This window comes from Bradyrhizobium sp. th-b2, from assembly GCF_000426785.1.
In the GTDB taxonomy this organism is placed as follows: domain Bacteria; phylum Pseudomonadota; class Alphaproteobacteria; order Rhizobiales; family Xanthobacteraceae; genus Bradyrhizobium; species Bradyrhizobium septentrionale.
Window position 1 is genome coordinate 1 of record NZ_AUGA01000026.1, and the last position, 115,343, is coordinate 115,343.

The window sequence follows — 115,343 nt, forward strand, 5'->3', positions numbered from 1 at the left end:
GGAGCGAAAAAAGGGGGTCTGAAGATCAAGCGCTCGGCCGCTCGCGCGGCGGCCTGAGCACCAAGATACATCTGGCCGTCCGAGGCCTGGGATGCCCGGTGCGGTTCACGCTGACCGCAGGCCAGAAGGGCGACGCGCCGCAAGCTGCCGAACTGATCGAGGGATTGCCTGCCGAGGTCGTTATGGCTGATACGGCCTACGACGCCGATCATTCGCGCCAAGCCATCGCAGCCAAAGGGGCACTCGCCGTCATCCCCAACAACCCGTCGCGGGCACTCAAACATCCGCTCGACAAGCATCTCTATGCCCAGCGCCATCTCGTGGAATGCTGCTTCAGCAAACTCAAGCAGTTCCGTCGCGTCGCAACCCGCTTCGAAAAAACCGCCCGAAATTACCTTGCCGTCGTCACTCTCGCAGCCATCGTTCTATGGATGCGATAAGTGTCCACGCCACCTAGTCCGCCCTACGCATCTGTCGTCCCGGCGCAGGCCGGGACCCATACGCCGCAGCAGGTGTTGTCAGCGCGATTCGTCGTGCTAGCGATGCGTAACAACGACAATTTGTGGTTATGGGTCCCGGCCTTCGCCGGGACGACACTGAGTTTGTGGCGCGGTGGCGCGCCCTCAATGCACCGCAGCGTAAAGGATCTTGTCCTGCGTCGCGTCGGCGGCGTCGAATTCGGCGGCGATGCGGCCGGTGCGGGCGACCAGGATGCGGTCGGACACCGCGAGAATCTCCGGCAGATATGAGGATATCACCACCACCGCCTTGCCCTCGTCGGCGAGGCGGCGGATTTCGCCGTGGATGTGCGGGATGGTGCCGACGTCGACGCCGCGCGTCGGCTCGTCGAAGAAGATGATCGAGGGCTCCTGCACCAGCGTCTTCGCCAGCACCACCTTCTGCTGGTTGCCGCCGGACAGCTCGACGATCCGCGCCTTGCGCTGCAACGCGCTGATCTTGAGCCGCTCGACCCAGTAGTTGGCGAGCTTGCTGCGCCTGGCGCGCGACAGCAGAAAGCTCCAGCCCTTCCGTGTGGCGAGGCTGCCGATATAGACGTTGTCGTCGACCACCATGGTCTCGAAGAAGCCGTTGGCCTTGCGATCCTCGGTGATGTAGGCGATGCCGTCATTGATCGCCTGCCGCGGCACACGGTAGCGGATCGGTTTGCCGCGCAGCCGGATGGTGCCGCCATTGACCAGATTGCGCTTCAACGCGCCGTAGATGATCTTTGCAATCTCGGTGCGGCCGGAGCCGATCAGGCCGGCGATGCCGACCACCTCGCCGGCATAGACCGAGAACGACATGTTCTTGACCGCCATGCCCATGGTGACGTTCTCGACCGTCAGCACCTTCTCGCGGCGCTGATGGGTCTTCTCCTTGCGGCCGTAGACCGCCTGCGCCACCTCGCGCCCGACCATGTGCTGCACCAGGGCGTCGCGGGTTAGCTGCTTGGCGGGCGCCGTGATTACCAGCTTGCCGTCACGCAGCACGGTGATGCGGTCGGCGATCTGGAGCGATTCCTCCAGCGCATGCGAGATGTAGATGATCGAGACGCCGCGGGCGCGCAGGTCGCGCACCAGATGGAAGAAGTGGACGATTTCTTCCGGCGTCAGCGACGCGGTCGGCTCGTCGAAGATGATGATGCGCGCCTTGTTGTAGATCGCGCGCGCGATCTCCACCATCTGCTTCTTGGCGGTGCCGAGCAGCGCCACCGGCGTTGCCGGATCGACGTGGAAGTTGAGCGACTGCAGCAGCTGCTGGGCCTGGATGTTCAGGGTGCGGAAACGCGTCAGCAGCTTCTCGTTGCCGAGCTCGATGTTCTGCGCCGCCGTCATGGTCGGCACCAGGCTGGTCTCCTGATAGACCATGCAGATGCCGGCATCGAGCGCATCGCGCGGCTGCTCAAAATTGGCAGGCCTCCCGTCGAGCAGATAGTCGCCGGAGGTGAGATTGATCGCGCCCGCGATCGCCTTGCACAACGTCGACTTGCCGGCGCCGTTCTCGCCGACCAGCGCATGCACCTCGCCAGGATAGAGATCGAAATTGACGCCCTCGATGCCATGGACGCCGCCATAGATTTTCGAGCCGCCGGTGATCCGCAGCACCGGCTCGCGGGTTGCGGACGCATCTGCTGTCTTGGCGCTGGGTGTCGCCTGCATCAAACCGTCATTCATCGCAGGTCTCCCGTGTAGCGCAGCAGCCGTCCGGCGCCGCGCGCGGCGATGACGACGCCGGACGGCGTGGCGCAGGCGGCGGTGATGCCGTGGAAGCGGCCGCCGGCGCGGCTGTGCAGGCTGTCGCTGGCCTCGCCGTCGGCATCGAGATGCAGCAGCAGGCCGTAGGACCGCGGCGGCGCCCATGGCTTCTGGATGCCGAGTGCCTTGACGCTGCCTATCTGCATCGGCTCCAGGCAATCGCTGCCGCCGGTGAGCGCCGGCGCCACCCAGTAGTCCGGCGGCATGGTCGCCATCATCTCCTCGCGGAAATCGTCTTCCTTGAGCACGAACTCGATCAAATGCGTGCGGCGCGCGAAGACGCCGAGCAGCAGCCCGCCATGGCCGTCCGGATGCAGCCGCGCCGGATAGCCCGCCATGTTGGCGGCGACAATCTCCCGGGCGCCAAGGGCGTTGCCGCCAAGCGCGAAGCGGCTGAGCCGATGCGCCCAGCTCTCGGTGAGCCACAGGCTGTTGCCGTCGTCCGAAACGCTGACGCCAAAGGGATAGGCCAGATCGCGCAGCAGCACCTGCGGATTGTCGAGGCCGGCGCCGCAGCTGATCAGGCGGCCATTGGTGCGCTTCTCCATCAAATCATGCCGCCACTCGCCTGGGCGACGGCCGGCGCTGCCTTCGACGGCATAGATGCGGCCATCGGGCGCCGCCGTGACCGACAACAGCCCCGTGAGCGCGCTGCTGCTGGCCGCCTCCAGCCAGCGCGGATCGGGCTTTGCCGGATCGATCGCAGCAAGCCCCCTGCCCGCGACGCAGACCAGCAGGCGGCCGTCCGGATGCAAAGCGAGCCCGCCGGCATCGTCCTCGAATTCGGCGACGACCGTGCGGGTCGAGAGATCATTGCCGCTGAGCTTGACCACCTGCCGTCCGGCGGAGAGATAGACCGCACCGTCGCCGGCCGCGATGACGTCGTCGATGCCGGGCAGCGGCTCGCCAATCGGCACGGCGGTGTCGAGCCGATCGTTCGGGCTCATCGCGCCGTCGAGCGGCGGGATCGCGTTCTGGCCGCCGTCGCGGTCGATGACGCTTCTGATATCGCGCAGCAGATGATCGAAAAATCCCATTATTTCGCCACCCTGCTTTTTGCGCCCCAATAGGCGTCGTAGCCGGTCCAGCTGTCGTCGACGCCGTCGAGCTTGATGCGGCCGATCCGGTTGTTCTCGAGCCCGCCGAGATAGAGATAGCCCTCGTGCTCGCGCATCGAGGTCAAGGTCGAATGCGAGATGCCGGTCGGGTCCCACCAGGACTCCAGCGCCTCGCCCTGCTCGTTGAACTTCAGCACGCAGCCATGGTTGAGCGCCGGCGCCAGCCACTCGTCAGTCGGCACCTGCTTGACCATGCGCAACCGGAAGCCGGGTTTTCGCGCGGCAAGGTCGAAGGTCGGCGTGCGGATGCCGACCAAAGCCAGCCAGTACGTGCCGTCGGAAGCGCGGTTGATGTTGTCGGGGTTGCCCGGCAGCTCGTCCATCAGCACTTCGGTCTTGCCCTTGTTCGGCCCCTTGATCCAGTGGCGGAACACCTTGCACAGCGAGGTCGACGCAATCAGGATCGACTTGCCGTCATGCGAGACGCAGATCCCGTTCGGGAAATAGAAGTGGTTGATCACGGTGCGTGTGGTCTTGGTCGCCGGGTCGTAGCAGACCACGCGGCCGTTCGGCCGGCCCTCGAGAATGTCGAGGGTGTTGGTGGTCATCTCGTAGCGCGTGGTGCAGTCGCTGAAATAGATCTTGCCGTCGGGCGCGATGTCGAGGTCGTCGGCCATGCGCAGCCGGGAATCGTCGTTCAGCTTGTACCAGGTGCGGTTGGTCTCGTCGGTGACCTTGAAGATGCGGCCATCGGGCGCGACGCCGTAGACGCCCATGCCGGCGACCGCGACGATCAGGTTCTCGTCGCGATCGAACTGCATGCCGAGCGGCCGGCCGCCGATATGGGCGAACACCTCGCGGGTCTTGAAGTCGGGCCCGGAGAAGCGGATCACATTGCCGTCGCGGGTCGAGCCGTACAGCCGGCCCTGGCGGTCCAGGATGACGTCCTCCGGCCCCTCGACCTGATCGACGCCGATCGCCTGCGCGTTGATCAGCCGGTCGTTCTGCGCGTAGGGCGAGGTCGCGCCGGGCTGCACTGCCGGCGCCGAGGCGAGCGGCACGAAGGCCGGGTTGACGTAGATCTTCTGGATCGCCTTGCCGCGGTTCTTCGACCATTTGACGTCGATGCCGACGGCGGCGAGCAGGATCATGCCGGTCACCGCCGAGGTGACGTAGCCGGGGATGCCCATGCGCACGAGGCCGTTGATCAGAAGGAAGATGATCAGCGCGCCGATCATGGCCCGCCACACCGTGCCCTTGCCGCCGGCCAGCGAGACGCCGCCGAGCACCACGGCGGTGAGCGCCTGGAACTCCCAGCCGACGCCGGTGGTGGAATCTGTCGAGGCCTGACGTGCAGCGTAGAAGATGCCGCTCGCCGCGCACAGCGTGCCCGACAGCACATAGGTCATGAACAGCATCAGGCGGACACGGATGCCGGCGTGGCGCGCCGCCTTGCGGCTGGCGCCGATCGCGGTGAGATGCCAGCCATAGCGCGAGCGCGACAGGAAGATGTGGCAGATCAGGAGCACCACGAACAGCGTCGCCGCATTGATGGGAATGCCGAGCACGCTGCCGCCGCCGACGAAGTCCCACGCGTCGCTCTCGACCGAGTTGGTCGCGAACACCTGAGCATAGCTGGTGTTGAGCAGATTGACCGAGGCGCGCAGGATAATCAGCGTCACCAGCGTGGTCAGGAAGGGCCGCGTCTTCAGAAAGCCGATCAGGAAGCCGTTGATGCTGCCGAGCAGCGCGCCGACCGCCAGCGTCGCCGGAATAGCCAGACCGACCGGCCATTCGCGCACCAGCAGGAAATACAGTGCTGCAAAATTGCACAGCGCGAAGATCGCGCCGACCGAGAGATCGATGCCCCCGGTGACGAGGCAGAAGCCCATCGCCAGCGCGACAAAGCCGAATTCGGCGAACAGCCGCAGCAGCGATACCGAGTTCTGCACCGAGGCGTAGTCGGGAATGGTGAGCGCGAAATAGGTCCACAGCCCGATCATCACGGTGAAGGGAACCACCGGCTCGAACCACTGCTTGAGCAACAGCTCGGACAGCAAAAGCCGGGGCGAGAACCGCCGCACCGATGCGGCAAAGGAATCGACAGCCATCGACATCGTCAAAGCACTCCCTCGATCATGATGTGAGAACTCCCATCGTGATCTCGTTCTCTTATTGAGCATGATCTTTCGGAAAACCGGCTTCCACTTTTCCGGATCATGCCTGTGATACAGCCGGCGCGGGAATGCCCCCCGCGCCGGCTGTCTCGCGCCTTGTTAGTTTTTCTTGGGTAGCGCGAAGCAGTTGGCGCCCGAGGCGTTCGACTTATCGAGCCAGATCGGCCGCGTGTAGTAGACGAGATTGCGCCCGCCCGGTTTCTCGCCGGATACCAGCAGGGTTTCGGCGGCGAACATCAGGTCATGGCCCTGCTCGGTCGCCTTGTAGCTCAGGAACTTGTAGAAATTGCCCGAATTGACCTGATCGCAATCGAGCTGCGAGCCCTCGCCCGAGGCGAACACTTTCACATCGTCGATCTTGCCGGCGTTGCGGATCGCCTGCGCGGCGCCCGACTCCATGATGCCCCAGAAGCCGATCGAGGCGCAGAGATCAGGATGCTGCTGGATCACGGTTGCGGTGACATTGAGTGCGGTGTTGGCGTCCCAGTTGGCGGCCTGGTTCGAAACAACCTTGATGTTGGGATCCTTGTTCAAGACCTCCATGATGCCGCCGACCTGGTCGACGCTGGCGGCCGCGGTCAGTTCGCCCTGCACGATCTGGACCTTGCCCGACTTGCCGGAGCCGGTGCCGCAGGCCTTCACGGTTTCGCTCGCGAGCATCTTGCCGATCTCGCGCCAGTCGGCACCGACAAAGGCGCCGGACTTGTAGTTCGAGGACATGTTGATCTGGATCACATGCGTGCCCTGGCTTTCGGCGCGCTTGAGGTCCTTCATCAACAGCGTGACGCTCGGATTCTGCACGATCAGCACGTCGGGCTTCTGGTCGACCAGCGCGGTCAGCGCCTGCTGCATCGCCGAGGGGTTGTTGTTGGGATCGCGCACGACGTATTTCATGCCGCGCCACTCGGCCTCTTCCTGCACCACCCGGCCCCATTCGTCGGACAGCGGGACGCCGAGCGCGATCGGCAGATAGGCGATCGTCTTGCCCTGCAGCGCCTTGTCGTAGACGGCGCGCAGCTCGCGCGCGGTCTTGGTGCCTTCCTCCTGCGCGGATGCCGCAAACGGCATCGCGGCCAGCGTCGCGCCGGCGAGCAGGATCGTCCAGAACTTGGTCGTCTTCATCGTCTCCTCCACACAAAATTCTTTTGATTGATTGGGAATTGTTCCGATTGATTGGCGCGAGGGGCGCGCTCAGTCGTCTTGCTTAGTCGCCTTGTTTTAGTCGCCTTGCCGCGCGGTCTCCTCGTCGCGAGGATGCAGCCAGTTGTCGAGCACGATGGCGGCCAGCAGCACCACGCCCTTGACGATGTTCTGCACCTCGCTGTTGACGTCCATGATGGTGAAGGCGTTGAGCAGCGTGCCGATCAGGACGCAGCCGACCACGACGCTGAACACGCTGCCGCGGCCGCCGATCAGGCTGATGCCGCCGATCACGACGACCAGCACGACGTCGAAGATCATGGTGCCCTGGGTGATCGCCATCTGCATGCTGCCTGTGGTGCCGACCCAGACCAGACCTGCAATCCAGGCGAGCAGTGCAACCAGCACGTGCTCGAGCACGATCAGCGGCCGCAGCGGGACGCCGGTCAGCCGCGCGGCCTCCGGATTGTCGCCCTGCGCATAGATGAAGCGGCCGATCGAGGTGCGCGACAGGAACAGGTGCATCGCAATCGCGCAGACCGCGAACACCAGGATCGGAACCGGGATGCCGAACAGCCGTCCGGCGCCGAGATACATCAGGCCCGGCGCATCCTTCGGCGCGTAGACCACCCAGGCCGGCGCGATCCAGAATGCCAGGCCATAGATCACGAAGCCCGCGGCCAGCGTCACGAACAGCGCCGGCGCCTCGACGAAGGCGACCATCACGCCGTTGACGACGCCGATCAGCACCGCGATCGCCAGCGCCAGCAGCACTGCCGTGAAAACAGGCATGCCGTTCTGCATCTCGATCAGCGCGATCGCCCAGGAACCCGCCATGATCGCGACCTCGGAGAGGTCGATGCCGCGGCTGATCACGATCAGCCCCATGCCGAGGCCGAGCACGCCGAGGATGGAGATACTCCGCAACAGATTCAGGAGGTTGGAGACGGTGGCAAAGCCGTTCAGCGTCAGGCCGAACACGACCAGAAGCGCGATCGTGATCAGGAGCACGATCTGCTCCTGGCTCGGCTTTGCGAACATTGTGCCCGAGCGAGATGATGCCGCAGGGACAGCAACGCCGCGCGATGGCGATTGCACGCTCATCGTTTCCTCCAGGTATTATTTTGTTTGAGACTTTAAGAGTGCCGACTAGTATTCGTCAAATGCATTCGACGGATACGGGTAGATCATTTCCATGCATGTACGCGACGTCGACCTGAATCTGTTCGTCGTGTTCGACGCGATCTATTCCGAGGGCGGCGTCAGCCGGGCCTGCTTCCGCCTCAATCTGACGCAGCCCGCGGTGAGCCATGCGCTGGGCCGGCTGCGCGCGATGTTCAACGATCCGCTGTTCGTGCGCCGCAACCACGTGATGACGCCGACGCCGCTGGCGCGCCAGATCATCACCACGGTGCGCCAGGCGCTCAACGGCCTGGAGACTACGCTGACCCACACCCACCGGTTCGATCCGGCGAAGACGCCGAAGCGGTTCGTGATCGGCCTGCGCAACAATCTCGAGGCGCCAATGCTGAGCGCGCTGATCAACCGGATCAGCACGGTGGCGCCGCTGGTCGAGATCGCGACCGTGCGCAGCGAGCGCAACAATCTGGAGCGCGAGCTTGCCGCCGGCACGCTGGATGTCGCGATCGATACGCTGCTGCCGCTCTCGACGGAGGTGCGGCGCGAGCAGATCCTGACCGAGCATATCGCGGTATTCGCGCGGCGCGGCCATCCCGAACTCGGCACAAGGCTCGACAAGAAGGCGTATCTGCGCATGGAGCATGTCTGCGTGACGTCGCGGCGCAGCGGCCTGTCGTTCGAGGACTTCCAGTTCCAGCGCCTCGGCCTGACGCGTACCGTTCGCCTGACCTGCCAGAATTTCGCGACCGCCTGCCACGTCGTGAGCCGCAGCAACATGCTGCTGACGGCGTCGGAAAGCGCCGCCTCCGTGCTGGAGGATCCCGGGCTGTTGCAGTGCTTCCCCTGCCCGTTCCCGATCAGCCCGCACGTCAATTATCTCTACTGGCATGCCACCGCCGAGGGCGACACCACCAATCAATGGCTGCGCGAGCAGCTGCGCGCCGCCGCTTCGCTGCTGGCCGGCAGCCGTTTCAGCAAGAAGAACCGCCGCGCGGCGAAGACGCGCCCCAGGGTCGGCATCCCGGTGCCGACCAGCATCGCCGCGGAATAGCGGCGGAGCTCGATTCGGTCACATTCCGCTCAGTCCGCTGTCCACCGCCAGCGTTTGCGCGGTGACGTAGACGCTTTCATCCGACATGAAGAACAGCACCGCATAGGCGATCTCCCACGCCGTCGCCTGGCGGCCGAACGGGACATGCGCCTTGCCGCGCGACGGCCGGCCCGCGACGGCCTCGCGGCCGTTCGGGGTGTCGACCAGCCCGGGATAGACCAGATTGGCGCGGATGCCGCGCCGTGCGCCGGTATGAGCGATGTTGCGCATCAGACCGCCGAGCGCGGCCTTGGAGGAATCATAGACCGCCATCTGCGATCCCGCCTTCAGCGCCGCGATCGAGGAGATGAAGACGATCGCGCCGCCGTCCGCGAATTTAGGCAAGGCAGCGCGGCAGCACAGCATCGGGCCGCGGACGTTGACGTCGTAGATCCTGTTCCACTCCTCGGGGCTGACATTGTCGAGCCCGGTCTTGCCGAAGGTGCCGATGTTCAGCACCATGCCGTCGAGCCCGCCCATCGTGTGGTGCGCCTCGTCGATCATCCTGATGACATCGGCCTCCGTGGTGACGTCGGCAGCGATCGCGAACGCGCGGCCGCCGTCATCAGCAATGCGCGCGACCGTATCCTCGGCGGAGGCGCGATTGAGGTCGGCGACCGCGACATGCGCGCCCTCGCGCGCGAACAGCAGGCTCATGGCGCGGCCGTTGCCGATCGGATCGGTCGCGACATCGAACACGCGCTGGCCGCCGCCGACCACCAGAATGCGGCGGCCGTTGAGACGCCCCCTGCCCGGCGCGATGCCTGACGATTCCGCGCTCAGGGGACGAACATAGCGCTCCGGCTTGGAGTCTTGCGACGTCTCCGACATCTCATCAGCTCCGCTTCTTGCCGCCCTCGTAGACGGCCATGCCGGCGGCCGGATCGAGATCGGTTTCGGTCGCCTCCGTCAGCCGTGCCATCATCATGTAGAAGCCGAGCGCGACGATCGCCTCGACGATTTCCTGGTCGCTGAAGTGCTGGCGTACGCCGGCAAAGGCGGCATCGCTGACGCGCACCTTCTCGACCACCTCGCGGCCAAAGCCGAGCAGCGCGCGCTCGGCCGCATCAAGTGCAGCATCGTCGTAATTGCCGCGCTCCACCGCATCGATCTGCGCCTGCGTCACGCCGACGCCAAGCGCGATCGGCACGTGCTGCCGCCACTCATAGGCGCCGCCCTCGAGCTGCGCGGCCTGCAGGATCAAGAGCTCGCGGTTGACCGCCGACAGCTTCTGCTTGTGCAGGATGGAGTTGCCGAGCCGCATCACGGGAATCGCATTGGCCTCGGCATGGGCCATCATGCGGAAGATGTTGAGCTTGACCGGCATGCGGTCGAACGCGGCGCGGATGTCTCCGCCGGTCGTGTCCGGATCAATCAGGGGCAGCCTTGCCACGCGTCTCTCCCTTTTGGTTCTTTCTTGTTCATTGTCTTGCCCGGTCCGTCCACCTAATGCGCGGGGCCGGCTGAGATCAAGCTGGCCCATCGGAATGGTCCGAATAGCGGGGTTCTGCCATGCGGTTCCGCGCTTGAATCCGCAGGCATGGGCGGGCATAAGGGGCCCGTCTCCCCTAAAAAAGCGCCCATAGCCCAAGGATTTACGATGCCCGCCTATCGCTCCCGCACCACCACCCACGGCCGCAACATGGCGGGTGCTCGCGGCCTCTGGCGCGCCACCGGCATGAAGAACGAGGATTTCGGCAAGCCGATCATCGCGGTGGTCAATTCCTTCACCCAGTTCGTGCCGGGACACGTGCATCTGCAGAACCTCGGCCAGCTCGTCGCGCGCGAGATCGAGAAGGCCGGCGGTGTCGCCAAGGAGTTCAACACCATCGCGGTCGATGACGGCATCGCGATGGGCCATGACGGCATGCTCTACAGCCTGCCCTCGCGCGAGCTGATCGCCGACAGCGTCGAATACATGGTCAACGCGCATTGCGCCGACGCGATGGTCTGCATCTCGAACTGCGACAAGATCACGCCCGGCATGCTGATGGCGACGCTGCGGCTCAACATTCCGACTGTGTTCGTCTCGGGCGGCCCGATGGAATCGGGCAAGATCCTGCTCAAGGGCAAGAAGCGCGCGGTCGACCTGATCGACGCGATGGTGGCGGCCGCCGACTCCAACGTGTCGGACGAAGAGGTCGAGGTGATCGAGCGCTCGGCCTGCCCGACCTGCGGCTCCTGCTCCGGCATGTTCACCGCAAACTCGATGAACTGCCTGACCGAGGCGCTCGGCCTCGCACTGCCCGGCAACGGCTCGGTCCTGGCCACCCATGCCGACCGCAAGAGCCTGTTCGTCGAGGCCGGCCATCTGATCGTCGACCTCGCCCGCCGCTACTACGAGCAGGACGATGCCAAGGTGCTGCCGCGCAATATCGCGAACTTCAAGTCGTTCGAGAACGCGATGACGCTCGACATCGCGATGGGCGGCTCGACCAACACCGTGCTGCATCTGCTCGCCGCCGCGCGCGAGGGCGAGGTGCCGTTCACGATGACGGACATCGATCGCCTCTCGCGCAAGGTGCCGGTGCTCTGCAAGGTCGCGCCCTCGGTGCAGGACGTCCACATGGAGGACGTGCATCATGCCGGCGGCATCATGGCGATCCTCGGCGAGCTCGACCGCGCCAGGCTGCTCACCACCGACGGCCCGACCGTGCATGCCGCGACGCTCGACGATGCGCTGAATCGCTGGGACGTGGTGCGCACATCAAGCGACAAGGTCCGCAATTTCTACATGGCCGCGCCGGGCGGCGTGCCGACCCAGGAGGCCTTCAGCCAGGACCGCCGCTTCGACGAGGTCGATCTCGACCGCGCCAAGGGTGTCATCCGCAACGCCGAGCACGCCTATTCCAAGGATGGCGGCCTCGCCGTGCTGTTCGGCAATCTGGCGGAAGATGGCTGCATCGTGAAGACCGCCGGCGTCGACGAGAGCATCCTGAAATTCTCCGGCCCGGCCCGCATCTTCGAGAGCCAGGACGCGTCGGTCGAAGCCATCCTGGGCAACAAGGTCAAGGCCGGCGATGTCGTGCTGATCCGCTATGAAGGTCCGCGCGGCGGTCCGGGCATGCAGGAGATGCTGTACCCGACCAGCTATCTGAAGTCGAAGGGACTCGGAAAGGCCTGCGCGCTGATCACCGACGGCCGCTTCTCCGGCGGATCGTCCGGCCTGTCGATCGGCCACGTCTCGCCGGAAGCCGCCGAAGGCGGCCTGATCGGCCTGGTCGAGGAAGGCGACATCATCGAGTTCGACATCCCGAACCGCAAGGTCAACCTCAGGGTCGACGATGCCGAGCTGAAGCGCCGTCGCGCGGCGATGGAAGCCAAGGGCAAAGCGGCGTGGAAGCCGGCGGCGCCGCGCAAGCGCGCCGTCTCGACCGCGCTGAAGGCCTATGCGGCGTTCGCAAGCAGCGCGGCGAAGGGTGCGGTGCGCATCCTGCCGGAAGAATAAGCGACGAGCTTGGCCGCGTTTGGCTCCGGTCTCGCGGCAGACTAGCTGCACCTCTCCCGCTTGCGGGAGAGGTCGTCGCAGGGGTGCACTGCCAAAATATCGAAAACAACCCCATGCAAAGTAGCCGGCGGACACGGGCAACTTGACTCGACGGGCAACTCAGCGGTATTTTCCATTATCCAGAAATCGTGCAGACGCCCCTCGCCCCGGGACTATCGCATCGGCATTTCCGGACTTCTGCAACAGACGCATATGCGATTGCCCTACCCGCAAGCGGAGAGGGAGCGCAGAGCGAATGCGGCCGATCGCGAACTAGTGTCAGGTCACTTGCAAGTCGGCCGCTTCGATCCGGATGCGGTCGGCGTGCAGCGACCAGTCGCACAGCGCCTGCTCCTGACAGAATTTGAGCTTGGCCATCTCGGTGGCCTGGCCTTCGCTCGAGGCGTCGATCTCGAGCGCGCCCTGACAGACCTCGCGCTGGCGGCCATTGCCGCCGAGCACGTCCTTCATGAAATGAACGACGAAGCGTGACATGGAACCCTCCCTGCTGCGGGGGCAGAGCCCGGGGTTCACGTGCTAGCACTGACGCGAGGCGGTGTTGAGTTAATTCGGCGCGCGGTTGCGGCGCACGGTGGAAAACTTACGCGCCGGCCTGCGGCAGGCTGGCGGCAGCGATCGCGACGATCTGCGCAATGCGGCGGCCGATCCTGGCCGGAGCTGCACGGAGGTATGACTGGACCTGTCGCATGACGCATCTTCCTTCCGTGCCCGGAATGGACGGGCACAAAGGGAAAATGGCGATATCGGGCTAAGCCGTCGATATCTCAAGGAAAATAACAACGGACGCTTCGCCCGGCCGCAGTTTGACAGTGGGTTTATTGCTTCATGTTGGGTTACGGCGAAGGAGATATTCTCCGACCCTCTGAGACGCTGCATCGCGGATACCGGCGCTCACCAAGTGTACCGCACCACACCCTTGCCGGCGTAGGACGAGGTGACGTCGGAAAACTCGCCTTCGAAGGTCGCCGCGGCGGACCAGCCGTTCAGCCATTTCATCTCGACCGATGCCGTGGTCAGCGCGGAATCGCTGGCCTGCGCCGCGCCGTTGACGACAAAGCTGGCGCCGGGGAGCGCCTGGAAGGTCGCGGCGATCGAGCGGTCCGGATCATAATCATGCACCCAGGCAAACCGGGTGCGCAGCGTCAGCACGCCGTCGGCCATCGCAAACGACTTGTCGGTGCGGAAGCCGAGTTCGCTTCTGACATCGGTGACGCTCTTCGCAGCGTAGGCGAGCGCGAAGGCGGATGAGCCAACCAGCGCCTGCTCGGCATAGCCGGGCAAGTCGAAAGTCGTGAACTGACCTGCGGCGTAAGGCGTGATGCCGAGGCCGCCAGCCCACGGCGCGACAAACCGATAGCCGCCTTCGAGACGGCCGGAATAGGTATTGGCATTGAACTCGGCGCGGAGCTGGTCGAGGCCGGCCGCCGTGACGGTGCGGTTGGTGGTGATGTCCTGCCAGCCATAGGCGAGCGCGGCGGTGATGTAGGCCGCACCTTCGATGTGGCGGATATAGGCGCCAGCCTGGAACAGATCGGATCGGCCGCTGTCGCCGTTGACGACGGAGAAGTTGGTGCCGCCACCAGCCAGCGCGAAGCCCGCAATGGTGTTCGGCGAGAACAGATAGTCGGCGCCGACAGCGGTGCCGTACACGCTGCTGGTGGTATCGTTCGATCCGACCACGGCGTTGCCGCTGGTCGATTGCGAGCCACCATAGCCCGCCGCCCAGACGCTCCAGCGCGGCACAAACGGTATCGGCGGCGCCTTGGTGAACATCGCGTAGGCGTTTGTATCGCCCTCCTCCGCATAGCTCGGCGCGCCCGACGCCGAAGCTACTCCACCGTTCCGGTTCATGAAGGGATCGGTCAGCAGCCCCAGGAACAGGTTCATGGCGTCGAACGTGGTCTGCTGCGAACCGGTTGCCAGTTCACCCGAGGCCTGCGTCAGGCCCGATGGCGTCAGCGTGCCGTAGACCATCGGGATGCCGCCTGTCGTGTTGAAGTAATTGACCAGCGTGTTGGCAACGTTCTGCTGCTTGATCGACAGGCCGCGGCCGTAGTTCGGAGCGGATGGCGGCGGCGTGAAATTCAGCGCCAGATTGAGATAGGCGTGAGTCGCGTCGTAGCTCAGCGTGTCGCTGAAATTTGCCGGCAGATTGACGTTGGTAAGCGTGCCGAAGGTGCCGCTGACGCTGCCGGCACTTAGAATGGTGTATTGCTTGGAGATGTAACTGCCGTTGGCGAACGTTGCGTTGACGCTGGCGCCGCCGAGCGTCGCAGCCCCGCTGACATTGGCAAACGATGCGGTCGAAGGATTGACCGCGACGAGATAGAGCGCGCCGGACTGGAACGCGAGATTGCCGTTCACCGTCATCGACGTGCCCGGCGTGCCGGAGCCCGGCGCGAATGTGCCGCCACTCTGGATCGTCGTGTCGCCGACCGAGCCGGTGCCGTTGAGCAGGCCGCCGGCGGCGATGGTCGGATCGCTGAGCGAGCCGTTCACCGTCAGCGTCGCATTGCTCACCGTCGTGCCGCCGGTAAAGGTGTTGGTGCCGAGCACGAGCGTCGTGCCGGCGGTCGCGTTGAGGCTCGCGGCACCGCCGAGGCCGTCGATCGTGCCGCCTGTCGAGGTGATAGCGCCGTTGAGCGAGCCGTTCTGCAAGGTGCCGCCGGCAAGCTTCAGCGCCGCCTGCGTCTGCGTGGTGCCGCCGAGATCGAGCGTTCCGCCGCCATTGACGGTCGTCGTTGCGCTCGCCGCGCCCAGCGTGCCGGCGCCGGACAGTTGCAGCATGCCCGCATTGATGATGGTGCCGCCGCTGTAGGTGTTGTTCCCTGACAGCACCAGCGTGCCGTTGCCGGTCTTGGTGACGGCACCCGTTGCGCCGCCCAAGTCCGCGATCACGCCGGATAGTGCGAGCGAGCCGGTGTCGGCCTGCACCGTCCCGCCATTGCTCCCGATCTGGACCGCACGGGACGAGGTGAAACCGGCGCCGCTGACCTCCAGCGTGCCGCCATCGAAAATCAATCGTCCCGAGAAATCCCCAAGATTGGCATCCCCCGAAACAGAGAGCGTGCCTGATGAAAAGGTCGTCCCGCCCGTATACGTGTTGATTCCGGTCAGCGTCAGCGTGCCGGTGCCAACCTTGATCAGCCCGCCGGTCCCGCTGAAAACGCCGGAAACCGGAGTGATAACGCCGGAAAATGTCGTCGAGAGGTCATTGCCGCCGACCGTCAGGGTATTGGCGCCGAGCAGGATGTTGCCGCCCCCTTCGATCGACCCGGCCGTGGTGCCGCCGGTCGTGAGGCCCGAAATGTCGAGCGCACCGGTCCCGTTCAGGATGAAGCGCGCGGTGCCGCCGCTGGCCGTGTCCTGAATAGAAGTCGTGCCACCGCTGTTGGTCGTGATGGTGGCGTTGCCGGCCGTGCTCGAATTCACGAAAGCCAAATCGAAATTGTTGATGATCGTCGCATTGCCGGCCGTGCTGCTATCCTGGAACCTCATTCCGCTGCCGCCATTATTGGTAATGGTGGCGTTGCCGGCCGTGCTGGTGTCGTGGAAGACCAGAAAACCGTTCTCGATAATTCTGGCGTTACCCGCCGTGCTCGCGTTGAAGAAATCCATGAAGAAGTTGTTGCGGATGCTGGCATTGCCGGCCGTGCTGTTGTCGCCGAACTGGAGAGTCCAATTATTGGTGATGGCGGCGTTGCCAGCCGTGCTCGTGTTGGAGAACCCTATTGCGCTGCCGGTAAAGCTGTCGTTGACGATGGTGGCGCTGCCGGCCGAGCTGCTGTCGGAGAACGAGAGCGTGCCGCTGTTGTTGATCGTGGCGCTGCCGGCCGTGCTCGCGTTGAGGAATTGGATTTCGGACGGCGCGTGGTCGGTGATGCTGTTGATGGTTGCGCTGCCACCGTTGATAACAATGCCGGCGCCATTGAACGTAAGTGTCCGACCGAAGAATACTTCGCCAAGGGTAAACGTATAGGCTGAAGCCCCGGCATTGAAAGTCCAGCCACCGACGCTGGTGCTCGACGCCGAAAACGACAGGCTTGAGCTGTTCGTCACTCCGAATGTGGCGGTGCCGATCGGTACTGTTGCCGGTGTCCAGTTGGCGACGTTGTTGTAGTCGGCCGTCCCCGGGTTGGGTCCACTTTCCGTAGGGTTGAGAACCCAGGTCGCGTCCTGAGCCGCGGCCGGCAGGCCAGTCACGAATAGCGCCACCGTCGCGAGCAACCCGGCACGCAACCAAGCCAGCGTTCGTCGCGCGCACACGCCGTGCTGGTCGGGCACCACAAAAGTTCCCACTGCATTCCCCTGGAGTCACCGCGAAGCGCCCCGCGCGCAGAGTGCAGGAGTCCTGGTCGTCCAGCAATGAAACTGCGCCCCTTCCTGCGGTTTGCTCTCGCGCGTTGCGAATAAACCACAGCTTGAGGTTTAGTGCACAGAGTGCCGAACACACTTCACCTGTTCCAGTTGCGCCGAGCTGTATGACCGGCACCGGGCTTAACGGGGCCATCACGATGCGACGCCGACGCCCCAGGCACACGATATTCCACACTCCCGTCTGCTACTGCGGCATGAACCCGAACGCCTTCTCGAACCGCTTCGCGTAAACCGGCCAGACTTCGGGGTTGATGATGCGCGGCGGGCGCTTGCCGTCGAGCGCATCGAGGATCTGCTCGGCGGCGATCCGGCCCATGTTGATGCGCGCCTCCCGGGTGACGCCGGCCGTGTGCGGGCTTGCCAGCACATTGTCGAACTGCAGCAGCGGATGATCCGGTGGCGGCGGTTCCTTGGACCAGACGTCGAGGCCGGCGCCGGCAATGCGTTTGTCGCGCAATGCACCCTCAAGCGCCTTCTCGTCATGGATGAAGCCGCGCGCGGTGGTGACGAAATACGCGTGCGGCTGCATCAGCGCGAATTCGCGCGCGTCGATCATGCTTCTGCTCTTGCTGTCCAGCGGGCAGGAGATCGAGACGAAATCGGCGCGGCGCAAGAGATCGTCGAGCTCGACCTTCTCGCCGCCCCGCTTCGCCATCTCTTCCGCCGTGAGATACGGATCGTAGGCGATCACTTTCATGTGCAGCAGGCCCTTGCACAGCTCGGCGATGCGGCGACCGACATTGCCGAGGCCGACGATGCCGACGGTCTTGTCCTTCAGCTCGTTGCCGATCAGGTCGTTGCGGTTGACATTGGCCTCGCGGCGCAGCCGGCGGTCGGACTGGATGATGCGCTTCGACAGCGTCAGCATCATGCCGAGCGCGTGCTCGGCGACCGAATTGGCATTGCCGCCGGACTGATTGACCACCAGCACGCCCGCCGCCGTGCAGGCATCGACGTCGACGGGATCGAACCCGGCGCCGTTCGAGGAGACGATCAAGAGGTTCGGCGCGCGGTTCAACAGCTCGGCATGGGCATGGAAATGCGGTGCCAGCTCATCGCGCGCCGCGCCGATCTGATAGGCATGCGCGTCGGCGAGAACCGGCGCGAACTGCGTCTCCGGTGTGTCGTTCTCGAGACGGTCGAGCCGGACGTCAGGCCGCTTCTTCAGGATATCGACGTAGATCTCATGGGCGAGGTATTTGACGTAGAACACGCGCTTGATGTTGACGGTCATGTCTTCGGACAGCTCTCAGTTTGGGAAGCCATAGAGTTTTGCGGGATTGTCGACGAGGATGCGATGCCGGGCCGCCGCATCCGGCGTCCATTCCTGGAACAGTGTGAGCAGATGGCCGGCGTCGGGCATCTCGCCCTCGACCCGCGGATGCGGCCAGTCGCCGCCCCACACCAGCCGCTCGGAGTTGGCCGCGACCAGCGCCTCGTGGAATGGCCGCGCATCCGGATAATCCGGCGCCCTGAGGCTCAAGCGATGCGCGCCGGACAGTTTCGCCCAGCACCAGCCTTCACCGACCGCGCGCAGCAGGCTCTGAAAGCCCTCGGTGTTGACGCCGGCGCGCGCATCGGTGCGGCCCATGTGATCGACCACGACCGGCAGCCCGAGCGTCTTCAGCGTCGGGATCGTGTCAGGCAAGTCCTTCACATCGATCCAGAGCTGCAGATGCCAGCCGAGCTCGGCCATCACAGCCGCGTGCGTCTCAGCGACGCCGAGCGGAATGCCGCCGCGATAGTGCAACTGGCCGGCGCGGAAGAAATGGTTGAAGCGCAAGCCGCGCACACCGAGCACGTGCCATTGCCGCAGCGTGCCCGCCGCGACATCGGCATCGGCCACCGCGACGCCGCGCAGCCGCGCCGGCTCGCGCTGCAACGCGTCTAGCATCGCCGAATTGTCGTGGCCGTGCGCGCTGCCCTGCACCAGCACGCCGCGGCTGAAGCCGAGCGCATCGAGCATGCCGAGATAGGTCGCAAGCGGCGCGTCCGGCGGCGTGTAGCTGCGATCTCCCGCATAGGGAAAGCGGTCCGCCGGCCCGAACACATGCGCATGGGTATCGCAGGCCTTCGCCGGCAACCTTTCCCTAGGCGGCGTCACCGGACGCGGCGGCAGGCAGGCGGGAATCTCTGACGCAGCCATCGGCTCACTCCGCCTTCATGCCGGCGGCCTTGATGATCGGCCCCCATTTGTCGTAGTCGGCCTTGATCTTGGCTGCGAATGTCTCCGGCGTCGAGCCGATCGGGATCGCGCCAAGCTTGCCGAGACGCTCCTTCACGGCCTCGGTGTTCACTGCCGCGACGAAATCGTGCGAGATTCTTGCGACGAGATCGGCGGGCATGCCGCCAGGGCCGATCAGGCCCCACCACACCTCGGTGTCGTAGCCCGGCACGGTCTCCGACATGCTCGGCACGTCTGGCAGGAACGGCGCGCGCGAGCCCGTCGTCACCGCCAGCGCGCGAACCGTGCCGGCTTGCAACTGCCCGACCGATTCCGGCCCGTTGTTGAACGACATCGGGATTTGTCCGCCAAGCAGATCGTTGATTGCGGGCGCGCCGCCCTTGTAGGGGATCGCGTTGAGATCGATCTTCGCAAGGCTCTTGAGCAGCTCGCCGGCCAGATGGGTCGAGGTGCCGTTGCCGGCATGGGCGAAGGACAGGCTACCCGGCTTTGCCTTCGCCGCAGCGATGACGTCGCCGACCGACTTGAACGGCGAGTCCGCGCGCACCAGCAGCACGTTCGGCGATGACGCGAGCAGCGAGATCGGCGAAAAGTCCTTGAACGTGTCGTAGGGCAGTTTTGGGTAGAGGAAAGGATTGGTGGCGTGGCCGCTCGCCACCATGATCAGATTGTAGCCATCGGGCGCGGAGGTCGCGATCGCCTGCGAGGCGATCACCCCACCGGCGCCCGGCCGATTCTCGACCACGATCGACTGCGTCCAGGATTTTGACACCGCTTCGGCCAGCGTCCGCGTCAGCACATCGACGCCGCCACCGGGCGGATATGGGACGAGAATGTGAACGGCCTTTGCCGGGAACGGCTGCGCGGACGCAAGGCCGGCCATCACCATGGCCGCTGCCGCAATGGCGGTCCGCCAGACCCATCCGGCCATCGACGCCTCCCGTCCCTTTATCGTTACCGTCTCTATCGCACGTTGGTTCGGCGCTGGGATGGCCGAATTCCGCAGATCGCGTTGCGGCCGCGGCATGTTGACAATCGCATGCACGGCGTCAAGTTGCGTGTCGCAAGCGGCCTTAAGCGTCGCGCGCGAACAGGGAGAATGGGATGGCGGCCGCGGAACAAGCCTCGCCTCAGGACAAGGCTACCTGGCACGGCATCGTGCTGCAGACGCTGAAGCGGAACGAGATCAAGCTGGTGCCCTATGTGCCCGACCGGGTGCTGACCACGCTGATCAAGAACCTGCACGCCGATCCCTATTTCACGACGTTTCCGACCGCGCGCGAGGAAGAGGCCGTCGGCATCGTCTCCGGCGCCTGGATGGCCGGAATGCGCGGCGCGGTGCTGATGCAGACCTCGGGCTTTGCGACGCTCGCCAATGTGCTCGCCTCGCTCGCGGTGCCCTACCAGATCCCGCTGATCATGTTTGTCTCCGAGCGCGGCACGCTCGGCGAGTTCAATTACGGCCAGGCGCTGGTATGCCGCACCATGCGCCCGGTGCTGGATTCGCTTGCGATGGAACATCACACCATCACCCGGCTCGACGAGCTCGAATTCATCGCCGACCGCTCGATCAAGCAGGCCGTCGCTACCCAGGCGCCGGTGGCGCTGATCCTCTCGCCGCTGTTGACCGGCGGCAAAACCTTCGACAAGTGAGCGCCGCCATGACCAACACACACGCGCGCAACACCAAGGTGATGAACCGCTTCGACCTCACCCAGCGTCTGGTTGCAAAACTGAAGGACGAGGCCGTGATCGGCGGCATCGGCAACACCAATTTCGACCTGTGGGCCGCCGGCCACCGCCCGCAGAATTTCTATATGCTGGGCAGCATGGGACTTGCGTTTCCGATCGCGCTCGGCGTCGCGCTGGCGCAGCCGAACCGGCGGGTGTTCGCGCTGGAAGGCGACGGTTCGCTGTTGATGCAGCTCGGCTGCCTCTCGACGATTGCGACGCTGGCGCCGAAGAACCTGACGATGGTCGTGATGGACAACGGCATCTACCAGATCACGGGCGCGCAGCCGACGCCTGCCGCCGGCCATGCCGACATCGTCGCGCTCGCGCTTGCCAGCGGCCTTGCCCACTCTTCCTGGGCCGCCGACGAGGATGATTTCGAACGCCTGATCGAGCAGTCGAAATCGGCCTCGGGGCCGTCGCTGATCGGCGTCCGCATCGACGACAAGCCCGGCACCGGCACTACCCGCCGCGACCCCGTGCAGATTCGCGAACGCTTCATGAACGGAATGGGGGTGCGGCAGCTGCTGTAGGGCCTTACGCATCCGACATTGCGAGGAGCGAAGCGACGAAGCAATCCATCTTTCCAGACGTGCGGAAGAATGGATTGCTTCGCTTCGCTCGCAATGACGGTGGGGGTCAGCGACTCCGCTCAATTCATCCGCAACTCCGTGATGTGCCGCGGATCCGGCGCGAGTTCGCCGCGTTCGACGCGCTTGACGATGTCGGTCAGCGCGGCGTTGGCGTTGCAGGCGATACCGAGCTTTTCGCCTTCGCGCACCACGAGGCCGTTCAAAAATTCGATCTCGGTGCGGCGGCCCTTCTGCATGTCCTGGCCCATCGAGGGGCGCTGCGCCGATGACGTGCGCTTGGCATCCTTGAAGCGTTGCGCGTCGCAGGCGCGCGTCGCGGCCTCATCGCCCTCGCCGGCCCGCGCGATGGTCTCTGGCGGCAGATGCAGGATTTCCTCCAGCTGATAGCCCTGCGCCTGCCCGACCCGGATCGCCTCGCTGCCGAGCCGCGTTGAAAAGCGGCGCAGCGGTTCGCTCTGCAGCACCTCGCCGCCCGGCAGGCCGGTGCAGGCCGACAGCCCGTTGCCCATCACATTGGCGACCAGTTTCGACCAGCGCTCGCCCCACAGATTGCCCGTGACTTTTGCGCTGTCGGAATAGCCGACGAGACGGCAAACCTCTTCCGCCCGCGCGGTGATGCGGCCATGCACCTCACCGGCGCGAAACACGGTGTGCTGAGCCCCGCCCTTGCCGGCGCCGCGGTGAATATGACCGGGCTCGGGCAGATTGACGGTGATGCTGCTCGCGATGCAGCCGAGTGTCTTGCCCCAGCCGACAATGCCGGCGATCGTCTCCTCGTTCATGCAGTTCTGCAGCGACACGACGTAACCATCCGCCGCCAGATATTGCCGGATCAGCATCGTCGCCCAGGCCGTGTCGTACGACTTCAGGCAGACGAAGGCGATGTCGACCGGCTTTTCCTTCGCCAGTTGCTGCGCGTCGGTGACGTGCAGCGCGCGCACCGGCACCGAGAATTCGGCAACGTCCATCGCGTGCGTGACCCGCAGTCCGTGCTTGCGCATGTGCTCGACATGCTCGGGCCAGGGATCGATGAAGGTGACGTCCTCACCGGACTGCACCATATGCGCGCCGGCGTAGCCGCCGACCGCACCCGCGCCGACGATCGCGATCTTCCGACCCATGTTTCCATCCCCTGCTCTTGGCGGACGCTGGCCGCGTCCGCTCGTTGGAGCCAGTCTAGGGGATCAGGCCGTCAGGCCAACCGCTCCGTGCATGCCAAAAGCGGACCTGTGCCATGCCCGTATCATGGGACAAACGAATCCCCGCGGGCGATGTGCCCGCGAGGATGTCGACAGTCAGAAATCCGGGCGCGATCAGTCAATGACCCTCACCACCCTGCGGGTCCGGGAATCCACGATCACGCGGTGATCGTTGACGATCGCATAGTGATATTCGGCGTAGCGCGGCACGGGGTGCAGCACGACCGTATCCGGCAGCGGCTCGCCGACCACGACGCGTTCGCGCACCACCACCGACGGCTCGCCGCGCGGGATCGATCCGATCACCGCATTCGGGATCTCAAGGCCGGCGCCGACCGCAGCACCAACCGTGCCGCCGACGATCTCGCCGACGGGACCTGCGATTTCACCACCGGTCCGCGCACCGTTCGCGGCGCCCGCTGCAGTCGTGGACTGCGCGTAGGCCGAACCGGACGCAAGCAGCGACGCAGCAGCGACAAGGGAAACGGCAAAACGCTTGTTCATCATTCTCCTCCTCCGAGTTGTGAGCTGCCCCTCAACATCGCAAGCAATGAGAACGTTCCAGTTCCAACAGCGCAAACTTGCGCGCAGACTGCGGTTCCGCGCGCAATTCCCTTCAGTTCCTGCGCACATGAAAATGCCGCTTCGGATGATGTCCGAGCGGCATTCATGATCGGTTCAGATTGAGGCGGAGCACAGCAAGCGCGGGCCGCTCATTCCGCAGGTTTTCGCACGGCTCGCCGTCTTGGCGGCCTTGGCGGCGGTGCAGCCGCCGGCTTGACGCGGATTCGCATCGTCCCACCCTTGGACTCGATCTCGAAAGCGTTTGTCCTGCGCACCAGCTCGCCCAGGGTGCGGAAGCCGTACGTCCTCTGATCGAAATCGGACGCCAGATTGGCGAGCTGCCGTCCGACCTCGCCAAGCGTCACCCAGCCGTCCTCGCTCGCCATCTGGCCGATGACCTTCTTGAGGATGGACGTCGCGGCGTCAGGCGGCTGCAACGGCTGGGCACGCATGGCCGCATCCTGATTGCTCGTCACCCCGCCGCGCAAATTCTCGGTATAGACGAACCTGCGGCAGGCCTGCCGAAAACTCTCCGGTGTCTTCTGCTCGCCGAACCCGAACACGTCGATGCCATGCTCGCGGATGCGGGCGGCCAGACGGGTGAAATCGCTGTCGGAGGACACCAGGCAGAAGCCATCGAACCGGCCGCTGTGCAGCAGGTCCATGGCGTCGATGACCAAGGTGATGTCGGACGCATTCTTTCCGGTCGTATAGGCGAACTGCTGCTGGGGGATGATGGCGTGCTTGGACAGCACGTCGGCCCAACCCTTGGATCGCGGATTGGAGAAGTCGCCGTAGATTCGGCGAACGCTGGCCTCGCCGATCTTGGCGATCTCCTCGAACAGCGCATCGGCGATCCGTGCAGATGCATTGTCGGCGTCGATCAGGACGGCGAGTCGGGGCGAACGCAGTTCGGAAGGCATGGCTTTTCTCGGCTGGGAAGCGATGGATCGACGTCTCCGCAAACGGCAGCGGAACCGGTGCGGCCGCCGCATCGGAGCACATCGCGCGTCCCAAGCATAGGCTTGGCGGCCGTCGGGTGGATTTTCGCGGCGACGGCAGCCATCAGGCGGTGCGGATCAGATCACTTCGCCCATGTCGATCGCCCGCCTGGCGAATTCGATGGCCTTCTCGGCGGTGATCGCATCCGCCGTCGTCGTTGCGTCGTCGCGCACCGAGGGCGGAAAGGCGATCCGGATCTTCTTGCCGTTCGACCGGCGGATGGTGGCGCGCCAGCGATCGACATCGCGACGGTAGGCATCGATCACATAATCCTTGTAGGCGACGCCGCTCATGAGCGGCTGCCGCGATGCCATGTCGAGACCGGGCGGCCGGCTTGCGATATCGCGGACCAGTTCGACGATGGCCTCGACAGCATGGTCGCGCGCCACGCCGGTCGCGTCCCTGAGCAGATAGCTGACCGCCGCGTCGATCTGCGCCCTCGCGCGATCGTCGCTTTCAAAATCCGAATCGAGCTGAATTGACATGGTAGGGAAAACGCCTCCTCCGGACGCGCCATCGGATACCTGCCGGGTTCCAGCGCGTGCAATCACGAGACGTTTAGTCCGCCCCCCGTTAAAGCCCGATTATCCGTTAACCCCCGATTTCTCGGATGCCGTTAACCGGGTGGCGATGCCGCTCCGGAGGATGCCCGAAGCGGCTTGGATCGTCGACCAGATCACAGCAGGCCCGCGCCGTGCGCCGATTTATCCGCGGCCGCATCCGGCGCCGCAGCCGGGTTCGTACCGCCGATTCCGCACTGATCACCAATTGACATATCACTGCCATCCGTGTGACATTTCATGGACGGGCCGACAAGAGCCCGGCAACGTCCACCTGGGGAGGACAGCCATGACAATTTCCGACGTCACCGCATCGCCCGGAAGCCGGGCTCCGGCCGCCGTCGCGCGCACCGCGCAAGCCCAGCAGGTCGCCGACATCGCGGCACGGCTCGAGCGCCTGCCGCTGACCTCCTATCAGCGCTGGATCTTCGGAATCATCGCAACCGCATGGTTCTTCGACAGCATGGACCTGGCCGCGCTGACCTTCGTGCTCGGCTCGATCCGCCAAACCTTCGGCCTCTCGACGGCGGAAGCCGGGCTGCTGTCCAGCATGAGCTTCCTCGGCATGTTCGTAGGCGCTGCCTCCGCCGGCCTGCTTGCCGACCGTTTCGGCCGCGCCCGCGTCTTCCAGGTCAGCATGATCTTCTGGGGATTGGGCAGCCTGTGCTGCGGTCTCTCGACGACGGCGACCGCGCTCGGCGCATCCCGCCTGCTGCTCGGCTTCGGAATGGGCATGGAGTTTCCGGTCGCGCAGTCGATGGTCTCGGAGATCATGCCGGCCAGGAACCGCGGCCGCTACATCGCTTTCCTCGAAGGGTTTTGGCCGCTCGGCTTCATCGCGTCGGGCCTGTTGACCTACTTCGTGCTGCAGGCCGCCGACTGGCGGTGGGTCTTCATCTTGCAGGCGATCCCGGCCGTCTTCGTGCTTGTGGTGCGACGCTACGTTCCGGAATCGCCGCGCTGGCTCGCGTCCCACGGCTATTCCGAGCGGGCCGAAGCGACCGTGCGCGACATCGAAAGCAGGGTCCGCGATCGTCTCGGCAGCAAGGAACTGCCGCCGGTCGTGCGCCAGGCCGCCGCTCCCGCGTCCGAAGTGACGGGCCTGAGGACGCTGTTTTCAGGCATCTACGCCAAGCGGACCACGATGTTGTGGACCTTGTGGTTCTTCGCGCTGCTCGGCTTCTACGGTCTGACCACGTGGCTCGGCGCGTTGCTGCAGGCCAAGGGATTCCCGATCACCAAATCGGTGTTCTACACGATCCTGATTTCGCTCACGGGCATCCCCGGCTTCCTGGTCTCGGCGTGGCTCGTCGAATCCTGGGGCCGAAAGGCGACGCTGGTGATGAACCTGCTCTGCGGCGCGATCGCCTGCCACTTCTACGGCTCGGCGGCGGACCAGACCCAGCTCATCATTGCCGGTCTCTGCATGCAGTTCTTCCTGTTCGGCATGTGGTCGGCGCTCTACGCCTATACGCCTGAACTGTACCCCACCCATGTCCGTGCCACCGGAACCGGTTTTGCCTCCGCGGTCGGCCGAATCGGCTCACTGATCGGCCCTTATGTGATCGGCGTGATCCTGCCTGCGGCGGGACAGAGCGGCGTGTTCGCACTGGGCGCCGGCGCGTTCGTGGTGGCGGCGCTGGCGGTGCTGTTGCTCGGCGAGGAAACCCGCGGCCGGACGCTGGAGAGCATTTCGCACTGATGATGCGCTGCTGTTCGCCGCATGCGGCCGGATTCGGCGTAGCGCTGATCGACTGGCCTTGTCAGTGCCATCGGGGCGTGTGAGATATCTGCTGTACAGCAGCACGCGTGACCCCGATGGCCGATTCGAACAAGCGATCCAGCACGGTGCGCGCGCGCGCAGCAGGAAGCCGCCGGCCGGCGCGGCGATCGTCCGCCGCCGCCGATAAGCCGCGCGCTGCCGCGCAGGCCCCACTCCCGCAAGGCGACGTCACCCTCACCGATCGCGCCTATGCCGAGTTGGAAGAGCTGATCGTGACCCTGCAACTGCCGCCCGGCACCGCGCTCTCCGAGCTCGTGCTCGCCAAGCGGCTCGACATCGGCCGTACGCCGATTCGCGAGGCGTTGCAGCGGCTGTCGCGCGACGGCCTCGTCAACATCCTGGCCCGTCGCGGCGTGCTGGTGTCCGAGATCGACCTGCGGGCCCAGCTCCGCCTGCTCGAGGTCCGGCGCGAGCTGGAACGGCTGATGGCGCGCGGCGCCGCCGAGCGCGCCACCAGCGAGCAGCGCGCCCAGTTTACCGAGATCGCCGCCGGCATGCGGCGCGCGGCGGAAAAATCCGACGATCTGCTGTTCATGCGGCTGGATCACCAGTTCAACACACTGATCTCAGCGGCATCGCGCAACGAGTTCGCCTCCCGCGCCATGGGCCTGATGCACGGCCTGTCGCGCCGATTCTGGTACCAGCATTACAAGGAAGCGGCCGATCTGCCGCTCGCGGCGCGGCTGCATGCCGACGTCGCCGAAGCCGTCGCCGAGCGCCGCGTCGACGCCGCTGGCGCGGCGTCCGACAGCCTGATCGACTACATCGAAAGTTTTGCACGTTCGACGCTGTGAGAGCTTTAGATCATGATGCGATTACATGAAATCGCATCATGATCTCATCTCTTTGTTTGAGCATGATCTCTTCGGAAAACCGGACCACTTTTCCGGATCATGCTCTAGAACTCGACGACCGTGCGGATCGAGCGGCCGCGCCGCAACGCCTCGAAGCCATCATTGATGCCGTCGAGGGTGCAGCGGCCGGTGATCAGTTCGTCGAGCTTGAGCCGGCCGTCGAGATAGGCCTGCGCCAGCAAAGGGAAGTCGCGCCGTGGCCGCGCCCCGCCGTAGCTCGAGCGGCGAAATCGCTTCTCGCCCATCAACGCCCCCCAGCGGAAACTCACGTCTTGCGTGACGTCGATCTTGCCGAGCCGGATCACCTCACCCCCCGGCCGCACCGCCTCCGCGGTGTGCCGAAACGCCAGCGGATGGCCCGCCGCCTCGAGGATGACGTCAGCGCCCCGCCCGCGCGTCGCCTCCTTTGCGAACTGGACCGGGTCCTGGCGCGCCGCGTTGACGACCTGTGTCGCGCCGAGCGTTCGCGCCAGCGCAAGCTTTGCATCATCGAGGTCGACCGCGATGATCGCGCCGGCGCCGGCGAGCCGGGCGCCCTGCACCGCTGCCAGCCCGACCGCGCCGCAGCCGGTGACCATCACGGTATCGCCATGGCCGATGTCGGCGACGTTCAGCGCGGCGCCAACGCCGGTCATGACGCCGCAGCCGATCAGGCACGCGCGATCGAACGGGATGTCCTTCGGCACGACGATCGCCTGCTGCGCCGGCAGCACGACATATTCCGAGAACGCGCCGAGGAACATCAGATGCGCCAGGCCGCTGCCGCCCGCGAGCTGCGCCTTCGACGCGCCGTCGAAATGCACGCCTTCCGCGCCCCTGGCGAGATAGGTCTCGCACAGGATCGGCTGCCCACGGTCGCAGTGAAAGCAGTGCCCGCAATGCGGATTCCAGGACAGGATCACGTGATCGCCGGCTCGCACGTCACGCACCGCGCTGCCGACCTCCTCGACCACGCCGGCCGCCTCGTGCCCGAGGATCATCGGCAAGGGATAGCGCAGCGATCCGTCGATCACCTCCAGATCGGTGTGGCAGAGCCCCGCGGCACGCACCTTCACCACCACGTCGGTCGGCGCGGGTGGCGCAAGCGAAACGCGCTCGACGGAAAGTGGCGTTCCGCTTTGATGCAGCACCGCCGCGCGACAGGTCAGGGTCATCTCGAAGGGCTCTCTGTCGGAAAAATCAGCGTGGGGTTAGGCCGTCTGCCCGGACCGCAGCGCCGCGACCGCCTCGTCGAGATCGGCGGAGGAAAGTTCCCATTCATTGTCGAAATTGGCGACGACGCGCCTCATGAACACTTCGTGCAACGCCTTCGCCGCAGTGGCGTCGTGCAGATGATCATAGAGCAGCGCGAAGGCCAGTTGTGCCGGCTCCGGCCCCTCATAGCTCCATTCAAAACCGTGTTCGGTGAGCCGAAGCTGGTCGTAATGCGCAGACAGCGGCGCACCGTCGACGAGAACGGAAATTCCGTCGATGGTGCGGTCGCCCGTGTAGCTCGCCATCTGATCCTCCCTGTGCTGCCGCATCATATCAAGATCCCGGCGGGCGCATCTTGAGGTCCTTCTTGACGACCTCGGGGAAGATCCACATCGCGACCGTGGCGAATACGCCAAGGAAGGCGACCGCGTAGCTCGGTCCCGGCTGTCCCAGATAGACCATGAAAAAGTACCCGCAGGCCGCCGTGGCGAGGCACGCCAGCGACAGCATGAGCTTGATGTGGCTTGGCATCGAGACCTCCCTTCAGGTCATCCAGTGTGAAAAGACGGTGCAGCCACGCCGACGAGTAGCGCAAGCGCCGCAATCATGGCGCAACATGACAGGCGCAATCCCGCCCGTCCGTCACGCCACCATTCCGGCAGCACCTGAAACAGTGCAGGCAGGAACAGGAACAGCACGCCGCCTACGACAACGACCGTTGTCCAGCGCAGCTCGAGCAGGGCGAATGCCAGCGTGCCGGCGAGCAACATCAACCACAAGATCGTCGTCACCGTCACCGGCAGAACGGCGCGTCCGCGCAGCGGATACATCCCGGCCAGCTGTAGGAAGCCGATACAGCACACGCTCCACAGCAGGCCGAACCAGGCGAGGCCTGCGAGATTGGGTTCAAGCTGCGGCATGCGGCACCGATTGCTCCTTCACCGCGACCCGCGGCGTCCTCGCCGTCCGTCGCATGTCGGTCTTCACGTAGCGCGTGCTGTAGCCGTTGAAGATGTGGCCGAGCAGGCCGCGATTGAGATCGGAGGTGCCCAACAAGCAGTCCATCACCGGGAAGGTCAGATTCATATTCCGCTCCATCATGATCGACTGGTTGTGATGGGCGGTATGATGCCGGCGGATGGTGTTGACGAAAGGCATGTTGCGCACGAAGGCATTATCCTCGACGTGGCAGCAGAAGTGCATGAATTCGTAGATCAGGTACATCGACGTGGTCGTGGTGATCAGCAGCCAACCGATATTCGCCGAGATCACGAGACCGGCGACGATCGCCGGCGGGATCGACATCAGGGTAAACACCACCAGCGCATAGGGCGGGAAGAAGGTGACGCGCCAGTCGTGATGATCGGCGAAGCGCATCTCCTCCTCGGTGAAGAACTGATGGTGCATCAGCGTGTGGCGGCTGTAGATCGCGCGCAGCAGCGGCACGTTCGACGGCCTGTGCATGACGAAGCGATGCACCGCCCATTCGAAGAAGTTTGCAATCAGGAAGACCGCCGGAATGGTGAGGTATTCCCACCACTTCACGTCATGCACATTGGCCAGGTAGACGTACAGCGCGGTGAAGCCGATCGTGTAGATCAGCACGACGTGCAGCCAGCCATTGTACCAGCCCACCACGCGCTCGCGGTAGGTCGCGCGATATTTGCGCTGGCGGTCGGTCATCCCTGTTGCAGCCAATTCCATCGTGGTCCTCCCATCGTGCCTCATCTGACATATCAGTAGCACATCAGATGCGAAAGGCAAGCGCGGAACCCGCGCAAGACGGAGCAGGAAAGCCTGGGCTGGTTTCGAACGATCAGGCTGATGCCGCCCTTTCCCGCTCACCTCAGCGGCTGGGCTCGGACGGGGCTAACCTAATAAAAAGGCCGCCCCGGACGATGTCCGAGGCGGCCTGTGGTCTTCGATGGATCAGACGATCAGAGCAGGCCCGCGCCGCGCGCCCACTTGTACTTGGCGCCCAGCACCTCGACCGGCAGCTCGGTCGAATAGGCGTAGGCCGGAATGCCGTTCTGGTAGAGATATTCGGCAGCTTCCTCGACCTCGACGTCGCCGGCGAGCGAGGCGACCATCGGCTTCACGAAGCCCTTGGCCTCCATCTCCTTCTTCACCTCGACCATGTTGCGCGCGAACACCATCGGCGGGGTGACGATGGTGTGCCAGTAGCCGAGGATCAGCGCGTGGATGCGCTCATCCGACAGGCCGAGCTTCACCGTGTTGACATAGGTGATCGGCGGCTCGCCGCCGGTGATATCCACAGGATTTCCGGCCGCGCCGAACGGCGGGATGAACTTGCGGAACGCCGCATCGAGATCCGGCGGCATCTGCATCAGCGACAGGCCGTTGTCGACCACGGAGTCGGAGAGTAGCACGCCGGAGCCACCGGCACCGGTGATGATCAGCACGTTCTCGCCCTTCGGCGTCGGCAGCACCGGCACGCCGCGGGCGAATTCCAGCAGCTGCCGCAGGCTGCGGGCCCGGATCACGCCGGACTGTTTGAACACGTCCTCGTAGATCTTGTCGTTACCGGCGAGCGCGCCGGTGTGCGACGAGGCAGCCTTGGCGCCAGCCGAGGTGCGGCCGGCCTTGAGCACGACCACCGGCTTCTTCTTGGAGACGCGCTTGGCGGCCTCCGCAAAGGCGCGGCCGTCCTTCAGGTCCTCGCAGTGCTGCGCGATCAGGTTGGTGTTGGGATCCTGCTCGAAGAAGGCGAGCAGATCGTCCTCGTCGATATCGGACTTGTTGCCGAGGCCGACGATCGCCGACACGCCCATCTTGGCCGAGCGCGAGAAGCCGATGATCGCCATGCCGATGCCGCCCGACTGCGACGACAGCGCGGCGTGGCCCTTGACGTCATAGGCGGTGCAGAACGTCGCGCACAGATTGGCCGGAGTATAATAGAAGCCGTAGATGTTCGGCCCCATCAGGCGGATATTGTACTTCTTGCCGACCTCGACGATCTCGGCCTGCAGCTCGGGCGCGCCGGCCTCGGCAAAGCCCGACGGAATCAGCACCGCACCGGGGATTTTCTTCTCGCCGCATTCCGCGAGCGCGCCGGCCACGAATTTCGCGGGGATCGCGAACACCGCCGTGTCGATCACGCCGTGGACGTCCTTGACGCTCTTGTAGGCCTTGTAGCCGAGGATTTCCTCGGCCTTGGGGTGGATCGGATAGATCTCGCCCTTGTAGCCGCCGTTGATGAGGTTCTTCATCACGGAGTTGCCGATCTTGCCGTCCTCGGCGGAGGCGCCGATCACGGCCACGCCCTTCGGCTGCATGATGCGGCTCATCGCCGCGACGATCTCCTCGGTCGGACGCGGCGCCGGGCGCGGCTTGTAGTCGAAGTCGACGACGATGCGGACGTCGGCCGCTATCGCGTTCTTGCTGGTGGCGAACACCGGATTGAGGTCGAGCTCGACGATTTCGGGGAAATCGCTGACCAGCTGCGACACCTTGACGATGACGTCGGCCAGCGCCTCGCGATTGACCGGCTCGCCGCCGCGTACGCCCTTCAGCATCTCATGGGCCTGGATGCCGTCGAGCATCGACAGCGCATCGTCCTTGGTTGCGGGCGCGAGGCGGAAGGTGATGTCCTTGAGGATTTCGACCAGCACGCCGCCGAGGCCGAAGGCGACCAGCTTGCCGAACGAGCCGTCGGTGATCGAGCCGACGATCACCTCGGTGCCGCCGCCGAGCATCTGCTGGACCTGGATGCCGTCGATCTTGGCATCGGCCTTATATTTCTTGGCGTTAGCGAGAATGGTCTCGTAGCTCTTCTCGGCGTCCGCGGCGCTCTTGACGCCGACCACCACGCCGCCCGCCTCGGTCTTGTGGAGGATGTCGGGCGAGACGATCTTCATCACGACCGGGAAACCCATGTCGGAAGCGATCCGGGCGGCCTCGGCCGCCGACTTGGCAACGCCTTCCTTCGGCACCGGAATGCCGTAGGCATCGCACACCACCTTGCCTTCGGGCGCGGTGAGACTCGTGCGCTTGTCGGCCTTGACCGCATCGAGAATTTTGCGGACCGCATCCTTAGAATTTGACATTGGCTTCCTCCTGGGACAGATTTCGTGGCATTTGGTATGCCAAAAACGTAATTGTCAAGGTCGCTTGATGTCGAAAAATATCGAAAAATATAGGCAGCTTGACATCCTGGTATTTGGCATGCCAAAAATCTAGGGTATTTCTTCTGCTAAGAAGACGTCTCCAAGAGGAGGAGACGAGTCGTGCCAGAACCGAAACAGACCAAGGCGTCACCCAACATGGCTGACACAGATATCGCCATCGTCCGGATCGCGCCGGAGACGAGCTTCAAGAACAAGGCCTATGAGGCCTTGAAGGAAGCGATCCTGAAGATGGACATCTACGCGACGCCGGAGCCGGTGATGCTCGACGAACGCGCATTGTCCGAGCGTCTCGGCGTCAGTCGCACGCCGATCCGCGAAGCGATCGCGATGCTCGAGCAGGACGGCTTCGTGAAGACCGTGCCGCGCCGCGGCATCGTGGTGGTCCGCCGCACCAAGGCGGAGATCGTCGACATGATCCGCGCCTGGGCGGCGCTGGAGAGCATGGCGGCGCGCCTGATCACGACCACCGCGCGCAAGAAGGACATCTCGTCGCTGCGCGACTTCTTCAAGGACTTCAGCGACGATCGCCTGCCGCAGGATCACGTCGAGGAATATTCCAAGGCCAACATCGCCTTCCACCAGGCGCTGATCTCGCTGTCGGAATCACCTGTGCTGGTCGACCTTACCAATGACCTGCTGCTGCATGTGCGCGGCTATCGCCAGCTCACGATCGGCCGCAAGGACCGCACCGCGACCTCGCTGCCCGAGCATCTCGGGATCATCGAGGCACTTGAGGCGCGCGACACCGAACTCGCGGAAAAGCGCGCCCGCGATCACACGCTTGGCTTGGCGGCTTACGTCGAGGCGCACGGCCAGGAACTGTTCACCTAAGACTTAGAGTTCACACACGCTTCAGACGACATTCAGATCGTCCGAACAAGAACGACCAGGGAGACGATGCCGATGCTGAATACCGCTACGAAGTCCGAGGCACCGGGCACCGAGCAAGAGCTGACCGATGGCTTCCATCTCGTCATCGACGCGCTCAAGCTCAACGGCATCGACACCGTCTATGGTGTGCCGGGTATCCCGATCACGGACCTGGGCCGCATGGCCCAGGCGGCGGGCATTCGCGTGCTCTCGTTCCGCCACGAGCAGAACGCCGGCTATGCGGCATCGATCGCCGGCTTCCTGACCAAGCGTCCCGGCGTCTGCCTCACGGTCTCGGCGCCCGGCTTCCTCAACGGCCTCACGGCGCTGGCCCACGCCACCACCAACTGCTTCCCGATGATCCTGGTCTCCGGCTCGTCCGAGCGCGAGATCGTCGACCTGCAGCAGGGCGACTATGAGGAGATGGACCAGCTCGCGATCGCCAAGCCGCTGTGCAAGGCGGCGTTCCGCGTGCTGCACGCCCAGGACATCGGCATTGGGCTCGCGCGCGCGATTCGCGCCGCGGTGTCGGGCCGCCCCGGCGGCGTCTATCTCGACCTGCCCGCAAAACTGTTCTCGCAGGTGATGAACGCCGACGCCGGCCAGAAGTCGCTGGTCAAGGTGATCGACGCGGCGCCGGAGCAGATCCCCTCCCCGTCATCCGTCAAGCGCGCGCTCGACGTGCTCAAGAGCGCAAAGCGTCCGCTGATCATCCTCGGCAAGGGCGCGGCCTATGCCCAGGCCGACGAGGCGATCAAGAACTTCGTCGAGAAGAGCGGCGTGCCGTTCCTGCCGATGAGCATGGCCAAGGGCCTGCTGCCCGACCTGCATCCGCAATGCGCAGGTGCGGCGCGCTCGACCGTGCTGAAGGACGCCGACGTCGTGATGCTGATCGGCGCCCGGCTCAACTGGCTGCTCTCGCACGGCAAGGGCAAGACCTGGGGCGAGGCCCCGAAGAAATTCATCCAGGTCGACATCGAGCCGAAGGAAATGGATTCCAACGTCGAGATCGTCGCCCCCGTGGTCGGCGATATCGGCTCCTGCGTATCCGCGTTCCTCGACGCGATGGGCGCGAACTGGTCGGCCGCGCCGAGCGACTGGCTCGCCACGGTCGCGAAGAAGCGTGACGACAACGTCGCCAAGATGGCGCCGAAGCTGATGAGCAACGCCTCCCCGATGGATTATCACGGTGCGCTCGGCGCGCTGCGCGCCATCATCGCGGAACGCCCGGACACCATCTTCGTCAACGAGGGCGCCAACACGCTCGACCTCGCCCGCGGCGTCGTCGACATGCACAAGCCGCGCAAGCGGCTCGACGTCGGCACCTGGGGCGTGATGGGCATCGGCATGGGCTATTCGATCGCGGCTGCGGTCGAGACCGGCCTGCCCGTGCTCGCGGTCGAAGGCGACAGCGCCTTTGGTTTTTCGGGCATGGAGGTCGAGACCATCTGCCGCTACAAGCTGCCGATCTGCGTCGTGATCTTCAACAATGACGGCATCTATCGCGGCACCGACGTCAACGTTGCCGGCGACGATCCGGCGACCACCGTGTTCGTCAAGGGCTCGCGCTACGACAAGATGATGGAAGCGTTCGGCGGCGTCGGCGTCAACGCCACCTCCCCCGACGAGCTGAAGCGCGCCGTCAATGCGGCGCTGGATTCCGGCAAGCCGACGCTGATCAACGCAGTGATTGATCCGGCGGCGGGCTCGGAGAGCGGCCGCATCGGCAACCTCAATCCTCAGAGCGTGCTGCAGAAGAAGAAGTAAGCCACCCCTTCAACCCATTTTCCCTGCGGGTGCAGGGGTAGACCAGAGTACACGGAGCAAACGATATGACCAAGGCGCTCAAGGGCGTTCGCATTCTCGATTTCACCCACGTCCAGTCGGGTCCGACCTGCACGCAGTTGCTGGCCTGGTTCGGCGCCGACGTGATCAAGGTCGAGCGTCCCGGCGTCGGCGACATCACGCGCGGCCAGCTGCAGGACATCCCGAACGTGGACAGCCTGTATTTCACCATGCTGAACCACAACAAGCGCTCGATCACGCTCGACACCAAGAACCCGAAGGGCAAGGAAGTGTTGACCGCGCTGATCAAGCAGTGCGACGTGCTGGTCGAGAATTTCGGCCCCGGCGTGCTCGATCGCATGGGCTTCCCCTGGGAGAAGATCCACGCCATCAACCCGAAGATGATCGTCGCCTCGATCAAGGGTTTCGGCCCCGGCCCGTATGAGGACTGCAAGGTCTACGAGAACGTCGCCCAGTGCACCGGCGGCGCCGCCTCGACCACCGGCTTCCGCGACGGCCTGCCGCTGGTCACCGGCGCGCAGATCGGCGACAGCGGTACCGGGCTGCATCTCGCGCTCGGCATCGTCACCGCGCTCTATCAGCGCACCCACTCCGGCCAGGGCCAGCGCGTCACCGCGGCGATGCAGGACGGCGTGCTCAACCTCGCCCGCGTCAAGCTGCGCGACCAGCAGCGCCTCGCCCACGGCCCGCTCAAGGAATACAGCCAGTTCGGCGAAGGCATTCCGTTCGGCGACGCGGTGCCGCGCGCCGGCAACGATTCCGGCGGTGGCCAGCCCGGCCGCATCCTGAAGTGCAAGGGCTGGGAGACCGACCCGAACGCCTACATCTACTTCATCACCCAGGCCCCGGTCTGGGAGAAGATCTGCGACGTGATCGGCGAGCCGACCTGGAAGACCGATCCGAACTACGCCAAGCCGCCGGCTCGCCTGCCGCGCCTCAACGAGATCTTCGGTCGCATCGAACAGTGGACGATGACGAAGACAAAATTCGAGGCGATGGAGATCCTCAACAAGGATGACATTCCCTGCGGCCCGATCCTCTCGATGAAGGAGATCGCAGAAGACCAGTCGCTGCGCGCGACCGGCACCGTGGTCGAGGTCGATCACCCGACCCGCGGCAAGTACATCTCGGTCGGCAACCCGATCAAGCTGTCGGATTCGCCGAGCGAGGTCGCGCGTTCGCCGCTGCTCGGCGAGCACACCGACGAGATCCTGCGCGAGGTGCTCGGCTTCTCCGACCACCAGGTCGCCGAGATCCACAATTCCGGCGCGCTCGATCCGCCGCGCAAGCAGGCGGCGGAGTAACGGCTGCACTTAATCAAATCGACAAATGGCCGCGGGCAACCGCGGCCATTTTTGTTTGGAGAACGGAAACGCGGTGGCGCGGTGCCGACGGATCGTCCGCTCTCCTTCGGTACCGGACACCAATGAGATTGAGCGCATTTTCCGCTGTTGGTCCGGAAGCGGACGAAAGCCCGGCTGCCGTCACGATCGGGCGTGTTGGCAGCGCAGTTCAATTATCCTACAAAGGGTCGGCGAAGGGACTTGCAGATCAATGGTGCAAGAGCAGCCAGGCCGGGTCGGACGCAGGTTATCGGCGATATTGGCGGCCGACGTGGTCGGCTACTCGCGGTTGATGGGCCTCGATGAAGTCGGCACGGCCCGTACCCTCCGTGAACACCGCACCGTAACGGACGCGATCGTGGCAAGACATGGCGGCCGCATTGTCAAGACCACGGGCGACGGACTGTTGCTTGAGTTTCCCTCCGTGGTCGATGCGGTTGAGTGCGCGATTACCGTACAGGCCGCGATGGCAGAGCGGAACGGCGGTATCCCACAGGACCGGCGTATGCTGCTCAGGATCGGGATCAATCTCGGCGACATCCTGATCGAAGGCGACGACATTCTCGGTGACGGCGTCAACGTCGCCGCAAGGCTTGAGAGCATTGCCGAACCAGGCGGCATCTGCATCTCATCCTCCGCCTACGAGCAGGTTCGAGGCAAGATCGACGTCGAATTCACCGATTTGGGTGAGCAGAACCTCAAGAATATTGCGCGTCCAGTAAGGGCCTACGCCGTGGCCCGGGATGGATTTCGCCCCGGTGCGCGCGACAGCGCGGCAACGCAGAACCGGCCATTCGCACCTCATTTGTCCATCGTGGTGCTGCCGTTTGCGAATATCGGCGGCAATCCCGAGCAGGACTATTTTGTCGATGGCGTAACCGAGAGCCTGACGACGGACCTGTCGCGTATCAACGGAGCGCTCGTCATTGCCCGCAACACCGCGTTCACCTTCAAGAACAAGGCGGTACCCGTGAAACAGATCGGGCAGGAGTTGAACGTTCGCTATGTACTTGAAGGCTCGATGCAACGAAGCGGCAACCGGCTTCGAGTCAACGTTCAGCTGATCGATGCTGAAACTGGCAATCACCTCTGGGCGGAACGGTTCGACAAACCCGAGGCTGATCTGTTCGATATGCAGGACGAAATCGTATCGAGACTCGCCAATACCCTGGACATCGAGCTCGTCGAAGCCGAGGCGCGACGGTCTGAACGCGCCCAGCATCCGGATGCGATGGACTTGTATTTTCAAGGCAGAGCCTGTTGGCACAGGGGGCTTACCAACGACAATCTGGCCCGGTCGCGCAGCTTTCTCGAGCGCGCCCTGGCACTCGACCCCGGCAACATCAACGCACTCGTCGGTATGGCTAACATTGACGCGACGGTCGGCCTCGCGTTTTTGAGCGACGACCGTGCAGCGCGCCTCGCGGCTGCCGAGGCGGAGTTGGTGAACGCGCTCAAGATCGTCCCGCAGCACGCCTTTGCGCACAAGGTTCTGGGCCTCCTGCAAGTCTCGACGAAGCGCGCCACCCAAGGCATCGCACATTTGCAGCAGGCGCTGGCAATCGATCGAAATTCAGCCGACGCGCACGCCTTCATTGGCAACGCCAAATATCTTCTGGGCCGCGGTTTGGAGACGGAAGCGCATGTCAATGAAGCGCTTCGCCTGTCTCCTCGCGATAGCTTCGCGGGCTATTGGAGGGCGTTTGTCGGCTTCTCCAGGATTCAGCTCAGTGCCTACGACGAAGCGATTGAATGGCTCAGGCATGGTCTGAAAGACAACTACAATTATCCGCTGGCGCATTTCCATCTGGCCGCCGCTCTGGCCCTGCTGGGCTCGCTGGGCGAAGCACGACAGGCGGCGCAGGACGGACTTGCACTCGATCCGACCTTTACCATCCAAAGGTTGCGCGCCAACGTGCCGAGCGACAATCCGGTTTATCTTGCCGGACGCGAACGCCTCTACGAAGGCATGCGCTTGTCCGGAGTGCCGGAGGCATAAAGTCTGCCCGGAGTCAGGCCGCTGCCGCTGCGCGCGACCGGCACCGTGGTCGAGGTCGATCATCCGACCCGCGGCAGGTACATCCCGGTCGGCAACCCCATCAAGCTGTCGGATTCGCCGAGCGAGGTCGCGCGTTCGCCGCTGCTGGGCGAGCACACCGACGAGATCCTGCGCGAGGTGCTCGGCTTCTCCGATCACCAGGTCGCCGAGGTCCACGATTCCGGCGCGCTCGATCCGCCGCGCAAGCAGGCGGCGGAGTAACGGCTGCACTCAGTCAAACGACAAATGGCCGCGGGCAACCGCGGCCATTTTTGTTTGGGCTGGTTGCCCGCTCTCCGCGTCGATAGCGGACCTCAATGAGATCGACGCCTCCGCCCGCGATGGTGCAACCAGTCAACTTCTGCGCACGGCGTCAGTCGTGCCTGACGCCAAGGGTATGCCGGACGATCGCGCTGATCTCGGCGGCGCAAGATCCTGGATAAAATCTCTCAGTGCCTCGGTATCGAACGGCTTGCGAAGTATTCTTAGACTTGCCGGAGCTGCTTTTGCGGCATCGCTGTAACCGGTTGTAAGGGCTATCGGCAAACCGGGATACCGCGACCGAACTTCTCTCGCGAGCCCGACGCCATCGATGGTCCCCGGCATGACGATATCGCTGAAGACGAGATCGATCTTTGTACCGGTATCGAGCAATTTCAATGCCGCTTCGGCTGAATCTCGATAGATGGTTTCATAGCCCAGATGCTCGAACAGCGAGGATGTCACATCCGCCACTTCGGGGCTGTCGTCGACAACGAGAACCGTCTGCCGCTGCGGCTGCCTTGGCTTTGCCCGGGCAGCGGCGAGCTCCTTGCTGGTGATTTGCTCGTCTGCACAGGACGGCAAATAGATTGTAATCGTTGTTCCCTGTCCAACCTTGCTGTCCGCCGTCACCGTTCCGCCCGCCTGGTGTGCAAAACCATAAACCTGGGACAAACCGAGCCCGGTCCCCTTGCCGACCTCTTTGGTCGTGAAAAATGGATCGAACATCTTGGACAGAAGATTCGGCGGAATACCGGTGCCCGTATCGCCAAGCGTTATCGCAAAGAAGGCCTTCCCACGGCGATCGCCGCCGGTGTCCTGATCTGCGGTCACCGCGTGGACGGATAACGTGAATGTGCCGCCGCTTGTCATTGCGTCTCGCGCATTGACGGCGATGTTGACGATCGCAAGTTCCAGTTCGGCGAGGTCCACCTTGACCGGCGAAACACCGTCGCCAACGTTCTCGTTGTACACGATGTTGCCGCGCAGCGAGCTCTCGATCATGGTCCGCATGTTCTTGATGGACGCATGGAGATCAACGACCGTCGGGCTGAGATGCTGGTGACGGGAGAATGTCAACAACTGGCGCGTGAGACTTTCGCCGCGTTTGGCTGCGGTTTGTATCGCTTCGATTGCTTTTGGCAGTTTTGGATCAAGCAGGCGTTGAAATATCTGGGCACTGCCTCCGATGATCATCAATAGATTGTTGAAGTCGTGTGCGATCCCGCCGGTCAGCTTGCCGATGGCCTCCATTTTCTGGGACATCGCGAGCTGTTCGCGCGCCTGGACCAGCTTCTCCTCGGCGTCGCGTCGCTCCGTCGCGTCGCGCAGGATACTGATGAAACCGATCAGATTTCCTGCGTCATCACGGCTCGAGGAGACCGAGCCGGTGATGAAAAACGGCGTGCCATTCTTTCTGATACGCCAACCCTCTACGTCGTACTTGCCTCCTTGGATTGCCGACTCCAGCGCGTGTGTCGGTGAACCCGCGCGGCGTTCATCCGGCCGATAAAATATCCCGAAGTGCTTGCCGATGATTTCTTCCGAAGTGTAACCGGTGATCTTTTGAGCGGTGCTATTCCAACTCGTAACGTGTCCTTCTCTATCAAGCGCAAAAATTGCATAGTCGACAACGCCCTCGATAAGGGTTTGGAAGTGCCGTCTGATGTTGTCGAGCGCCAAGGCCTTGCGTTCAAGCTGACTGCTCAGTTCGCCCTGGACGGAAAGCAAATGGGCTTCCCTGGTCTGGCGCGTCGCGATTGCCGCGGCCAGGGCAAGAGGAGGCGCCGATACGCTGATCGAAAGCACGAGCAGGGATAGCAGAGCTCCATTCGGATCCATTTTCGGAAATGGATCATTCCCCGCCGAGAATCCCCACACGGCCACTCCGATGAAAATCAACGCAGCCGTCGCCACGGTGCATCGACCGCCGCGCAGGCCGGCCCAGATCAAGGGCAGCAAGACCAGAAAGCCCAGAAGGCTCCGATGCGGCAGCAACACGTCGAGGTCGTTGCTGACGAGGTCGCTCCCGATGAGCGGGCTGTAAGCAACGAGCCCGATGATACCCGCGAGGGCAGCGACCGCGATCGATGCCAACAGGTTCCATTTGGAGAAAATGCGTAAGGGCATCGTCGCCCAGAGCACGATTACCGGAGCAATCACCAGGGCCGCAGCAGCGTCCGCGAGCCACCAGGTCAACCCGGCGACGACGGAATCGGACAAGCTCGATTCGTTGGCGAGCGTGACGCCGGCCAAGGCGATGGTTGAACTGATTATCGTGGTCGGCGCAAAGCAAATGATCGCAAACTTTGCGACACCCGACGGGGTGGCAAACGTCTGGCCACCGTTCGACCAGCGGCCGATCAGCCATGTCCCGGTAAATGCAGCAAGCAGGCTGCCGATCCCGGCGGCGCCGAACTCCAGGAGCGATCGGTCGGCCATGAGGCAAGGAGAGACGGCCCCCACCAGGATCGCGGGCCAGATCCGGTAGCCGCGCAGCAGCACCAGCGCGAGCGCAAGCCCGGTTGGTGGCCATAGCGGTGTCGCGGTTGGATTGATTGCAGGAAGCAATCGCGCGGATTCGGCAAGGCCGCCATAAATCGCGGCAATGATCAGGATTTCGGCCGCGTAGGTGGCAACGCTCCGCGCGTCGCCAAAAGCGAAAATCTTGGCCTTGGCGAACCCTGCCCTTTCCATCGCGAGCCTTTGCAGTGGGCATCTCAAGAATGCGGATGCAGTTTTGACCAAAACATGGCCGCACGATCGTGCGTAGAAAGGCGCCAGGCAACTTCCGGACGGGGGGCCATCGGACAGTACCATTGACCTAACAGCGGCGGTACACAAGGCGCAGCGGCATCCGGAATACGAATCGGCCCGATCCCGCTGCGTGTCGGTGGGATCATCAGCAATCATTTTCCCGGTTGGCGCAAGAACTCTCGCTGCCGCTTTAATGACCGCTTCGGATCAGAAGCGGACCTTAGCGCCACGATGAGACCTTGCTCGTCTGCTGTTCACACCGTGCGGCCGCGCAGATCGAGCAGTTGATTTGGCCATCGCGCGTCAGTTCTGCGTACATGCTTCCCCGATAAACCAGAGTGTTTGGTGTCCCGTCCGGCTCGATGAAGTGCGTGGCATTCTGCATCAGCCTGTAACCGCTCCCCTGGTAGATGCGAGGCTCATAGGCAAACAGGATCGAGAAAGCGATTTGCCGCTTCGCGAGATGCTCATGCGCACGCCGAACCAGAAGGCGGCTGTAACCATTTCGCCTGCGATCGGGGGCAACGGCAATTCCACCGAGCATCCCGATCTCGACATTCGCGCTTCCGATTTTCACCTCGCGCGCATAGAGACCCAAATGGCCGACGACCATTGGCCCGTCACGAAGGATCAACGCGATTTCCGGGGCGCCGACTGCCCGATAATAGTCTCCCTCATTGGGACCATCTTCGGGGAAGGCATCCCTGAGCAGCACGAGGACTCCGGGCGCGAGATCACCACCGCCAAGATCATCCGGTCGAACCTCCAACAGCTCAATCATTGGCCAAGCTCTCGGTCGAACAATTCCGGGAGTTTAACGCGTATCCCGGACTTCCGCTGAGGGTCACGTGATCGCGCTTCGGTTTGTTCCCCTCACCGCCATCAGCGTCACCCTCATCGCCCGGCACATACTCCAGGATATCCCCGGGCCGGCAGTCCAGTTCGCGGCAGATCGCCGACAGCGTCGAGAAGCGCATTGCCTTGGCCTTGCCGGTCTTCAGGATCGACAGGTTCTGGATCGAAATGCCCGTCGGTTCCGCGACGCCAACGACCCGGCCGGCGTCTGGCTGACTCAGTCCGGCGACGCCCCGATCAAGGTCCACCGCTGCGGCAGCGCGCTGTGCGGCCGGGTCGTCTGGCTGAAGGAGCCGACCGACAAGGCCACCGACAAGCCGCAGCTCGACGACAAGAATGCCGATCCCGCGCAGCGGACCCGACCGGTGATGGAGATGCCGCTCTTCATCAACATGCAGCCCGCACGCCTGAACAGATGGGCCGGCAGGATCTACAACGCCGGTGACGGCAAGACCTATGAGAGCTCGGAGACGCTGGTCTCGTCGGGCACGCTGAATGTTCGCGGCTGCATGGGAACGCTGTGCGCCGGCGAAGACTGGACGCGGTGAAGGGAATTGGCCCCGCCCCTTCATCGGCCAAGAAGAAAAGCAAACCAGTCACTCAAGGCCGCCGCATTCGGCGGCCTTTCTTTGCGACGGCATCGCTGCCGCGACGTCAGACCAAGTCGCGCGGAGCCAGCCGCGTCACGCCGCAGGCCAGCCTCGGCATCGCCTATGTCGGTCAGCTCGCCGACCGGGTGCAGGATCACTCGGTAAAGGCCAGTTTTAGCTGGAGATTCTGACCCTTAGGGGTCCGGGTTCGGTCCACGGCCCCTCAATCTGGGATGCCAATCAGCCGGTTTTGCTGCAATGCACAGTCGCGAATGCTGCTATGCAAACAAGCCCGTTGTGTCTGGTATCTGGTATACATAATTTGGCTGCAGATGATGAGCCGGCCCGTTGCTGGCTTCCAGCCAAAGGGGACACCAATGTCCAAGACCACCGCTTTCGCGCTCGCGCCCTCCTCCACCCTGTTCAGCCGCCTGCTGGCCTCGATCGACCGCCTGCTGATGAAGAGCGCAGAGATCTCCAACCGCAACGGCGACCTGCCGCGCTTCGGCCTCTAGGCAAGGGTTTTCCGGCACTCTCCACCGGATGCGGCTTTCGTCGCGAAACCCGACCTGACATTGAACCTTCGACCAATGGCCCCGATTTTCGGGGCCATTTTCTTTGCGCGCTGAATTACTGTCCCGCGATGCCCACTGAGTCCCGTGCGGCATAAGCGCGCGTTACCGCTGCGACAGCTTGAACCTTGGCATATCAGATACCAAGATGCCGGTCGCGCGCCATAAGCAACGACAAGGGCGCACTGGGAGGATCAATTGGCGGACATGGTTCAGGCAACTGCGGCCCCGGCGGCCGCGCGTGTCAGCGACACATATCGTTGGACGCAACTCGCGATCGGCGTCGCCGCGATGGTGATGATCGCAAACTATCAATACGGGTGGACGTTCTTCGTCCCCGACATCCAGAAGAAGTTTGGATGGGATCGCGCATCGATCCAGTGGGCCTTTACGCTCTTTGTGCTGTTCGAGACCTGGTTGGTGCCGATCGAGGGCTGGTTCGTCGATAAATACGGTCCGCGCATCGTCGTCCTGGTCGGCGGCATCCTCTGCGCGATCGGATGGGCGATCAACGCGCAGGCGACCTCGTTGAACGGCTACTATCTCGGCATGATCGTCGCCGGCATCGGCGCCGGCGGTGTCTACGGCACCTGCGTCGGCAATGCGCTGAAATGGTTTCCCGACAAGCGCGGACTTGCCGCCGGCATCACCGCCGCCGGCTTCGGCGCAGGCTCGGCGCTCACGGTCGCGCCGATCCAGGCGATGATCAAGGACTCCGGCTTCCAGACCACCTTCCTCTATTTCGGTCTCGGCCAGGGCATCATCATCGTGCTGCTCTCCTTCTTCCTGCTGGCGCCGAAGGCCGGACAGGTGCCGGCGGTCGTGGCCAATGCCAACATCATCCAGACCCGGCGCAACTATCAGCCGACCGAAGTGCTGCGGCAGCCGATTTTCTGGCTAATGTACTTCATGTTCGTGATCGTCGGCGCCGGCGGGTTGATGGTGACGGCGAACCTGAAGCCGATCGCGGTCGACTGGAAGGTCGACAGCGTGCCGGTGACGCTGATGGCGGTGACCATGACGGCCGTGACCTTCGCGGCGACCATCGACCGCGTCCTCAACGGCCTGACGCGTCCGTTCTTCGGCTGGATCTCCGACATGATCGGCCGCGAGAACACGATGTTCATCGCCTTCGGCATGGAAGGCTTCGGCATCTGGATGCTCTACCTCTGGGGACACGATCCGGTGTGGTTCGTGCTGCTCTCGGGCTTCGTGTTCTTTGCCTGGGGCGAGATCTACTCGCTGTTCCCCTCGACCTGCACCGACACGTTCGGCAGCAAGTTCGCCACCACCAATGCGGGGCTGCTCTACACCGCGAAAGGCACGGCGGCGCTGCTGGTGCCGATCGCCAACTACATGCAGCAGTCGTCGGGCAGTTGGGACAGCGTGTTCATCATCGCGGCAGGCGCCAACATCCTCGCCTCGCTGCTCGCGATCGCGCTGCTCAAACCGTGGCGAAAGATCGTGGTCGCGAAATCGGCTATGGCCTGAACAACGACCTCACTCCTGCCAACGAAAGCGCCCGGCCAAAAGCCGGGCGTTTTCGTTTCTTCCAGGACGTTTTCGAGCGAAATGGACGCCGGTTCCGGCGCTCCGTATGCCAGATTTGCTGCGACGCAGCAGAAAGATGGGCTTGCTTTCTGGAATATAGTATACCAACTTCCGCGAGCGCTTGCGACGATACGCCACAATAATTGCGACACTCGGTCACAAGACCAGCGCGCTCGGGAGGACTTGATGGTTTCCAGCAATACTGCCGTCACACAAGATCAACCTTCGTCCAGTGGCTTCCGCTGGCTGCAGCTCGTGATGGGCATCGTCTGCATGGCGATGATCGCGAACCTGCAATACGGCTGGACGCTGTTCGTCGACCCGATCGACGGCACGCATCATTGGGGCCGCGCGGCGATCCAGTTCGCCTTCACGATCTTCGTGGTGACCGAGACCTGGCTGGTGCCGGTCGAGGCCTGGTTCGTCGACAAATACGGCCCGCGGATCGTCATCATGTTCGGCGGCGTCATGATCACGCTGTCCTGGGTACTGAACTCGTACGCTGATTCACTCACCATGCTCTACGCCGCGGCGGTGATCGGCGGCATCGGCGCCGGCTCGGTGTACGGCACCTGTGTCGGCAATGCGCTGAAATGGTTTCCCGATCGCCGCGGCCTTGCCGCGGGCGCAACGGCCGCAGGGTTCGGCGCCGGCGCGGCGCTGACCGTGGTGCCGATCGCCAACATGATCGCCTCGAGCGGCTATCAGGCCGCGTTCTTCGATTTCGGCATCGGGCAAGGCCTGATCGTGTTCCTGCTCGCCTTCTTCATCCAGAAGCCTGCGGTCACGATCCCGCCGAAGAAGAAGCAGCTCAATCTGCCGCAGACCAAGATCGACTTCACGCCGCCGCAAGTGCTGCGCAGCCCGATCTTCTGGGTGATGTATCTGGTGTTCGTGATGGTCGCCTCCGGCGGCCTGATGGCGGCGGCGCAGATCGCGCCGATCGCGCACGACTACAAGATCGCCAACACGCCGGTGACGCTCGCCGGCTTCCAGATGGCGGCGCTGACCTTTGCGATCTCGCTCGACCGCATCTTCGACGGTTTCGGACGGCCGTTCTTCGGTTGGGTCTCCGACAATATCGGCCGCGAGCACACCATGTTCATCGCGTTCGGTACCGGCGCGCTGATGCTGCTGACGCTCTCCACCTGGGGCCACAACCCGCTGGTGTTCGTGCTGGCAACCGCGGTCTATTTCGGCGTGTTCGGCGAGATCTACTCGCTATTCCCCGCGACCTGCGGCGACACCTTCGGCTCGAAGTTCGCGACCACCAACAACGGCATGCTGTACACGGCAAAGGGCACCGCCGCGCTCTTGGTGCCGGCCGCCAGCATCGTCGCCGCCAGCTATGGTTGGCAGGCGGTGTTCGTGATCGCGGTCGCGCTCAATGCCACCGCGGCGCTGATGGCGCTGTTCGTGGTCAAGCCGATGCGCCGCGCCTTCATCCACGGCAACGAGGCTGCCGCCGCGACCGAAACCGCGACGAGCGCCAAGACCGCTTGATGTGACGGCCTGATTTGACGGGCCTGATTTCGAGACTTCCTCCCGAACTGACAGAGGCGCACTTCGGTGCGCCTCTTTCTTTTGGCGCAGTCAGGCATGCCAGATACCAATGAGCCGAGGCAGCCGAAGGTCCGGTCACTCATCGCAGCTCATAATCGTCCGAAATGTCAGCGTCCCTGCCTATTTCAGCGATTTCTTGGTGGTAGATTTCTGCAATGGCTGCGTTGACAATTGGTATTTTGTATACCAGAATCCTGTCAACGATTACCAAGGAGGTTGCCATGCAAGTCGGAGATATCCTGCGCAAGAAAACCCCTCGCGTCGCCACGGTTCGCATGAACGAGACGGTTGCGATCGCCGCGCAACTGATGCGCGCCAGCAATATCAGCGCGCTGGTGGTCAAGGATGTCGTTCGCACCGAAGGCAACACCGCAGTCGGCATGTTCACCGAGCGAGACGTGGTGCGCGCGGTCGCCGAGCACGGCGCAGCCGGCGCCAGCATGAAGGTGTCGCAGTTCGTCTCGGTGCAGCAGCTGGTGTCGTGCACCTCGAGCGACACGCTCGAGCACATCCGTCATCTCATGACCAAGCACCACATCCGCCACGTGCCGGTGATCGACAATTACAGCCTGATCGGCGTCGTCAGCATGCGCGACATCGCAGCCGCGTTCGACGAGGAAACCGCCGCGTCGATGAAACAGGCTGTGCCGGCGTAACGCGCATCATCTTGCCTTGCTCGCAACAGAGCGTTTTCGAGCGAAGTGGGTACCGGTTCGCGTGAAGAAAACGCGTCAAGAAGAATCGAGAGCTCCGTTCCGATTCAATCGGAACGGAAATAGCTCGAGGCGCTGCGTGTCGAACATCAGCGCCTGAGCAATTGACCGAAAGCCTCGAGCCCGCCCTCACCTGACCGCTGCGCGCCCCTTCATTTCCGCATGGGCGCGGCGCCGGCGGCCGGTAGACATTTGCCTGTCAGGACTGCATCCTTCCGCTCGACATCAAAAACAAACCGTGCGCAGCCGTCCGCGTCGCGGAAAATTCCAGCGGAAACCGAGGGCAGAATGATCAAGACACGTTTCACCGAGATGTTCGGCGTCGACCACCCGATCGTGCAGGGCGGCATGCAATGGGTCGGGCGCGCGGAGCTCGTTGCCGCGGTCGCCAATGCCGGCGCGCTCGGCATGATCACCGCGCTGACCCAGCCGACGCCGGACGATCTGCGCAAGGAGATCGCGCGCTGCCGCGAGCTGACCGACAAGCCGTTCGGCGTCAACCTGACCATCCTGCCCGCGATCAAGCCGCCGCCCTATGCCGAGTACCGCCAGGCCATCATCGAGAGCGGCATCAAGATCGTCGAGACCGCCGGCAACAAGCCGCAAGAACATGTCGACGAGTTCAAGAAGCACGGCGTCAAGGTGCTGCACAAATGCACCAGCGTCCGCCACGCGCTGTCCGCCGAGCGGATGGGCGCCGACGCGATCTCGATCGACGGTTTTGAATGCGCCGGACATCCCGGCGAGGACGACACGCCCGGCCTGATCCTAATCCCGGCCGCCGCCGACAAGGTGAAGATCCCGATGATCGCCTCCGGCGGTTTTGGTGACGCACGCGGCCTGGTTGCCGCGCTGGCGCTCGGCGCCGAAGGCATCAACATGGGCACGCGCTTCATGTGCACCAAGGAGAGCCCGATCCATCAGCTCGTCAAGGAACGCATCGTCGCCAATGACGAGCGCGAGACCGAGCTGATCTTCCGCACCATGCGCAACACCTCGCGCGTCGCCAGGAATGCGATCTCGACCAAGGTCGTGCAGATGGAGAAGGAAGGCGCGAAGTTCGAGGACGTCCGCGAGCTGGTCGCCGGCGCCCGCGGCAAGATGGTCTATTCGACCGGCGATGCCGACGAGGGCATCTGGTCGGCCGGCCAGGTGCAGGGCCTGATCCACGACATCCCGACCTGCGGCGAACTGATCTCGCGCATCGTCCACGAGGCGGAAGCGATCATCCGCGAGCGGCTCGAAGTCATGATGTCCGGCGGCAAGCGCCAGGCGGCGGAATAGGCGTCCAGTAGTGATCCGTCACCCTGAGGAGCGCGAAGCGCGTCTCGCGCTCCTCAGGATGACGGAATTAATCTCACGCAAGCCAGGAACAATCCCATGAAAGCCTATGTGTACGGCGCAAACGGCCCCGAGATATCAGACGTCGCAAAACCCGTGCCGAAGGGCACCCAGGTGCTGGTGAAAGTCCATGCCTGCGGGCTGAACCGCGCCGATCTCGGCATGACCAAGGGCCACGTCCATGGCGCCTCCGGCGGCGTCGGCACCGTGCTCGGCATGGAATGGGCCGGCGAGGTCGCCGAGCTCGGACCGGACGCCAAGGGCGTCAAGGTCGGCGACAAGATCATGGGCTCCGGCGGCGCGGCGTTCGCCGAGTACACGCTCGCCGATCACGGAAGGCTGTTCCGCAACCCCTCGAACATGAATTTCGACGAGGCCGCCACCCTGCCCGTCGCGCTCGCCACCATGCACAACGCCGTCGTTACCAACGGCGCGCTGCAGCCGGGCCAGACCGTGCTGATCCAGGGCGCGAGCTCCGGCGTCGGCCTGATGGCGATGCAGATCGCCAAACTCAAGGGCGCCAAGCTCGTGGTCGGATCCTCGACCGATCCGATGCGGCGCGGGCGCTTGAAGGAATTCGGCGCCGATCTCGCGGTCGATTCCAGGGATCCCGGCTGGGTCGATCAGGTGTTGCAGGCGACCTCCGGCGAAGGCGTCGATTTGATCGTCGATCAGGTCTCAGGACCGGTCGCCAACCAGAATCTCAAGGCCACCAAGGTCAAGGGCCGCATCGTCAATGTCGGCCGGCTCGGCGGCACCCATGGCGACTTCAACTTCGACCTGCACGCGGCGCGCCGCATCCAGTATATCGGCGTCACCTTCCGCACCCGCTCGATCGAGGAAATCCGCGAGATCTTCGACGAGGTGCGCAAGGACATCTGGCCCGCGGTCGAGTCGCGAAAACTGCAGCTGCCGATCGACCAGGTCTACAAATTCGCCGACATCGGCAAGGCGTTCGCGCACATGGAAGCCAACAACCACCTCGGCAAGATCGTGGTGACGCTGTAGGTGCGGAGGGCGGATTAGCGCAGCGCAATCCGCCATCCTTCTCTCGGATACGACGGCGGGTTACGCCGGAGCATGTCATCGGGCCGCGCTTCGCGCGGACCCGGTGGACTAACCCGCCTAGGCACGCTAAGCGCGGATGAGTTGGCGAAGCGCAATCCGGCGCGACGGCTGGAGCTGAGCATTCCCACTTCCAGAGAGCTGTGCCCTGGCTCTTTCGCGTTCGACCTTCAGCCGGCCGGTCCGGGAATCCAATAATCGCCCGCAAGCGGGCTAACTTTTACGTCGCTAATGACTCCGAGCTCCAGGCTCGGATCGAAATAGCGCATCGTTCGCTCATTGAGGTCAATGATACGACCAGGCCGTAGTGGCCCCACATCATTTATCTTGACGATGACCTTCTTGCCTACAGCCTCGACGAGGGCATATTTCGGCCTCGCGCCGAATTGGACCCCACCAAACTTCCGACGCAAACTTGTCCTGATGGCAGCCGCCCAGACCGAGCAATCATGGCGCTCGCCGGAGGCAGTGCTCGGTCCGCCCTCCTCCTTGCCGGGCTTGAACGGATTGTACATGGATGCCGCGCCAACGATCGCATCCCCACGAGCGGCATTGACGACATCGCTTGAATGAACCGCACCGATTTCACTTCCAGCAGCGGTGCCAACAATGGCGAGCGCAACTACGGCGCCGCAAACTGCGGCGCTCGAGCCGAACAGCATCATAACTCCTTGACTGATTTTTCGATCGTTCGGTTCCCGATTCCGCAAAACAGGGTCAAGCGAACGCGGAGGCGTTAACTCGTGCCAATTCTTTGCGGATTCGTGCCAATTCCGGCGACGGAACCAGTGTGGGAACCGGGCGCGGTCCCACGCAGTGTTTTTAATTCTCGCCCGTCTAAGACAGAGATTGCGTCAGCAACATGACTGAACAGAACCTCTTCGACGACGCGTGAATAGCATATCGGCGTCACCTTCCGCGCCCGCTCGATCGAGCAGATCCGCGAGATCTTCGACAAGGTACGCGTGGACATTTGGCCCACGGATGCGGCGCGCAAGCTGCGGCTGGTGATCGACCAGGTCTACAAACTCGCAGACATCGGCAAGGCGTTCGACCACATGGAAGCCGACAATCACCGCGGCAAGATCGTGGCAACGCTGCAGCTTGTCCGCCACCGCACAGAAACGTTTGAAAACAAAGCCCTGACGCGACGTTTCGTCAGGCATCTGCTAACTTGGAGCGTCGCCCGGATGGCATCGCCATCCGATTTGGGAGGTAAACAGCCATGAGAGCCTCGTTCCGCTTGAACCAGATCGTCTCGGACAAAGCCGTCTTCAACAAGGTCGCCGCGACCACATCGATTGCAATTCTTCTGTGCGGCCCCGGCGGCGTGGCACCTTCAAACGCCGCAACGCCTGCGGGCGATCGCTCCACATCGCTCCCCAACATCACGGTCGAAGCGCCGAGGCAAGTCACTTCTCCACATAGACCGAGCAAACGCGCAGCTGTCCACCGTGCCCCCTCCGCTCGGTCGTCGACGATCTCGACGAGTTGCATCGATGGTTGCGTATCCAGCTTCAGGTCGGGCGACCGGCCCTGGGTCGGCTGCTCCGTTTCCGGTCAATACGCCTACTCGACGACATGCAGAAACCCCGCCAACTTCAAGAACTACAACCAATGCCTCGAGGCCGGCCTGAACGCAGGCTGGCGCAGCGTCGAAGCTTCCTGGTATTGCCACAGCCTCGCTGCGTCAAACAGCTATAGCGAAAACAAGACTCGCCAGTGAACTCGAACTGCTCCACGCGCGGCCACCATCTCGACGGTGGTGGATCGTGAGTGGTGATCGCATTCGAGCGCAAAGCACCGGGGTCCAAACTCGACCCCAGCGCGTAAGATGGGTAGAGCGCAGCGAAACCCATCCTCTCACGGCGCGGTCACTTGCAGAGCGCGGGGGAAACGCGCCGCGAGAACGAGGATTGATGTCCGAATGACGCCAATGAACCTGCGCAACGCGCCTGCTGGATTCGGAATAGTTCGCAACAACTCCGCGATCCAGTTTGCTGTTGCAAGTGAGTGGCGATTGCGCGTGACTGACGACACTTGATGTTCACAGTCGGCCTGCTACACCGCCGCCCATGAGCTCTTCAAACACCAGCGCACCCTCCACCAAGACCTCCGTCGCCGCGATCTCGATCCTCGCCAGCGGCACCATGGCCGTTGCAAAATTCGTCGTCGGCATTGCCATCGGATCGCTGGCGCTGATCTCCGAGGCGCTGCATTCGACGATCGACCTGGTCGCCACCATCATCACCTGGGCGGTGGTGCGGGTATCGGACCAGCCGGCCGACGCCGAGCATCATTACGGCCACGGCAAGTTCGAGAGCGTCTCGGCGCTCTTCATCATCGCCCTGCTCTACGTGCTGGCCGGCGGCATCCTGGTCCAGGCCTATAGCCATCTGCGCGAGGGCGCGCCGCCGCCGTCGATCTCGGCTGTCCCCTTCATCGTCCTGGTCATCGATATCGGCGTCAATCTGTGGCGCGCCCGCGCGCTGCACCGCGCCGCGCGCGACACCAAGAGCCAGGCGCTGGCCGCCGACGCGCTGCATTTCGCCTCCGACGTGATGGGATCGACCGCCGTCATCGTCGGCCTCGTGCTGGCGGGCTTCGGCTTCTGGTGGGGCGACGCTGCGGCCGCGATCGCGGTCGCCGTGATGATTGCGCTGTTGGGCCTGCGCATGGCGCGGGAGACGGTCGAGACCCTGCTCGACCGCGCGCCCGAAGGCGCGCTGGAAAAGGCGACTACCGCCATCAAGGCGGTGCCTGGCGTCGTCGACGTCGATCGCCTGCGGGTCCGCATGGTCGGTGCCACCCATTTCATCGATGCCATCGCCAAGGTGCCGCGCACCTATCCGATCGACCGCGTCGAGGACATCAAGCGCAGGGCGCAGCAGGCGATGACCAAGACGTTCGGCGACGCCGACCTCACCTTCACCGCGGTGCCGGTGGCGCGCGACAATGAGAGCGTGCGCGAGCGCATCATGGTGATCGCGCGCAATTCCGGCCTCGCCATCCATCATGTCACCGTGCACAATATCGGCGGCAGGTTGATCGTCGGCATCGACCTCGAAGTCGACAGCGACATGGCGCTGGTCGCCGCGCACGACATCGCCCACGGGCTCGAGCGCGCGATCCGCGAGGATTTTGGCGAGGACGTCGAGGTCGACACCCATATCGAGCCGCTCGAGCCGGAACTGCCGTGGGGAACCGACGCCGCGCCCGACCGCGTCGAGGTCATCAGGACCGCGTTGACCGGCTATGCCGCTGGCGGCGCGATCCATGACATCCACAATGTGCGGGTCCGCAACACCGACGCCGGCGAGATCGTCAACTTCCATTGTCGCGCCGCACCCGCGATGAGTGTGATCAAGGTGCACGAAAGCGTCGACGAGATCGAACGCAAGCTGCGCCGCGCGTTCCCCACCGTGAAACGTGTGATCAGTCACGCAGAACCGACGCGCGCGTAATTCTACGGAGCCGTTCCTGTTTCGGACTCAGTTTGCGCGCACTGATTCTGATTTGGACAAGAATTATTTCGCATTAACGAATCGTTGACTCTCGACAGTCCGGGAAATCTGGATTCAAATCATCATGATTCGGATGCCTCGTGGGGAGCATCCGAACCGGGTAAAAAATCAGCTTAGAGCGGGGGTCTAGGGCATGGCGCGCGCGCATGCAGCGAACGCGTGCGTCCAATCCGATTCGATCAAGGGATTGGCGCAGTCGATCGCAAAACCGGCCTATCACAGGCTCCTGACGGCCGAGCCTGCACTGCGCCGCGCTGTGCCTACTCTCATCATCGCCTTCCTCATCACGATCTGCCTCGGCGCCTTCGTCCAGGTGATCGACCAGACCCGGCAGAAGCGCGGCGCGATGAAGCGCGACCTCGCCGCGCTGTCCGACATCCTCGCCGAACGTCTCGATCGCCTGACTTCGGTGCGTCGCGAGCGGCTCGTCAACATCGAGCGGATGCAGGAGCTCTTGCCGGACCTGATTCCGTCCTGGGGCATCGCCTACGGCCGCCACGTCATCATCACCGGCGCCGATCACCGCGTGCTGGCGCGCGTGCCGATCGATAGCGCCGGCGAGAACGACCGCATCCTCGACATCGTCTCCACCGCGCAGCTGATGATCGCGCCGGGCCAGCAGGGGACGGTCAATGACATGACGTTGCCGGGCGGCACCGGCGCGCTGGCGATCTCGCAGCTCGTCAAGTCGCTGCCCGGCCAGGTCGTCGTCATCCAGGAGATGAACGAGCCGATCTGGGGATCGGACGCAGCGCTCTCGATAACGTTGTCGGCGACCACGAGCTTCGTGGTGCTGATCCTCGGCTTCGCCTTCCACTGGCAATCGACCCGCGCCCGCGAGGGCGACCTGATCAACGACGCCGTGCGCGGCCGGATCGACACCGCGCTTAATCGCGGCCGCTGCGGATTGTGGGACTGGGACCTGTCGCGCGGCAGGATCTTCTGGTCGCAATCGATGTTCACCCTGCTCGGCCTCGACACCCGCAACGACCTCCTCACCTTCGGCGAGGTCAACGCGCTCGTGAACTCCGACGACATCAACCTGTTCGACATCGCCGAGCAGCTGATCTCGGGCAAGATCGATCACATCGACCAGAGCTTCCGCATGCGGCATGTCGGCGGCCACTGGATCTGGCTCCGCGTGCGCTGCGAGCTCAGCCACGCCGCGGCGGACAGCGGCCTGCATCTGATCGGCATCGCGATCGACGTCACCGAGCAGAAGAGCCTCGCGGAAAAGTCGGTCGAAGCCGACCTCCGGCTGCGCGACGCGATCGAGACCATTCCGGAGGCCTTCGTGCTCTGGGACGCCGAGGACCGCCTCGTGCTCTGCAACTCGCACTTCCAGCGGCTGCACAAGCTGCCGGACTCGGCCGTCAGCCCCGGCACCTCCTACGAGACCGTGATCGAAGTCGGCAGCATGCCCGAGGTGCGCACCCGCCTGCACGAGAGCGGCGTGCCGGCGCCCGGCGCGCGCACCTTCGAGGCCCAGCTCGACGACGGCAGCTGGCTGCATATCAGCGAACGCCGCACCAAGGACGGCGGCTACGTCTCGGTCGGCACCGACATCACCCGCATCAAGGCGCACGAGCAGAAGCTGGTCGACAACGATCTGCGCCTGCGCGCCACCGTGATCGACCTGCAGCGCTCGCAATCCGAGCTGGAGCGGCAGGCGGTCGAGCTCGCCGACCTCGCCGAGAAATATTCGCAGGAAAAGACCCGCGCCGAGGACGCCAACGCCGCGAAGTCGAAGTTCCTCGCCAATATGAGCCATGAGCTGCGCACGCCGCTCAACGCCATCATCGGCTTCTCCGAGATCATGGGCAGCGGACTGTTCGGCACGCTCGGCTCGGACAAATACCAAGAGTACTGCCACGACATCCTGACATCGGGGAAATACCTGCTCGAGGTCATCAACGACATCCTCGACATGTCGAGGATCGAGGCCGGCCGCATGAAGTTCGACATGGAGCCGCTCGACCTCTCGGGCATCCTCGCCGAGTCGCTGCGGGTGGTCTCAGGCCGCGCCGAGCACAAGGGACTGTCGCTGGAATCAGAGATCGAAAGCACGATCTCGGTTGTCGCCGACCGCCGTGCCGTCAAGCAGATCATCGTCAACCTGCTCTCCAACGCCGTGAAGTTCACGCCGGACCACGGCCGCGTGCTGGTGCGCGGCCAGATGCTCGATGACTCGATCGTGCTCCTGATCGCCGACAGCGGCATCGGCATCGCGCCGGAATCGCTGCGCCGGCTCGGCAAGCCGTTCGAGCAGGTCGAGAGCCAGCTCACCAAGAGCTACCAGGGCTCGGGCCTCGGGCTTGCGATCGCGCGCTCGCTCACCAACCTGCACGGCGGCTCGATGCGGCTGCGCTCCAGGCTCGGCGTCGGCACCGTCGTCCGTATCACGCTGCCGCGCGATCCGCGCACCCTGCAGAGCAAGCTGCCGGAAGCGGCGTAAGCTCCGCTACGCGCTCTCCAGCGTCGGCGCGACCTCGCGCGCGACCTGCACCAGGGCCGCGATCAGCGGCGTCATCGGATCGCGCTGCGGGATCACCATGCCGATGCTGTAGTCCACGACCGGATCGACGATCGGAATGCTGCGCACGGCATCCGCAAGGCCGAGCGTCTCGGCGAGCTTGGCCGGCATCACGCTGGCCCAGCGGCCGGTCTTCACATGGGTGTACAGCACCAGCAGCGAGTTCGAGGTCAGCGTCGGCGTCGCCTCCGCGCCGACCGAGGTCAGCGCACGGTCGATGATGCGGCGGTTCTGCATGTCGGGCGTCAGCAGGCAGAGCGGCACGGTGCCGACTTCCTTCCACGTCACCTGCTTGCGGTCGCCGAACATCGCGTCGGGCGCGGTCAACAGCCGATAGCTCTCGTTGTAGAGCGGGATGGTGCGGACCTTGCCGATCGGCTCGTTCTCGATATAGGTCAGCCCAGCGTCGACCTCGAGATTTTCCAAGAGGCCGAGCACGTCGGCCGACGTGCAGGACTGGATGCGGAAACGCACATCGGGATGGCGCGCCCGGAACGGCGTGGTGAGCGCCGCCACCATGCCGAGCACGGTCGGGATCGCCGCGATCCGGATCTCGCCCGACAGCTTGTCCTTGAGGCTGTTGATCTCCTGCTTCATCGCCCGGGTATCGCCGACGATGCGCCGGGCCCAGTCGAGCGTCCGCTCTCCCTCCGGCGTGAAACCCTGGAAGCGCGAGCCGCGCTGCACCAGCATCACGCCGAGGATTTCCTCGAGCTGCTTGAGGCTGGTCGACATGGTCGGCTGGGTGACGCCGCAGGCCTCCGCGGCCCGGCCAAAATGCCGTTCCTTGGCCAGTGCCAACAGAAGTTCCAGCTTGTCGATCAAGGATCAAACCCCATCGGAAAAACGGTGTCCCAACACTGTCACACGTACCACGACCGCCACGCGATCCCCAATCCAATACGCGACCGAAGTGCGTGATTCCAGACCATTATTGCGATCCTAAATCATCCGATTGCGCAACGCTATTAATCGCGTTTCGCAATCGCCGCATGAGACAGCTTTATTGATGTTTCGAGGGATTCCAATGCAGATGTGCAAAGCAGAAAACTGATCGTGAGAAGCGCGAATGACGGTGGGATACGAACCCTGGGACGCGGCGCGCGGCGCTGAAATCATCGCCGAGCACGCCAAGCTCGAAGGCGCGACGCTGGTGATCCTGCATGCGCTGCAGGAGGCGTTCGGCTACGTGCCGGAGCCGGCGATCCCGATGGTCGCCGAAGCGCTCAATCTGTCCCGCGCCGAGGTGCACGGCGTGTTCACCTTCTACCACGGCTTCCGCAAGCAACCGGCCGGGCGCCATGTCCTGAAACTCTGCCGCGCCGAGGCCTGCCAGGCTGCCGGCGGCGATGCGCTGGCGGCGCGTGCGGAGGCCAAGCTCGGCGTTTCGCTGGGACATACCACGGCGGATGAGCGCGTGACGCTGGAGCCGATCTACTGCCTCGGGCTGTGCGCCACCGCGCCGTCGGCGATGCTGGATGGCCGCGTGGTCGGCCGGCTCGATGAGGCGCGGATCGATGCGCTGGTCGCGGAGGCACAGCGATGACGATGCGGATTTACATCCCCCGCGATGCCGCGGCGGTCGCCGTCGGCGCCGACGATGTCGCCCTCGCCTTCGAGCAGGCTGCCACCGCGCGTGGCGCAGCGGTCGAGATCGTCAGGAACGGCTCGCGCGGGCTGTGCTGGCTGGAGCCGATGGTCGAGCTTGCGACCGCCCAGGGCCGCATCGCGTTCGGCCCGGTGACCGCGTGTGACGTCCCTGCCCTGCTCGATGCGATGGCCGGCAACGGTCAGCATGCCCTGCGGCTCGGTGTCACAGAGGAGATTCCCTGGCTGAAGCGCCAGACCCGCCTGACCTTCGTGCGCTGCGGCGTGGTCGATCCGCGTTCGGTCGACGACTACCGCGCCCATGGCGGCTACAAGGGCTTGGAGCGGGCGCTGACGCTGACCTCCGACCAGATCCTGGCCGACGTCACCACCTCGGGCCTGCGCGGCCGCGGCGGCGCCGGCTTCCCCACCGGCATCAAATGGAAGACGGTGGCCCAGGCCAGCGCCGACCGCAAATACATCGTCTGCAACGCCGATGAAGGCGACAGCGGCACCTTTGCCGACCGCATGATCATGGAAGGCGACCCCTTCGTCGTGATCGAGGGCATGACGATCGCGGGCATCACCGTCGGCGCCACCAAGGGCTACATCTACATCCGCTCGGAATACCCGCATGCGGTCGCGGCGATGAGCGCGGCGATCGCAGCCGCCCGGCGCGCGGGCTTGCTCGGCAAGCGCATCGGCGGCTCGGCGCATGAATTCGATCTCGAAGTGCGGGTCGGCGCCGGCGCCTATGTCTGCGGCGAAGAGACTTCGCTGCTGGAAAGCCTCGAGGGCCGCCGCGGCATCGTGCGGGCCAAGCCGCCGCTGCCCGCGCACAAGGGCCTGTTCGGCCGCCCGAGCGTGATCAACAACGTGCTGTCATTCGCGGCGATCCCCTTCATCCTCGACAACGGCGCCAAGGCCTACGCTGATTTCGGCATGGGCCGCTCGCGCGGCACGATGCCGATCCAGCTCGCCGGCAACATCAGATATGGCGGGCTGTTCGAGACCGCGTTCGGCGTCACGCTCGGCGAGCTCGTCGACGAGATCGGCGGCGGCACATTCACCGGACGCGAGGTGCGCGCGGTGCAGGTCGGCGGTCCGCTCGGCGCCTACTTCCCCCGCGCGCTGTTCGACACGCCGTTCGACTACGAGGCGTTTGCTGCGCGCGACGGCCTGATCGGACATGGCGGCATCGTGGTGTTCGACGACAGCGTCGACATGGCCAAGCAGGCGCGCTTCGCGATGGAGTTCTGCGCGGTCGAATCCTGCGGCAAGTGCACGCCGTGCCGGATCGGCTCGACGCGCGGCGTCGAGACCATCAACAAGATCATCAACGGCGACCGCGTGGCGGAAAACCTCGCGGTGGTCGAAGACCTCTGCAACACCATGAAATTCGGCTCGCTCTGCGCGCTCGGCGGCTTCACGCCCTACCCCGTGCTGAGCGCATTGAAACACTTCCGGGAAGATTTTGGCGGAGATTTAGGTCCCGCACCGGCCCGGCTGCAGGCCGCGGAATAACAGGAGATCACGATGTCGCTGATCCAGGAAACCGATTTCGGTACGCCCAAGTCCAAATCCGAGACGATGGTCACGCTGACCATCGACGGCAATCAGGTCACGGTGCCCGAGGGCACCTCGATCATGCGCGCGGCGATGGAAGCCGGCACCCAGATTCCAAAACTCTGCGCGACCGACATGGTCGACGCGTTCGGCTCCTGCCGGCTCTGCCTGATCGAGATCGAAGGGCGCGCCGGCACTCCGGCCTCCTGCACCACGCCCGCGATGAACGGCCTCGTTGTGCACACCCAGACCGAGCGGCTGAAGAAGCTGCGCAAGGGCGTGATGGAGCTCTACATCTCCGACCATCCGCTGGACTGCCTGACTTGCGCGGCTAACGGCGACTGCGAATTGCAGGACATGGCGGGCGCCGTCGGCCTGCGCGACGTGCGCTACGGCTATGAAGGCGAGAACCACGTGTTCGCCAAATCGCACGGCTGCGAAAACGACAACTGGATGCCGAAGGACGAATCCAATCCGTACTTCACCTACGATCCCTCGAAGTGCATCGTCTGCTCGCGCTGCGTCCGCGCCTGCGAGGAGGTGCAAGGCACGTTCGCGCTGACGATCTCCGGCCGCGGCTTCGACAGCCGCGTCTCGCCCGGCATGAGCGAGAGCTTCCTCGGCTCCGAATGCGTGTCCTGCGGCGCCTGCGTGCAGGCTTGCCCGACCGCGACGCTGACCGAGAAGTCGGTGATCGAGATCGGCCAGCCCGAACACTCGGTGGTCACCACCTGCGCCTATTGCGGCGTCGGTTGCGCCTTCAAGGCCGAGATGCGCGGCGAGGAAGTGGTGCGCATGGTACCGTGGAAGGACGGCAAGGCCAACCGCGGCCATTCCTGCGTCAAGGGCCGCTTCGCCTGGGGCTACACGACCCACAAGGAGCGTATCCTGAAGCCGATGATCCGCGAACGGATTGAGGATCCGTGGCAGGAAGTGTCGTGGGACGAGGCGTTCAACTTCGCCGCCGCGAAGTTCAAGGGCATCCAGCAGAAATACGGCCGCGACTCGGTCGGCGGCATCACCTCGTCACGCTGCACCAATGAAGAGACCTACCTGGTGCAGAAGCTGATCCGCGGCGGCTTCGGCAACAACAATGTCGACACCTGCGCCCGCGTCTGCCATTCGCCGACCGGCTACGGCCTGTCGCAAACCTTCGGCACCTCGGCAGGCACGCAGGATTTCGACTCGGTGGAGGACACCGACGTCGTGATGATCATCGGCGCCAACCCGGCCTCCGCTCACCCGGTGTTCGCCTCGCGGCTGAAGAAGCGGTTGCGCCAGGGCGCCAAGCTGATCGTGCTCGACCCGCGCCGCACCGAGATGGTGGCATCGCCGCATGTGAAGGCGCTGCATCTGCCGCTGATGCCCGGCACCAACGTGGCGGTGGTCACGGCGCTCGCCCACGTCATCGTCACCGAAGGGCTCGTCAACGAGGCCTTCGTGCGCGAGCGCTGCGACTGGAGCGAGTTCGAGGAATGGGCGGCCTTCGTCGCCCAGGAGAAATACAGCCCCGAAGCGACCGCGATCATGACCGGCGTCGATCCCCAGGATCTGCGCGAGGCGGCGCGGATCTACGCCACCGGCGGCAACGGCGCGATCTATTACGGGCTCGGCGTCACCGAGCACAGCCAGGGCTCGACCACCGTGATCGCGATCGCCAACCTTGCGATGGTGACCGGCAATATCGGCCGGCCCGGCGTCGGCGTGAACCCGCTGCGCGGTCAGAACAACGTGCAGGGCTCCTGCGACATGGGCTCGTTCCCGCACGAGCTGCCGGGCTATCGCCATATCTCGGGCGACGCCGTGCGCGAGCAGTTCGAGGCGATGTGGAACGTCAAGCTCAACAAGGAGCCGGGCCTGCGCATCCCCAACATGTTCGACGCTGCGATCGAAGGCAGCTTCATGGGCCTCTATGTGCAGGGCGAGGACATCCTGCAATCCGATCCGAACACCAAGCATGTGGTGGCGGCGCTGTCGGCGATGGAATGTGTGATCGTCCATGATCTGTTCCTGAACGAGACCGCGAACTACGCCCACGTCTTCCTGCCCGGCTCGACCTTCCTGGAAAAGGACGGTACCTTCACCAATGCCGAACGCCGCATCCAGCGGGTCCGCAAGGTGATGTCGCCGCGCAACGGCTATGCCGACTGGGAAGTGACGATCTTGCTCGCCAAGGCGATGGGATTCGAGATGCACTACAACCATCCGTCGGAGATCATGGACGAGATCGCGGCGCTGACGCCGACCTTTACCGGCGTCTCCTACGCCAGGCTCGACGAGCTCGGCTCGGTGCAGTGGCCCTGCAACGAGAAGGCGCCTGAGGGCACGCCGATCATGCATATCGGCGGCTTCGTACGCGGCAAGGGCAAGTTCATCGTGACCGAATATGTCGCGACCGACGAACGCACCGGCCCGCGCTACCCGCTGCTGCTCACCACCGGCCGCATCCTCAGCCAGTACAATGTCGGCGCGCAGACCCGGCGCACCGAGAACGTGGTCTGGCACGCCGAGGATCGCCTCGAGATCCATCCGCACGATGCCGAGCTGCGCGGCGTGCGCGACGGCGACTGGGTGCGGCTGGCGAGCCGCGCCGGCGAAACGACGCTGCGCGCCGAGATCACCGACCGCGTGGCGCCGGGCGTGGTCTACACCACGTTCCACCACCCGGACACCCAGGCCAACGTCATCACGACCGACTTCTCCGACTGGGCGACCAACTGTCCGGAGTATAAGGTCACTGCCGTGCAGATCTCGCCGTCGAACGGTCCGTCCGACTGGCAGAAGGCCTATGACGAACAGGCACGCCACTCCCGCCGCATCGCGCCGGTGGTGGAAGCCGCGGAGTGACGATGCGCGAGCCCGTCTACCAGGCGAACCGGAAGGTCTGGCGCAACGGCGTCTTCAGCGACGGCGCGCGCCTGATCCCGGAGGAGACGCCGCTCGCGCTGACCTATAATGGCGGCACCTACGCCGTGATGATGGGCTCGCCCGAGGACCTCGGCGACTTTGCTGTCGGCTTCAGCCTCAGCGAAGGCATCGTGCAATCGGCCGACGAGATCGAGACGCTCGACATCGTCGAGCTCGATGACGGCATCGAGCTTCGGATGTGGCTCAAGCCTGACAAGGCCGCGCAGATCGCCCAGCGCCGCAGAAATATCGCGGGCCCGACCGGCTGCGGCCTCTGCGGCATCGATTCCATCGCCGAGGCCGTCCGGCCGGCGGCGGTCGTTCCCGCGGGCCGTGTCTTCTCGCCGCGCGAGATCATGACCGCGGTGGCGGCGGTCGCGCCGCTGCAGGAGATCAATCACCAGACCCGCGCCGTGCACGCCGCCGCGTTCTGGACGGCGTCGCGCGGCATCGTTGCGCTGCGCGAGGATGCCGGCCGCCACAATGCGCTCGACAAGCTCGCCGGTGCGCTGGCCCGCGACAAGGTCGTCGCCAGCGATGGCATGGTGCTGCTGACCAGCCGCGTCTCAGTCGAAATGGTGCAGAAAACCGCTGCAATCGGTGCGCCGCTGATCGCAGCGGTATCGGCCCCGACCGCGCTTGCGGTGCGGATGGCGGACGCCGCCGGCATCACGCTCGCCGCGATTGCGCGCGCGGATGGATTTGAAATTTTTACGCATCCGGAACGTGTCACAGGCGCGGTGGCCGGCAAGGAGTCCGCTTATGTCGTCGTCGCCTGAAAAACTGATCTACATGGCGAACCAGATCGGGAAGTTCTTCCACAGCCAGGGCCACGACCGCGCCGTACAGGGCATTTTCGAGCACATCTGGAAGTTCTGGGACCCGCGGATGCGCAAGCAGATCTTCGCCCATCTCGACGCCGGCGGCGCCGGCCTCGACCCTGACGTGCTCGACGCACTGCAGAAGCTGAAGCAGCAGGCGTAGCAGGCCGACGACGCTCGTACTCTTAGACCGTCACCCTGAGGAGCGCGCTCTTGCGCGCGTCTCGAAGGGTCGACGGCCCGAGTGTGGCCGTGCATCCTTCGAGACGCCGCTACGCGGCTCCTCCAGCGACAAAGGCAAAGCCTTTGCGCGGGGATGACGGGTCGAGAGTTAGCCGCCGCCCACGATCGCGTTGAAGACGCGGCGCACCTCGCTTTGGGTCTCGCGCAGGCGCGCTTCCAGCGCGGAGAAATCCGGCGCGTCGCCGGCCCGCGCCATCACGCGCCGCAGGTCCTCGCCCGCGGTCTCCGGATTGAACTTGCCGGTGACGCAGAGCCGCAGGATCTGCGTCAGATCGTGATAGAGCCGCGCCGCCGAGCGCAATATCTCGGCCTCGGACTGGCCGAGCAGGCCGAGCCTGGCCGCATGCTCGAGCACCTGCAGCGTCGAGACGCTGAGGATTTCCGGCTTCACCGAGGCATGCGCGAGTTGGAGATATTGCGCGATGAAATCGATGTCGACGAGCCCGCCGGCGGCGAGCTTGAGGTCCCAGACGTCGTCCTCGCCCTTCTCCAGCGCGATCGCGCGCCGCATGTCGGCGACGTCGGCCGCGGTCGATGCCGCATCGCGCGGCCGGGTCAGCACGCGGCGGATGATCGCCTCGATCTGCTCGCGGAATGCAGGCGACGACGAGATCACGCGGGCCCGCGTCAGCGCCATGTGCTCCCAGGTCCAGGCCTCGCGCTCCTGGTAGTCGGCGAAGGCATCGATCCGCGAGGCGACCGGGCCGGCGCGGCCGGACGGGCGCAGCCGCATGTCGACCTCATAGAGCACGCCGTAATTGGTGCGGGTGGTGAAAGCGCTGATCAGGCGCTGGGTGAAGCGGGCAAAATACTGCGCGCCGTGCAGCGAGCGCTCGCCGTCGGAATCCGGCGACTCGCTGTCGAAATCGTAGAGCAGGATCAAATCGAGGTCGGAAGACGCCGTCATCTCGCGGCTGCCGAGCCGGCCCATCGCGATGATCGCGGTCTCCTGCCCGTTGATCCGGCCATATTGCGCGGCGAACTGGTCGGTGACGAGGCCGTGCACGGTGTGCACGATGCCCTCGGCGACGTCGGCAAAGGCTGTGCTGGCGTGCTGCGCCGACACCGTGCCTGACAGGATCCGCGTGCCGATCAGGAACAGGCTCTCCTGGCCGAACAGGCGGAGGCGGTCGAGGAAATCCTCGTAGGACGACGCATCCTGCAGCGTGGCGGCAAGCCGCTCCGACAGCTCCTTCTTGTCCGGCATGGCGCCGAAGAAGCGCGGGTCGACCAGGCCGTCCATGATCTGCGGCTGCCGCGCCAGCATGTCGCCGAGCCGCGGCGCAGCACCAAGGATCAGCGCCACCAGCGCAACGAAGTCGCGGTTCTGGCTGAGCAGCGAGATCAGCCGCCCGCCCCGCTGCAGCGCGCCGAGGAAGCGGTCGAACGCCGCCACGGCATCGTCCGGCTCCTCGGCATCGGCGAGACCGTCGATCAGGCCCGGAATGAACTCGAGGAACGCGGCACGCGTCGCCTCCACGCGCAGCGCGCGATAATCGCCCGCGATCCACTGCTGCAGTGTTGCGGCGACGGCAATTGGCTTCTTGAACCCAAGATGGGCAAGATGTTCGATCAGGCGGGCGTCTTCGGGGCCAGCACCGTAGTCGATATCCGGCAGCTTCGCGGTGCCGGTCGGATCGTCACCCTCGAACAGTTTGCCGTAGTGGTTCTGCACGATCTTGAGCTGGCCGAGCAGGTCCTTGGCAAAAGCCTCGCGATTCTCGTAACCGAAGAAATTCGCGAAGCGCTCGACGGCTTCCGGCTCCTCGGGCAGCGAGTGGGTCTGCTCGTCGGCGATCATCTGCAGCCGGTGCTCGACCCGGCGCAGGAATTCGTAGGCCGCCGTCAGCTCGTCGCGCGCCTCGAAGGTGATCCAGTTGCTGTCGGCGAGCACGTTGAGCGCCTCCAGCGTCGGCCGCACCCGCAACTCCGGATGGCGGCCGCCAGCGATCAGCTGCTGGGTCTGGGCAAAGAACTCGATCTCGCGGATGCCGCCGCGGCCGACCTTGACATTGTGGCCCTCGACCGAGATCTCGCTCTGGCCGCGATAGGTCTGCATCTGCCGCTTCATGTCGTGGACGTCGGTCAGCGCGGCAAAGTCCAGATGCTTGCGCCAGACGAAGGGCGCGAGCTCGGCGATCAACGCATCGCCGGCCTTGGGGTCGCCGGCGCAGGGCCGCGCCTTGATCATCGCGGCGCGCTCCCAGGTGCGTCCCTCGCGCTCGTAATAATGCAGGGCCGCGTCGGTGGAGATCGCTACCTGGGTCGAGGCCGGGTCCGGGCGCAGGCGGAGATCGACGCGGAAGACGTAGCCCTCGCCCGAGCGCTGCTGCAGCATCCGCGCCATCGCCTGGGTGACGCGCACATAGAACGGCTGCGGCTCGATATCCTCGGCAAGCGCAGTGGCGGCCGCGCGATCGAAGAACACGATCAGGTCGATATCGCTGGAATAGTTCAGTTCACCCGCGCCCATCTTGCCCATCGCGAGCACGATCAGACCTGAACCCGCTTCAGGATGCTCAGGATCGACGGCGGTCATCCGGCCGCGGGCGATTTCCTGCCGGAACAAATATCGCAGCGCCGATTGCACCGAAGTTACCGCGATGTCGGTCAGCGCCGCGGTCACCCGCATCACCGGCCAGACGCCGCCGATGTCGCACAGCGCGATCATCAACGCGGCCTCCGCCTTCATGCGGCGAAGCAGATGCATCACGTCGGCCTCGCTGCCGGCGGCAAGCACCTCGCGCGACGTGGTCTCGATCAGGTCGGCAAGATGCGACTCCGGGTCGCATGACAGGATCCGGATCAGGCGCGCGGGGTCAGTGCGCGCGAGCTCGAACAGGTATGGCGAGAATTCGGCGATGCCGCGCAGGATGTCCCGTGCGAACGGATGCTCCAGCAGCACCGCGAGCGCGGCCGATTGCGCCGGCTCGAGCTCGGCGAACCAGTCGGTCAGGCGCTGATCGGCGGATACGGAAACGGCGACATGCGGTCCGTCCGCGAACCGCGCGGCCAGACGATGTCGATCCGCGTTTCCCGGCGCGGCGGCATTCATGCCGCCTTCTGTGGCACATCCTGCGTTTGAGCCGCAAGCCTGTCACTGCCGCCCGCCCGCGCCGGCAGCACCAGGGTCGCCACCAGCCCAGGATGGGCGTCGCCGAGCCGCAGCTCGCCGCCATGGAGCGTGGCAACCGCCGAAGCCAGGCTGAGGCCGAGGCCGGAACCGGGCAAGGTACGGCTCGCCTCGAGCCGGACGAAGCGCTCCACCGCATGCTTGCGGTCGCCCTCAGGGATGCCCGGACCGTGGTCGGCGACGCTGAGCAGGACCTGGTCGCCCTCGCGCCGCGCCTCGACCAGGATCTCGCGCGCATCCGCCTTCAGCGGCTCGACGCCCGCGTCCGGCTTGCCGTATTTGATGGCGTTCTCGACCAAATTGGCGACCGCCTGGCTGATCAATTCGCGGTTGCCGTGAATCGGCGCCGGCATGGTCTTGACCTGCAGCGTCATGCCGTCGTCCTCGGCCAGCGGCTCGTACAATTCGTGGATGCCCTTGGCGACGTCGGCGCCGTCGAAATCGTCCATGTTGCCGCGCGCCTGGCCGGACTCGGCACGCGCGATCATCAGCAGGGCGTTGAAGGTGCGGATCAGCCCATCGGACTCCTCGATGGTCCGTTCCAGCGCCGCGCGATAGTCGGCCTCGCTCCCCGACCGCGCCAGCGCCTCCTCGGCGCGGTTGCGCAGCCGCGTCAGCGGCGTCTTGAGGTCGTGGGCGATGTTGTCGGAGACCTCCTTCAGCCCCGTCATCAGCGCCTCGATGCGCTCCAGCATGGCGTTGAGGTTTTCCGCGAGACGGTCGAGCTCGTCGCCGCTGCGGCCGACCGGCAGCCGGCCGGACAGATCGCCCGCCATGATGCGCTTGGTGGTACCGGTCATGGCGTCGATCCGGCGCAGCACGCGGCGCGCGACGAAGATGCCGCCGCCGATACCGAGCACGACAACGACGAGGATCGACCATTGCGCGGCCTTGGCGACGATGCCGAACATCCGCCGCCGCTCCTCGAGGTCGCGCCCGACCAGGAGACGGAAGCCGTTGTCCATCTCGGTGACCCGCACCAGCGCGCGGTGATCGGTATTGTCCTGGTCGTCGAACCGGCGATAGGCGGTCTCGCTCCAGCCCTGGACGCTCATCACGCCCGGCGCCAGCGAGCCGACATTGCCGGCCAGCGCCTGCCCGTTCGGCGCCGTCAAGAGATAGAGATTGGCGCCCGGCCGCAGCGCACGATTGCCCATGGTGGTCAGCAGGCCGTGCAGGCCGCGACGGTTATAGATGGCGGTGATCTCGCCGATCTCGACGTTGACGGTCGTGGTGATCTGCTCGGTGATCAGCCGCCGCGTATTCCAGGCGAAGTACGCCAGCAGCGAGGCGGCGAACAGCGCAAACAGGAACAGATAGACCAGCGTCAGCCGAAACGCCGTGGTCCGGATCAGTTTGCCGAAGGCCGTCACGATCTACCTTATGCCATCTCTGATCATATACCCAGCGCCGCGGATGGTATGCAGCAGCGGCCGCTCAAAGCCCTTGTCGATCTTGGAGCGCAGCCGCGAAATGTGCACGTCGATGACGTTGGTCTGCGGATCGAAATGATAATCCCAGACGTTCTCGAGCAGCATCGTGCGCGTCACCACCTGCCCCGCGTGCTTCATGAGATATTCGAGCAGGCGGAATTCGCGCGGCTGCAAGGTCAGCTCATCCTTGCCGCGGGCGACGCGATGCGACAGCCGATCGAGCTCGAGGTCGCCGACCCGGTAGGTGGTCTCCTCGGCCGGCCCGACATTGCGCCGCGACAGCACCTCGACGCGCGCAAGCAGCTCGGCGAAGGAATAGGGTTTTGGCAGATAGTCGTCGCCGCCGGCGCGCAGGCCCTTGATGCGGTCGTCGACCTGGCCAAGCGCCGAGAGGATCAGGACCGGCGTCCGGTTGCCTTTGTCGCGCAGAATGCCGATCAGCGACAGGCCGTCCCGCTTCGGCAGCATGCGGTCCACAACCAGCACGTCGTAATCACCGGTGTCGGCCATCGACAGCCCTTCCTCGCCGTCGGCGGCGAGATCGGCGATATAGCCGACTTCGCGGAATGCCTTGACCAGATAGTCGGCTGACTCGCGGTCGTCTTCGATGATCAGGATGCGCATTTGCGGAGCGGTTGCAGTCACGGGAATTGGCCCTCTGTCAGCATGGCGCGGCCGGCCTGCACATGCAAGACGACCGCGCATAATCTCGAATTGTTAGAGAAAAGTGGGCGGTGAAGCTGGGGGACCTCACCGCCCTGAGACCTTCCGACGGAGGGGGGCATATTCCATCGAAAGGCAACATAGGGAGCGAGCAAGGGGCCCGCCCCCCGGAAAGCGCCGTCGGCGGGGGCGACTGATGCCGGCGACACTTTCCAACTCATAGATAGTTATCCCTTGGCCAAAGGCACTGCCACAAAGCGCGACGAACCGCCGCTCTTCACGCGCATGAGAACACTGTTCTTGTTGTCGCTGCGCGCCGCGGTGATCGCGTCACGCACCTCACCGGCAGTGCCGACCGACTTGCCGGCGACCTCGAGGATCACGTCGCCTTCCTTGAAGCCCCGCTCGGCGGCAGCACTCTTGGGATCGACTTCGGTCACGACCACGCCTTCCTTGCCGGCACCGGCCACGCTGTTGGCAGGCGCCACGGTGAGGCCCAGCTTCGGCACGTCGGTGCCGCGGGACGAGTTGCCCTTGTCGCTGTTGTCGGTGTCAGCCTTGGCTTCCAGGGTGTTCGGCAACTGGCCGAGCGTGAGGTTGATGGTCTTGTCCTGGCCCTTGTGCAGCACGTTCAGCTTCACGGCATTGCCGGGCGCGAGGCCGCCGATGGTGCGGGCGAGCTCGCGGGCATCCTTCACCGCCTCGCCATTGACGGCGGTGATGACGTCACCGGATTCGATGCCGGCCTTGGCCGCGGGGCCGTTGGCCTGCGGTTCGGCAACCAGCGCGCCTTCCGCCTTCTTCATGCCGAGGCTGTCGGCGATGTCGGAGGTCACTGGCTGGATCTGGACGCCGATCCAGCCGCGGCTGACCGAACCCTTGTCCTTCAGCTGGGCGACGACGCTCTTCACGGTCGCGGCGGGGATCGAGAACGCGATGCCGACGCTGCCGCCGGACGGCGAGTAGATCGCCGTGTTGACGCCCATCACCTCACCGGACACGTCGAACGCCGGGCCACCCGAATTGCCCTTGTTCACGGGCGCATCGATCTGGATGAAATCGTCGTACGGGCCATTGCCGATGTCGCGGCCGGAGGCGGACACGATGCCCGCGGTCACGGTGCCGCCGAGACCGAAGGGATTGCCGACCGCCAGCACCCAATCGCCGATGCGCGGCTTGCTATCGGAAAGCTTGGCAAACTGGAAGTTCGAGCCGCCCTCGACCTTGATCAGTGCGAGGTCGGTGCGCGGATCGGTGCCGATCACCTTGGCGGAATAGGTCTTGCCGTCGTCGGTCGTGACTTCGACCTTGTCGGCGCCGTCGACGACGTGATTGTTGGTCACCGCAAAGCCGTCAGCCGAGATGAAGAAGCCGGAGCCCTGGCCAGTCACGGCCCGGCCGCCGCCGCGCGGTCCACCGCGCAGGCCCGGGGGCAGGCCATCCGGACCGCCGAAGCGGCGGAAGAAGCGCTCCATCGGCGAACCCGGCTGGAACGGCGAATCGTCATTGTTGCTGCTGTCGTCCTTGGCAACCTTCTCGTTGATGTTGACCTTGACCGAGATCACCGACGGCTTGACGCGCTCGACGATGTCGGCAAACCCGACCGGCTGCTGGACCTTGCGGACCTCGTTGTTGACCTGGGCGTGCGCAGGCGTCGTGAACAGGTCGGCAGGATTATGCGAGGGGCTGAGGCCATAGGTGGCGGCACCGAGGCCGGCCACGACCGACGCCATCAGCGCGAGTTTGCGGGCAGAAAACAGCGAGCGCTTCGGCGCCTTGTAGGACGGAAGGGTCGAGAGGTCGGGACGTTCGGTCATAGGCTGAAATCTCCAGGGCCAGAATCATTGGTGCAGGGGCAAGCACCTGATGCGTCTGAACATGGGGTCATCAGCCTTACGGCGCGCTGGCTGCGGAATTAAACTTTTGTAATTGAGCGGGCCGCTGCTGCGGCAGAATAGCGCAGGCAAATAAAGGGCTTAAAAGGGGGAACTAAACCGGTCTGTCCGGCCCGGATTCAGCCGCCAAGAGCCGTTCCAGACGCGCCTGCTCGTCCGACGTCAATCCGGGGGTGGAATCGCCCTCGCCCTCGGCCGGATTGACCTTGCGCCGGCCGAGCCGCCAGAGCGCGAAACCGCCCAGCAGCAGCGCCAAAGGCGGGGTCAGCCAAAGCAGCAGCGTATGCTCGTTGAGGCGCGGCTTCAGCAGCACGAATTCACCGTAACGGGCGACCAGGAAATCGATCACCTGGCGGTCGCTGTCGCCGGCCGCGATGCGTTCGCGGACCAGGAGGCGGAGGTCGCGCGCCAGCGGTGCCTCCGAATCGTCGATCGACTGGTTCTGGCAAACCATGCAGCGCAGTTCCCTGGAGAGCTCGCGCGCCCGCGCCTCCTTGGCCGGATCCGCCATGATCTCGTCGGGCAGCACCGCCCGGGCGGGCATCGCACCGAACATCAGGATCGCCGCAAGCACGGCGACTGCTAGGCTGCGCGGCCGCATCACTCGGCCGCCTGCAATGCGCGCGCCGCCTTGGTGGCCGGTTTCGGCGCACCGACCCGCAAGCGGCGGTCGGACAGCGACAGCATGCCGCCGAACGCCATCAGCACCGGTCCCCACCAGATCATCAGCACCAGCGGTTTGTGATAGATGCGCACCGCAATCGCGCCGTCGGCCGAGGTGTCGCCGAGCGAGATGTAGAGCTGGCTGGCGCCGCGGGTCAGCAGCGCGGCCTCCGTGGTCGAGGCGCCGCGCGTCGTGAAGTTGCGCTTCGACGGGGTCATCACGCTGAGCTTGTCGCCGTCACGGGTCACGGTGAATTGCGCGACCATCTCGCGGTAGTTCGGCCCCTGCCGTGCATTCACGCCGTCGAGCCGCAACTCGTAGCCGGCGACCCGGGCGACATCGTCCGGCTTCATCGCGCCGATATATTCGCTGTTCCAGGTGGTCTCGCAGACGATCCCGATCAGCGCGACGCCGAGGCCGGCATGGGCGAAGGCGGTGCCCCAGGTCGCACGTGGCAGGCCGCGCGCGCGGCGCAGCGAGAGCGACAGCGGAATCCGGAACAGCGCGACGCGTTCGGCGAGATCACACAGCGCGCCTGATATCACGAACACCGCAAGCCCGATCGCAAGCGGCGCCAGCGTCGCACCGCCATAGGTCCACGCCCAGACCAGCGCAATCGCAACCAGCGCAGCGATGCCGGCGACCATCAGCCGCTGCGCCGCGCCGAGCAGGTCGCCGCGCTTCCAGGCCAGCAGCGGCCCGAACGGCACCGCGAGCAGCAGCGGCACGAACAGCGGCGCAAAGGTGAAATTGAAGAACGGCGCGCCGACCGAGATCTTCTCGCCGGTCAACACCTCGAGCGCCAGCGGATACAGCGTGCCGATGAACACGGTGGCGCAGGCGGTGGTGAGCAGCAGATTGTTGAGCACCAGCGCGCCCTCGCGCGAGATCGGCGCGAACAGCCCGCCCTGCTTCAACGCCGGCGCGCGCCAGGCGTAAAGCGAGAGGCTGCCGCCGATGAAGACGAACAGGATCAGCAGGATGAACACGCCGCGCGTCGGATCGGTGGCGAAGGCGTGAACCGAGGTCAGCACGCCGGAGCGCACCAGGAAGGTGCCGAGCAGCGACAGCGAGAAGGTCAGGATCGACAGCAGCACGGTCCAGACCTTCAGCGCGTTGCGCTTCTCCATCACCAGCGCCGAATGCAACAGCGCAGTGCCGGCAAGCCAAGGCATCAGCGAAGCGTTCTCGACCGGATCCCAGAACCACCAGCCACCCCAGCCGAGCTCGTAATAGGCCCAGTAGGAGCCCATCGCGATGCCGAGCGTCAGGAAGATCCACGCCATTAGCGTCCACGGCCGCACCCAGCGCGCCCAGGCGGCGTCGATCCGCCCCTCCAGCAGCGCCGCCACCGCGAACGAGAACGAGATCGAGAAACCGACATAGCCGAGATAGAGCATCGGCGGATGCACCGCGAGGCCGATGTCCTGCAGCACCGGATTGAGGTCGCGCCCCTCGAGCGGCGGATTGGCGATGCGCAGGAACGGGTTCGAGGTGATCAGGATGAACAGATAGAAGGCGCTGGCGACCCAGGCCTGCACCGCCAGCACATGCGCCCGCAGCGACAGCGGCAGATTGTTGCCGAAGGCTGCGACGAGGCCGCCGAACAGCGCCAGGATCGACACCCACAGCAGCATCGATCCTTCATGGTTTCCCCACACGCCGGTGATCTTGTAGAGCAGCGGCTTCAGCGAATGCGAATTCTCGTAGACATTGGCGACCGAGAAATCCGAGCTGACGTGCAGCGTCACCAGCGCCGCGAACGACGCCGCGACGAACAGCAATTGGGCGAGCGCGGTCGAGCGCGCCACGTTCATCAGCGCCGCATCGCGCCAGCGCGCGCCGACGATCGGCACGATCGACTGGATCAGCGCCAGCCCGAGCGCCAGCACCAGGGCATAGTGTCCGCTTTCGGCAATCACCGCATCGCTCCCTGGGTCGGCGCCGCGGAGGCGCTCGGCATGCTGTTCGGCTTGGCCCCGTAATCGTCCTTCCAGTGGCCCTGCTTCTTCAGGGCGTCGGCGACGTCCTTCGGCATGTAGGTCTCGTCATGCTTGGCGAGCACGGTGTCGGCGCGGAACACGCCGTTGTCATCGAGCGCGCCTTCCGCAATCACGCCCTGCCCTTCGCGGAACAAATCCGGCAGGATGCCCTTGTAGGCGACCGGCAGCGTCGCGCCGCCGTCGGCGACGGTGAAGGTCACGGCGAGATTGTCGCCGCGCTTGAGCGAGCCCTGCTCGACCAGGCCGCCAAGGCGGAAACGCTTGCCCGGGCCGAGGTGCTTCTCGGCGACCATCGACGGCGTCGAAAAGAACACGATGGAATCGCGCAGCGCATTCAGCACCAGGCCTGCGGCGATCGCAAGCACGACGAGCGCGCAGCCGATCAATGTCAAACGCCGTTGCTTCCTGGTCATGGTCCATCCTTGCGCATGACGTTCTCCGAAAACCACTGCCCGCTTTTCGGCGTCATGATTTATCCATCCAACCCGAGATTCTTCAGCCCCTCATTGAGCTGACGCAACCGATCGGCATCGTTGGCCACGGCCTGACGGGCATCCGCGAGCGCGCTCATCGCCTTGTCGCGCTCGCCCATCACGAGATAGGCGCGGACCAGCCGCAGCCAGCCCTCGACGTCGTCGCCATTCGTCTTCAGCCGCGTCGCCAGCCGATCGACCATGCCCTGGATCATGGTGCCGCGATCGGCCTCGCTCATGTCCTTGGCCGCGGCCATCGCGCTGTCGGGCAAGGCGGGTGCGCTGACGCCACCGGGCACGCTAACGCCGCCGACGCGGACCAGCGCGGCCTGCACCAGCGGCCGCCACGGCGCATCCTGTGGCGCCTTCGCCAGCATCTTCTGCCAGAGCGCGGCGGCGTCAGCCTTGCGGCCGTCCTGCTCGGCGGCGAGACCGAGGAAATAATTGGCCTTGGCATCGTCGGCATTCAGCGCGACGGCGCGCTCGAACTCCGCCTTGGCTTCCGCGGTGACGACGCCGCCGGCGGTCCCGATCATTGCCTCGCCGAGATCGGCGCGGCGATCGGCGCTGTCGCCGGCGTAGGTAATGGCATTGCGATAGGCGCGGACGGCGTCATCGTAGCGGCCGAGGCGTGACAGCACCGGCGCCAGCACGGTCCAGCCGCGGCCGTCGGTCGGATTCTTCTCCAGATGGGTCTCGACCTGCGCGACCAGATTGGCGAGCGGCTGGTTGGCGTCGGCGACCCGGCTGCGCTCGGAAAGCGGGAAGTCGCCAAGCCGCGGCGAGCCGAGCGCGAGATAGAAGCTGGAGGCAATGACCGGCAAACCGACCAGCGCCACGATCGCAGCCGCCCGCCGCAGCGTGAGGCTGCCTTGCACCGGGGTTTCACGTCCGCTCTGGTCGGCGGCGGCCAGCAGCCGGCGGCTGATCTCGGTCCGCGCGGCATCGGCCTCGGGGGCACCGATGATGCCGGCGGCCATGTCGCGGTCGATTTCGGCGAGCTGGTCGCGGTAGACCACGACCTCGCTGCCGCCGGTATCCGTCCGCCCGCGCCGGCCGAGCGGCCAAAGCACAGCAAAGATCGCCGCGACCGTCATCAGCGCGAACACAAACCACAGCGTCATCAAGCGGTTCCCGGATGGTGCGGCGGCTTCCGGCAAGCCGCCTTAGAATCGCTTTACACTACCGGCGGCGAGCCCGGCAATTGACAATTGCTGGATCGGCGGAAGGTGGGATCAGGTGGCTTCCGGTGGCCGGTCCGGCGGTACTGCAAGCGCGTTCCAGGGCGAAGCGAGGACCGGGTTCGGAGCCGATGCTCCAATACACCTCGCGAAGGCGCGCAATACAAAAATATCGAAAACAACCCCATGCAAAGTAGCAGGCTTCCGCCGGCGCTCGCTTGACGACTTGACATGTCGGGCAACTCAGTGCCACACTTCCATTATTCCGAAATTGCGCTTGTCGTCCCGGCTTGGCGGGCTCATCGGTTTGCCGTCGAAAATGCTTGCGAACTACGGTGCATTTGATTGTTTGACCCATAGGATGTCCGGCAGTGCTCCCCCTCAGGGCGCGACTTTGCAATTGCACTGTCACCGTAATTCCAGAACTCCAAATACAAACATCACCATGAGAACAAACATACTCGTCAGGACACCATACGAGATGGCCTGCCGCATTGGCGTTCCGCGAGGAAAAATCCTCATAGAGCCAAGAAAATAAGCCATCGCCGGTAACACCATTGCCAGCAAAGGCTCATATCGCCACAGCAGAAGCTCAATGCATGTCGTGATTACAGCAGACAGAACAAACACCAACGCTCGCGGCGCAGCCCCTTTTTCATGCTCGTCTTCGGTACTGCGATCGGGCCGTATCACAGTAGTTACCCCGCGCGGGACGACTTCCGCTCGCCGGTCACGGCGTTTTCGGCCGCCCGGTTCATCAGGGAGGCGTAGTCGTGGCCGAACAACACCTCGCAGAAGCGGATCGCGGCCTTGACCTGCTGCTGCCGGAAGGCACGGACGCGGGCGTCGCCGCCGCGCAGCGACTGCACCAGCCCCTCGGTCGATTGCTCGACATAATGTTGCAGGTCGGAGAAGGTCCGCAGCGTCACCTCGTTGATGGCGAGCTCGCTGGCATAGGTGCGGCAGACCGCGACGAAATCGATCAGGGCGGCGGCGTCCTCGACCTCGGACATGTCGATCTTGGCGCCGGCGGCAATATCCTTGTCGGCGCGCTGGCGCAGGATGCGGCGGACCCGGCCCGGCACGCTGTCGATCTCCGATTGCAGCGCGTTGGAAGTATCGGCGCGCACCGAGGTGAGCTGGCGGCCCCAGGTGGAATCGTTGCGCAGATCGAGCTCGGTGCGCAGGCCGCGGACACCGTCATGCAGGGTCTTGAGCTGCTCGCCGACATAATCGAAATGCCCACGCCTGATGTCGGTGCGCAGACAGGCCGCGACAAATGACAGGTCGTGCAGCGCGATGGTGACGGCGACGCCGTACGGCGTTGCCGCGACCCGCAGCTCGTCGTCGGAGGCCGCCATCTTGATGGCGAGGCGGATGATCTGCCATGGCGCGGCGAGCCGCTGCGCGATCAATGACAGCGCGAAGGGCAACAGCTGCGGCGTCTGCAGCGACGGCAGCTTGAGCGCCTCGGTGGCGGAGGCGATCTGGGAATCGGCGAACACGCGGATCTGGCTGGGCAGCCGGCTTCCCAGGGTTTCCAGCGCTTCGCGGGCCTGCAGCACCAGGCCGATCGGCAGCAAATCCTCGACAACGCTGGTCGGACCGACGCGCAACAACGCGCGCTGGCGATCGTCGCCCTGAGCAGGAGCTGCGATCTTGAGAATGGCTTCAGCGGCAGCCAGCTGGAACTTGCGCGCGGCGATCTCTATCGGACCGCTCTCCGATGCCGCCGCGAGCGCCGCCTCGAATTCGCGGGCCGCCTCCGGCGCGCCCTCACGGGCCAGCCACTGCCAGATCGGCAGCAGCGAGGCGCGCCGCAGCTGGCCCGCCCGCGTCGGGAAATTGGTCTCGGCAAGGAACGGTTCGAGCGGCCGGAACAGCAGCCGCGCCGGGTCGTCGCTGCGCGGCTCGATCTGCTCGTCCTCCTCGGCCCCGCGCACGATCTTGCGCAGCTGCTCCAGGACCAGATTGGCAACAGTGACGTCATCACCGCGTTCGACCGCGCGCTCCAGCTCGCGCATCAGCAGCGCCTGCGATTGCGGCGGAAGCTGCGCGAGATAATCCCTCAGCCGCTCGGTCGATTTCTGGCTCATGCGCCCGGTCGTGAAAGCTTGGTGCCCGGCGAAACCGCCGCAGCCCGTCCGCCCGCGATGATAGAGGTCGGCGCGTTAAGAAGCCGTTTAGGAATAATGACGGTTCTGTGCCGGGGGGCTCCGCCGGGTTGATCACGGACTCTGCTCACCTCTCCCCGACGGGGAGAGGTCGATTTGCGCAGCAAATCGGGTGAGGGGCCGCGGATCTAACGAGAGACCGTAATCCCTCACCCGGCGCTACGCGCCGACCTCTCCCAAGGGAGAGGTGAGACTTCGCTGCCTCTCCAGCTCAACCCAATCCCACCACGGCCTAGACCGCCGGCAGCACGAGCTCGGCCCGCAAGCCGCCGATCGGCGCGTTATTCAGGGTGAGATTGCCGCCATAGAGGCCGGCGAGATCGGTCACGATCGACAGGCCAAGCCCCGAGCCGGGCTTTGATTCATCGAGCCGCTGGCCGCGCCGCGCCACCTGGGCGCGCTCGTCCTCGGACAGGCCGCGTCCGTCGTCATCGACCACGATGCGCAGCTTCGGCCCGGCACCCTGCGCCTCCGGCGGCACGACTGTGACCTCGATGAACACCTGCGAGGCCGCCCATTTGCAGGCGTTGTCGACGAGATTGCCGACCATCTCCTCGAGGTCCTGCCGCTCGCCGCGAAACCGTGCCGACGGATCGGCCTTCGCCTCGATGGCGAGGTCGCGGTCGCGATGGATCTTCTCCATGGTCCGGCGCAGCGCCTCGATCGCCGGAGCGACGTCGGTGATCGTGCTGACGATGGTGGCCCGGGCAGCGATCCGCGCACGCTCGAGGTGGTGCGCGACCTGGTCCCGCATCACGTCGGCCTGCTCCAACACCTTGCTGGCGAAGGGATCGGCGGCATGCGCGGCCGCCTCGTTCACGATCACCGACAAAGGCGTCTTGATCGCGTGGGCGAGATTGCCGACATGGGTCCGCGAACGCTCGACGATCTCCCGGTTGGCATCGATCAGCGCATTGGTCTCGCGCGCCAGCGGCGCGATCTCGACCGGAAACCGGCCTTCCAGCCGCTCGGCGCGGCCGGAGCGGATATCGGCAATTGAATCGGAAATGCGCTTGAGCGGCGCAAGGCCGTAGCGCACCTGGAAGATCGTGGTCAGCAGCAGCACGATGCCGAGGGCGGCAAAGGTGCCGAACAGATAATAGTCGAAGCTGCGCGTCTCATCGAAGATCTCGGTGGCGTCGCCGGCGACGCTGACCAGGAACTTGCCGTCGGCGCCGAGATCGACCGGACGCTCCACCACGCGCAGGCTCTGGCCTTCGGGTCCGTCGACATAGCCGAGGCGGACGCCGGCGGCGGTCAGCTCGGCGCCGTGCTCCTCGAGCTTCGGCAGCTTCTTGTCCCACAGCGAGCGCGAGGCGCGGGTCTCGCCCTTCTCGGTATCGGTGCGGGTGATCTGCCAGTACCAACCCGACAGCGGCAGGTCGAACAGCGGCTCGCCGAGCGACTGGAACTGGCGGTCCGCCGGCTCGTCCGGCGTCGCCACCTCGGCGATCAGGGTGCGCAGATAGAGATTGAGCCGCCGGTCGAAGGCGCGCTCGGTCGCGTCGCGATAGACCGACGACAGGATGACGCCTGTGATCGCCAGGATCACCACCACCCAGGCGGTCGCCGAGACGAACAGGCGGGTCGCAAGCGAGCTGCCGCCCATCAGGGCACGGGCCCGAACATCGGGTCAGCGGCAACAGATTCAGCGGCAAAAGACATTGGCGAATCCAGTTTCTCCTGGCGCGGATCATGCCAATGCCCGCATGGCGATCAAGCGCCTTAAGAGCATCATCCGATTGAACAGGATATACTCTTATCCCTTTGTTTGGTCGCGCTTTCCTCACGCGAATCGGTATCCACTTCGCTCGAAGACGCGCTGAAGCGCGATGAGATCAGTTGGATCGTAATCGCGCCTTAGCTTCTTGTTTAAGCATGATAAACCGCTTCACACTTTTCCGGATCATGCCTTAGATCGGCGGCGACAGCATGTAGCCGAGGCCGCGCACGGTCTGGATGATATCGACTTCCAACTTCTTGCGGATGCGGCCGACGAACACCTCGATGGTGTTGGAGTCGCGGTCGAAGTCCTGGTCGTAGAGATGCTCGACCAGCTCGGTGCGCGAGACCACCCGCCCGGTGTGGTGCATCAGGTAATCAAGCAGATTGTATTCGTGCGAGGTCAGCTTGATCGGGTTGCCGTTGACGGTGACGCGCTTGGTGCGGGTATTGAGCGCCACCGGCCCGCAGACCAGCTCGACCTGGGCATGCCCGGTCGCCCGGCGCAGCAGGGCGCGGATCCGCGCCAGCACCTCCTCGAGATGGAAAGGTTTGGCGACGTAATCGTCGGCGCCGGCATCGAAGCCCTGAACCTTGTCGCTCCAGCGGTCGCGTGCGGTGAGAATCAGCACCGGCATCACCCGCTTGTTCCGCCGCCAGGCCTCAAGCACCGAGATACCGTCCATCTTCGGCAGGCCGATATCCAGCACGACCGCGTCATAAGGCTCGCTGTCGCCGAGGAAATGCCCCTCCTCGCCGTCGAAAGCGCGATCGACCACATAGCCGGCATCCGTCAGCGCGGTGGTGAGCTGGCGGTTCAGATCCGGGTCATCCTCTACGACGAGCAGACGCACATTGGCCTCCGAGAGTGAGCATTGCGATATCCAGCATCAAATGAGGCTTCCCGCCGTGAACGGCCTATGAATGGAACAGCCAGACGAACCTAAATATTTCGTCAGGTGCACCATCCCCAAGACGCGCGCAAGCCTCGCGGGTTCCATCAATCAGATGCGGATGGAGCGCGTTCGGGTTTCAAATAGGGGCACTATAATACCTGTCACTCGAACGTTTCGCCGGCCAACCCTTCGTTGCGGAACCGGTGCCGTCAGCGCTGTGACCATTTGCACAGACGGCGGGCAGTTAACCTTCGCCGGCCATTTCCGTGTCGCCGACCCAAGCGATGGGCTAATCCAGCGACGGTGCGGCGGGGGCACAGGGATCGGAAAAGATCGTTGCTTGTTTCAAAGATCAGGACGTTCGCGGTGGTTGTCGGCTGGCTCGCGCTGGCCTTCATCGCATTCGTCACACTGTCCTCAATCCAGGACCGGCCCTCGTTTGCCCATCCGCAGGCCGAGCGTTTCGCGGCGTATGCGGTGATGGCGCTGGCCTTCGTGCTGGGTTATCCACGGCGCACCGCGCTGATCGTGCTCTTTGTCGTCTTCAGCGCCTTCACGCTCGAGGCGATGCAATTGCTGACGCCGGACCGCCACGGCCGGCTGCTTGATGCGGTCGTCAAGGTGGCGGGAGGTCTCGCCGGCATCGGCGCCGGTCGTCTGGTGCTGCTTGTGCTGCGCAGCCAGTTCGGCAGGTTGAGATCGCGCGCGGAACATCCCGCGAGCTGAGCCGCCGGCGCGCTGCGCCCTAAGCCACACTTGCGGCTGCGCGGGGCTTCATTCCGGCTCAATCGGTTTTGGGGACTTCCGCCGACTTGCTGCCGCCCTGCGCTATGCATTGCTGAAAGAAGTGCAGCCGGTCGCCATTCATCGGCGCGGCACCCGGCCGCTTGTACGGGTAGACCATGTAGGCTGCGCGCAAGCACCGTTTCGCCGTCTCGGCATCGGGTGCTGCGACGGCGGCGTTCGACGCCACCAACAGCGCCAACACGGCACTGAACCGGAGCCAAGCGCCGCTCACGGTTTCTCACATTCCGAATAGAACACGCCATTTGCGGCCGCCAGCCGCTGCAGGCAATGCCGCTTGTCGGTCACCGCGCCCTCGACGGTGAAATCGTAGGCCTGCGCCTTCAGGATCAGCGCGTAGCGTCCCGGCGAGAGCGGCGCGTCGTCGCGCGGCTGGACCTCGAACATCTGCGGATCCTCGCTCAGCGGCGCGGCACGGAACGGGATCGAGATGTTGCGGATCACCCAGGTGTCGTCACCCGGCGAGACCACCGGCTTGCCGGTCGCGTCGAACGTGGTCTGCTGGGTCACGCGCGCGATCAGGCGCACATCGATCGGGTCGGAGGCGCCGCTACTGCCTTCGCGCCGGAACACGATGAAGCGGAGATGGCCGTCAGGCAATGCGGTCTCGCTCGGCCTCGTGATCGCAGCCGATATCGCTATCCGCGGATCCGGCGCCCGCCCCTGGATCAATTGCAGTTCGTACAGCCTGCCGCCGCTCTCGGCGTAGACGCCGTAAGCGGTCGGCAACGGCCGTTTCGGCGCTGGCGGCGCGGCGGCAACGGCCGGTGCAGGCACGGCGGCGACGGCAGGCTTTTGGGTTTCAACCGGCGCCGGCGTGGGTGCGCCCGCAATCATCGCGCGTGCGGCTCCGAAGGACGCACCGCGTTGCTGCAGCAGGACAACCGCCGCGATCAGTCCAAAGAAGCCCAGCATGGCAACATAACGCAGCGGCGCCGACGACGACCATCGCGGACGGCGCAACACCTCGACGGGCTCGCCACGCTCGAGCGTCGTGACAAATGCGTCCTCGGCATCGATCCGGGGCGGCCCCTCGATCCTCCGCGCAGCGCCCGCCGCCTCCAGAAATGCCGGCAGCGCCCGCGCCGGCGGCACCGGGAATTTCTCGACCGGATGGTTCCTGGTGTGCGCTTCGACGCCTTCGATCGCCGCTTCCAGCGCCTGCAGCAGCCGCTGCTTTTCGTTCGGATCCTCATGGGCGAGCTGCTGCAGCTTCTGCCGCGCGAGCTCGTAGACCGCGCTGCGCAGCTGCTGCGGATCTGAACTCACGAAGTCGATGGTTCGCGCCAGCACCAGCGCGAACTCCGCCTCGGGGTGCGCAGGGCTGATGTCCCTGACCGTCCTCTGGGCCGGCGTCGACGTCATAAATGTTAGTCTGGTTTGATCATAACGTTAATGTATTCTAGGTGGCTTTCACTGTTAACACAAATGACGCAGCTCGCGGATGACACCGTGCTCCAACCCTATCGTACCGAACCGCAGCGGGGTTCATTGATCCTTCCCGGGCAGATCCTGGACGACTGGTTGTTCGCGCCGAAGCGGGACCGCCGATCCTGGCGCGACATCCTGCTGCTTGCGGGATGGATCGCGCTGGTGGGTTTCCAGATCGCCCGTCACGTGATGTGGCGCGACGAAATCCGCGCGCTCACGATTGCGCTGAACGGCGACGATCTGATCGCGATGCTGAGAGGACTGCACGGCGAAGGCCACCCTGCCCTTTGGTACCTGCTGCTACGCGGTGCGCATGCCGCGTTCGGCCGCGTCGAGGTGCTGTCAGGTGTCGCCTTCGTGGCCGGGCTTGTCACGGTCGCACTGCTGATCTTCCGGTCGCCGTTCCCACGGCCGCTGGTCCTGCTTCTGATCACCAGCCATGCATTACTGTTCGAATATGTCGTGATGGCGCGGAATTACGGCATCTCGGCCCTGTTCCTGTTCGCGATCGCGGCCTGCTATCCGGCCCATCGCGACCGCGGTGTCCTGCTCGGCGCCTTATTATTCCTGCTCGCCAACACCAATGTCGTCGGCGCGATCATGGCCGGCGCGTTCCTGCTGTTCTGGCTGTTCGGCCTGCTCGAGGTTCACGGTTGGCGCTGGTCGCCGCAACTGACCAATTTCGCGACCAATGCCATCATCGCAACGATCGGCGTCGTGATCTGCGCGGCGACGATGCTGCCGACCTATAATGATGCTGCGGCCCGCGACTGGTCGCACTCATCACCGCTGACCGCTGCAGTTCTGTCCCTGGTGAACCCCGGCGGGACGTCGCTGGGAGCGCTGTTTGCCAATTTGCTGCCGGGGATCGTGGGCTCGGTCCTGCTGTTCGCCGTGACGCTCGGGCTGCTGCCGCGGCGGCCGGCGTTTCTTGCTGCTTTCAGCTCGCTCCTGCTGACGTCGCTGTTCTTCGCCGTCGCCGCCAACGGCGCCTACCGCCACGCCGCGGTCTGGCTGTGCTTCCTGATCACGCTGTACTGGATCAGTTGGCGCCAGGTCACCGCAACATCCACCTCTCGCACGTCGCGCGACCGGCTCTTGGCGGCAATCGGACGCGTCTCACTGCTGCTGGTGCTCGCGATCCAGACCGCCGCAGGCGTCAACGACCTGCGCAACGCGGCGACCGGTGTCGTCGCAAGCCGCAGCGCCGATCTCGGCCGCCTGATCGCCTCACGCGCGGATCTCGCCGACGCGGTTATCCTCAGCGAGCCGGAATACCTGGTCGAGGCGCTCCCCTATTACGTCAAGAACCGGGTCTATCTCGCCCGCGATCACAAGTTCGGAAGCGTCGTGATCTTTTCGCGCAAGGGCAGGATGGACAGTGATCTCGGCGAGACCCTGCGCCTGGCGCGCTCGCTCCGCGACACCACCGGCGCGCCCGTCATCATCCTGCTGGCCTATCGGCTCGACGAGATCACGCCCGACCGGATCTACGACGAGGGCAAGGACTGGCGGACATTCCGCGCCTCGGCCGCGCAGATCCGCGATTTCCGCGAGGCGACCACGATGATCCGCCGCTTCGGCCCCGCCAGGACCGACGAAAGCTTCGATGTCTACCTCCTCAATTAGGCGATCGCCGAGATCGAGGACAACAGGAAAGGATCGCGCGATGGCGCTGATGGACAGCAAGGTCGAAGCCGGCAAGCCGCCTGCCGCGGGCATCCGGCAGTACCTCGCGATCCTGCGGCTCGATCACAGCACCAAGCACATCTTCATCGTTCCCGGGGTCATCCTCGCCTGCCTGCTGCGCGGCGTAAGAGGCGATCATGTTGCCGGCTCGATCGTCCTTGGCCTTGTGGCCGCGGTCTGCATCGCGTCGGCCAACTACGTCATCAACGAATGGTTCGACCGCGACTTCGACCGGCATCACCCGACCAAGTCGCAGCGCTCCGCGGTCCAGAGTGCGATGGACGGCAAGATCATCGGCATCGAATGGCTGCTGCTGGTCGCGCTTGGTCTGGTCTGCGCAGCTGCGAGCAGCCGTCTGATGCTGTTTGCAACCGGCATCTTTGCCCTGCAGGGCATCGTCTACAATGTCCCGCCGCTCCGCAGCAAGGACAAGGCCTATTTCGACGTCATCTCGGAGTCCGTCAACAATCCGCTGCGGCTGTTGATCGGCTGGGCGATGATCGACCCGACGTCGCTGCCGCCAGGCTCGGTGATCCTGTGTTATTGGTTCGGAGGCGCATTCCTAATGGCCGCCAAGCGGCTGTCCGAATACCGCGAGATTGCCGCGTCCCACGGCAGGGAACTGCTGGCGCGTTACCGCGCGAGCTTTGCAGACTATAGCGAGGTGTCGCTGACCGCCTCCTGCCTCAGCTACTCGCTGTTCTCGGTGTTCTTCCTCTCGGTGTTCCTGGTGAAGTACCGCATCGAATACATCCTGGCGATGCCGCTGGTGGTGATGCTGTTCACCACCTATTTTTCGATGTCGACATCGCCGGGATCATCGGCGCAGAAGCCCGAGAAGCTCTATGGCGAGCGCGGCCTGATGCTGATCGTGCTGGCGCTGGTCGCCGTTTTTCTGGTGGCAAGCTTTGTCGACATGCCGTTCCTCGCCCGGCTGGCGGAGCAGCACTACATCACCCTCGATTGAAATCTCGCGGCGCGGGTTTATCGCCGGCGCGGATGCGCCTTCTGGTGCCACGCCCAGGCCGAACGAATGATGTAGCCGAGATCGGACCGGCTCGCCTTGAAGCCGAGGCCGCTCTCCGACTTGGAGGGATCCGCCACCAGGATCGGCGGATCACCGGCCCGGCGCTCGCGCACCACGCTCGGCACCGCTTCGCCTGTTTCGGCGCGGATCGCGTCGAGCACCTCGCGCACCGAATAGCCGGTGCCGGTGCCGAGATTGAACACGCCGCCGGCGCCGCCGTTCAACAGCAGCTCGAGCGCCGCGATATGGGCGGCAGCGAGATCGTCGACATGGATGTAGTCGCGCACCGCGGTGCCATCAGGCGTTTCATAATCTTCGCCGAAGATCGCAAAGTCCGGCACGTGCCCGAGCAGCGCCATCAGCGCGCGCGGAATCAGGTGCGTCTCGGGATCGCGGAGCTCGCCGATGGTGCCGGAGGCATCGGCGCCGCAGGCGTTGAAGTAGCGCAGGCAGACCGATTTGAACTGATAGGCCGCGCGATAGTCGGCCAGCATCTGCTCGATCATGAATTTGGACCGGCCATAGGGATTGACGGTCGGACCTGCAGCGCTCTCGGGAATCGGATCGCGCCCGGCGTTGCCGTAGACCGCGCCGGTGCTGGAGAACACCAGGCGGTCGCAGCCCGCCTCGCGCATGCCGCGCAGCAGGCCGAGCGTGCCGGTCACATTGTTGGTGTAGTACTTCTGCGGATCCGCGACGGACTCGCCGACGGCGCTGAATGCGGCGAAATGCATCACGGCGAGCGCATCGTGCTCGCGGATGGTAGCGGCGATCCTGCCGTGATCGGCGACGTCGCCGATCACCAGCGGTCCCCATTGCACGAAATTGCGATGGCCGGTGGACAGATTGTCGTAGACCACGGGGACAAATCCCGCCTCGGCAATAGCCTTGGCGCAGTGGGACCCAATGTATCCCGCGCCGCCCGTGATGAGTATCGAACCCCTGCTCGCCATTGAAAATGTCGTCCCTGCGCGGACCAATCCTGCATCTCAACAGACGCAGCGACTGCATGGGTACGACATTCCGTCTGACGCGGCAAAACGACGATGGGATTAGCGTTAAGACCGAACGGATTTGCCGCCGACGTGACGGTTAGCGCGACCCGAGCGGGACGTTGGTCCGTTGCCCGACCGGCGGCGCGTGTCGCGACGGCCTCCCATTAGGGTAAACCGGTGTTGCCGGCGGCACCGGCTGGGTCGCCTGCGGCCGCGATGTCGGAACGCCACCGCCCGGTCCATCGATCGAATAGCGGGGTGCACCCTGCGTGGTCTGCCCGGTGCCCTGCGCAAGCACCGGAGCGCCGGAGGCTGCGACCAGCGCCGCAGTTGTGACAAGACTGGCCAGCTTCATGTCGATGCCTCGATGGGTTGGATCGACATCAACCGGTCACGCCGCCAATCGTTCCGGGACCGTGACGGAAGCCCCAGCTACCTCGTCGTCCTTATGGCGCGGCGAAATGTCTCGCCGCGCCACTTTTCGATCGATAGGGCAAACTTGAAAACTCAGGCGCCGAGCTGCGCGACGGCGGCCCAGTGATCGGGGTTCGCCGGGGTCTGCATCCTGACCCAGCGATAATGCGCCTGCGACCAGTTGCGGATCTGCGCGTTCAAATTGTCGAGCACGATGTCGCCGCCCTTGGCGCGGACCACCAGCACCAGATGATGCTCGCCCCAGGAGGTCACCACCTCGCTCAGCAGCAGATTGCGCATCGGCCAGCCGCGCGCCAAGAGCTCATGGCGCTTACTGACGGCGTAGTCGTTGCAATCGCCGCGCGCCGGATTGATCAGCCATTCCTCGTCGGCAAGGCCGCGTTCATTGCGCTGCGGAGTGATCTGGCGATTGACCGAAGCATTGACCTCGATCAGGTCGGCGATGCGCTGCTTGGTCAAGCGCATCGCACCACCGCGGAACACCATGCGGGCGCGCGGCTTCTGCTTGCATTCGTCGGAATAGCGCATGCAGAACATCGTGTAGGCCATCGGCGCCAGCGTCGGCTCGCTGAAGCGGATCTTCTCGATCACGCCGCGCAGCGGCAGCGGAAGGCCGATCATGCCGGCCTGCGTGTCCCGTGCGCTTGTCCCAAGCGCAACGATGGCCAGAACCAGGGCCACCAATCTCTTGACGTTGTACATTCTTCACTCCCCACCGTGACGGGAAGCATGTACGGGAAATGTCTTGAGCCTAGCCTCAAGCGCGCAGCGGCATTTGCTTCAAATGCTCAGCTCTGCGCGAGCAATGCGTTAACCAAGCAAGGGTTCCCCCCGATGGCGGGCATTTCGGCTTGCCGATATGGCGCGCGCACCGATCTGCGACCGTCAACAAATCCTAACGTTATGGGCTTTTGCGGCCTCATTCCGCGGTTTCTGCCAAGGCGGCCGCTGGATGAAGGCGCCGACTACGCTGCAGAATTTTTTTGTTCCCACGCCGGCATGGTTAGCCACGCGTGAAGCGGCCGGCGCTTTGTTAAATGGTCACCCGTTGTCGCGGCGCGATCCCGCTCCAGCTCATGACGAGATCGGCAAGCGTCTTGATCTCGATATCCGCCGGCGTACCGCCGGCGAAATCGGCAACTGATTGCCCCAACGCAAAGGCGCGAACATAGGCCGAGCGGCTTCCGATCGTCGGCCCGATCGCTTCCTCGAATGTATCGAGCTCCTCGATGAATTGCTGGCCTTCGAGGGTGCGGTGGTCGACGCGGTTCGGCACAATCATGGCGCGGAGCGCCGTTCGCCGCGATGCGCGCACCTCCCGCACGATGTCGAGCGTCCTTGCGGTCGCCTCGATGTCGAGTCCGGAGGGCGTACATGGCATCAGCACAATATTGGCGACTGCGAGCACGGCACCCAGTGCCCGATCGTTGGGCGCGGAGTCCACGACGATGATCTGATGCGGAACCTGGCGCATCAGCGTGGCCCATTCGGCGACCGGCCGGGTTTCAGGATCGAGCTGGTAGACCGGAAATGACAGATTACCGGGCTCGGCCCAGTGACACGCCGACGCCTGCGAGTCGGCGTCGACCAGTCCCACCGCGCGCGTACGCCGGTCCAGTTCTGCGGCCAGCAGGACCGCAAGGGTCGTCTTTCCGACCCCGCCCTTGCGCTGGGCAACTGAGATGACAAGCGGCATCGCAAACTCCTGGCGTTCTTCCCATTGGTGCGCGGGAGGACGCCGTCATCCAACGAGCGTCAGCATCCGGGGCAAGCAGACGCGCTTTGCGTCGTAATTGTCTCTCACAAAGCTCCTCGCCTTCATCCGCATCTTCTTGAAGGCCCTGGGCCGTGACAGCACCGAGATTACCTGATCCGACAGCGCATCAATATCAAAAAACGGCGCGAGAAGGCCGTTGCCATCCGAGATGATGTCGCGCAGCGGGGCAGTGTCGGACGCCACCACCGCGCATCCCGCGCTCATGGCCTCCAGCAGCGACCACGACAGCACGAAGGGATAGGTCAGATAGACGTGCACCGAGGAAATCTGCAGCAGCTCGAGATACTGTTCCCGCGGAATCCGGCCGAGAAAATGCACGCGGCGCAGGTCGATGTCCGACCTGATCTCGTCCAGGAACGTCGACTTCCAGCTCGCGCCCTTGGGCGGATGCGCGCCATAGGACGTGCCGCTGCCGCCGACGATCACGACCTGCGCATTCGGCCGCGCAGCCATGATCCTGGGCAGCGATCGCATGAAGACGTGGAATCCGCGCACCGGCTCCAGATTGCGCGAGACATAGGTGATCACCTCGTCGTCTGCCGAGAGTATCGCACCGTTCGAAAGCTGATGCCTCGCGACAGGATTGGGCTTCACCTCGTCGGTGTCCACGCCCTCGTGGATGACCTCGATCTTGCTGCGAAACTCGGCGGGAAAGGTCGACCGTTGCCATGGCGTCGGTGAAACGCCCACGTCGCATTCGGTGAGCGCCAGCAGCGTGGTCGCATTCTTCAGGTGGAGCGCGACATTGCCATCAAGGCCGGTCATGGGAAATTCCGGATCGAAGCCGACGTCCCTGCCTTCGGCGCCGTAGTAGAATTCGCAATACAGGATGATCCTCGCCCTCGGAAACATCGTGCGCAGCGGCAACGTCTCGCCCCATCCGGGATGGGCGAAGATCAGGTCCGGGACAAAGCCCTGCCCCGACAGCGATGACAGCGCGTACAGAACCTCTTCCGCGCGCCGGGCTTCGGTATCGAAACGGCGGGCAAAGGGATGCACCGCGGCGGCGTCCGCCTTCGTGGTCGAGTATTTGATCAGCCGGATGTCGGGCGAAGTGACTGCAGTCGACGAACCGACCGCAACGATCCTGTTTCCGGGCTGATCCGCAAGCGCACGCGCGATGTGGCGATACTGGGCTGGAAAGTTATTGTGGACGAAGAGGACGTTCATCGGCGGGCGAGCGCGCCCCCCGGCCGCGCGATCTTCCATGGAGGTCAGGGTCGGCACCATGACCGGGCGTGTGTCATCGATCTGCACGGGTGAAACTATCTTACCAGATTAACATTAAGACCCCTTCTATCACATCAATTTTTGGGGCACACTGTGTGAGAGATATATCGACACATTCGGTTAGGTTCACAGGCGGCGATGAACGAACAGATCCAGCAGAAAACCGTTGACCTGGCACGAGGTCTCTTCCTGGTCCGGTACAATGGCGCAGATGATAAGACGTCACCTCCGGTGGTGCGCGTATATGCAGATCGCGCCAGCCTTAACAATTGCAATATCATTACCGGGCCGGACGTGGTCAATGGAACCCTGTTCGCGCCCGAGAGCGCGCTGGTCGTGTCGGTCGCCCGGCCAAGCCGCCTGATCGTCGAGGTCACGGCAGGGCGTGCCGGCGGGTCGACCGCCGCCAATATCAAGATCGAGCCGCTGACCCAGGGACAGCAGGTTGGACAAGCGGTCGCGCAGCCGGTCAGCCAGCCGGTCGACACCTACGAGCCCGAGCCCAATGCCGCCGCCGGCGAGCTGGACGACCTCAAGCTGCTCGCACATGTTGCGGGTTTGGGCGATGTGACGGTCGGTGCCAACGCCTGGATTGCCGGACCGTCGGCTCCGGCCCGGATCGAGGGAATTTGCCTCGAATGGCCGAACATGCCGCACGATCTCAACCTGCAATATGCCGTCAAATTCGCCAGGCCGCAGCGGGGCGACAATCAGTTCGTTCCCATTGGAACCTTTGCCGGAACCCGGGGACGCGCGTTGGCCATCACCGGCTTCTCGCTCGAAGCCACCGGCCCCGGCGTCGATCGCTACGCCATTTCGGCCGAGACTATCTTCCTTGGGGCTCCAGCCCTGCGGGTGTCCGGGAACCGGATTGTGGTGTCGGGCCCATCAGGCCGGGAACCGCTGGTCGGGCTCAAGCTCAACCTCGAAGAGCGCCGTGTGCAGGCAGCGCCGCTTGCGCCCCAGCAGCCGAGGCGCGTTGAGCCAGTCGATCAAATACCGCGCCTGGAGGGACGGGTGCGCGTGTTCCGGAGCCGGCAGAGCGCCGCAAAGACGGCCGGCTGACATGCGGGCGCATGAGGGCAACATTTGACCGCCGTCGCGCGCAGGATCGCCTTCACGTCTAGAACGCTCCACCACATCGATCTCGAGCGGGCCGCCGTCAGGGCGCTCGAGGCGCGCGACTTCCGCCTGGCATTTGCGCTCGCCGATCGCCGCTGCCGGATCCTGCCGCATGCGGACGCCCGCGCCCATTTGCTGCGCGCGGAAGCGCTGTTTCATCTTGATCTGCTGGATGCGGCGGTCGCCAGCGTGGCAAGGGCGCTCGAGCTCGAGCCGGACGATCTGGTCGCCGCGCGGCGCATGATGGCATGGGGCGACGGCGCCGAGCAGATCGACGCCGCACGAAGCGTCGCGCGGCGCGACAACGATCCGGATTCGGTCAGGGGCGCCCTCCTGCTCCTCGAACAGGCCGGTCAGGACAGCTGCGCCCGCGTCGACTTCCTCGATGAGGAGGTGAAGGGATGGGTGACATGGCGAGGAGCGGACGCCCCGCATCTTTCACTGGCGCAGGCGGGCCAATCGAGCACCGTCACGCTTCCCGCCGATCCACGCCACAGATTCGCCCTCAACGGGCGACGCGCCGCGAGCTTCCGCCTGATGCGGCCAGCGTCCACGACCTCGCAGCTGCTCGAGATCACGCAGGCGGACCGGGTCATCGCAAGTGTCCAACTCCCGGCCAACCGCGCCCCGGATCGCCGGATCGCGGCGCATAGGCCGGTTCGCACCGGACACGGCGAAACACCTCCGCTCACCATCATCATCCCGGTGTATCGGGATCTGACCGCAACGCGCGCCTGCATCGAGAGCGCGTTGACCGCGGTCGCCTGCACGCCGGATTCGACCATCGTCGTCGTGGACGACGCATCGCCTGAACCCGACATCAAGCATTTGCTCGGCGAGCTGGCTGCGGACTCTCGCATACGGCTCCTGACCAATGCGCACAATCTTGGGTTCGTCGGAGCCGTCAACCGGGCCCTTGCCGAGACGGCGACCGGCGATGTCGTGCTGCTGAATTCGGATGCAATCGTGCCGCAACACGCGCTGCAGCGCCTGCGCAGCGTCGTACGATCGATGCCGGGGATAGGTACCGCGACGCCGCTCTCGAACAATGGCGAATATACCAGCTTTCCGGTCGCAAACAGGTCGAACCCCCTGCCCTCGCTCGCCGAACTGGAATTGCTGGATGAGCTTGCCTGCGCAGCGAATTCCGGCATCGCCATCGACATCCCCAACGGCATCGGGTTTTGCCTTTACATCACCCGCGAATGCCTCGACGCCGTGCGTGAGCTCTCCGACGACTTCTATCGTGGCTATCTCGAGGACGTCGACTTCTGCCTGCGTACCGCAGAGGCCGGATTCCGAAACGTATGCATCCCCTCGGTGTTCGTCGGACATGAGGGTTCGCGCTCGTTTCTTGGCGAGAAGCGCTCGCTGGTGATGCGCAACCTTCGCGTTCTCGAGCACCGCTACCGGCGCTACGCGACCGAGTGCGCGGCGTTCCTACTTGCCGATCCGCTGCGCGATTGCCGCGCGGCGCTTGAGCTCAAGCTGCTCGCGCACGAAGCGCGCGGCACCGGCCCGCACATCATCCTGTGCGGCTCCGCCGCCGGCCGCGCGATCGCCATCAGGCGATGCCGGCAGCTCGCGGCGGAGGGCGAGCGCAGCCTGATCGTGCATTTCCGCTCCGAGGGACAACGCCAGCTGGTTGCAGCGTTCGACCCCGACGGCGGAACACCGCAGTCGATCGCGTTCGACGTCGCGACACATCAGGGCGGCGAGGCCTTTCTGAAGTTTCTCACCGGTCTCGACATCCGCTCGCTTACGATCGCAGAGCCGAACCGCATCCCCAGCGCATGCCTGGCGGAGCTCACCCAGCGCTTCGTCTACGATCTCCTGATCACCGACACCGCGCTTGCACCGCGCCCGGCGATTGGAGCTGGCGTTGATCCCGACTGGTCAAGCCTGATCGCCGGGGCGCGACGCGTGACTGCGATCGGTCAGAGCGGCGCCGACTTTTCGGACGCGGTGCTCGGCCTGCAAGTGGTCAGGTTCGGTGAACCGTCTGCATCGCCAACGCGGCCTCACGCCGCGAGCGGCCCGGCGCGCCTCGGCCTGCTTGCCCTCCACGCCAGCGCGGCCGAATTTCGCTTCATCCGTGCGTTGAGCGACCAAATGGCCGACGCCGACGACGAGGTCGAGATCATCGTGCTGGGCACCACCCTCGACGATCTCAAGCTGATGCAGCGGACCAATGTCACGGTCACCGGCGAGATCGCCACGGGCGACGTTGCCACACTCATCGCGGGTCACGGCATCACGAAACTGGTTCTCGACATCGGCGCGCCGGCGTTTGGACATCCGCTGGTGGACGCGCTGCTGGCAACCGGGCTGCCGGCCGCCGCGACGGAGTGGATTCCGACACAAGGGCGCGGCCGAACAACCGACCTGAAGCGGCGGCGTGGCTTTGATGCCGACGCGACACTCGCGGCCGTACGCGACTGGCTGATCGAGGATGTCGCGCTACATCCCGATCGGGGGAACAGTCGGAACGGGCGGCAAATTGGCACGCGCCTTCCATGACCGGGGCGGCCATGCAAGTGCGGAGAACGGCGCCGAATCCAGCCCCAGCAGCGGGCTGTAATAGGGATCGTCGAGCAGCACCGCTCCCCATTTCGCGCGCAGCATCGCCAGCTCGCGATTGAAGCGGGCCTTGCGATCCGGCGCGGAATCACGGCCCCGGCTCGCCGACTCCAGGTGAACGAGTTTCGCGTCGGGCGTGAATACGATCCGCTTTCCGAGCTGGCGCAGCTTCAGGCACAGATCGATATCGTTGAAATTGATCGGAAAGCGGATCGCGTCCATGCCGCCGACGGCGAGGAAGTCGCGCTTGCGCATCAAGAGGCACGCCGCGGTCACCGCCGAGCATTCGTGCGCCACCTGGAGCAGATCGCCGTAGCCGGGATCGCCATCCATCCGGTCATTGAAGGCGTGCGCGGCAAAGAAGTTGGTGCCCAGCACCACCCCGCCATGCTGCACGACGCTGTTCGGCCAGAGCAGCTTCGCGCCGACAGCTCCGACATCGGGAGCCGCCAGCCGCCACAACAGTTCCGCCAGCCAGCCGTCGTCGAGCGCCTGAACGTCGTTGTTGAGAAAGCAGATATTCTCCGTGTCGACGCAATCGACGGCGGCGTTGTTGATCGCTGCGAAATTGAAGGGCCCTTCGACCGAAATGACGTCGATCTCCTCCGCAGGCAGGCTCTCCAGATAGTCCAGCGTTTCAGGCTCGGTCGAGCCGTTATCGACGACAAGAATCCGGGCATTGGTCTCATGTACCGCCGGCGTCACCGTCTCGATGCACCGCTTGAGAAGCTCGGCGCGATTCCTGTTCGGGATGATGATGGTGGTGCGCTCGTTCCAATCGACCGCGCGCTTGACCCGAACGGCCGGCAGCAGGCCAGCCTTTCGCGGCTCGACGTTCGCGTCCATGCCGGCTCTGGCGAAATGCGCTTCGCTTGCGGCGATCAGTTCGGCGGTCGCAGCCGACGCATCGATCCGCGGCAATGCCGCAACCGATCCCGGCAGATGAAACGTGCGATCAGGCTCCACGCAGGACAGGAAGATATCGTAAAGCGACGTCGCCGATCGCAGTGCTTCCAACGCACGTTCCCGGCGCACCGCGAAACAATACGCGCCATAGGCTTGCTCGAGCGCACGTTCGAGGTCGAAGGCCGAAAACGCCAGCGGCCAGACGGCGCCGCCCTGGACTTCGACATCGCCGTAGACAAGATCGCAGTCGACTTCACATGCAAACACATCGGCGAAGCGCTGCAGGGCGTCTTCCGCGAAAATTGTCCCGCTCAGGCAGAACACGAAGAACTCGCTGTTGGCCGAATCGCCGTCGACAAATTCGCGCGCAGCTCTCGGATCGAACTGGCTGAATCCCTGTGCTGGCAGGCTCGCCGCCGTCCAGGCCGCGTGCCGTTGGGCTTCGAGGCTCTCGATGCTTTCGTCCACCCTGACGTCGCCGATCAGCACGACCGCGGCCTCGGACGACACGTCAGACTGAGTGGCCGGCCAGAAGCGCGCTTTCCAGCCTTGATAGGCGTGGAACGGCACCGAGGCCGGCAGCAGTTGGTCGAACAGCTGTCCGCGCAACCGCTCGCTGTCCCAGCGCCCGAGATCGGCGAGGGTTTGCTCCAGCCCGCGATCGAACGCGACAAATGCAAGCGGCTCGGAGACCAGATTCCGCCCCGACATTGTCCGCGCCGACAATCCACGCACGCGACCATCCGCAAAATGCTCGGGCAGATGAAAATCAATCCGGCGGCCGACCCCGAACTCGCCTCCTCGCGCGACGTTGGTCCACCCGATCGGCCTCACGGTCATCACCGGCCGTTGCGCGATCAGGATTTCGATGTCTTCGTCGACGTCTTGAGCAAGCCAGCCTTCGAAGCGCAAACCTCCGGCCCATTTGATATCGCCGATCCGGTGCCACTGCGCCTCTGGTGCGGCGACATCGCAACGAATCGGAGCACCGACGGGACTTCCGATATTTGCCAGTCTGGCTTCAACGATCCCCGCGTTCGAGCCGACCTGATCGTGCACGTGGAAGGTAAAGCCAAATCGGCCATCGCCAATCCCGGCGTCGGCCAGCTCTGTTACAAACTCGTCACACAATGATGACATGTATGGCTCGCCGTCGACGAGCAGTTCGACGGTGTAGCGTCGGCCGAGATCGGTGCGGTCATAAACAAACCCAGAAAACGTGGTGCGATCGTATCTGGAGAACTGCGTTTGCAACGACGCGTATTCAGTTCCTGAGGGCTTGTGCTTACTGATCGTCTTCATCCTCATGTCAACCCTCAAACGGCGGCTCGGTTGTCAATCGATTGCAAACTGAGAATGACGTCCATGGCGCGCCCTGGGTGACTAGCGAGCACTCAACTGCACTCAGGCAATCACCGTTTGCACAAAAAGCCGCCGACCTTCAACACAAACTATACGTTATAAAACTTGGCGTTATCGGTGCCAATTGTGCTAGTGCTAACTCCTCCTCTCCACACACTGATCGACGAGCGGATTCATGAAGATTGCAATGGTTGGAACGGGATATGTAGGTCTCGTGTCAGGAGCGTGTTTTGCCGACTTCGGCCATCAGGTCGTTTGTGTCGATAAGGACGCCGACAAGATCGAAGCCCTGAAGCGCGGCAAGATCCCGATCTACGAAACTGACCTCGATCAGCTCGTCAAGACCAACACCGGTGCCGGGCGACTGACCTTCACGACCGAGCTCGCGGGAGCCGTCGGAGAAGCCGATGCCGTGTTCATCGCGGTCGGAACTCCGTCGCGGCGTGGCGATGGCCATGCGGATTTGAGCTACGTCTATGCGGCCGCCCGCGAGATCGGCGCGGCGCTCAAGAAATTCACCGTGGTGGTGACGAAGTCGACCGTGCCCGTGGGCACCGGCGACGAGGTCGAACGCCTGATCCGCGAAACCAATCCCAGCGCTGATTTCGCCGTGGCGTCAAACCCCGAATTCCTGCGCGAAGGCGCGGCAATCCAGGATTTCCGCCATCCCGACCGGATCGTCGTCGGCACCGAGGATGAGCGCGCCAAGAAGGTGATGGGTGATGTCTATCGCCCGCTCTATCTGAACCAGGCGCCGATCCTCTATACCGCTCGGCGCACGGCGGAATTGATCAAATATGCCGCAAATGCCTTCCTTGCCACCAAGATCACCTTCATCAACGAGATCGCCGATCTCTCCGAAAGGGTCGGGGCGAACGTGCAGGAGGTTGCGCGCGGCATCGGGCTCGACAACCGGATCGGAACCAAGTTCCTGCACGCCGGCGCGGGCTATGGCGGCTCCTGCTTCCCGAAGGACACCCGCGCGCTGTTCAAGACGGCGCTCGACCACGACGTGCAGCTGAAAATCGTCGAAGCCACGCTGACCGCGAACGACAACCGCAAGCGCGCGATGGCGCGCAAGGTCGCCAACGTGCTCGGCGGCGAGCTGCGCGGCAAGACGATCGGCGTGCTCGGCCTGACCTTCAAGCCCGATACCGATGACATGCGCGAGGCGCCCTCGATCCCGCTCATCAACGGCCTGATCGACTTCGGCGCCAAGGTGAAGGCCTACGATCCCGTCGGCATGGAGCAGGCGCGCAAGGAATTGCCGGAGATCGAGTACTGCAAGGATGCCTATGAATGCGCGCGGCAGGCGGATGCGCTGGTGATCGTGACCGAGTGGCGCCAGTTCCGCGCCCTCGATCTCAACCGCATCAAGCAGGAGATGAGGCATCCGGTCGTCGTCGACCTGCGCAACATCTACCGTCCGGACGAGATGGCCGCGCACGGCTTCACCTACGACAGCATCGGCCGGCCGCGCTGAGCGGCCGGGCCCGGCGGCGATCACCGCGGGTCGACTCAATCACGAAGCCTCGGTTCTGATGGACTCAGAACCGAGGCTTTTTGTTTGACGCGCTTTATTCGCGCAAACCGGCGTCCACGTCGCGCGAAGACGCGCTAGGCGTGGGCCGGCGCGCCGAGCTGGACAAATGCATCGAGTTCAGGTGCGAGCGCTTCCTGCCAGGTCGGCATCGTCACCCCGAACTGCGCCTTCAGCCGCGACAGATCCAGCCGCGAATTGCCCGGGCGCACCGCTTTGGTCGGGAAATCGGCCGTGGCGATCGGAACGACGTTCTCGACAGCCAGCGTGACGCCACGTGATTTCAGTCCGTCAACGATCGCACGCGCAAAACCGTGCCAGCTGGTTTCGCCGGCGCAAACAAGATTGACGACGCCGCCCCGGCGCACGAGCTGATCGTGCAACGTGGTGACGTTCGGCAGCACGATGCCGGCAACCGCGCCGGCGATCGCGCGTGCCGTCGTCGGCGCACCGATCTGATCGGCCACGATCCGCAGCTCCTTACGCTCGCCGGCGAGCCGCGCGATGGTCCGCAGGAAATTCGTGCCCGTTGCGGCATAGACCCATGAGGTGCGCGCGATGAGATGCGCGCCGCCCGCCGCCTGGATCGCGACGTCGCCGGCAAGCTTGCTCGCGCCGTAGGCCGACAGCGGCTCGGTCGGGCTGTCCTCGCGCCACGGCCGGTCGCCCGAACCATTGAACACGTAGTCGGTGGAGAAATGCACCAGCGGCACGCGGTTCGCCGCAGCCCATTTGGCGATCGCTTCAGGTCCCTTCGCGTTGACCAGGAACGCCAGCTCGCGCTCGTCCTCGGCGCGGTCGACCGCGGTATAGGCCGCCGGATTGAAGATGAGATCGGGCTTCAGGCTTTCAAGCTGGCCCGCCAGCTTTTCCGGCTTCGACAGATCGAACTCCGCGGTCGGCGGCGCGATGACCGTGCCGTGTCCTTCCAGCAGCGGCTTGAGCGCACTGCCAACCTGGCCACGTGTTCCCGTCAACAAGATCCGCATCAGATTTGTCCGTAGGTCGGAAGATTGCTGGCGTCGGCCAACAGCGGTGCGTCGGCATCCTTGGCCGACAGCTGCGGCTTGTCGACGCCCCATTTGATCCCGATCGCGGGATCGTTCCACCGGATCGAGAGCTCGTCCTTGGGGCTGTAGAAATCGTCGCATTTGTAGAAGAAGTCGGCGGTTTCCGAGAGCACCACGAACCCATGGGCAAAACCGCGCGGCACCCACAATTGCCGGCGGTTCTCCTCGCTCAATTCGACCGCGACATGCTTGCCGAAATTCGGGCTGCCGAGGCGCACGTCGACGGCAACGTCCAGCACCTTGCCGCGCAGCACGGAGACGAGCTTGCCCTGGGTGACGGGGTTTTGCAGATGCAGCCCGCGCAGCACGCCATAGGCCGAGCGGGACATGTTGTCCTGCACGAAGGGCCGCGTGATGCCGTGCTCGACATAACGGGGGAACTGGTAGGTCTCCAGGAAGAAGCCGCGCTGGTCGCCGAACAGCTTCGGCTCGACGATCAGGACTTCGGGAAGTTCGGTCTTGATGACGTTCATTTAACAAGGGTTCCGATCTGCGCAGGCCCGAAATGTTAATTCGCTCTCATAACAAACTTGTGCGGCGCACGCTATATGTTATGTTTTGATAATCAAACTGTGAGGGACCATGAAGGGCATTATCCTCGCCGGTGGAACCGGCTCGCGCCTCTACCCCGTGACTACCGTCGTTTCCAAACAGCTGCTGCCGGTGTTCGACAAGCCGATGATCTACTATCCGCTGTCGACGCTGATGCTGGGCGGAATTCGCGACATTTTGATCATTTCGACGCCGCAAGACAAGCCGCTGTTCCAGCGCCTGCTCGGCGACGGCCACGAGATCGGCATCCGCTTCTCCTATGCGACGCAGGAGACCCCGCGGGGTCTGGCCGACGCCTTCATCGTCGGGCGCGACTTCATCGGCGATGACTCCGTCGCTCTTGTGTTAGGAGATAACATTTTCTACGGCCACGGCCTGCCGAGCATGCTGTCGGCCGCCTCGGTCCGCAAGAAGGGCGCCACCGTGTTCGGCTACGTCGTGAACGCGCCGGAGCAGTATGGCGTGGTGGAACTGGACAGCACCAACCGGGCGCTGTCGATCGAGGAGAAGCCGAAGCGGCCGAAATCCAACGTCGCCGTCACCGGCCTCTACTTCTACGACAATGACGTGGTCGACATCGCGGCCGGCATCAAGCCGTCGCCGCGCGGCGAGATCGAGATCACCGACGTGAACAAGGCCTATCTCGAGCGCGGCGACCTCTATGTCGAGGTGCTCGGCCGCGGTTTTGCCTGGCTCGACACCGGCACCCATTCCTCGCTGGTCGAGGCGAGCCACTTCGTCCAGATCCTGGAGCAGCGCCAGGGCTTGCGCATCGCCTGCCCCGAGGAAATCGCGCTGCGCCAGGGCTACATCTCGCTCGAAGCCTTCGCGAAGGTGGCACAGAAGACCGCCAAGAGCAGCTACGGCGAGTATCTGCTGTCGGTCTATCGCTCCTTCCAGGGCCAACCCCGCACTGCCGAGGTATTGAAACATGCGGTTTAAGGGATCGACGATTTTCGTCACCGGCGGAGCGGGTTTCATCGGCTCCGCCGTGGTCCGTCACCTGCTGCGAGACACCCACGCCCGCGTCGTCAACATCGACAAGCTGACCTATGCGGCAAACCTGGCATCGCTGCCCGGCTCAACCGAGAGCCTGAACTATACGTTCGAAAAGGCCTGCATCTGCGAGGCGCAGAACCTGCGCCGGCTGTTCGAAAAATATCAGCCCGACGCGGTGATGAACCTTGCCGCGGAAAGCCATGTCGACCGCTCGATCGACGGCCCCGGCGAATTCATCCAGACCAATATCGTCGGCACTTTCACGATCCTGCAGGAGACGCTGCGCCATTGGCGTACGCTTTCGCCCGAGAAGCGCGACCAGTTCCGCTTCCTGCATATCTCGACCGACGAGGTGTTCGGTTCGCTCGGCGACGAAGGCCTGTTTACCGAAACCACGGCCTATGCGCCGAACTCGCCCTATTCCGCCAGCAAGGCATCATCAGATCATCTGGTGCGCGCCTGGCACGAGACCTACGGGCTGCCGACCCTGGTGACCAACTGCTCCAACAATTACGGGCCCTATCACTTCCCGGAGAAGCTGATCCCGCACATGATCATCAAGGGGCTCGCCGGCGAGCCGCTGCCGGTCTATGGCGACGGTCAGAACATCCGCGACTGGCTGTTCGTCGAGGACCACGCCAAGGCGCTGACGCTGGTGCTGGAGCGCGGCGAGGTCGGCGAGACCTACAATGTCGGCGGCCGCAACGAGCGCACCAATCTGCACGTGGTCGAGAGCATCTGCGACCTGCTCGACGAGGTCGCGCCGGCTGCGGCAGGCCCGCGGCGTCAACTGATCAATTTCGTCAAAGACCGGCCTGGCCATGACCGCCGCTACGCCATCGACGCCACCAAGCTCGAAACCGAGCTCGGCTGGCGCGCCGAGGAGAATTTTGAAACCGGCATCGCCAAGACCGTGCGCTGGTATGTCGACGAGCAGCCATGGTGGCGCGCGATCCTGGAGCGCGGCTACAAGGTCGAGCGCGTCGGGCTGAACCAGTAGTCGCCGATCTCTCGCGAGCGCCCGGGTTCAAGGATGTGAACATCCGGCGCTTGCTCGAAATGCCAGAGGCGGTCTTGCGGAGGGACGTTGTCCAAGCAGGAAGCCGGGAAGCGCGATGACGATTCAACCTCATCGCCGTTTGACGAGCCACATCCGCCTTCCGCCAATGGTGGGCGCCACCCACCAGAGCAATCAAGAAACGACAGGATTCGCCATGAATGTCGCAATGGACGGTCAGGAACTGACACTGTTCAAGAGTTTCGTGGATATCTCGACGCGCTATCTGGAATTTGGCTCGGGAGGAAGCACCTGGCTGGCCTGCCAAACCAAGAAGGAGTGGGTCATCTCCATTGATTCCTCCGAGGAATGGCTCTCCAACGTCGGCGACGCCACAAAAGGCGCAAGCACCAAACCGCTGCTGCTGCACGTCGATATCGGCAAGCTGCGCGAATGGGGTCATCCGGCGGACCGGGAGCGAGAGAGCTCGTGGCCCGACTATCACGAACTCGTCTGGGAGCGTCCGGAAAGCAGGACTGCCGACCTGTATTTCATCGATGGCCGGTTTCGCGTGGCCTGCTTCGTGCAGTGCGTGCTTCACGCCGCACCGGGCGCCTTCATTGCAATTCATGACTTCGAGAACCGCCCCCACTACCATCCGGTGCGGACGGTCGCCCGGGAAATCGCGCGTGCCAACAACATGTCGATCTTCCAGAGGCCGCCGAGGATCGACGTCGACGCCGCGCAAGCGCTGCTGCAGAAATACCGACTGGAGCCCCTGTAGCCGACCGCTGCGATCAGGGATCGCTGCAAGCACCCCACGATTTATCGGGGCGCTCGCCTGCCGCCCTCTACCAGGCGAGCGGGGCTAACGTATTTGGAAAATCCTGTGCGCCGCGTCTTTGCGGCCATCCTTCGCGACGCCGCCCATGGCAGGCACCTCCAGCGACAAAGGCAAAACCTTTGCGCGGGGATGAGGCGTTGTTTTTGTGGCAGAGCTGTAGACCCTCATGGCGAGGAGCGCCGCTTGCGGCGCGTCTCGAGCCACGAGGCCAGACGCTTGCACGGTCGCCGAAGGGACGCCTGGGCGATAGCCCTCCCCCAGCGAGGAACATCGCTGTTCCCCAGATTCAGCTCGGGATCAGTTTCTTCAGCTCCGGAAGAAATCGTTGAATCGTTGCGTCTTCAACGTCATTGCGATCGCGCAAGGTGAAGAACTCCATCGCGCGGATCTTTTCAGGATCACCATCGGCCAACGGCCTGCCGCGCTCGCGCTTCTTCAGCAATTGCTGCCTCGACTTCGTGTAGTAGTGATTAATCACGAGCTTGTTCCGCTTTGGAGCGGTAATGCGCCCGCCGATCGGAAACACAGGCGTGCCGTCTTCCTGGACGTAGCAACCCAAAATCAGGGATTGATGGGGATGCAGGTAGGCCACGATCGTGTCGGGCCTCAGGATCGACTTCATGATGAAATGATCCGGGAAGTCGTCCGGCGCCCGACGCGTGAAGGACTCGATGCACAAGCCGGCCGGCCTCGCGTCGTGACCGTTCGATCCGAAATTCAACCACTGCACCGCCACGGCCGGCGCCGGCCCGACCTCCGCCAGGACGTCCTTGATGTTGCCGGCCTCGGTCGGAAACAGATACTCATCCGCATCAATGAAGGCGCACCATTCCGAACAATTGCGATAGCTGTCGATCGCATGCGAGAATGCGCGCATCTGACCGAATTCCCCTGCGACGAAATGATACGTGATCATTTCGGGCCACGGGAAGGACTCGATGACGGCATGCGTATTATCGGTGCTGCCGTTGTCGTAAAGGTAGAAGTGATCGACCCCTACCAGTTTGTGGAAGTGCAGCCATTCCAGCAGATCGTCGCCCTCATTCTTGATGGCGCACACCACTGCGAGGCCGTGCTTCTTGCGATCGATCCCGGCATAGAGCTTCCTCGCCTCCATCACGCGCAGGAGGCCGGCAAACTCTCGCCGCAGATTTTCACTTTTCGGGGCTGCAGCGAGCGCGGAAAGATAGACGTCCTGCGCTTCGGAGGCGGCTCCCATGTTGAGATCCGCGATCGCGAGGCGATGCAACACCCGCGAGTCGGACGGCAGCTGCTTGACGAGGTCGAGAAGGATACCGCGCGCTCCGGCGAAATCACATGCCTGCACAAGCGCCGCCGCCTTTGCAAACTGGAATTCCCTGTAATCACCGAACTGCTGCTCCAACTGCTTGACCGATTGGATCAGTTCGTCGGGATTCGGATTTGCGATCCGCCCGGAAAAGAATTCTCTAAGCCTTGTCTCGATCTCACTTGCTGGAAGCGTATCGAGATTCACGCCTGAGCTGAAACTAGACAATGCTGGAATTTCCATGTCCAACCTGCGCCGCTCCCCACGAGATCAACAAGCAATTAACATTGGCTCGCACCCCGAATTCCCTACTAACGCACTTATTTTGCGAGATTAAGGCTATAACACGAAGTGCTCACACTTAACTGTTGTAAGGTTATTTCGAGGAAAATCAATACAATAGAGCAGAGAGGCTTGGTGTCGTTTGCACGAAAATCGTGTCACGGGACGGGAACGATCGGAGATCGCCAATGGACAATAGGAACGAAGCAGCTCGGAAGCCGTTCGCGCTCACGCGAAGGATGTTTTTAACATCACTATCCGCAAGCTTCCTGCCCGGCGCGCTCAGCGTCTTGGGTTCCGGGCAGTCTGCCGCGGCCCCGGTCCCTCACAGGCCGCTCGTGGGCGCAATTCGATGGGACGCCTGGTATTCACCGGGCTCGCAACCAACCGAGGCCGTCAAGCAATCGCTCGCCCCTGAAAGATATCGTTGGCGGACTCCCTTCTTCGGGACGCAGGTGAACCGCGCGCCCAACACGCTTGATTTCCCGACCTCGATCGAGAACGAGATGGATAAGGAGATCGACCAGGCGATTTTTGCCGGACTGGATTATTGGGCATTTGCCGCCTACGGGGCCAACCATCCGATGTCGAAAGCCCTTTACGAGTTCAGGGCACGTCCCAAGGCCGCCAATCTCCGATACTGCATGTTCACCGAGCTCGGCCGGTGGGGATCGCTGGCCAAGCTGTCCTCGCTCCCCCACGAGCACATCGGCCTGATGGCGGACAAGAACTATCTGAAGGTGGAGAACGATCGGCCGCTCTACTTCCTGGGCTTCATCAAGGGTGCAGATGTGCAGCGAAGCTGGGGAGGTGTGGAAGGCCTCCGGAGCCAGTTGAGCAAGTTCAAATCCGACGCGAACGGAGCTGGTCTCGCGGATCCCTACATCGTGCTGGCAGGAGACATGAAATTCCTGAGCCAGGAGGCCGCCAATGTGGGCGCCGACGCAGTCGGGTCGTATGCGCTGACAACCGGCAACGGCCGGGGAAGCTTTGCCGATCTCGCGAAATATGCCGAAAAAGGCTGGAATGATCTGGCCGCCAGCCAGCTCCCCGTTGTGCCCACGGTGATGACGGGATGGGACAGGCGCCCTCGCATCGAACACCCCGTGCCCTGGGAGACAAAGCAGCGTCCCGGCGACGGGATCACCAATTTCTATACAGCTCCGACCAAGAAGGAATTGGCTGGCCATCTGGCGCAATCGATCAGCTGGGTGAACAGCCGCGCACCCGATCGCCGGGCGCCCGCAGTACTGATCTATGCCTGGAACGAAAATGACGAGGGTGGCTGGCTGGTCCCCACCATGCCTTGTCAAACCGATCGCCTCGAAGCGCTACGCGAAGTGTTGAAAGCGACTGCGCAGTCGTCGTCCAAGAACCTGTGTTAGATCGCCTTGGCGCGAACCGCGTGCCGGCATCCGTGAAGCAGGTGCGCCGAACCTGAAGCCCCGCTCCGTTCCGATTCGATCGGAACGGACAGCGCCGGCCTTACGCGCCTTGATCAGCGCCAGCGAAGCGGCCTGGTCCGATCGTTCGACTCCACGGTCCGATGCTCCAGATGATACGGCGCGTAGATCTGCTTCACCCAATAATTGAAATTGGGATGCAGCTTCACGAAGTCATAGAATGAATCGCCGAAATTCGACGGACTGAGGCAGGTCTTGTTCTGAGGCCTCGACGCGATCGCATTCAGACAATACGACTCCATGCAGGCCTTGGTCTCGCTCTCCGCCACCTTGCTCAGACTTCGGAAACTGTTGGTTGAATGAAGCCGATACAGATAGCGGTCGGTCTCAAGGTAGGTCGGCTCGACTTTCGTTACGGCGCGCAGGGCGAAGTCCCAGTCGTGGCAGTATTTGAGATCGGCGAGCCAGCCGACCTGCCGCAACAGCTCGCGGCTGAAGACAAAGTTTCCGGTTGAGGCCGCGATCTGGGAATCCAGGAACGTCCATGACAATGGCGTGCTGGCAATTTGAGCGCGGTCGATTGCATAGCGCAGGCGTGTCGGAAACTGATAGTTGGCGATCGACTTGCCGTGTTCATCGATCGGCTCGACCGCCGAGAAGCCGAAAAACAGCCGCTCCTTGCCACACTTGTCCGCGAACTGTCGAACCCGATCCCTGGAAAAGGCGTCGTCCGAGTTCAAAAGGAAAATCAGGTCGCCGCCGGTCAGCGACAATGCTCTGTTCCAGGTGTAGTGGGCGCCCAGATTTTGCGGGTTCTTGAGCAGCTTGCAGGAAACAAAGCGCTTCCCAAACGACTTCTTCTTGATGACCTTCTGCGCGACCTCAAAGCTCTTGTCCGGCGAATTGTCGTCCACGATGACGAGTTCGAGGTCGGCAAAGGTCTGTTGATAGACAGTCTCGAGGCATTCCTCGAGGTACTGTTCGTGCTTGTAGCAGGCGATGACGACACTTGCGAGCATAGCCGGCCTCAACGTCTCACGATGATCGAGTGACGCGACCTCACGAGGAGACTGGCTCCGTCGCCGACCTCCAGGACCGCGAGTTGATACTCACCATCCGCCAGATCCCGAATCGAGAAGGACACCTGAAAACCGAAATAGGAGTCCTTGCTTTCGGCCTTCATGTATTCCTTCACGTCGACGCGCTCGTGCCAGTCAACGATCAGACAGTACCCGCTGTTCGCTGCATTCTCCGCGGCAAGCGACGACAGGACCAGGAAGCCCGTTCTTTGCCTGCTTGCTTCGAAAGCAGTGCCCGCACAGATCCATCCGCGCACCACTATCTCGTATCGCGGATCGGCGATCACCCGCTCGCTCGTTTGGGAGTTGATGTTTTCAATGACCAGCAACGAGCCCACCGGACCATCGGACGCGCCTTCTGCCTCGACCGGGACGCCGCTTCTGATACGCTGCACCCCCGACTGACCGAGACCCGATCGATGCAGGTTTGCCAGCACCTCGACATGCGCGGATGATTCCTTCACCGCCCATTCGAGCTCCTGCCTGCTCAGGCAATCCAGAAGGTCCGGAGTATTTCGAATCTGGGCCGAAATAGGCTCCGCCGAAGCGACCCGCCGCACGACCTCCAGAAACGCGCGTCCATAGCGCGAGTCCGGCTCGAGATGAGCGCCCTCCGCCCACTCGTTCCAGGAATTGATGAAGACCAATGACTCGGTAAAGCTGTTGCCCTTCGCCCGCAGGGTCGCGTCGCGAAGCCAGACCTCGAACGCCTCCGGGCTCGACCTGGTAAAGACGTGACCGCGCGCGCCCTTGCGCGGCGTATTGTCCCAGCGCGGCATCACGGCGGGAAAAAACGGGAAATCGTAGCTCTTGCCGAGAGACGACCGCATGGCGTCGACATAGTCGTACACCTTTCCGGCGAAGGTCGCCGGTGCGTGGACGTCGGTCGGCGGCACCTCCCTCGTCGAGACCGTGTGCGGCGGAAATTCGATTGCGGCATCACAATTGACGTCTCGCGGGTCGAACTCTCCGAACGTCATCGCGTTGCAGATCAGAAGCTCACCGATCCCGAGCTCTCTGGCTCGCTTGCGCCAGATCTCGAACAAGTGCTGCTTGTCCGGCAACAATGACGGCCGGTAGATGACGATGATCTTTCGACCATCGACGGTTATGTAGCGCTCATCGAGCAGCAGATCGGCCATGTCGTCGATAAAGCGAACATCATCGTCCAGCGAGTGATTCTGCCCCAGCAGCAGTTCGGCATCCGAACCGTCCCACCGGCGGGACCAGTTCTCGTTTGCCCAGCAGATGCAGAACGGCAGGTTCGGCTCTCCGTCCTCAAGCATGAGCTGGAGCGGCTTTTCCAACAGCCTCCGACCCTGGAACCAGTAGACGTAGTAGCAGAACCCGTCGACGCCGTATTTGCGCGCCAGGTCACCCTGCTGACGGCGCGTTTCCGGCAGCCGGACATCATAGAAGCCGAGATCAGCCGGCAGCCATGGCGATTCGTGCGTGGGGAATTGCGCGCGCATGCGCGCGACGTTGGTCCACTCGGTGAACCCCGGTCCCCACCACCGGTCATTTTCTTCAAATGAATGGAATTGCGGCAGGTAAAAACAAATGTAGCGCACCTCCTTGCTGGTGCCCTCCGCAAGTCCGGTAACGACCCTGCCGTCGTTGTTCGGAAACAGGAGATCGTCGTAGTCTTCGGTCGAGAAGCCGAGCGCAACAACTACCTCGCTTGGCGCGAAGTTTTCGAACAGGGGTATCTCGTAGTACTCGCCGTCGTTCAGGCTGACGCGGAGATAGATCTGCGCATGCTTGGGTTCGACCAGCGCGTTTCTCAGCGCGCGTGCGAGGCGGCGGCGCACGCCGCGCGTCGATAGATTGATCCGAAATCCGGGACGCCCGATCGCGCTCTGCTTGCCGATGCTGGCCGGCGCCGGTCGGCCTGTCCGTCCCTCTTCGACACAATGCGAAGCGACAAAGAGCGCGATCGAGACGGTCGAAGCAGGCGATTGAGCGTCCACAATCCAACCGGAAATCGCCCGCCCAGAATACTCGAGGATAGCGCCGCGCAATCTTGGTCCGGATTGAAGATCGCTTACATCCGGATCCAGGAACACGCTCTGCGAATGATCGTCCTGCTGAACCGGACTGGCAACGGGCTGCATGTCCCTTGTGTCCCTGACGCTCCGTTCAACAATCTTGTTCATTGCCACTCAATCTCCTGCCAACGTTTAACGTTGGTCCCAGTTCTTTCTCGGTGAACCAAAAGTTCGATTCCGAGATCACGTTGTTATTCAAGCACACCCAAGATCGATGACCTCCCGGTGCTATCGGTCATCTTCACACAACCAATGATACATGGAAGGTTTGCTCCGCGACCGCAACATTAACGCAATCTCTCTGTCGTCGATATGAAAGTCATCGTTCGTCTTGCCCAGATTGTCATCCAGACGTGCCCGCTTCCGTGCCTTCGCGCCCAACAACAAAGCCGCCGATCGTCTCTGCTTTAGCTGCGCACGACGAGAGGCACGCATCCAGCAACATCAGCCGACGCTCTCGCCCATCGCCTGCAGGCGGCGCAGCGCCCCTTCGTTGTTCCGCTGTGCCGCTTGTCGATACCAGCGCAGCGCAGAATCGCGGTCCTGCGCGACGCCGCTGCCGGCGCGCAGCGCATCGCCAAGCGCGAGCTGGGCTTCCACCATGCCCTGCTCCGCAGCTGCCTTGAACCATTCGGCCGCCTTCGCCGGATCGGCCTCGCAGCCCTGTCCGCGCCCCAGCATCGCGGCAAGGTTGTATTGCGCCGTCGCATGGCCCTGGCGCGCCGCCGCCTCGTACCACCTGACGCCCTGGGCAAGATCCTGCTCGACGCTCTGCCCGGTGCAATACATCACCGCAAGCTTGAACTGCGCTGCGGCGTTGCCGCCTTCGGCAGCCTTGACGATCCAGCTTGTGGCGGCCTGCGGATCCTTGAGGCTGCTCTTGGGATCGGAATACAGGAGCGCCAGGCTGTGCTGGGCCTCGACATGGCCGGCACTTGCCGCACGCTTGAACCATTGGGCGGCCGCCGGTAGATCGACGGGACCACCTGATCTCCCCATGTGAAGCCCGCCCAGCTGGAATGCCGCGGCGGAGTGACCGACCTCAGCGGCGTCGGTCAGCAGCGTGCGTGCCTGCGCAAGACGCGCTTCGGATGGGTCATCCTGGATCAGAAACACGGCATAGGCCGTCTTCGCATCGGCGTCGCCGCCGTTGGCCGCCTTGCTAAGCCATTCGGCTGCCCGCGCCTGGTCGCGCGGCACGCCGTTACCCGCCGAGTAGAGCCGGCCGAGCTGCACGCCCGCGGCGCTGATGCCGCCCTCGGAGGCGCGCTCGAACCACTTGATCGCGGTCGCGGCGTCGCGCGTCACGCCGTTGCCGTTGAGGTAGAACACCGCGATGTTGTGGGCCGCCGTGGCATGGCCGTTCTCGGCCGCGCGTTCGAACCACTTCGCGGCCTGGCGGATGCTGGGCGCAACGCCGGTGCCGGTGGCATAGAAGCGCCCGGTAAAGAACTGCGCCTGCGCGTCGCCGCGCTCTGCCGCCTTCTCGTACCAATACGCCGCCTCGCGCAGATCCGGTTCCGCAGCAGTGCCGAGCGCATAGAATTCAGCCAGCGCCTGGATCGCCGGCAGGTAATCCTTCCGTGCCGCCTTGCGCAACGCGGTCTCGGCCTTGTCGAGATCCTTGACGGTCCCTTTGCCGCTCAGCCGCAGCAGCGCGATGTTGTAGAGCGCGATCGTATCGTCGTGGGCGGCCGCACTCTGGAACAGCCGCGCGGCCTCTTCAGCGTTCGCGGGGAGGCCGGTGCCCTTGAGGCTCATGAACGCGAGCGCAACCTGTGCGCGGACATGCCCCTGCTCCGCAGCTTTCTGATACCAGGCCGCGGCCTGCGCGAAATCAACCGGAACGCCGCGCCCTTGATAATGCACGTCACCGAGTGCGAATTGACCTGACGCCGCGTTCTGCTCGGCCGCGGCCTGGTACCAACGCAGGGCAGTCGCGTGATCCCGCGCGCAGCCTTGCCCGTTGGCGTACATGTCACCAAGGATCGCTTGCGCCTCCGCCTTGCCGGCTTCTGCCGCCACCGACATCCAGAGGAAGGCGATGTCGAGATCCCTCGGTACGCCGGTCCCGTTCGGGAACACCAGATCGTGGACGCTGGCGGCCTTGTCACCCAGACGCGCCGCAGTGGACTGCCGCCACATCTCGGGCCTGTTCGGTCCGACGGCAGCCTGGACGCCGTGGAAGTAGATCAAGCCAAGCTGGAATTGCGCATCGGTATGTCCGCTCAGGGCGGCGCGGTCATACCACGCGACCGCGTCCGGAAGGCTGCCGATAACACCCTCGTTCTTCGCATAGAGCAGTCCGATCCGGTAATCCGCCTCCGGATTGCCCGCTTCCGACGCAAGCCTCCAAAGGCGGAACGCCTCGAGATATTGCCGGTTCTCGTAAGCCGCCAATCCCCGTTCAAACGGCTGTGACTCTGAACGGGACGAACCGGATCGGAACAACTCAAGCAGGGATCGCGCCGATACCGTCATGGCTCACGCATAGCTTCTTTGGCACTGCGCAGCATGCCGCCGAGCAGATACATCGCCACCGAGCGGGTGCCGACATTGACATCGCCCTGCAGCGTCATGCCGGGGATGAGGCGGAAGTTCTTCGGAACATCCTTGAAGTTGGTCTCGTCGACCGAGCACCGCGCCTTGTAGAAGGCATCGACGGCCTTTCCGTCATCATCGGTCGTGAAGGCACCTTCGCTGATCCAGCGAATCTTGCCTTGCGCCGTACCGTGCTCGGCCGCGTTGAAGGCATCGACCTTCATCGTGCAGGGGTCGTTCGGCCGAACGAAGCCGACATCGCGCGACAGGATCTGGATCTCGGCCTCGAGCCGCGTCCTCAGCGGCATCAGCGTGATGAAGGGATCGCCCGGCTTCAGCACGGATCCGACCGAGAGCTTGGCGAGCGTCAGCACGACCGATGGCTCTGCCGCCGTCCACCGCACGAGGTCCTGGTGCTTGGTGGCCTTGTCAAAGGATGCGCGGGCCGTGTCCAGGCTGTTGCGCGTCGTGACCAGATCCTGGCTCAGCTGCGCGTTCCACTGCTCGATGAAGGCCTTGCGGTCCGCCTTCAGCGAGTCCAGCTGGTGTTGCGCTTCCAGCAAGGTGTTGTGCGTATTGTCGATCTGACGCAACAACTCCAGGCGGGTATCCTGCGATAGATAAAGGTTGAGCTTGGATCCGCTGCCGCTTTCGGCAAGCGTCGAGCGCATGTCCTCGATCTTGCTGGCGATCTCGGCGCGTTGACCATACCGCTCGTCGTCCTTTCTCGCCTTCTGGATCGTCGCTTCGGTCTGACTGATCTTGGAATCGTAGCTCGTCACCTGCGCGTTGTACTGGGCAACGCGCTGGTCGTAGAGCGCCTTTTGCAAGGCGTTGTACTTGGTGGCCTCCGGATCCTTGGTCCCACCAAATGACAACGGTTTTCCGGACAGTTCGGCCTCATCGCGGGCCACCTGCGCGTCAAGGCTCGCAACCTGCGACTTGTACTGCGTGACGTCGGCCGCGGTGAAGGTCGAATCGAGGGTCGCAAGCAGCTGCCCCTTCTCAACCTGCTGACCGTCCCGAACATCGATCGTCTTGATGATCGACGCGTCGAGCGCCTGCAGCACGTTGATCGAATCGACGGGAACGATCCTGCCGCCCACGCTCGTGATCACCCGATCGAGGCGCGTGAGGCACATGATCGCCACAAGCGATACCAGGAACGCCGACAGCACGAAAAGCGTCGCGCGGGCCAGTAGCGGCTCGGCGGCCTCGCGGATCGCGTCGGTCTCGGACTGGAACTGGCGAACGGTCGCGAGCGAAGCTTGGTTAGGAGACAAGGGTCGGGCTCCTGAAGTTCTTGTCGCTGCGGCCCGTCGGAACAAGGTGTGTATTCTGCTGGTACCAGAGCGAGCTATAGATGTCGTTTCGTTCCAGAAGTTCATCATGACGTCCGATATCGTTGACCACGCCGCGATTGAGCACGAGGATCGCATCGGCCTTGGTCAGCGACGACAGGCGGTGCGAGATGATGATCAGCGTGCGGCCATGCGCAATCCGCGAAATGTTCGCGTTCACGATGGTCTCGCTCTCCGCATCGAGCGCGCTGGTCGCTTCGTCCAGGATCAGGATCGGAGGATTGACGATCAGGGCACGCGCGATCGCAAGCCGCTGACGCTGGCCGCCGGAGAGATTGGTGGAACCCTCGTAGATATAGGTCTCGTAGCCTCGCGGCAGCTTGTCGATGAATTCCTCGGCGCCGGCCATTCGCGCCGCCCTGACAACGTCGTCGAAGGTCGCATCCGGCTTTGCGGCGGAAATATTCTCGCGGATGGTGCCGCTGAACAGGAAGTTCTCCTGCAGCACGACGCCCACATTGCGCCGGAGATGATCGACATCGTATTCGCGGACATCGATACCGTCGACCTTGATCAGACCGCCATAGTCGGAGTGCAGGCGCTGCAACAGCCGGGTGATCGTGGTCTTGCCCGAGCCGCTCTTGCCCATCACGCCGAGCGTGGTGCCGAGGGGAATCTCGAAGGAGACATTGTTCAGCGCCGGCGACACCGCGCCCTTGTACTTGAATGTGACACCGGAGAACTCGATCAAACCCTTCAGCGGGTCCCTCACGCCATGGCCGGAACGTCCCTCTTCCGCCGGCTGATTCACCAGCCTGCCGACGATCGTGACTGCGGTGCGCGCCTCGTCATACTGGTTGATGAGCTGAGCCATCTGCATCAGCGGGCCGGCAACACGTTGCGACAGCATCAAAAAGGCAAACAGCGCCCCGACATAGACCGGATCGCCGCTGCTTACCGCCAGGTAGACACCGAACGCATAGGGAGCACTCACCGCCAGCCGTTCGAGGGGACGCACCAGCGTCTGAATCGCAGTTCCGGTCAAGCCTTCCGCAAGACGCGCCTTGGCGACGCGCGCCACCAGCACATCCCACATGTGCCGCTGCCGCGTATCAAGCGCCAGCGACTTGATGGTCCTCATGCCGTTCAGGCTCTGGATCAGAAACGCGCCCTGCGCGCCCTCAGCCGCCAAAGTTGCCGAGGACTTCTTCCGGTAGGCCGGCAGCATCAGGACGAGCCAGGTAACGATCGCTCCAGCAAAAGCCAGAACCATCAGCGTCATGATCGGGCTGAAGAAGAACATGACGGGCAGGAAGAAAAAGAGCGTCGTCGAATCGAGAACAGTCCCGAACAATTGCCCGGTCAGAAAGCCACGAATCCGGAACACTTCGCGGATGTCCCGGGAAATCAGGCCGACAGGGTTCTGTTCGAAGTAATCGATCGGCAGATTGAGGACCTTCTCGAACACGTAAGTCGACAGCTTGACGTCAATGCGTGCCGTCAGGCGCTGCACCAGATACTGCCGCAGGAACGTGAATGCCGCCTCGAACAGGATGACGACGAACATCGCAACACACAGCACGTAGAACGTGTTGTAGGCCTTGTAGAAAATGACCTTGTCCGAGAGCAGCCGCCAGAACATGATCGGCGCCAGGCCCATAAAGCCCAGGATCAGCGCCGCGATCGCGACGTCGCGCAGGATGCGCCGTTCGCGAAACAGCAAGGCGACGACAAAACCCAAGCTGAACGGCTGGGTCTCGTCGGAAATCTCGTAATCGCGTTTGGCCATGACGACATCGCCCGACCAGATGTCCTCAAAACGCGGCTGATCGATCACGAGCAGGGCATCCTCGCTCGCGTTGGGATCCCGCAACACCACCCGGGTGCTGTTCTCATCGCCCTCAAGGCGCAGCAACACCATGTGGCTGCCGTCGCGCAGGCGAACGATTGCCGGCAGCGCCCGCTTGAGGTGGCTCAGGCCCTTCCAGTCCAGCTTGACGGCCTTTGCCGTCATGCCCGACGAATTCGCGCACTTCAGGAGCTCGGGGAGCGTGACTTCCTGATCGCGCAGGAGATTGTCATGGATGAGCTGGGACGTGGTGAGGTGCAAACCATGCTGTCTTGCAACGATGACGAGACATGCGAGGCCGGTGGGTGGCAGGTCGTCCACCGAAGCAGCGCCGACGAGCGAGAGGTGTGTGGTCATGGATGCCTCGAAGTTTCGACTGCGCAGATCCGGTTCTCAGCGAACTATAACTTATCATTGTTAGTTCGCTAACGCAGCATTTTCAGCAAGCCAGCCAAAAATATATGTATCGAGAAGGTTTGAGAAGCCTGTCCCGACATTGCTGCGGATCGGGTTTAACCACGGAATCTTATAACATTGTTTAACATCGACAACCGTCAGGCGGCGCTGACGGTCTCCCGGAAGTCGAACCCGCAGGCCTCCAGGAGCGGCCGGATCCGCCCATCATCGGCTTCCGGCATCAGCGCCAATGCGCAGATCTCGAAATTCCCGCTGCGCACGGAGACGGTCGGAAACCCGGCGCTGAGCAGCAGGTTCCCCATCCGGTCGGTCGAAAAGCCGGTCTTGTGCGCCATATGATGACGCCCCTGCTCGATTGCGCCGGAATGTCCGTAGATCATGTCCAATGGCCGGATCGGACCGGCCGCCGAGACATAGGCGATCGCACCGAGACCTTGAGTCAGCATGTGCTGGGCCACTGCCTCGAGATCGGGCGACATGATCAGCGCGAATCCGTCCGGCTTGAGGACCTCGCGGAACTGGACAAAGGTCGGGTGAATCTCATGGGCATAGAGGTGCTCCATCAGGTGGGAACACCAGATCGCGTCGAACGAGGCCGGCGGGAACAGTTCGGAGAGATCGGTGATCGATCCGACGATGTCCGGATCCACGTCTGCGTCGACATCCAATCGAATCTCTTCCCACTCAGGCGATGTCAGGAGCGGCTGGATCCGCTTGGCAACCGTCAATCCAGCACCGGCATTCAGCATCTTCTTCTTGGCCAATTCGAGAGCTCCACGCGTTGGTCCGTTAAGCGGCTGATTTCTACAGCGATCGCTTATCTTGACTGATGTTACCAAGGCCGTGGAAAGCTATTGGCCACAGTTCCATCGGGTCAAGCAAGCTTCCCGGCTTTACAAAAGCTACGTGGTCCGAATGTGACAAAGTAACTTCTAACATCCGTCGACGGGAAATGCCTGGCGCGGGACTTGTAATGGAGATCAGCCATTCGAGCGGGTCGATCGACAAAGCTCAGCATGTTCGGATGCAAAAGAAAGGCGCCGCCTCGGCCAGGTTGAGGCACCGTCGTCGTTTGGTGCAGACCCAGGATCTTACAGCTTGGTCCAGTGACCATCGTTGAAGATCAGGTATTCGATGTTGCTGATTTGGGTCACCTGGCCATTGCTGAAGGTGATGTCCAGAGAGCCGTTCGATCCGGAGCTGATGTCGGTCACGTCGGTCGAGGCGTGATCGAGGAAGGTCAGCGAGTCCCTGCTGCCCCCACCGCCGTCGATGCTGTCGCTGCTGGTGGCGTTCTTCAGGTAGAAGTAGTCCTGACCACTGCCGCCAACCATCGAAGCCGTACCGGTGGCGAAGCCGACGAACGAGTCATTGCCGTTGCCGCCGATCAGCGTCTGCGTGCCCGAACCGGCGACCAGCGTGTCGCTGCCGGAGCCGCCATACAGCGTGTCGTTGCCCGCGCCGCCGTAGAGCGAATCGTTGCCATCGCCGGCATAGAGCGAGGTCGCATGCGACGCGTCGCTGCCGGAGTAAAGCACGTCCTTGCCGTCGCCACCGTACTCCGCGACAGTCCTGGCGCCGCCGACCAGGAGGTCGTTGCCGGCACCGCCGTAGAGCGTGTCGGCACCCGCACCGCCATACACCGAGTCGCTGCCGGTACCACCGTCGAGAAGCGAACCATGCGATGCATCCGAGTGCGAGTAGAGCGCGTCGTTACCGCGGCCACCATACCCCGCAACAGTCCCGGCAGCGCCGATCAGCAGGTCGTCGCCGGCACCGCCGTCCAGCGTGTCGGAACCGATATTGGCAGGATTATACCCTGCACCGGCAACCAGCGTGTCGTCGCCCGCACCGCCATCGAGCAACGTGCCGAGCCCATAACCGGCGCCTGACTTGAGAACGTCGTTACCGCTGCCACCGTACTCCGCAACAGTGCTGACGCCGCCCTGCAGCAAGTCGTCGCCGGCGCCGCCATCCAGCGTGTCGGCGACGCCACTGGCACCGCCCTCCAGCGTGTCGTTGCCGTCACCGCCCGACAGCATCGAACCGCGCCCCGCAAACAGGTCCGCGTAGAGTATGTCGTCGCCGGCGCCACCGTAGAGCTGACAGCTGTCCATGCCGGCAACCAGCGTGTCATTGCCCGCGCCGCCGTCGAGAATCTCGTTGCCGAAACCTGCGCTCAACCAGTCGTCACCGGCGCCACCAAACAGTTGATCGTTGCCCCAGCCACCGAACAGCACATCGTTGCCGGTACCGCCGTAAAGCGTACTGGAAATGCTCGTATCGAACACCGGGCCGCCGGACAGCAGCGTGTCGTCGCCGCTACCGCCAAACAGTTGCGCTGAGCTACCGCCCCAAAGCCAGTCGTTGCCGGCGCCACCGTCCATCGTTTCGTGACCCACGCCACCGCCGTACACCGTGTCGTTGCCGGCACCGACGAGGACCGTCGTCCCGCGGTTGTTGTTGAAGGTGAC

94 protein-coding genes and 2 pseudogenes (1 of these 96 running past the window's edge) are annotated in these 115,343 nt (G+C 64.0%); 40 read left to right on the plus strand and 56 right to left on the minus strand.

Annotated features, from left to right (window positions below):
• The coding region (locus tag K359_RS0128080; RefSeq protein WP_156928695.1) for an IS5 family transposase at positions 1–440 on the plus strand (440 nt) is incomplete at its 5' end.
• A 183-nt stretch (positions 441–623) separates the two neighbouring features.
• On the opposite strand, the gene K359_RS0128085 is transcribed toward K359_RS0128080, so the two are convergent.
• From K359_RS0128085 to K359_RS0128105, 5 genes are all read right to left on the minus strand, one after another.
• On the minus strand, positions 624–2,159 hold the full coding sequence (locus K359_RS0128085; RefSeq protein ID WP_051346454.1) for a sugar ABC transporter ATP-binding protein: 1,536 nt from the start codon (positions 2,157–2,159) through the stop codon (positions 624–626).
• Positions 2,160–2,170: 11 nt separating this feature from the next.
• Positions 2,171–3,292, minus strand: coding sequence for an SMP-30/gluconolactonase/LRE family protein (locus K359_RS0128090; protein WP_051346455.1), 1,122 nt, complete (start codon positions 3,290–3,292; stop codon positions 2,171–2,173).
• Entirely contained in the window at positions 3,292–5,430 is a 2,139-nt protein-coding gene (locus tag K359_RS0128095; RefSeq protein WP_029082299.1) for an SMP-30/gluconolactonase/LRE family protein, read from the minus strand. Before K359_RS0128095 ends, K359_RS0128090 begins: the two co-directional genes overlap by 1 nt.
• A 159-nt stretch (positions 5,431–5,589) precedes the next feature.
• Positions 5,590–6,612 carry a sugar ABC transporter substrate-binding protein gene (locus K359_RS0128100; protein ID WP_029082300.1) on the minus strand — a complete coding sequence of 341 codons (1,023 nt, stop codon included), beginning with the start codon at positions 6,610–6,612 and terminating at the stop codon, positions 5,590–5,592.
• Between the two features lie 96 nt (positions 6,613–6,708).
• Positions 6,709–7,734: an ABC transporter permease gene (locus tag K359_RS0128105; protein WP_224741713.1), complete on the minus strand. Its 1,026-nt coding sequence runs from the start codon at positions 7,732–7,734 to the stop codon at positions 6,709–6,711.
• Positions 7,735–7,825: 91 nt separating this feature from the next.
• On the opposite strand from K359_RS0128105, the gene K359_RS53215 reads away from it, so the two are divergent.
• Positions 7,826–8,821 carry a LysR family transcriptional regulator gene (locus K359_RS53215; protein ID WP_035977262.1) on the plus strand — a complete coding sequence of 332 codons (996 nt, stop codon included), beginning with the start codon at positions 7,826–7,828 and terminating at the stop codon, positions 8,819–8,821.
• A gap of 18 nt (positions 8,822–8,839) precedes the next feature.
• On the opposite strand, the gene K359_RS0128115 is transcribed toward K359_RS53215, so the two are convergent.
• Positions 8,840–9,691: an SDR family NAD(P)-dependent oxidoreductase gene (locus tag K359_RS0128115; RefSeq protein WP_029082302.1), complete on the minus strand. Its 852-nt coding sequence runs from the start codon at positions 9,689–9,691 to the stop codon at positions 8,840–8,842.
• A gap of 4 nt (positions 9,692–9,695) precedes the next feature.
• Positions 9,696–10,253: a carboxymuconolactone decarboxylase family protein gene (locus K359_RS0128120; RefSeq protein ID WP_029082303.1), complete on the minus strand. Its 558-nt coding sequence runs from the start codon at positions 10,251–10,253 to the stop codon at positions 9,696–9,698.
• A gap of 207 nt (positions 10,254–10,460) precedes the next feature.
• Here K359_RS0128120 and ilvD point away from each other — a divergent pair, with 207 nt between their 5' ends.
• Positions 10,461–12,308, plus strand: coding sequence for a dihydroxy-acid dehydratase (gene ilvD / locus K359_RS0128125; protein WP_029082304.1), 1,848 nt, complete (start codon positions 10,461–10,463; stop codon positions 12,306–12,308).
• Positions 12,309–12,626: 318 nt separating this feature from the next.
• Here the strand turns inward: ilvD and K359_RS0128130 are convergent, their stop codons facing one another.
• The 5 genes from K359_RS0128130 to K359_RS0128155 all read right to left on the minus strand — a co-directional run bounded on the left by K359_RS0128130 (position 12,627) and on the right by K359_RS0128155 (position 19,861).
• Positions 12,627–12,842 carry a hypothetical protein gene (locus K359_RS0128130; protein WP_029082305.1) on the minus strand — a complete coding sequence of 72 codons (216 nt, stop codon included), beginning with the start codon at positions 12,840–12,842 and terminating at the stop codon, positions 12,627–12,629.
• 417 nt (positions 12,843–13,259) lie between these two features.
• Positions 13,260–16,667 (minus strand): autotransporter domain-containing protein, encoded by a 3,408-nt coding sequence (locus K359_RS0128140; RefSeq protein WP_245284737.1) that lies wholly within the window; start codon positions 16,665–16,667, stop codon positions 13,260–13,262.
• A gap of 262 nt (positions 16,668–16,929) precedes the next feature.
• Positions 16,930–17,979 carry a hydroxyacid dehydrogenase gene (locus K359_RS0128145; RefSeq protein ID WP_029082307.1) on the minus strand — a complete coding sequence of 350 codons (1,050 nt, stop codon included), beginning with the start codon at positions 17,977–17,979 and terminating at the stop codon, positions 16,930–16,932.
• A 15-nt stretch (positions 17,980–17,994) separates the two neighbouring features.
• On the minus strand, positions 17,995–18,891 hold the full coding sequence (locus K359_RS0128150; protein WP_035977265.1) for an amidohydrolase: 897 nt from the start codon (positions 18,889–18,891) through the stop codon (positions 17,995–17,997).
• Between the two features lie 4 nt (positions 18,892–18,895).
• The gene (locus tag K359_RS0128155) at positions 18,896–19,861 is read right to left on the minus strand and encodes a tripartite tricarboxylate transporter substrate binding protein (RefSeq protein WP_029082309.1); all 966 of its coding nucleotides are present in this window, start codon (positions 19,859–19,861) and stop codon (positions 18,896–18,898) included.
• A 173-nt stretch (positions 19,862–20,034) separates the two neighbouring features.
• Here K359_RS0128155 and K359_RS0128160 point away from each other — a divergent pair, with 173 nt between their 5' ends.
• Positions 20,035–20,583, plus strand: coding sequence for a thiamine pyrophosphate-binding protein (locus K359_RS0128160; RefSeq protein ID WP_029082310.1), 549 nt, complete (start codon positions 20,035–20,037; stop codon positions 20,581–20,583).
• A gap of 8 nt (positions 20,584–20,591) precedes the next feature.
• Entirely contained in the window at positions 20,592–21,194 is a 603-nt protein-coding gene (locus tag K359_RS0128165) for a thiamine pyrophosphate-dependent enzyme (RefSeq protein ID WP_035977274.1), read from the plus strand.
• Positions 21,195–21,313: 119 nt separating this feature from the next.
• Here K359_RS0128165 and K359_RS0128170 read toward each other — a convergent pair whose 3' ends face one another.
• The 4 genes from K359_RS0128170 to K359_RS0128185 all read right to left on the minus strand — a co-directional run bounded on the left by K359_RS0128170 (position 21,314) and on the right by K359_RS0128185 (position 24,504).
• Positions 21,314–22,375 carry a ketopantoate reductase family protein gene (locus tag K359_RS0128170; RefSeq protein ID WP_029082312.1) on the minus strand — a complete coding sequence of 354 codons (1,062 nt, stop codon included), beginning with the start codon at positions 22,373–22,375 and terminating at the stop codon, positions 21,314–21,316.
• 192 nt (positions 22,376–22,567) lie between these two features.
• Positions 22,568–22,957 carry a DUF1236 domain-containing protein gene (locus K359_RS0128175; RefSeq protein WP_029082313.1) on the minus strand — a complete coding sequence of 130 codons (390 nt, stop codon included), beginning with the start codon at positions 22,955–22,957 and terminating at the stop codon, positions 22,568–22,570.
• Positions 22,958–23,166: 209 nt separating this feature from the next.
• Positions 23,167–23,940: an NYN domain-containing protein gene (locus tag K359_RS0128180; protein WP_029082314.1), complete on the minus strand. Its 774-nt coding sequence runs from the start codon at positions 23,938–23,940 to the stop codon at positions 23,167–23,169.
• Positions 23,941–24,096: 156 nt separating this feature from the next.
• Positions 24,097–24,504, minus strand: a complete 408-nt coding sequence (locus K359_RS0128185; protein ID WP_029082315.1) for a hypothetical protein — start codon at positions 24,502–24,504, stop codon at positions 24,097–24,099.
• Between the two features lie 364 nt (positions 24,505–24,868).
• Between K359_RS0128185 and K359_RS0128190 the strand changes: the two genes are divergently transcribed.
• Complete coding sequence (locus tag K359_RS0128190; protein WP_029082316.1) at positions 24,869–26,281, plus strand: MFS transporter; 1,413 nt, start codon at positions 24,869–24,871, stop codon at positions 26,279–26,281.
• Positions 26,282–26,397: 116 nt separating this feature from the next.
• The gene (locus K359_RS0128195) at positions 26,398–27,156 is read left to right on the plus strand and encodes a GntR family transcriptional regulator (protein ID WP_029082317.1); all 759 of its coding nucleotides are present in this window, start codon (positions 26,398–26,400) and stop codon (positions 27,154–27,156) included.
• Between the two features lie 104 nt (positions 27,157–27,260).
• Here the strand turns inward: K359_RS0128195 and K359_RS0128200 are convergent, their stop codons facing one another.
• The 6 genes from K359_RS0128200 to K359_RS0128225 form a co-directional block, all read right to left on the minus strand.
• Positions 27,261–28,370 carry a Zn-dependent alcohol dehydrogenase gene (locus K359_RS0128200; RefSeq protein ID WP_029082318.1) on the minus strand — a complete coding sequence of 370 codons (1,110 nt, stop codon included), beginning with the start codon at positions 28,368–28,370 and terminating at the stop codon, positions 27,261–27,263.
• A gap of 36 nt (positions 28,371–28,406) precedes the next feature.
• Positions 28,407–28,715: a DUF6166 domain-containing protein gene (locus K359_RS0128205; RefSeq protein ID WP_029082319.1), complete on the minus strand. Its 309-nt coding sequence runs from the start codon at positions 28,713–28,715 to the stop codon at positions 28,407–28,409.
• A gap of 28 nt (positions 28,716–28,743) precedes the next feature.
• Positions 28,744–28,941 carry a hypothetical protein gene (locus K359_RS0128210; protein ID WP_029082320.1) on the minus strand — a complete coding sequence of 66 codons (198 nt, stop codon included), beginning with the start codon at positions 28,939–28,941 and terminating at the stop codon, positions 28,744–28,746.
• Positions 28,942–28,958: 17 nt separating this feature from the next.
• Positions 28,959–29,330: a hypothetical protein gene (locus tag K359_RS0128215; RefSeq protein ID WP_029082321.1), complete on the minus strand. Its 372-nt coding sequence runs from the start codon at positions 29,328–29,330 to the stop codon at positions 28,959–28,961.
• Complete coding sequence (locus K359_RS0128220) at positions 29,317–30,114, minus strand: hypothetical protein (protein WP_029082322.1); 798 nt, start codon at positions 30,112–30,114, stop codon at positions 29,317–29,319. The genes K359_RS0128215 and K359_RS0128220 overlap by 14 nt, the downstream gene beginning before the upstream one ends.
• A 233-nt stretch (positions 30,115–30,347) precedes the next feature.
• Positions 30,348–32,477, minus strand: a complete 2,130-nt coding sequence (locus tag K359_RS0128225; protein ID WP_029082323.1) for an acetate--CoA ligase family protein — start codon at positions 32,475–32,477, stop codon at positions 30,348–30,350.
• A 216-nt stretch (positions 32,478–32,693) separates the two neighbouring features.
• Between K359_RS0128225 and K359_RS0128230 the strand changes: the two genes are divergently transcribed.
• From K359_RS0128230 to K359_RS0128250, 5 genes and pseudogenes are all read left to right on the plus strand, one after another.
• Positions 32,694–33,389: a GntR family transcriptional regulator gene (locus tag K359_RS0128230; protein WP_051346457.1), complete on the plus strand. Its 696-nt coding sequence runs from the start codon at positions 32,694–32,696 to the stop codon at positions 33,387–33,389.
• Between the two features lie 72 nt (positions 33,390–33,461).
• On the plus strand, positions 33,462–35,195 hold the full coding sequence (oxc, locus tag K359_RS0128235) for an oxalyl-CoA decarboxylase (protein ID WP_029082325.1): 1,734 nt from the start codon (positions 33,462–33,464) through the stop codon (positions 35,193–35,195).
• A 65-nt stretch (positions 35,196–35,260) separates the two neighbouring features.
• Positions 35,261–36,538, plus strand: coding sequence for a formyl-CoA transferase (gene frc / locus K359_RS0128240; RefSeq protein ID WP_029082326.1), 1,278 nt, complete (start codon positions 35,261–35,263; stop codon positions 36,536–36,538).
• Positions 36,539–36,788: 250 nt separating this feature from the next.
• Entirely contained in the window at positions 36,789–38,576 is a 1,788-nt protein-coding gene (locus K359_RS0128245) for an adenylate/guanylate cyclase domain-containing protein (RefSeq protein WP_029082327.1), read from the plus strand.
• A 27-nt stretch (positions 38,577–38,603) separates the two neighbouring features.
• Positions 38,604–38,837: pseudogene (locus K359_RS0128250) on the plus strand (formyl-CoA transferase); the annotation flags it as partial.
• A 132-nt stretch (positions 38,838–38,969) separates the two neighbouring features.
• Here the strand turns inward: K359_RS0128250 and K359_RS0128255 are convergent.
• The 3 genes and pseudogenes from K359_RS0128255 to K359_RS64620 form a co-directional block, all read right to left on the minus strand.
• Positions 38,970–41,573 carry an MASE1 domain-containing protein gene (locus tag K359_RS0128255; protein ID WP_029082329.1) on the minus strand — a complete coding sequence of 868 codons (2,604 nt, stop codon included), beginning with the start codon at positions 41,571–41,573 and terminating at the stop codon, positions 38,970–38,972.
• Between the two features lie 280 nt (positions 41,574–41,853).
• Positions 41,854–42,414 (minus strand): GNAT family N-acetyltransferase, encoded by a 561-nt coding sequence (locus K359_RS53220; RefSeq protein ID WP_084518534.1) that lies wholly within the window; start codon positions 42,412–42,414, stop codon positions 41,854–41,856.
• A 118-nt stretch (positions 42,415–42,532) separates the two neighbouring features.
• Positions 42,533–42,709 (minus strand): annotated as a pseudogene (locus K359_RS64620) (helix-turn-helix domain-containing protein); the annotation flags it as partial.
• Between K359_RS64620 and K359_RS61600 the strand changes: the two are divergent.
• From K359_RS61600 to K359_RS0128300, 8 genes are all read left to right on the plus strand, one after another.
• Positions 42,647–43,036, plus strand: a complete 390-nt coding sequence (locus K359_RS61600; RefSeq protein WP_156928702.1) for a DUF2147 domain-containing protein — start codon at positions 42,647–42,649, stop codon at positions 43,034–43,036. The pseudogene K359_RS64620 and the gene K359_RS61600 overlap by 63 nt on opposite strands.
• Positions 43,033–43,269: a hypothetical protein gene (locus K359_RS61605; RefSeq protein WP_156928696.1), complete on the plus strand. Its 237-nt coding sequence runs from the start codon at positions 43,033–43,035 to the stop codon at positions 43,267–43,269. Before K359_RS61600 ends, K359_RS61605 begins: the two co-directional genes overlap by 4 nt.
• A gap of 186 nt (positions 43,270–43,455) precedes the next feature.
• Complete coding sequence (locus K359_RS63440; protein WP_166293866.1) at positions 43,456–43,593, plus strand: hypothetical protein; 138 nt, start codon at positions 43,456–43,458, stop codon at positions 43,591–43,593.
• A gap of 255 nt (positions 43,594–43,848) precedes the next feature.
• A complete protein-coding gene (gene oxlT / locus K359_RS0128275; protein ID WP_029082330.1) occupies positions 43,849–45,141 on the plus strand; it encodes an oxalate/formate MFS antiporter in 1,293 nt (430 codons plus the stop codon).
• 246 nt (positions 45,142–45,387) lie between these two features.
• On the plus strand, positions 45,388–46,704 hold the full coding sequence (oxlT, locus tag K359_RS0128280; protein WP_029082331.1) for an oxalate/formate MFS antiporter: 1,317 nt from the start codon (positions 45,388–45,390) through the stop codon (positions 46,702–46,704).
• Between the two features lie 281 nt (positions 46,705–46,985).
• Positions 46,986–47,420, plus strand: a complete 435-nt coding sequence (locus K359_RS0128290) for a CBS domain-containing protein (RefSeq protein WP_029082332.1) — start codon at positions 46,986–46,988, stop codon at positions 47,418–47,420.
• Between the two features lie 345 nt (positions 47,421–47,765).
• Positions 47,766–48,761, plus strand: a complete 996-nt coding sequence (locus tag K359_RS0128295; RefSeq protein WP_029082333.1) for a nitronate monooxygenase family protein — start codon at positions 47,766–47,768, stop codon at positions 48,759–48,761.
• Positions 48,762–48,857: 96 nt separating this feature from the next.
• Positions 48,858–49,826, plus strand: coding sequence for a zinc-binding dehydrogenase (locus K359_RS0128300; protein WP_029082334.1), 969 nt, complete (start codon positions 48,858–48,860; stop codon positions 49,824–49,826).
• A 227-nt stretch (positions 49,827–50,053) separates the two neighbouring features.
• Here the strand turns inward: K359_RS0128300 and K359_RS53230 are convergent, their stop codons facing one another.
• Complete coding sequence (locus K359_RS53230) at positions 50,054–50,548, minus strand: septal ring lytic transglycosylase RlpA family protein (protein ID WP_029082335.1); 495 nt, start codon at positions 50,546–50,548, stop codon at positions 50,054–50,056.
• Positions 50,549–50,890: 342 nt separating this feature from the next.
• Here K359_RS53230 and K359_RS0128310 point away from each other — a divergent pair, with 342 nt between their 5' ends.
• The 4 genes from K359_RS0128310 (at position 50,891) to K359_RS0128320 (ending at position 55,862) form a co-directional block, all read left to right on the plus strand.
• Positions 50,891–51,112, plus strand: a complete 222-nt coding sequence (locus K359_RS0128310; RefSeq protein ID WP_245284746.1) for a hypothetical protein — start codon at positions 50,891–50,893, stop codon at positions 51,110–51,112.
• Positions 51,113–51,126: 14 nt separating this feature from the next.
• Positions 51,127–51,609, plus strand: a complete 483-nt coding sequence (locus tag K359_RS59130; protein ID WP_245284738.1) for a hypothetical protein — start codon at positions 51,127–51,129, stop codon at positions 51,607–51,609.
• 349 nt (positions 51,610–51,958) lie between these two features.
• A complete protein-coding gene (locus K359_RS0128315) occupies positions 51,959–53,347 on the plus strand; it encodes a cation-efflux pump (RefSeq protein WP_029082337.1) in 1,389 nt (462 codons plus the stop codon).
• A 193-nt stretch (positions 53,348–53,540) separates the two neighbouring features.
• On the plus strand, positions 53,541–55,862 hold the full coding sequence (locus K359_RS0128320; RefSeq protein WP_029082338.1) for a PAS domain-containing sensor histidine kinase: 2,322 nt from the start codon (positions 53,541–53,543) through the stop codon (positions 55,860–55,862).
• A gap of 6 nt (positions 55,863–55,868) precedes the next feature.
• On the opposite strand, the gene K359_RS0128325 is transcribed toward K359_RS0128320, so the two are convergent.
• Positions 55,869–56,765, minus strand: a complete 897-nt coding sequence (locus tag K359_RS0128325) for a LysR family transcriptional regulator (protein ID WP_029082339.1) — start codon at positions 56,763–56,765, stop codon at positions 55,869–55,871.
• 244 nt (positions 56,766–57,009) lie between these two features.
• Between K359_RS0128325 and K359_RS0128330 the strand changes: the two genes are divergently transcribed.
• The 5 genes from K359_RS0128330 to K359_RS0128350 are packed head-to-tail and all read left to right on the plus strand — an operon-like array spanning position 57,010 to position 62,984.
• On the plus strand, positions 57,010–57,486 hold the full coding sequence (locus K359_RS0128330) for a formate dehydrogenase subunit gamma (protein WP_029082340.1): 477 nt from the start codon (positions 57,010–57,012) through the stop codon (positions 57,484–57,486).
• Positions 57,483–59,051, plus strand: a complete 1,569-nt coding sequence (locus tag K359_RS0128335; protein WP_029082341.1) for an NADH-quinone oxidoreductase subunit NuoF — start codon at positions 57,483–57,485, stop codon at positions 59,049–59,051. Before K359_RS0128330 ends, K359_RS0128335 begins: the two co-directional genes overlap by 4 nt.
• Before the next feature lie 12 nt (positions 59,052–59,063).
• Positions 59,064–61,940, plus strand: a complete 2,877-nt coding sequence (gene fdhF, locus K359_RS0128340; RefSeq protein ID WP_029082342.1) for a formate dehydrogenase subunit alpha — start codon at positions 59,064–59,066, stop codon at positions 61,938–61,940.
• Positions 61,941–61,942: 2 nt separating this feature from the next.
• Complete coding sequence (gene fdhD, locus K359_RS0128345; RefSeq protein ID WP_029082343.1) at positions 61,943–62,779, plus strand: formate dehydrogenase accessory sulfurtransferase FdhD; 837 nt, start codon at positions 61,943–61,945, stop codon at positions 62,777–62,779.
• On the plus strand, positions 62,763–62,984 hold the full coding sequence (locus tag K359_RS0128350; protein WP_029082344.1) for a formate dehydrogenase subunit delta: 222 nt from the start codon (positions 62,763–62,765) through the stop codon (positions 62,982–62,984). The genes fdhD and K359_RS0128350 overlap by 17 nt, the downstream gene beginning before the upstream one ends.
• Before the next feature lie 168 nt (positions 62,985–63,152).
• Here K359_RS0128350 and K359_RS0128355 read toward each other — a convergent pair whose 3' ends face one another.
• The 11 genes from K359_RS0128355 to K359_RS0128410 form a co-directional block, all read right to left on the minus strand.
• On the minus strand, positions 63,153–66,119 hold the full coding sequence (locus K359_RS0128355) for a bifunctional [glutamine synthetase] adenylyltransferase/[glutamine synthetase]-adenylyl-L-tyrosine phosphorylase (protein ID WP_029082345.1): 2,967 nt from the start codon (positions 66,117–66,119) through the stop codon (positions 63,153–63,155).
• The gene (locus K359_RS0128360; RefSeq protein WP_029082346.1) at positions 66,116–67,570 is read right to left on the minus strand and encodes an ATP-binding protein; all 1,455 of its coding nucleotides are present in this window, start codon (positions 67,568–67,570) and stop codon (positions 66,116–66,118) included. Before K359_RS0128360 ends, K359_RS0128355 begins: the two co-directional genes overlap by 4 nt.
• Before the next feature lie 3 nt (positions 67,571–67,573).
• The gene (locus K359_RS0128365) at positions 67,574–68,254 is read right to left on the minus strand and encodes a response regulator transcription factor (RefSeq protein ID WP_029082347.1); all 681 of its coding nucleotides are present in this window, start codon (positions 68,252–68,254) and stop codon (positions 67,574–67,576) included.
• A 266-nt stretch (positions 68,255–68,520) separates the two neighbouring features.
• Positions 68,521–70,110 (minus strand): Do family serine endopeptidase, encoded by a 1,590-nt coding sequence (locus K359_RS0128370; RefSeq protein ID WP_029082348.1) that lies wholly within the window; start codon positions 70,108–70,110, stop codon positions 68,521–68,523.
• Between the two features lie 172 nt (positions 70,111–70,282).
• Positions 70,283–70,789: a cytochrome c-type biogenesis protein gene (locus K359_RS0128375; protein WP_029082349.1), complete on the minus strand. Its 507-nt coding sequence runs from the start codon at positions 70,787–70,789 to the stop codon at positions 70,283–70,285.
• Complete coding sequence (locus K359_RS0128380) at positions 70,789–72,774, minus strand: heme lyase CcmF/NrfE family subunit (protein WP_029082350.1); 1,986 nt, start codon at positions 72,772–72,774, stop codon at positions 70,789–70,791. The genes K359_RS0128375 and K359_RS0128380 overlap by 1 nt, the downstream gene beginning before the upstream one ends.
• Entirely contained in the window at positions 72,771–73,268 is a 498-nt protein-coding gene (ccmE, locus tag K359_RS0128385; protein WP_029082351.1) for a cytochrome c maturation protein CcmE, read from the minus strand. Before ccmE ends, K359_RS0128380 begins: the two co-directional genes overlap by 4 nt.
• Before the next feature lie 59 nt (positions 73,269–73,327).
• Positions 73,328–74,452 carry a c-type cytochrome biogenesis protein CcmI gene (gene ccmI, locus K359_RS0128390; RefSeq protein WP_029082352.1) on the minus strand — a complete coding sequence of 375 codons (1,125 nt, stop codon included), beginning with the start codon at positions 74,450–74,452 and terminating at the stop codon, positions 73,328–73,330.
• A 755-nt stretch (positions 74,453–75,207) separates the two neighbouring features.
• The gene (locus K359_RS0128400) at positions 75,208–76,605 is read right to left on the minus strand and encodes a hypothetical protein (protein ID WP_029082353.1); all 1,398 of its coding nucleotides are present in this window, start codon (positions 76,603–76,605) and stop codon (positions 75,208–75,210) included.
• Between the two features lie 310 nt (positions 76,606–76,915).
• A complete protein-coding gene (locus K359_RS0128405; RefSeq protein WP_029082354.1) occupies positions 76,916–78,292 on the minus strand; it encodes a sensor histidine kinase in 1,377 nt (458 codons plus the stop codon).
• A 304-nt stretch (positions 78,293–78,596) separates the two neighbouring features.
• Positions 78,597–79,259 (minus strand): response regulator transcription factor, encoded by a 663-nt coding sequence (locus tag K359_RS0128410; protein ID WP_029082355.1) that lies wholly within the window; start codon positions 79,257–79,259, stop codon positions 78,597–78,599.
• Between the two features lie 378 nt (positions 79,260–79,637).
• On the opposite strand from K359_RS0128410, the gene K359_RS0128415 reads away from it, so the two are divergent.
• Positions 79,638–80,027, plus strand: a complete 390-nt coding sequence (locus K359_RS0128415) for a hypothetical protein (RefSeq protein WP_063618959.1) — start codon at positions 79,638–79,640, stop codon at positions 80,025–80,027.
• 58 nt (positions 80,028–80,085) lie between these two features.
• Here the strand turns inward: K359_RS0128415 and K359_RS0128420 are convergent, their stop codons facing one another.
• Positions 80,086–80,319 (minus strand): hypothetical protein, encoded by a 234-nt coding sequence (locus K359_RS0128420; RefSeq protein ID WP_029082357.1) that lies wholly within the window; start codon positions 80,317–80,319, stop codon positions 80,086–80,088.
• Positions 80,316–81,470: a hypothetical protein gene (locus K359_RS0128425; protein WP_051346460.1), complete on the minus strand. Its 1,155-nt coding sequence runs from the start codon at positions 81,468–81,470 to the stop codon at positions 80,316–80,318. The genes K359_RS0128420 and K359_RS0128425 overlap by 4 nt, the downstream gene beginning before the upstream one ends.
• 87 nt (positions 81,471–81,557) lie before the next feature.
• Between K359_RS0128425 and K359_RS0128430 the strand changes: the two genes are divergently transcribed.
• Complete coding sequence (locus K359_RS0128430) at positions 81,558–83,165, plus strand: hypothetical protein (protein WP_245284739.1); 1,608 nt, start codon at positions 81,558–81,560, stop codon at positions 83,163–83,165.
• A gap of 40 nt (positions 83,166–83,205) precedes the next feature.
• Positions 83,206–84,192, plus strand: coding sequence for a UbiA family prenyltransferase (locus K359_RS0128435; RefSeq protein ID WP_029082360.1), 987 nt, complete (start codon positions 83,206–83,208; stop codon positions 84,190–84,192).
• A gap of 17 nt (positions 84,193–84,209) precedes the next feature.
• Here K359_RS0128435 and galE read toward each other — a convergent pair whose 3' ends face one another.
• From galE to K359_RS0128460, 5 genes are all read right to left on the minus strand, one after another.
• The gene (galE, locus tag K359_RS0128440; protein ID WP_029082361.1) at positions 84,210–85,205 is read right to left on the minus strand and encodes a UDP-glucose 4-epimerase GalE; all 996 of its coding nucleotides are present in this window, start codon (positions 85,203–85,205) and stop codon (positions 84,210–84,212) included.
• 139 nt (positions 85,206–85,344) lie between these two features.
• On the minus strand, positions 85,345–85,602 hold the full coding sequence (locus K359_RS61610; protein ID WP_029082362.1) for a hypothetical protein: 258 nt from the start codon (positions 85,600–85,602) through the stop codon (positions 85,345–85,347).
• A 152-nt stretch (positions 85,603–85,754) separates the two neighbouring features.
• Positions 85,755–86,384, minus strand: coding sequence for a transglutaminase-like cysteine peptidase (locus K359_RS0128450; RefSeq protein WP_029082363.1), 630 nt, complete (start codon positions 86,382–86,384; stop codon positions 85,755–85,757).
• A 331-nt stretch (positions 86,385–86,715) separates the two neighbouring features.
• On the minus strand, positions 86,716–87,378 hold the full coding sequence (locus K359_RS0128455; RefSeq protein WP_029082364.1) for a ParA family protein: 663 nt from the start codon (positions 87,376–87,378) through the stop codon (positions 86,716–86,718).
• A 45-nt stretch (positions 87,379–87,423) separates the two neighbouring features.
• A complete protein-coding gene (locus tag K359_RS0128460; protein WP_371261194.1) occupies positions 87,424–88,716 on the minus strand; it encodes a glycosyltransferase family 4 protein in 1,293 nt (430 codons plus the stop codon).
• Positions 88,717–88,827: 111 nt separating this feature from the next.
• Here K359_RS0128460 and K359_RS0128465 point away from each other — a divergent pair, with 111 nt between their 5' ends.
• Together K359_RS0128465 and K359_RS57400 are read left to right on the plus strand one after the other, a co-directional pair.
• The gene (locus K359_RS0128465) at positions 88,828–89,754 is read left to right on the plus strand and encodes a hypothetical protein (protein WP_029082366.1); all 927 of its coding nucleotides are present in this window, start codon (positions 88,828–88,830) and stop codon (positions 89,752–89,754) included.
• 24 nt (positions 89,755–89,778) lie between these two features.
• Positions 89,779–92,331, plus strand: a complete 2,553-nt coding sequence (locus K359_RS57400) for a glycosyltransferase (protein ID WP_029082367.1) — start codon at positions 89,779–89,781, stop codon at positions 92,329–92,331.
• On the opposite strand, the gene K359_RS0128475 is transcribed toward K359_RS57400, so the two are convergent.
• Positions 92,272–94,008, minus strand: a complete 1,737-nt coding sequence (locus tag K359_RS0128475; RefSeq protein WP_245284740.1) for a glycosyltransferase family 2 protein — start codon at positions 94,006–94,008, stop codon at positions 92,272–92,274. The two genes, K359_RS57400 and K359_RS0128475, sit on opposite strands and share 60 nt — an antisense overlap.
• A 39-nt stretch (positions 94,009–94,047) precedes the next feature.
• On the opposite strand from K359_RS0128475, the gene K359_RS64625 reads away from it, so the two are divergent.
• The gene (locus K359_RS64625; RefSeq protein WP_245284741.1) at positions 94,048–94,431 is read left to right on the plus strand and encodes a hypothetical protein; all 384 of its coding nucleotides are present in this window, start codon (positions 94,048–94,050) and stop codon (positions 94,429–94,431) included.
• A 403-nt stretch (positions 94,432–94,834) separates the two neighbouring features.
• The gene (locus tag K359_RS0128480; protein WP_029082369.1) at positions 94,835–96,142 is read left to right on the plus strand and encodes a UDP-glucose/GDP-mannose dehydrogenase family protein; all 1,308 of its coding nucleotides are present in this window, start codon (positions 94,835–94,837) and stop codon (positions 96,140–96,142) included.
• A gap of 134 nt (positions 96,143–96,276) precedes the next feature.
• On the opposite strand, the gene rfbD is transcribed toward K359_RS0128480, so the two are convergent.
• Both rfbD and rfbC read right to left on the minus strand, forming a co-directional pair.
• A complete protein-coding gene (rfbD, locus tag K359_RS0128485; RefSeq protein ID WP_029082370.1) occupies positions 96,277–97,188 on the minus strand; it encodes a dTDP-4-dehydrorhamnose reductase in 912 nt (303 codons plus the stop codon).
• Complete coding sequence (rfbC, locus tag K359_RS0128490; protein ID WP_029082371.1) at positions 97,188–97,742, minus strand: dTDP-4-dehydrorhamnose 3,5-epimerase; 555 nt, start codon at positions 97,740–97,742, stop codon at positions 97,188–97,190. Before rfbC ends, rfbD begins: the two co-directional genes overlap by 1 nt.
• 109 nt (positions 97,743–97,851) lie before the next feature.
• Between rfbC and rfbA the strand changes: the two genes are divergently transcribed.
• The 3 genes from rfbA to K359_RS0128505 all read left to right on the plus strand — a co-directional run bounded on the left by rfbA (position 97,852) and on the right by K359_RS0128505 (position 100,601).
• Complete coding sequence (gene rfbA / locus K359_RS0128495) at positions 97,852–98,763, plus strand: glucose-1-phosphate thymidylyltransferase RfbA (RefSeq protein ID WP_029082372.1); 912 nt, start codon at positions 97,852–97,854, stop codon at positions 98,761–98,763.
• Complete coding sequence (gene rfbB / locus K359_RS0128500; RefSeq protein WP_029082373.1) at positions 98,753–99,820, plus strand: dTDP-glucose 4,6-dehydratase; 1,068 nt, start codon at positions 98,753–98,755, stop codon at positions 99,818–99,820. The genes rfbA and rfbB overlap by 11 nt, the downstream gene beginning before the upstream one ends.
• Before the next feature lie 115 nt (positions 99,821–99,935).
• A complete protein-coding gene (locus tag K359_RS0128505) occupies positions 99,936–100,601 on the plus strand; it encodes a hypothetical protein (protein ID WP_245284742.1) in 666 nt (221 codons plus the stop codon).
• Between the two features lie 346 nt (positions 100,602–100,947).
• Here K359_RS0128505 and K359_RS0128510 read toward each other — a convergent pair whose 3' ends face one another.
• Positions 100,948–102,177 (minus strand): glycosyltransferase family 92 protein, encoded by a 1,230-nt coding sequence (locus K359_RS0128510; RefSeq protein WP_029082375.1) that lies wholly within the window; start codon positions 102,175–102,177, stop codon positions 100,948–100,950.
• Positions 102,178–102,419: 242 nt separating this feature from the next.
• On the opposite strand from K359_RS0128510, the gene K359_RS0128515 reads away from it, so the two are divergent.
• Complete coding sequence (locus K359_RS0128515) at positions 102,420–103,616, plus strand: hypothetical protein (protein ID WP_051346462.1); 1,197 nt, start codon at positions 102,420–102,422, stop codon at positions 103,614–103,616.
• Positions 103,617–103,729: 113 nt separating this feature from the next.
• Here K359_RS0128515 and K359_RS0128520 read toward each other — a convergent pair whose 3' ends face one another.
• The 7 genes from K359_RS0128520 to K359_RS0128550 form a co-directional block, all read right to left on the minus strand.
• Entirely contained in the window at positions 103,730–104,653 is a 924-nt protein-coding gene (locus K359_RS0128520) for a glycosyltransferase family 2 protein (RefSeq protein WP_029082377.1), read from the minus strand.
• A gap of 8 nt (positions 104,654–104,661) precedes the next feature.
• The gene (locus K359_RS0128525) at positions 104,662–106,869 is read right to left on the minus strand and encodes a glycoside hydrolase family 99-like domain-containing protein (protein WP_029082378.1); all 2,208 of its coding nucleotides are present in this window, start codon (positions 106,867–106,869) and stop codon (positions 104,662–104,664) included.
• Between the two features lie 336 nt (positions 106,870–107,205).
• The gene (locus K359_RS0128530; protein WP_029082379.1) at positions 107,206–109,242 is read right to left on the minus strand and encodes a tetratricopeptide repeat protein; all 2,037 of its coding nucleotides are present in this window, start codon (positions 109,240–109,242) and stop codon (positions 107,206–107,208) included.
• A complete protein-coding gene (locus tag K359_RS0128535; RefSeq protein WP_029082380.1) occupies positions 109,239–110,585 on the minus strand; it encodes an HlyD family type I secretion periplasmic adaptor subunit in 1,347 nt (448 codons plus the stop codon). The genes K359_RS0128530 and K359_RS0128535 overlap by 4 nt, the downstream gene beginning before the upstream one ends.
• A complete protein-coding gene (locus K359_RS0128540; protein ID WP_029082381.1) occupies positions 110,575–112,809 on the minus strand; it encodes a peptidase domain-containing ABC transporter in 2,235 nt (744 codons plus the stop codon). Before K359_RS0128540 ends, K359_RS0128535 begins: the two co-directional genes overlap by 11 nt.
• Positions 112,810–113,006: 197 nt before the next feature.
• On the minus strand, positions 113,007–113,618 hold the full coding sequence (locus K359_RS0128545) for a class I SAM-dependent methyltransferase (RefSeq protein ID WP_029082382.1): 612 nt from the start codon (positions 113,616–113,618) through the stop codon (positions 113,007–113,009).
• 342 nt (positions 113,619–113,960) lie between these two features.
• Positions 113,961–115,343 carry the 3' portion of a calcium-binding protein gene (locus K359_RS0128550; protein ID WP_029082383.1) on the minus strand. 333 nt of this gene lie beyond the right edge of the window, so 1,383 of the gene's 1,716 nt are visible here — the last part of the coding sequence; its start codon lies beyond the right edge, outside the window; its stop codon occupies positions 113,961–113,963.

What these genes read in the sequence shown, in the direction of transcription:
- K359_RS0128200 (WP_029082318.1), bottom strand. Translation starts at nt 28,370, where the DNA reads ATGACCCTGACCTGTCGCGCGGCGGTGCTGCATCAAAGCGGAACGCCA.
- K359_RS0128475 (WP_245284740.1), bottom strand. Translation starts at nt 94,008, where the DNA reads ATGTCGGGGCGGAATCTGGTCTCCGAGCCGCTTGCATTTGTCGCGTTC.
- K359_RS0128195 (WP_029082317.1), top strand. Translation starts at nt 26,398, where the DNA reads ATGGCCGATTCGAACAAGCGATCCAGCACGGTGCGCGCGCGCGCAGCA.
- rfbB (WP_029082373.1), top strand. Translation starts at nt 98,753, where the DNA reads ATGCGGTTTAAGGGATCGACGATTTTCGTCACCGGCGGAGCGGGTTTC.
- K359_RS0128180 (WP_029082314.1), bottom strand. Translation starts at nt 23,940, where the DNA reads ATGCCTTCCGAACTGCGTTCGCCCCGACTCGCCGTCCTGATCGACGCC.
- K359_RS0128315 (WP_029082337.1), top strand. Translation starts at nt 51,959, where the DNA reads ATGAGCTCTTCAAACACCAGCGCACCCTCCACCAAGACCTCCGTCGCC.
- K359_RS0128185 (WP_029082315.1), bottom strand. Translation starts at nt 24,504, where the DNA reads ATGTCAATTCAGCTCGATTCGGATTTTGAAAGCGACGATCGCGCGAGG.
- K359_RS0128130 (WP_029082305.1), bottom strand. Translation starts at nt 12,842, where the DNA reads ATGTCACGCTTCGTCGTTCATTTCATGAAGGACGTGCTCGGCGGCAAT.
- K359_RS0128255 (WP_029082329.1), bottom strand. Translation starts at nt 41,573, where the DNA reads ATGGAAAGGGCAGGGTTCGCCAAGGCCAAGATTTTCGCTTTTGGCGAC.
- K359_RS0128210 (WP_029082320.1), bottom strand. Translation starts at nt 28,941, where the DNA reads ATGCCAAGCCACATCAAGCTCATGCTGTCGCTGGCGTGCCTCGCCACG.
- fdhF (WP_029082342.1), top strand. Translation starts at nt 59,064, where the DNA reads ATGTCGCTGATCCAGGAAACCGATTTCGGTACGCCCAAGTCCAAATCC.
- K359_RS0128145 (WP_029082307.1), bottom strand. Translation starts at nt 17,979, where the DNA reads ATGACCGTCAACATCAAGCGCGTGTTCTACGTCAAATACCTCGCCCAT.
- K359_RS0128365 (WP_029082347.1), bottom strand. Translation starts at nt 68,254, where the DNA reads ATGCGCATCCTGATCATCGAAGACGACCGCGAGTCAGCCGACTATCTG.
- K359_RS0128425 (WP_051346460.1), bottom strand. Translation starts at nt 81,470, where the DNA reads ATGACGTCGACGCCGGCCCAGAGGACGGTCAGGGACATCAGCCCTGCG.
- K359_RS64625 (WP_245284741.1), top strand. Translation starts at nt 94,048, where the DNA reads ATGCTCGGGCAGATGAAAATCAATCCGGCGGCCGACCCCGAACTCGCC.
- K359_RS0128520 (WP_029082377.1), bottom strand. Translation starts at nt 104,653, where the DNA reads ATGCTCGCAAGTGTCGTCATCGCCTGCTACAAGCACGAACAGTACCTC.
- fdhD (WP_029082343.1), top strand. Translation starts at nt 61,943, where the DNA reads ATGCGCGAGCCCGTCTACCAGGCGAACCGGAAGGTCTGGCGCAACGGC.
- K359_RS0128455 (WP_029082364.1), bottom strand. Translation starts at nt 87,378, where the DNA reads ATGCCGCTTGTCATCTCAGTTGCCCAGCGCAAGGGCGGGGTCGGAAAG.
- K359_RS0128170 (WP_029082312.1), bottom strand. Translation starts at nt 22,375, where the DNA reads ATGGGTCGGAAGATCGCGATCGTCGGCGCGGGTGCGGTCGGCGGCTAC.
- K359_RS0128095 (WP_029082299.1), bottom strand. Translation starts at nt 5,430, where the DNA reads ATGTCGATGGCTGTCGATTCCTTTGCCGCATCGGTGCGGCGGTTCTCG.
- K359_RS0128205 (WP_029082319.1), bottom strand. Translation starts at nt 28,715, where the DNA reads ATGGCGAGCTACACGGGCGACCGCACCATCGACGGAATTTCCGTTCTC.
- K359_RS0128175 (WP_029082313.1), bottom strand. Translation starts at nt 22,957, where the DNA reads ATGAACAAGCGTTTTGCCGTTTCCCTTGTCGCTGCTGCGTCGCTGCTT.
- K359_RS0128150 (WP_035977265.1), bottom strand. Translation starts at nt 18,891, where the DNA reads ATGGCTGCGTCAGAGATTCCCGCCTGCCTGCCGCCGCGTCCGGTGACG.
- K359_RS0128220 (WP_029082322.1), bottom strand. Translation starts at nt 30,114, where the DNA reads ATGGAATTGGCTGCAACAGGGATGACCGACCGCCAGCGCAAATATCGC.
- K359_RS0128355 (WP_029082345.1), bottom strand. Translation starts at nt 66,119, where the DNA reads ATGAATGCCGCCGCGCCGGGAAACGCGGATCGACATCGTCTGGCCGCG.
- K359_RS0128115 (WP_029082302.1), bottom strand. Translation starts at nt 9,691, where the DNA reads ATGTCGGAGACGTCGCAAGACTCCAAGCCGGAGCGCTATGTTCGTCCC.
- K359_RS0128400 (WP_029082353.1), bottom strand. Translation starts at nt 76,605, where the DNA reads ATGAGCCAGAAATCGACCGAGCGGCTGAGGGATTATCTCGCGCAGCTT.
- K359_RS0128190 (WP_029082316.1), top strand. Translation starts at nt 24,869, where the DNA reads ATGACAATTTCCGACGTCACCGCATCGCCCGGAAGCCGGGCTCCGGCC.
- K359_RS0128330 (WP_029082340.1), top strand. Translation starts at nt 57,010, where the DNA reads ATGACGGTGGGATACGAACCCTGGGACGCGGCGCGCGGCGCTGAAATC.
- K359_RS63440 (WP_166293866.1), top strand. Translation starts at nt 43,456, where the DNA reads ATGTCCAAGACCACCGCTTTCGCGCTCGCGCCCTCCTCCACCCTGTTC.
- K359_RS0128105 (WP_224741713.1), bottom strand. Translation starts at nt 7,734, where the DNA reads ATGAGCGTGCAATCGCCATCGCGCGGCGTTGCTGTCCCTGCGGCATCA.
- ilvD (WP_029082304.1), top strand. Translation starts at nt 10,461, where the DNA reads ATGCCCGCCTATCGCTCCCGCACCACCACCCACGGCCGCAACATGGCG.
- K359_RS61610 (WP_029082362.1), bottom strand. Translation starts at nt 85,602, where the DNA reads ATGAAGCTGGCCAGTCTTGTCACAACTGCGGCGCTGGTCGCAGCCTCC.
- K359_RS0128300 (WP_029082334.1), top strand. Translation starts at nt 48,858, where the DNA reads ATGAAAGCCTATGTGTACGGCGCAAACGGCCCCGAGATATCAGACGTC.
- K359_RS0128230 (WP_051346457.1), top strand. Translation starts at nt 32,694, where the DNA reads ATGGCTGACACAGATATCGCCATCGTCCGGATCGCGCCGGAGACGAGC.
- K359_RS0128405 (WP_029082354.1), bottom strand. Translation starts at nt 78,292, where the DNA reads ATGGGCGGCAGCTCGCTTGCGACCCGCCTGTTCGTCTCGGCGACCGCC.
- K359_RS0128435 (WP_029082360.1), top strand. Translation starts at nt 83,206, where the DNA reads ATGGCGCTGATGGACAGCAAGGTCGAAGCCGGCAAGCCGCCTGCCGCG.
- K359_RS53215 (WP_035977262.1), top strand. Translation starts at nt 7,826, where the DNA reads ATGCATGTACGCGACGTCGACCTGAATCTGTTCGTCGTGTTCGACGCG.
- K359_RS0128370 (WP_029082348.1), bottom strand. Translation starts at nt 70,110, where the DNA reads ATGACCGAACGTCCCGACCTCTCGACCCTTCCGTCCTACAAGGCGCCG.
- rfbC (WP_029082371.1), bottom strand. Translation starts at nt 97,742, where the DNA reads ATGAACGTCATCAAGACCGAACTTCCCGAAGTCCTGATCGTCGAGCCG.
- K359_RS0128160 (WP_029082310.1), top strand. Translation starts at nt 20,035, where the DNA reads ATGGCGGCCGCGGAACAAGCCTCGCCTCAGGACAAGGCTACCTGGCAC.
- rfbA (WP_029082372.1), top strand. Translation starts at nt 97,852, where the DNA reads ATGAAGGGCATTATCCTCGCCGGTGGAACCGGCTCGCGCCTCTACCCC.
- ccmI (WP_029082352.1), bottom strand. Translation starts at nt 74,452, where the DNA reads ATGACGCTGTGGTTTGTGTTCGCGCTGATGACGGTCGCGGCGATCTTT.
- K359_RS0128540 (WP_029082381.1), bottom strand. Translation starts at nt 112,809, where the DNA reads ATGACCACACACCTCTCGCTCGTCGGCGCTGCTTCGGTGGACGACCTG.
- oxc (WP_029082325.1), top strand. Translation starts at nt 33,462, where the DNA reads ATGCTGAATACCGCTACGAAGTCCGAGGCACCGGGCACCGAGCAAGAG.
- K359_RS0128465 (WP_029082366.1), top strand. Translation starts at nt 88,828, where the DNA reads ATGAACGAACAGATCCAGCAGAAAACCGTTGACCTGGCACGAGGTCTC.
- K359_RS0128090 (WP_051346455.1), bottom strand. Translation starts at nt 3,292, where the DNA reads ATGGGATTTTTCGATCATCTGCTGCGCGATATCAGAAGCGTCATCGAC.
- K359_RS0128525 (WP_029082378.1), bottom strand. Translation starts at nt 106,869, where the DNA reads ATGAACAAGATTGTTGAACGGAGCGTCAGGGACACAAGGGACATGCAG.
- oxlT (WP_029082331.1), top strand. Translation starts at nt 45,388, where the DNA reads ATGGTTTCCAGCAATACTGCCGTCACACAAGATCAACCTTCGTCCAGT.
- K359_RS0128100 (WP_029082300.1), bottom strand. Translation starts at nt 6,612, where the DNA reads ATGAAGACGACCAAGTTCTGGACGATCCTGCTCGCCGGCGCGACGCTG.
- K359_RS0128215 (WP_029082321.1), bottom strand. Translation starts at nt 29,330, where the DNA reads ATGCCGCAGCTTGAACCCAATCTCGCAGGCCTCGCCTGGTTCGGCCTG.
- K359_RS0128335 (WP_029082341.1), top strand. Translation starts at nt 57,483, where the DNA reads ATGACGATGCGGATTTACATCCCCCGCGATGCCGCGGCGGTCGCCGTC.
- K359_RS0128515 (WP_051346462.1), top strand. Translation starts at nt 102,420, where the DNA reads ATGGACAATAGGAACGAAGCAGCTCGGAAGCCGTTCGCGCTCACGCGA.
- galE (WP_029082361.1), bottom strand. Translation starts at nt 85,205, where the DNA reads ATGGCGAGCAGGGGTTCGATACTCATCACGGGCGGCGCGGGATACATT.
- K359_RS0128480 (WP_029082369.1), top strand. Translation starts at nt 94,835, where the DNA reads ATGAAGATTGCAATGGTTGGAACGGGATATGTAGGTCTCGTGTCAGGA.
- K359_RS0128505 (WP_245284742.1), top strand. Translation starts at nt 99,936, where the DNA reads ATGACGATTCAACCTCATCGCCGTTTGACGAGCCACATCCGCCTTCCG.
- K359_RS0128350 (WP_029082344.1), top strand. Translation starts at nt 62,763, where the DNA reads ATGTCGTCGTCGCCTGAAAAACTGATCTACATGGCGAACCAGATCGGG.
- K359_RS53220 (WP_084518534.1), bottom strand. Translation starts at nt 42,414, where the DNA reads ATGATTGAGCTGTTGGAGGTTCGACCGGATGATCTTGGCGGTGGTGAT.
- K359_RS0128530 (WP_029082379.1), bottom strand. Translation starts at nt 109,242, where the DNA reads ATGACGGTATCGGCGCGATCCCTGCTTGAGTTGTTCCGATCCGGTTCG.
- K359_RS0128085 (WP_051346454.1), bottom strand. Translation starts at nt 2,159, where the DNA reads ATGCAGGCGACACCCAGCGCCAAGACAGCAGATGCGTCCGCAACCCGC.
- K359_RS0128375 (WP_029082349.1), bottom strand. Translation starts at nt 70,789, where the DNA reads ATGCGGCCGCGCAGCCTAGCAGTCGCCGTGCTTGCGGCGATCCTGATG.
- K359_RS0128290 (WP_029082332.1), top strand. Translation starts at nt 46,986, where the DNA reads ATGCAAGTCGGAGATATCCTGCGCAAGAAAACCCCTCGCGTCGCCACG.
- K359_RS0128320 (WP_029082338.1), top strand. Translation starts at nt 53,541, where the DNA reads ATGGCGCGCGCGCATGCAGCGAACGCGTGCGTCCAATCCGATTCGATC.
- K359_RS0128545 (WP_029082382.1), bottom strand. Translation starts at nt 113,618, where the DNA reads ATGCTGAATGCCGGTGCTGGATTGACGGTTGCCAAGCGGATCCAGCCG.
- K359_RS0128245 (WP_029082327.1), top strand. Translation starts at nt 36,789, where the DNA reads ATGGTGCAAGAGCAGCCAGGCCGGGTCGGACGCAGGTTATCGGCGATA.
- ccmE (WP_029082351.1), bottom strand. Translation starts at nt 73,268, where the DNA reads ATGACCAGGAAGCAACGGCGTTTGACATTGATCGGCTGCGCGCTCGTC.
- K359_RS53230 (WP_029082335.1), bottom strand. Translation starts at nt 50,548, where the DNA reads ATGATGCTGTTCGGCTCGAGCGCCGCAGTTTGCGGCGCCGTAGTTGCG.
- K359_RS0128295 (WP_029082333.1), top strand. Translation starts at nt 47,766, where the DNA reads ATGATCAAGACACGTTTCACCGAGATGTTCGGCGTCGACCACCCGATC.
- K359_RS0128450 (WP_029082363.1), bottom strand. Translation starts at nt 86,384, where the DNA reads ATGTACAACGTCAAGAGATTGGTGGCCCTGGTTCTGGCCATCGTTGCG.
- K359_RS0128165 (WP_035977274.1), top strand. Translation starts at nt 20,592, where the DNA reads ATGACCAACACACACGCGCGCAACACCAAGGTGATGAACCGCTTCGAC.
- rfbD (WP_029082370.1), bottom strand. Translation starts at nt 97,188, where the DNA reads ATGCGGATCTTGTTGACGGGAACACGTGGCCAGGTTGGCAGTGCGCTC.
- K359_RS0128225 (WP_029082323.1), bottom strand. Translation starts at nt 32,477, where the DNA reads ATGTCAAATTCTAAGGATGCGGTCCGCAAAATTCTCGATGCGGTCAAG.
- K359_RS0128155 (WP_029082309.1), bottom strand. Translation starts at nt 19,861, where the DNA reads ATGGCCGGATGGGTCTGGCGGACCGCCATTGCGGCAGCGGCCATGGTG.
- frc (WP_029082326.1), top strand. Translation starts at nt 35,261, where the DNA reads ATGACCAAGGCGCTCAAGGGCGTTCGCATTCTCGATTTCACCCACGTC.